The organism is Phocaeicola faecium (genome assembly GCF_014837055.1).
GTDB lineage: Bacteria > Bacteroidota > Bacteroidia > Bacteroidales > Bacteroidaceae > Phocaeicola > Phocaeicola gallinarum.
Genome location: NZ_JACSPQ010000006.1, coordinates 115,343 through 230,685, shown reverse-complemented (window position 1 = coordinate 230,685; position 115,343 = coordinate 115,343). Strand labels below are relative to the sequence as shown.

Annotated in this window: 78 protein-coding genes, 1 tRNA gene and 2 pseudogenes (2 of these 81 running past the window's edge); 49 read left to right on the top strand and 32 right to left on the bottom strand. The window is 46.3% G+C overall.

Features of this window, described 5'->3' with window-relative positions; genetic code table 11:
* The 3 genes from H9626_RS08435 to H9626_RS08425 form a co-directional block, all read left to right on the top strand.
* On the top strand, nt 1–856 hold the final stretch of the coding sequence (locus H9626_RS08435; RefSeq protein ID WP_191710252.1) for a glycoside hydrolase domain-containing protein. The gene continues 1,112 nt to the left of window position 1, outside the view; the window shows 856 of its 1,968 coding nt (coding positions 1,113–1,968); its start codon lies off the left edge, out of view; it ends in the stop codon at nt 854–856.
* A gap of 31 nt (nt 857–887) precedes the next feature.
* Entirely contained in the window at nt 888–1,787 is a 900-nt protein-coding gene (locus tag H9626_RS08430) for an alkaline phosphatase family protein (RefSeq protein WP_178255944.1), read from the top strand.
* Nucleotides 1,788–2,039: 252 nt separating this feature from the next.
* Complete coding sequence (locus H9626_RS08425; RefSeq protein ID WP_191710197.1) at nt 2,040–2,795, top strand: endonuclease/exonuclease/phosphatase family protein; 756 nt, start codon at nt 2,040–2,042, stop codon at nt 2,793–2,795.
* 3 nt (nt 2,796–2,798) lie between these two features.
* Here H9626_RS08425 and H9626_RS08420 read toward each other — a convergent pair whose 3' ends face one another.
* The 8 genes from H9626_RS08420 to H9626_RS08385 form a co-directional block, all read right to left on the bottom strand.
* Nucleotides 2,799–4,034, bottom strand: coding sequence for a YdcF family protein (locus H9626_RS08420; protein ID WP_191710196.1), 1,236 nt, complete (start codon nt 4,032–4,034; stop codon nt 2,799–2,801).
* Complete coding sequence (locus H9626_RS08415; protein WP_191710195.1) at nt 4,031–4,924, bottom strand: glycerophosphodiester phosphodiesterase family protein; 894 nt, start codon at nt 4,922–4,924, stop codon at nt 4,031–4,033. Before H9626_RS08415 ends, H9626_RS08420 begins: the two co-directional genes overlap by 4 nt.
* 22 nt (nt 4,925–4,946) lie before the next feature.
* Nucleotides 4,947–6,515, bottom strand: a complete 1,569-nt coding sequence (locus tag H9626_RS08410) for a RagB/SusD family nutrient uptake outer membrane protein (RefSeq protein WP_191710194.1) — start codon at nt 6,513–6,515, stop codon at nt 4,947–4,949.
* 16 nt (nt 6,516–6,531) lie between these two features.
* Nucleotides 6,532–9,813, bottom strand: a complete 3,282-nt coding sequence (locus tag H9626_RS08405; protein WP_191710193.1) for a SusC/RagA family TonB-linked outer membrane protein — start codon at nt 9,811–9,813, stop codon at nt 6,532–6,534.
* A 217-nt stretch (nt 9,814–10,030) separates the two neighbouring features.
* Nucleotides 10,031–11,176, bottom strand: a complete 1,146-nt coding sequence (locus H9626_RS08400; RefSeq protein WP_191710192.1) for an OmpA family protein — start codon at nt 11,174–11,176, stop codon at nt 10,031–10,033.
* Nucleotides 11,177–11,684: 508 nt separating this feature from the next.
* Nucleotides 11,685–13,163, bottom strand: a complete 1,479-nt coding sequence (cysS, locus tag H9626_RS08395; RefSeq protein WP_178255937.1) for a cysteine--tRNA ligase — start codon at nt 13,161–13,163, stop codon at nt 11,685–11,687.
* A 188-nt stretch (nt 13,164–13,351) separates the two neighbouring features.
* Nucleotides 13,352–14,362 (bottom strand): 2-oxoacid:ferredoxin oxidoreductase subunit beta, encoded by a 1,011-nt coding sequence (locus H9626_RS08390; protein ID WP_178255936.1) that lies wholly within the window; start codon nt 14,360–14,362, stop codon nt 13,352–13,354.
* 5 nt (nt 14,363–14,367) lie between these two features.
* Entirely contained in the window at nt 14,368–16,221 is a 1,854-nt protein-coding gene (locus H9626_RS08385; RefSeq protein ID WP_178255935.1) for a 2-oxoacid:acceptor oxidoreductase subunit alpha, read from the bottom strand.
* Nucleotides 16,222–16,429: 208 nt separating this feature from the next.
* Here H9626_RS08385 and H9626_RS08380 point away from each other — a divergent pair.
* Nucleotides 16,430–16,501 (top strand) — tRNA-Arg (locus tag H9626_RS08380).
* Between the two features lie 274 nt (nt 16,502–16,775).
* On the opposite strand, the gene kbl is transcribed toward H9626_RS08380, so the two are convergent.
* Nucleotides 16,776–17,969, bottom strand: coding sequence for a glycine C-acetyltransferase (gene kbl, locus H9626_RS08375; RefSeq protein ID WP_178256494.1), 1,194 nt, complete (start codon nt 17,967–17,969; stop codon nt 16,776–16,778).
* A gap of 151 nt (nt 17,970–18,120) precedes the next feature.
* On the opposite strand from kbl, the gene H9626_RS08370 reads away from it, so the two are divergent.
* Nucleotides 18,121–19,071, top strand: coding sequence for an NAD-dependent epimerase/dehydratase family protein (locus tag H9626_RS08370; RefSeq protein ID WP_178256495.1), 951 nt, complete (start codon nt 18,121–18,123; stop codon nt 19,069–19,071).
* A 105-nt stretch (nt 19,072–19,176) separates the two neighbouring features.
* On the opposite strand, the pseudogene H9626_RS08365 reads toward H9626_RS08370, so the two are convergent.
* The 9 genes and pseudogenes from H9626_RS08365 to dapB form a co-directional block, all read right to left on the bottom strand.
* Nucleotides 19,177–22,082 (bottom strand): annotated as a pseudogene (locus H9626_RS08365) (glycosyl hydrolase 115 family protein).
* Nucleotides 22,083–22,328: 246 nt separating this feature from the next.
* Nucleotides 22,329–25,316, bottom strand: a complete 2,988-nt coding sequence (gene secDF / locus H9626_RS08360) for a protein translocase subunit SecDF (protein WP_178256497.1) — start codon at nt 25,314–25,316, stop codon at nt 22,329–22,331.
* A 373-nt stretch (nt 25,317–25,689) separates the two neighbouring features.
* A complete protein-coding gene (locus H9626_RS08355) occupies nt 25,690–26,760 on the bottom strand; it encodes an endonuclease/exonuclease/phosphatase family protein (RefSeq protein WP_191710191.1) in 1,071 nt (356 codons plus the stop codon).
* 3 nt (nt 26,761–26,763) lie between these two features.
* Complete coding sequence (locus H9626_RS08350; RefSeq protein WP_178256523.1) at nt 26,764–27,654, bottom strand: rhomboid family intramembrane serine protease; 891 nt, start codon at nt 27,652–27,654, stop codon at nt 26,764–26,766.
* Nucleotides 27,635–28,309, bottom strand: coding sequence for a rhomboid family intramembrane serine protease (locus H9626_RS08345; RefSeq protein ID WP_178256499.1), 675 nt, complete (start codon nt 28,307–28,309; stop codon nt 27,635–27,637). Before H9626_RS08345 ends, H9626_RS08350 begins: the two co-directional genes overlap by 20 nt.
* A gap of 72 nt (nt 28,310–28,381) precedes the next feature.
* Entirely contained in the window at nt 28,382–29,023 is a 642-nt protein-coding gene (locus H9626_RS08340; protein ID WP_178256500.1) for a WbqC family protein, read from the bottom strand.
* 13 nt (nt 29,024–29,036) lie between these two features.
* Nucleotides 29,037–29,951 (bottom strand): signal peptidase I, encoded by a 915-nt coding sequence (gene lepB, locus H9626_RS08335; RefSeq protein ID WP_346341912.1) that lies wholly within the window; start codon nt 29,949–29,951, stop codon nt 29,037–29,039.
* A 13-nt stretch (nt 29,952–29,964) separates the two neighbouring features.
* Complete coding sequence (gene lepB / locus H9626_RS08330; RefSeq protein WP_191710190.1) at nt 29,965–31,494, bottom strand: signal peptidase I; 1,530 nt, start codon at nt 31,492–31,494, stop codon at nt 29,965–29,967.
* A gap of 3 nt (nt 31,495–31,497) precedes the next feature.
* Complete coding sequence (dapB, locus tag H9626_RS08325; protein ID WP_178256502.1) at nt 31,498–32,253, bottom strand: 4-hydroxy-tetrahydrodipicolinate reductase; 756 nt, start codon at nt 32,251–32,253, stop codon at nt 31,498–31,500.
* A gap of 84 nt (nt 32,254–32,337) precedes the next feature.
* Here dapB and H9626_RS08320 point away from each other — a divergent pair, with 84 nt between their 5' ends.
* Together H9626_RS08320 and H9626_RS08315 are read left to right on the top strand one after the other, a co-directional pair.
* Nucleotides 32,338–33,618, top strand: coding sequence for a DUF2851 family protein (locus H9626_RS08320; protein ID WP_191710189.1), 1,281 nt, complete (start codon nt 32,338–32,340; stop codon nt 33,616–33,618).
* Nucleotides 33,619–33,678: 60 nt separating this feature from the next.
* Nucleotides 33,679–34,941: a peptidase U32 family protein gene (locus H9626_RS08315; RefSeq protein WP_178256504.1), complete on the top strand. Its 1,263-nt coding sequence runs from the start codon at nt 33,679–33,681 to the stop codon at nt 34,939–34,941.
* A 284-nt stretch (nt 34,942–35,225) separates the two neighbouring features.
* Here H9626_RS08315 and bioD read toward each other — a convergent pair whose 3' ends face one another.
* The 10 genes from bioD to H9626_RS08265 form a co-directional block, all read right to left on the bottom strand.
* Nucleotides 35,226–35,867: a dethiobiotin synthase gene (gene bioD, locus H9626_RS08310; protein WP_191710188.1), complete on the bottom strand. Its 642-nt coding sequence runs from the start codon at nt 35,865–35,867 to the stop codon at nt 35,226–35,228.
* A complete protein-coding gene (gene bioC / locus H9626_RS08305; RefSeq protein ID WP_178256506.1) occupies nt 35,864–36,622 on the bottom strand; it encodes a malonyl-ACP O-methyltransferase BioC in 759 nt (252 codons plus the stop codon). The genes bioD and bioC overlap by 4 nt, the downstream gene beginning before the upstream one ends.
* Nucleotides 36,607–37,278: a DUF452 family protein gene (locus tag H9626_RS08300; RefSeq protein WP_191710187.1), complete on the bottom strand. Its 672-nt coding sequence runs from the start codon at nt 37,276–37,278 to the stop codon at nt 36,607–36,609. The genes bioC and H9626_RS08300 overlap by 16 nt, the downstream gene beginning before the upstream one ends.
* Nucleotides 37,279–37,283: 5 nt before the next feature.
* A complete protein-coding gene (locus H9626_RS08295) occupies nt 37,284–38,432 on the bottom strand; it encodes an 8-amino-7-oxononanoate synthase (RefSeq protein WP_191710186.1) in 1,149 nt (382 codons plus the stop codon).
* Nucleotides 38,429–39,733: an adenosylmethionine--8-amino-7-oxononanoate transaminase gene (gene bioA, locus H9626_RS08290; RefSeq protein ID WP_191710185.1), complete on the bottom strand. Its 1,305-nt coding sequence runs from the start codon at nt 39,731–39,733 to the stop codon at nt 38,429–38,431. The genes H9626_RS08295 and bioA overlap by 4 nt, the downstream gene beginning before the upstream one ends.
* Nucleotides 39,723–40,688 carry a biotin synthase BioB gene (bioB, locus tag H9626_RS08285; protein WP_191710184.1) on the bottom strand — a complete coding sequence of 322 codons (966 nt, stop codon included), beginning with the start codon at nt 40,686–40,688 and terminating at the stop codon, nt 39,723–39,725. Before bioB ends, bioA begins: the two co-directional genes overlap by 11 nt.
* A gap of 11 nt (nt 40,689–40,699) precedes the next feature.
* The gene (locus H9626_RS08280) at nt 40,700–41,152 is read right to left on the bottom strand and encodes a hypothetical protein (protein ID WP_178256511.1); all 453 of its coding nucleotides are present in this window, start codon (nt 41,150–41,152) and stop codon (nt 40,700–40,702) included.
* Between the two features lie 77 nt (nt 41,153–41,229).
* Nucleotides 41,230–42,279: a tRNA 2-thiouridine(34) synthase MnmA gene (mnmA, locus tag H9626_RS08275; protein WP_178256512.1), complete on the bottom strand. Its 1,050-nt coding sequence runs from the start codon at nt 42,277–42,279 to the stop codon at nt 41,230–41,232.
* Between the two features lie 275 nt (nt 42,280–42,554).
* On the bottom strand, nt 42,555–44,327 hold the full coding sequence (locus tag H9626_RS08270) for a RagB/SusD family nutrient uptake outer membrane protein (protein WP_191710183.1): 1,773 nt from the start codon (nt 44,325–44,327) through the stop codon (nt 42,555–42,557).
* Between the two features lie 11 nt (nt 44,328–44,338).
* A complete protein-coding gene (locus tag H9626_RS08265; RefSeq protein WP_191710182.1) occupies nt 44,339–47,383 on the bottom strand; it encodes a SusC/RagA family TonB-linked outer membrane protein in 3,045 nt (1,014 codons plus the stop codon).
* Nucleotides 47,384–47,885: 502 nt separating this feature from the next.
* On the opposite strand from H9626_RS08265, the gene H9626_RS08260 reads away from it, so the two are divergent.
* The 23 genes and pseudogenes from H9626_RS08260 to H9626_RS08150 all read left to right on the top strand — a co-directional run bounded on the left by H9626_RS08260 (nt 47,886) and on the right by H9626_RS08150 (nt 87,105).
* Entirely contained in the window at nt 47,886–49,307 is a 1,422-nt protein-coding gene (locus H9626_RS08260; protein ID WP_191710181.1) for a THUMP domain-containing class I SAM-dependent RNA methyltransferase, read from the top strand.
* An 81-nt stretch (nt 49,308–49,388) separates the two neighbouring features.
* Nucleotides 49,389–51,605, top strand: coding sequence for a S9 family peptidase (locus H9626_RS08255; protein ID WP_191710180.1), 2,217 nt, complete (start codon nt 49,389–49,391; stop codon nt 51,603–51,605).
* A gap of 34 nt (nt 51,606–51,639) precedes the next feature.
* A complete protein-coding gene (gene purD / locus H9626_RS08250; protein ID WP_191710179.1) occupies nt 51,640–52,914 on the top strand; it encodes a phosphoribosylamine--glycine ligase in 1,275 nt (424 codons plus the stop codon).
* 12 nt (nt 52,915–52,926) lie between these two features.
* Nucleotides 52,927–53,865 carry a hypothetical protein gene (locus tag H9626_RS08245; protein ID WP_178256517.1) on the top strand — a complete coding sequence of 313 codons (939 nt, stop codon included), beginning with the start codon at nt 52,927–52,929 and terminating at the stop codon, nt 53,863–53,865.
* Nucleotides 53,841–54,302: a YqaA family protein gene (locus H9626_RS08240; protein WP_178256518.1), complete on the top strand. Its 462-nt coding sequence runs from the start codon at nt 53,841–53,843 to the stop codon at nt 54,300–54,302. The genes H9626_RS08245 and H9626_RS08240 overlap by 25 nt, the downstream gene beginning before the upstream one ends.
* A gap of 7 nt (nt 54,303–54,309) precedes the next feature.
* Entirely contained in the window at nt 54,310–54,966 is a 657-nt protein-coding gene (gene mnmC2, locus H9626_RS08235; RefSeq protein WP_191710251.1) for a tRNA (5-methylaminomethyl-2-thiouridine)(34)-methyltransferase MnmC2, read from the top strand.
* 344 nt (nt 54,967–55,310) lie between these two features.
* Nucleotides 55,311–58,487, top strand: coding sequence for a SusC/RagA family TonB-linked outer membrane protein (locus H9626_RS08230; protein WP_191710250.1), 3,177 nt, complete (start codon nt 55,311–55,313; stop codon nt 58,485–58,487).
* 17 nt (nt 58,488–58,504) lie between these two features.
* Nucleotides 58,505–60,250, top strand: a complete 1,746-nt coding sequence (locus tag H9626_RS08225; RefSeq protein ID WP_191710178.1) for a RagB/SusD family nutrient uptake outer membrane protein — start codon at nt 58,505–58,507, stop codon at nt 60,248–60,250.
* Nucleotides 60,251–60,269: 19 nt separating this feature from the next.
* Complete coding sequence (locus H9626_RS08220) at nt 60,270–61,673, top strand: DUF6055 domain-containing protein (RefSeq protein WP_191710177.1); 1,404 nt, start codon at nt 60,270–60,272, stop codon at nt 61,671–61,673.
* A gap of 144 nt (nt 61,674–61,817) precedes the next feature.
* On the top strand, nt 61,818–63,047 hold the full coding sequence (locus H9626_RS08215) for a glycoside hydrolase family 27 protein (RefSeq protein ID WP_178256521.1): 1,230 nt from the start codon (nt 61,818–61,820) through the stop codon (nt 63,045–63,047).
* A 281-nt stretch (nt 63,048–63,328) separates the two neighbouring features.
* Nucleotides 63,329–64,177, top strand: coding sequence for a metal ABC transporter solute-binding protein, Zn/Mn family (locus tag H9626_RS08210; RefSeq protein WP_191710176.1), 849 nt, complete (start codon nt 63,329–63,331; stop codon nt 64,175–64,177).
* Between the two features lie 7 nt (nt 64,178–64,184).
* Entirely contained in the window at nt 64,185–64,973 is a 789-nt protein-coding gene (locus H9626_RS08205) for a metal ABC transporter ATP-binding protein (RefSeq protein ID WP_191710175.1), read from the top strand.
* The gene (locus H9626_RS08200; RefSeq protein ID WP_191710174.1) at nt 64,970–67,390 is read left to right on the top strand and encodes a glycoside hydrolase family 2 TIM barrel-domain containing protein; all 2,421 of its coding nucleotides are present in this window, start codon (nt 64,970–64,972) and stop codon (nt 67,388–67,390) included. The genes H9626_RS08205 and H9626_RS08200 overlap by 4 nt, the downstream gene beginning before the upstream one ends.
* Before the next feature lie 133 nt (nt 67,391–67,523).
* Nucleotides 67,524–71,357 (top strand): hybrid sensor histidine kinase/response regulator transcription factor, encoded by a 3,834-nt coding sequence (locus H9626_RS08195; protein WP_225230929.1) that lies wholly within the window; start codon nt 67,524–67,526, stop codon nt 71,355–71,357.
* 114 nt (nt 71,358–71,471) lie between these two features.
* Entirely contained in the window at nt 71,472–74,444 is a 2,973-nt protein-coding gene (locus tag H9626_RS08190; RefSeq protein ID WP_191710172.1) for a SusC/RagA family TonB-linked outer membrane protein, read from the top strand.
* A gap of 19 nt (nt 74,445–74,463) precedes the next feature.
* Nucleotides 74,464–76,035: a RagB/SusD family nutrient uptake outer membrane protein gene (locus H9626_RS08185; RefSeq protein ID WP_178257297.1), complete on the top strand. Its 1,572-nt coding sequence runs from the start codon at nt 74,464–74,466 to the stop codon at nt 76,033–76,035.
* Between the two features lie 18 nt (nt 76,036–76,053).
* Nucleotides 76,054–77,502, top strand: a complete 1,449-nt coding sequence (locus H9626_RS08180) for a DUF5114 domain-containing protein (RefSeq protein ID WP_191710171.1) — start codon at nt 76,054–76,056, stop codon at nt 77,500–77,502.
* Between the two features lie 14 nt (nt 77,503–77,516).
* A complete protein-coding gene (locus tag H9626_RS08175) occupies nt 77,517–78,614 on the top strand; it encodes a glycoside hydrolase family 53 protein (RefSeq protein WP_191710170.1) in 1,098 nt (365 codons plus the stop codon).
* Nucleotides 78,615–78,843: 229 nt separating this feature from the next.
* Nucleotides 78,844–81,309 carry a glycoside hydrolase family 2 TIM barrel-domain containing protein gene (locus H9626_RS08170; protein ID WP_191710169.1) on the top strand — a complete coding sequence of 822 codons (2,466 nt, stop codon included), beginning with the start codon at nt 78,844–78,846 and terminating at the stop codon, nt 81,307–81,309.
* The gene (locus tag H9626_RS08165; RefSeq protein ID WP_191710168.1) at nt 81,306–82,319 is read left to right on the top strand and encodes a glycoside hydrolase family 53 protein; all 1,014 of its coding nucleotides are present in this window, start codon (nt 81,306–81,308) and stop codon (nt 82,317–82,319) included. Before H9626_RS08170 ends, H9626_RS08165 begins: the two co-directional genes overlap by 4 nt.
* Nucleotides 82,320–82,542: 223 nt before the next feature.
* Nucleotides 82,543–83,178, top strand: a pseudogene (locus H9626_RS08160) (MFS transporter); the annotation flags it as partial.
* A gap of 43 nt (nt 83,179–83,221) precedes the next feature.
* Nucleotides 83,222–84,103: a carbohydrate kinase family protein gene (locus H9626_RS08155; RefSeq protein WP_191710167.1), complete on the top strand. Its 882-nt coding sequence runs from the start codon at nt 83,222–83,224 to the stop codon at nt 84,101–84,103.
* 257 nt (nt 84,104–84,360) lie between these two features.
* Nucleotides 84,361–87,105 carry a hybrid sensor histidine kinase/response regulator transcription factor gene (locus H9626_RS08150; RefSeq protein ID WP_191710166.1) on the top strand — a complete coding sequence of 915 codons (2,745 nt, stop codon included), beginning with the start codon at nt 84,361–84,363 and terminating at the stop codon, nt 87,103–87,105.
* Between the two features lie 105 nt (nt 87,106–87,210).
* Here H9626_RS08150 and H9626_RS08145 read toward each other — a convergent pair whose 3' ends face one another.
* The gene (locus H9626_RS08145; RefSeq protein WP_178257290.1) at nt 87,211–87,393 is read right to left on the bottom strand and encodes a hypothetical protein; all 183 of its coding nucleotides are present in this window, start codon (nt 87,391–87,393) and stop codon (nt 87,211–87,213) included.
* A 405-nt stretch (nt 87,394–87,798) separates the two neighbouring features.
* Between H9626_RS08145 and mnmG the strand changes: the two genes are divergently transcribed.
* The 6 genes from mnmG (at nt 87,799) to deoC (ending at nt 93,967) form a co-directional block, all read left to right on the top strand.
* Entirely contained in the window at nt 87,799–89,670 is a 1,872-nt protein-coding gene (mnmG, locus tag H9626_RS08140) for a tRNA uridine-5-carboxymethylaminomethyl(34) synthesis enzyme MnmG (protein WP_178257289.1), read from the top strand.
* A 56-nt stretch (nt 89,671–89,726) separates the two neighbouring features.
* Nucleotides 89,727–90,251: an adenine phosphoribosyltransferase gene (locus H9626_RS08135; RefSeq protein WP_178257288.1), complete on the top strand. Its 525-nt coding sequence runs from the start codon at nt 89,727–89,729 to the stop codon at nt 90,249–90,251.
* Nucleotides 90,252–90,336: 85 nt separating this feature from the next.
* On the top strand, nt 90,337–92,166 hold the full coding sequence (uvrC, locus tag H9626_RS08130; RefSeq protein WP_178257287.1) for an excinuclease ABC subunit UvrC: 1,830 nt from the start codon (nt 90,337–90,339) through the stop codon (nt 92,164–92,166).
* Nucleotides 92,167–92,264: 98 nt separating this feature from the next.
* Complete coding sequence (gene dtd, locus H9626_RS08125; RefSeq protein ID WP_191710165.1) at nt 92,265–92,717, top strand: D-aminoacyl-tRNA deacylase; 453 nt, start codon at nt 92,265–92,267, stop codon at nt 92,715–92,717.
* A gap of 2 nt (nt 92,718–92,719) precedes the next feature.
* Nucleotides 92,720–93,043 (top strand): nucleotide pyrophosphohydrolase, encoded by a 324-nt coding sequence (locus tag H9626_RS08120; protein WP_191710164.1) that lies wholly within the window; start codon nt 92,720–92,722, stop codon nt 93,041–93,043.
* 3 nt (nt 93,044–93,046) lie between these two features.
* The gene (deoC, locus tag H9626_RS08115) at nt 93,047–93,967 is read left to right on the top strand and encodes a deoxyribose-phosphate aldolase (protein ID WP_191710163.1); all 921 of its coding nucleotides are present in this window, start codon (nt 93,047–93,049) and stop codon (nt 93,965–93,967) included.
* Between the two features lie 180 nt (nt 93,968–94,147).
* Here deoC and H9626_RS08110 read toward each other — a convergent pair whose 3' ends face one another.
* Nucleotides 94,148–95,122 carry a polyprenyl synthetase family protein gene (locus tag H9626_RS08110; protein ID WP_191710162.1) on the bottom strand — a complete coding sequence of 325 codons (975 nt, stop codon included), beginning with the start codon at nt 95,120–95,122 and terminating at the stop codon, nt 94,148–94,150.
* Nucleotides 95,123–95,219: 97 nt separating this feature from the next.
* Between H9626_RS08110 and polA the strand changes: the two genes are divergently transcribed.
* The 7 genes from polA to H9626_RS08075 all read left to right on the top strand — a co-directional run bounded on the left by polA (nt 95,220) and on the right by H9626_RS08075 (nt 107,506).
* Entirely contained in the window at nt 95,220–97,991 is a 2,772-nt protein-coding gene (polA, locus tag H9626_RS08105) for a DNA polymerase I (protein WP_191710161.1), read from the top strand.
* Between the two features lie 153 nt (nt 97,992–98,144).
* The gene (locus H9626_RS08100) at nt 98,145–98,531 is read left to right on the top strand and encodes a DUF3836 domain-containing protein (RefSeq protein WP_178257281.1); all 387 of its coding nucleotides are present in this window, start codon (nt 98,145–98,147) and stop codon (nt 98,529–98,531) included.
* A 724-nt stretch (nt 98,532–99,255) separates the two neighbouring features.
* Nucleotides 99,256–99,813 carry a hypothetical protein gene (locus tag H9626_RS08095; RefSeq protein ID WP_191710160.1) on the top strand — a complete coding sequence of 186 codons (558 nt, stop codon included), beginning with the start codon at nt 99,256–99,258 and terminating at the stop codon, nt 99,811–99,813.
* Nucleotides 99,810–102,167 (top strand): TonB-dependent receptor plug domain-containing protein, encoded by a 2,358-nt coding sequence (locus H9626_RS08090; RefSeq protein WP_191710159.1) that lies wholly within the window; start codon nt 99,810–99,812, stop codon nt 102,165–102,167. The genes H9626_RS08095 and H9626_RS08090 overlap by 4 nt, the downstream gene beginning before the upstream one ends.
* A gap of 127 nt (nt 102,168–102,294) precedes the next feature.
* On the top strand, nt 102,295–102,828 hold the full coding sequence (locus tag H9626_RS08085) for an NUDIX domain-containing protein (protein WP_178257278.1): 534 nt from the start codon (nt 102,295–102,297) through the stop codon (nt 102,826–102,828).
* Nucleotides 102,825–105,836 carry a tetratricopeptide repeat protein gene (locus tag H9626_RS08080; protein ID WP_191710158.1) on the top strand — a complete coding sequence of 1,004 codons (3,012 nt, stop codon included), beginning with the start codon at nt 102,825–102,827 and terminating at the stop codon, nt 105,834–105,836. The genes H9626_RS08085 and H9626_RS08080 overlap by 4 nt, the downstream gene beginning before the upstream one ends.
* Nucleotides 105,833–107,506, top strand: coding sequence for a TonB-dependent receptor (locus H9626_RS08075; RefSeq protein WP_191710157.1), 1,674 nt, complete (start codon nt 105,833–105,835; stop codon nt 107,504–107,506). The genes H9626_RS08080 and H9626_RS08075 overlap by 4 nt, the downstream gene beginning before the upstream one ends.
* On the opposite strand, the gene H9626_RS08070 is transcribed toward H9626_RS08075, so the two are convergent.
* A complete protein-coding gene (locus H9626_RS08070) occupies nt 107,503–109,119 on the bottom strand; it encodes a tetratricopeptide repeat protein (protein ID WP_191710156.1) in 1,617 nt (538 codons plus the stop codon). The two genes, H9626_RS08075 and H9626_RS08070, sit on opposite strands and share 4 nt — an antisense overlap.
* Nucleotides 109,120–109,190: 71 nt before the next feature.
* Here H9626_RS08070 and H9626_RS08065 point away from each other — a divergent pair, with 71 nt between their 5' ends.
* The 6 genes from H9626_RS08065 (at nt 109,191) to trxA (ending at nt 113,218) form a co-directional block, all read left to right on the top strand.
* The gene (locus H9626_RS08065) at nt 109,191–110,165 is read left to right on the top strand and encodes an acyltransferase family protein (protein WP_191710155.1); all 975 of its coding nucleotides are present in this window, start codon (nt 109,191–109,193) and stop codon (nt 110,163–110,165) included.
* A gap of 82 nt (nt 110,166–110,247) precedes the next feature.
* Nucleotides 110,248–110,733 carry a ferritin gene (locus tag H9626_RS08060; RefSeq protein ID WP_178257273.1) on the top strand — a complete coding sequence of 162 codons (486 nt, stop codon included), beginning with the start codon at nt 110,248–110,250 and terminating at the stop codon, nt 110,731–110,733.
* Between the two features lie 255 nt (nt 110,734–110,988).
* Nucleotides 110,989–111,669: an O-methyltransferase gene (locus H9626_RS08055; protein ID WP_178257272.1), complete on the top strand. Its 681-nt coding sequence runs from the start codon at nt 110,989–110,991 to the stop codon at nt 111,667–111,669.
* An 11-nt stretch (nt 111,670–111,680) separates the two neighbouring features.
* Nucleotides 111,681–112,253: a cob(I)yrinic acid a,c-diamide adenosyltransferase gene (locus H9626_RS08050; RefSeq protein WP_178257271.1), complete on the top strand. Its 573-nt coding sequence runs from the start codon at nt 111,681–111,683 to the stop codon at nt 112,251–112,253.
* A gap of 67 nt (nt 112,254–112,320) precedes the next feature.
* On the top strand, nt 112,321–112,542 hold the full coding sequence (locus tag H9626_RS08045; RefSeq protein ID WP_002558131.1) for a DUF2795 domain-containing protein: 222 nt from the start codon (nt 112,321–112,323) through the stop codon (nt 112,540–112,542).
* 193 nt (nt 112,543–112,735) lie between these two features.
* Complete coding sequence (gene trxA, locus H9626_RS08040) at nt 112,736–113,218, top strand: thioredoxin (RefSeq protein WP_191710154.1); 483 nt, start codon at nt 112,736–112,738, stop codon at nt 113,216–113,218.
* Between the two features lie 108 nt (nt 113,219–113,326).
* Here trxA and H9626_RS08035 read toward each other — a convergent pair whose 3' ends face one another.
* Nucleotides 113,327–115,343 carry the 3' portion of a YfhO family protein gene (locus tag H9626_RS08035; RefSeq protein WP_191710153.1) on the bottom strand. 491 nt of this gene lie beyond the right edge of the window, so 2,017 of the gene's 2,508 nt are visible here — the last part of the coding sequence; its start codon lies off the right edge, out of view; it ends in the stop codon at nt 113,327–113,329.

Sequence of the window (115,343 nt, the reverse complement as noted above, 5' to 3'; positions counted from 1 at the left end):
GAATCTGGCGGAAGCATACGCAGGCATGAAACATGAAGTGGCAAACCTGCCGCTAAAGTCGCCCGACCAATGTATGGAGGCAAGTACGGATTTATGGGCATTGTCTCGCGTGGCAGACCTATTAGACAAGCCTGCCGACGCTGCTCTTTACCGCCGGAAAGGAGACAGTTTGTTTTGCACTGTGTGGGACAGGGAGTTCCGTTACGTGGACAGTACGTACACGCGCATGAGGCAGAACGGGCTGTATCAGGGTACACGCTGGCAATACCGTTGGGCAGCTCCACAGTTTCTCCCTCAAATGATTGAAAGAGTGGGGAAAGACTCGCTGGAAGCTCAGCTCACAACTTTCTTTGCACAAAACTTATATAATCAGGGGAACGAGCCAGACATTCACGTACCCTACCTGTTCAATCGGTTGGGCAGTCCGGGAAAAACACAGCAAACCATCTTCCAGCTTCTAACCCAACCGATGACACACATCTACGGAGGAAATGCCGAGTATGCTTCGCCCTATATCGGAAAAGCCTTTAAAAATGCACCGGAGGCTTACTGTCCGGAAATGGACGAAGACGATGGGGCTATGAGTGCATGGTATGTATTTAGCGCAATGGGGCTTTATCCGCTCATCGTGGGAGAACCTTCTTATGAGGTGGTTTCACCGCTGTTTGACGAAACCGTGCTTCATCTTCCCGCCGGAAAGCGTTTTGTCATACGCACCGTGGGACGGGAAACAAAGGAACAGCCCGTACTTGAAATCCGTTTGAACAATCGGAAATTATCCGATTATCGCATCTCGCACCATGACATCGCAAAAGGTGGAGTGCTGGAATTTATTTACTGCGGCGAAAATGAATAACCTGCAAAACAAAACATTAATTCAATAAAGTATGAAAAAGATTATTTTACTTCTGATGGCGTTAGGCTGCTTCTTTACCACGGCAAACGCTTCAAAATGGAAAGCCGAACATGTAGTAATGATTGGCATCGACGGATGGGGAGCGTACAGTGTTCCTAAAGCGGATATTCCTACAATCAAGCAGTTGATGGACAGCGGCTGTTATACGCTGAAAAAACGTTCGGTATTACCGTCCGAATCTGCTATCAACTGGGCATCGATGTTCAACGGGGCGGGTACTGAAATGCACGGGTACACCACGTGGGGGTCTCGCACACCCGAAATACCGTCGATGGTGGTAAACGAACGCGGAATATTCCCTACGATTTATTCACTCATGTACGAACAGTGTCCGCAGGCAGAAACCGGATGTATGTTCGAATGGGAAGGTATCAAATATCTGGTAGATACGCTGGCTATCTCGCATGTGGCACAGGCGATGGGGTATAACGAACAGCCCGACCAACTCTGTTGCATGGCGGAAACGTATATCAAGGAAAAGAAGCCGAATTTCGTGGCGGTTTGTTTCGACCAACTGGACCATGTGGGACACGTCGATGGGCACGATACGCCGGCTTACTACCGGATGTTGAACACGCTGGACGGTTATGTGGCACGCATCATCGCCGCACTGAAAGATGCGGGTATCTATGATGATACGATTATTATCCTGACCTCCGACCATGGGGGCATCAACAAAGGTCACGGGGGAATAACACTTGCCGAAATGGAAATTCCTTTCATCATTGCCGGAAAAAACGTAAAACAGGGCGGAGCATTCCAAGAAACCATGATGCAGTTTGATACGGCTTCTACCATTGCCTGCATCTTCGGGCTGAAACAGCCGCAAGCATGGATAGGCAGACCCATGACACAGGTATTCAGCAAATAAAAAGCGGAAATCACTCATTACCATCCTGTTCAAGTTACTTTACATGACAATTTGGACAGGCTTTTTTACACTCCGAAACACATGCGGTAGTTTTCACCATCGCTTCCCAATGAACTACTAATTTCTATTCGGAAGACTTCATCTTTCTATTCGAACCACTCTACCGCCTCAAACGGGCAGCTATTTTGCGAAAAATTATCTACCTTTACGGGATATAAAAACGAATCTCATTTATCATAAAATAAGAAGAACATGAAAAACAAACTATGGATGGGTATGGCGGCAGTTGCCTGCTTGGGTTTATCAGCCTGCCAGCCGGAAGCAAAAGAGGCACGCTTTATGAGTTACAATGTGAAAAACGGATACGGGCTTGATGACTCTACCAATTATGTCCGCACGGCGGAAGTGATTCGGAAAGAAGCTCCCGATGTGGTAGCCATACAGGAACTCGACAGCGTGACAGGACGCAGCCACGGAACGTATGTGCTGGGAGAATTGGGCAAACATACCGAAATGTATGCCACGTATGCACCTGCCATTGATTTCGATGGAGGAAAATACGGCATCGGTATCTTGTCGAAAGAAAAGCCGCTGAACGTATACCGCAGGGCATTGCCGGGAAGAGAAGAAGCACGCACGATGCTCATCACGGAATTCAGCGACTATGTTTATATCTGCACCCACCTGTCGCTGACGGAAGAAGACCGCATGGCTTCTCTGCCCATCATCAAAGAAGAAATAACCCGATTTAAGAAACCTGTACTCATTGCCGGCGACTGGAATGCTACTCCGGAATCGGATTTCCTGAAAGCGATGCAAAACGATTTCACGATTCTTACCGACATGAGCCAGCCTACTTTCCCTGCCGATACCCCCGACAGTACCATTGACTACATTGCCGTAAGCAAGTCAACCGCTTCGAAAATAAAGCCTCAGCGGGCATATACGGTAAATGCTCCGGTACAGTCTGACCACCGACCGGTAGTGGTGGTGGCAGACTTATTTTAAGCATTACGGGTCGATAGGTTCTTTCGGATTAATAATCAGCGATTCTGCCAACGGCATAAACTCAACCACACGCTGAGCGAGCCGCTTCCCTGCCCGATAAGGGACGTATCCCAATTCTCTCTGACACCTGCGGGGGAGCGAACTGTCTGTTGCCACATCGTCGATGTGCGACGCCGAAGAAGTAGCTATCGCATACCGATTCATCGGGAATCCTGCGCGAAACATGATGCGGGCGGCATTACGGAAGTTTGTCGTCGTATGGCGCGCGTGGGGTTCCATGATTAAAGCACTCTCCGGTATCTGCCATACCTCCATCAGGTATTTCTTCATCTCATACGCCTCGTTATAAGGGGTGTGGTACGGATGCACGCGCCCGCCCGACAGTATAATGAAAGGAGCTTCATGCTGACGGTAGAGCATTGCCGCATACGCCGCACGCAGTTTTCCTTCGGGACTGATACGCTCGCGCGGGTCTTCCGGCCCTGCGCCAAGAACAAGGATTGCCGTATAAGGGTATGCCTCCCAGTCGGTTTGCCCTATTTGCCTGTAAGCCTCCGCATTTTCCGTTTCACCCAGTGGCTCATAGTCGAGCGACTGACGGCGGTCGTTCACATCTAACAACATACAAACCGACTTCAACGGAATGGAATAGAAAGCGGGGGACTTCTGATTCCAAAGCGCTACGTTTTCTTGGCAAGCCGGCAGGATTTCTTCAGTAAACCGACGGCTGTTCACATCGAACCCGATAGAGTCGATAGCCGGATAGTTAGGCTTACGTCCTGCGGCATATACCTCAACGGCATAGTTCATTCCTTCGGCATCCTGTGTCCATATTTTCCGGATAAGTTCGGCTCCGGTTTCTTTATATTGGCGGTAACAGCCGGACGGCAAAACATGAAAAGTAAGCAATTCATCCAACGGGTTTCCCTTTTCATACAATCGCGCCAACTCTTCTCCTATCTGCTTTATCTCTTCAGACGAAAACTTCATAGCAGCAATACGCTCTGCCGTAGTCTTTGCATCAAGCAGGCGTTGCTGTTTTGCCTGCGAAATTTCGACTAACAACGAAGAGGCATGAAGTAACGAGTCTGCCTTTTCGGAATGGCTTAATAAAGAAGTAAAGTAATAGTTCTTGCTCTCAACCGTATGCGGAGCCACTAAACGATAATCCCTCCTCACCTGTCCTTGTACAGCCAAAGCACACAGGCAAGCTAAACAAAAAGCATAAAACAGTTTCATCGTCTTCCTTCCGCTCCCAAATAATTCAACAATGCAGCCGGCCTGTCGGTTTGTATCAGCGAAGCTCCCTGTTCGAGCAGCCATCCCCAACTTTCATCTGCCTCATCCAACTCTACCGCCCGGTCATCATCATGGCCGGCATTCAGCGAAGGCCATAAAGAATTCAGCCAGATTTTAGAACCGTTCTCTTTTACCTTCTTCAGCAGGCGGATGACATCGGGAGTCACTTCGCTGAAACAACACTCTACGGCTACCGGCTTCAAAGCAGCATATCCATCGATAAGGCTTTCTGCTTCAGGCGTATCTAAATTGACAATAGGCATATAAATCACCTTATCAAGCACCTCCCCGTTTTCGGCTTTCACCTTTTCATACGAATAGCCCGACTTAATAACCACCTGACTCACCGTTCCGGTTTTAACCAACAGTGCATATACGTCTTTAAAGTAATCATACCCTTTGTCAATATTGATAAGAATCTTTCCTTTCCCCAAAGTCAACACTTCCTCTAACGTAGGTATCGTATGAAAAGTAGGACGCCCCAAACCATTTTTCAGATGGAACTTCCGGATTTCTTCCAACGTATAGTCAGAAGGTTTCCCTTTTCCGTCTGTAGTACGGTCAATGGTCCCGTCGTGCATAATAATGAGTTGGTTATCCTTCGTCTTCTTCAAGTCGATTTCAATCATATCCACCCCCATCTCAATGCAATTCTTAAACGCCTGCAAAGAGTTTTCGGGCGCATTTCTCCAATCACCTCTGTGGGCAACCACCAAAACTTTCTCCGATTTCATGTCTTTCAACTCATGAACAAGAGTCTTTACGCCCTCTTGGGCAGAGAGCATAAAGACTGAAGTGAGAAAGCACATCACACAAATTACTTTCTTCATAATATAAAGATTAGCTGTATACTTAATATCCTTCGTTCTGATACATTCCTTCCGGATTCAATAACCATTCATCATAAGGAATGGGGTAATAAATATCCGTTTCGGTAAAGTTCTGTAAGTTTGATTCGTTATAATCCGCCTGACTCTTGCTGTGCATATAGGTAACTAACTCTGACGGGGTGAAGAAGCGCAGCAAGTCGTACCAACGCTGATTTTCGAACGCTAACTCAATACGGCGTTCGTGCAAAATCGCCAATTTCAGCGTAGGGAATTTAGCACGGTAAGCAGCATCGTTTTGTGCAACACTGTATTCCGGAATTCCGGCACGCTCACGCACCTCATTCAAGTAACTGATTGCCGTATTTTCATCGTCCAACGCTTCGTTTACTTCTGCCAACATCAAGATAACATCGGCATAGCGAAGGATAATCCAGTCGTTGCCGCCATAACCCAATGTTCCGGCAGCTTCGCTTCTATCGCGGAACTTGGTCACATAATAACAGTTCTGTGTTTCTGAATGTCCTACCGACCAGTTCTGGCGCGGGTCAGTCCATCCGAAACCATTCTCTACCGTTTCGTATTCTTTTACCAAATCGGGTGTAACTTTCAGCATCGGTACGCCGCGCGAAGCATAAAGCGAGTTTGTTGTTTCGCCTCCCGGCTGTGTATCGGCAGCGATAGAAGAATGGTAATCCCTGTCGCCCTGACGATACACAATCTGGAACAGGATTTCAGGACAGGTAGATTTATTATTCACATTGAATACGCCGTTAGAATCTTCCGGGTCAAACGAAATTTCACTCAGCCTATCAAAGGTCTTCATGCCATAACACTGTTCCAGATAAGTTTTTGCATTCTCCAGATAGGTCGTACGATTACCGTCGTCAAGTACATGCGCCATTGTAAGATACACTTTACCCAATAATCCTGCCATAGCAGCTTTACTGGCATGTCCCTTTCCGCTTTCAGACTGGTGGTCAGGGAGTGTACTATTCTCTAAACCAAACTTCAAATCATCCACAATCAGATTATAAATATTCGCTTTATCCTCGCGATATGTATGGGCTTCGATTTCGGCAGGTGTTGAAAGATATTCCGTAACAAGCGGTGCATCTCCCCATTTGCGTACGATATCGAAATAAGCCAACGCACGTACAAACCTTGCCTCAGCTATATAGTTATTTCTGCTTGACTCATCATCGAATGTGATTTCTTCAGCTCCCTTGATCGCGAAATTAGAATTGTTTACTGTTTCGAACATTGCATTCCAATGGCTCTGCAAATAAGTATTACTTGCAAGCAATGAGAAATCGGTAAACTGAAACGGCTCACCTGCCGCCGACTGGTTATCCCAACGTCCGGCATTATCCGAACGTTCTTCGGTGTAAGCGGTACTACCCTCTCCCATGCAGCTGCCGGAACGGAGCGCCAAGTAAGCTCCGTTTACCGCACGTTCAACATCGTTTTCGGTTGAAAAGAAGTTTTCTGCAACAATATGGTTGGGGTCATTTTCGGTGAGGAAATCTTCACATGAAGTAAGTGACAAACCTCCGAACACCAACAGTGATGCTAAAAATATATTTGTTTTCATTTTCAATGCTGCTTTTTTAGAATGTTAATTGAATACCCATGTTATAAGCTCTCATCAAAGGATATTTACCATAATCTACTCCCGGAGTCAGATTAGAACCGTCGTTATAGTCCACTTCCGGATTATAACCTTTATATTTGGTAATTGTAAACAGGTTATCTGCCGCTACATACAAACGCAGATTACTGATTACTCCTTTCGACCACTGGCTGATTTTAGGAAGCGAATATCCGATGGTGATATTGGTACAGCGGAAGAACGAACCGTCTTGCAGATAGAAGGTAGACAGACGTGTACTGTTACTCTGAGTTCCGCCACGTGAAGCTTTGTAAACCCATCCGTTTCCGGGATTTTCAGGACTGCGATAACGCTCGTCAACCACGGCGTACTGGTTACCCGAACCTTCCATATTAAACAGATAATAATCCTGTCCGTCGAGAACCTCGTTTCCGTAAGAACCGTTGAATGAAGCGCTCAAGTCGAGGTCTTTGTAGTTTCCGCTCAGATTAAATCCGTAAGTAAATTTCGGATGAGGGTTTCCTATTACTGTTTTATCGTCATCGTCTACTACACCGTCTCCATTTACATCTTCGAAGTAAAGGTCGCCCGGCTGCAAAGGAACTGATTGAGATAACGAGCGGGGAGGCCCTTGCAATTCATATCCTTCGGGGAAGCTGTTTCCGTTGGCTGCATATACGGCATCATCGGCTGCCAAACCAGCCATATCAGCTTCGCTTACCATACCGGCTACCTTAAATCCGTAAAACATACCGATAGGTTGTCCTTCTTCAGTGATATGTGTCATATACGAACGTTCAGCACCATTGGTTATGATAGAGTTTCCACCTAAATTGAGTACCTTGTTCCGGTTGACTGAAATATTACCGCTAACATTAAGGTTATAGTCTCTACCTGTCAGAATGCGGGCATCTACCTGAAGGTCGAAACCTGTATTGCGGATTTTCGAATCAGGCAGGTTGGTCATCATTGAAGTAGCTCCCGAAATAGCCGAGATCGGTTGTTCGAACAGCAAATCCTGCGTATGGCTCAGATAGTAGTTTCCGGAAATAGAGAGTCGGTTACTGAACAATGACAAGTCGAAACCTACATTGTATTGCGAAGTCGATTCCCATCCGATGGCATTGTCTTTCACACCTCCGGGATACATTGCCGAGCCAATGGTTCCGGTACCGAATACCACACCGGTAGGCGAACTCATAAGCGCTGCATACTGGTAGTTACCGATATTATTATTCCCACTCATACCCCAACTTGCACGCAACTTCAGCGCCGAAGTTTCTCCTAAATTATCTTTCCAGAAATCTTCATTGGAAAGAGTCCATGCAGCAGAAACTGAAGGGAAGTATCCCCACCGGTTATCAGGACCGAACAGCGAAGAAGCATCGCCACGGAACGAAGCCGTAATATAGTATTTATTAGCAAAGTTATAATTTATACGGGCAAAATAAGAGAGCATCGTCCAATTGGATTTATACGTGTTGTTCAATTGGATATTGCTGGGGTCGGCACCATGTCCGGTTACTTCCGTAATGTGGTCGTCTTCATATCCGGTTGCTCTTACCCCCAATACATCCAACATATCTTTCTGAACAGAATACCCCACTACGCTGCTGAAGTTATGTACATCATTCCATGTTTTATTATAGTTTGCAGTAAACTCTGCCAGATAATCTGACTGCAACATGGTTCTTGCGATGGCATTGGCTGCTGCTTTTGCTTGGTCGGAATACGGCGGATTTGCACCATCCGACAAGCTCGTAGGACGATAGAACTCATACTTCTCGCTGTATGTATACATTCCTAAGTTCGCCTTCAAGAATAAATTTTCTATCGGTTCGTAAGAGGCAGTAAGATTATATGTATTTCTCACTCCGTTCCGGCGTATTTTGGTTTCGGTGGCAAGCGCTACGGGGTTTTCTATCTGCTGAAAACCATAATCACTCGAATAAGAAGTCATTTCTCCTTTCACCAACTCACCGTTTTCATCATAACAGCGGAAAATAGGAGCATAAATCAATGCACCAAGAATAGGTCCTTGATTGAAACGTCCTTCCTGTACCTCACGGTTCCAGTTTGACGTGCTTGAGAAATTACCTCCTACCTTAAACTTCGAGCTAATTTCCACATCAAGGTTGGCACGCAAATTCAATCTTTTTTGTCCGGTAGAAAGAATAATACCTTCCTGATTCTGGTACGCCGCACTCACTTCATAACGCACTTTGTCTGTACCTCCGTTAACAGAAACATGATGGCGCTGTGAAACCGCATTGCGGTAAAGCTCATCTTGCCAGTCGGTATCATACTGCGGAGTGATTACTTCTCCTTTCTCAAAATCGTAAAGAAACTCCGGAATCATAGCCGCGCTATTAGCCGATCCGATTCGCTGTGCACGTATGGCATTGGTATCGTGAATATACGAATCATCCCACGCATCGCCCAACAAATTACGATAAGCATTGTTACGTCCCTCTACCACAAGGTCGGCAAACTGAGCGGAATTGAGCAAATCGATTTTCTTGGCAAGCTGATTAACACTTACTTGAAAATTATAGTTTACCGTGGCTTTGCCTTCTTTTCCGCGTTTGGTTGTAATCAGCACGACACCGCCGGCTGCACGCGAACCATAAATGGCGGCAGAAGCAGCATCTTTCAAGACCTCAATTGATTCGATATCCTCAGGATTAAGCATAAGATCTTCGTTCGAAGGATATCCGTCGATAACATAAAGCGGGTCTGAGCTGGCATTAATAGAAGCAACCCCGCGCACACGTATTTTGGTATTCCCATAAGGCGCTCCGCTCACTTGCGAAATCTGAACACCCGATACTTTTCCTACCAAACTTTGTCCTACGGTAGGCGTTGTCACGTTCAGTTCGTTAGCCTTCACACTTGAGACAGCACCCACAAGGTCGGTCTTACGCATGGTCTGATAACCCACCACCACTACTTCATCAAGCGTCTCGCTATCTTCCTTTAATATGATATGCAATTCTTTCCCCCGCTCTGCTTTTATGCTTTGCGAGGCATAGCCGATATACGAAATCTCCAATGTATGACTATCGTCTTGGATTTTCAAACTAAATCTTCCGTCGATGTCGGTTATTGTTCCATTTTGCGTATCCTTCTCAAAAATACTGGCACCAATAATCGCCATTCCACTTTCGTCGGTCACAACTCCTTTTACCACATAATCAAAAGAGTCTGCTGCTTGCATCGGCACGTTGAATACCCATAACAAGCTCAATGTCAGAAGTAATAAATAAACTGTTTTTCTCATACCTTTGTTTCTATTAAACTGCGGCAAAGGTATAAGTGTCTATTTACATCGGAGTTGCAGGATATTTAAATATAAATTTCAATAAAATTACAAAAAGATTTCCTTACAAATCGCGTGAATCCCGTTCATCTCCCGTCTGTTACAGCCTGATGACAAAATAAAAAGGGCAGAACTTGACATACAAGTCCCACCCTTCAAGATTCAGGATAAAAAAGTATTATTCTACTTCTTTTTCGCTCAGCGTAGCGATGCTGACACGGTTCCAGTCAGGTTCAGAGAACATATTACCTACACCCTGTCCTTCAGCCGTAATGCGGTTGGCATTAATCTTATACTTATTTATCAGCATATTCTTTACCGCCTCAGCACGCTGTTTTGCAATGCGTTCGTTTACTTCTGCGCTACCTTCCGGAGATGCATACCCTTTGATGGAAACTTTACTTTCCGGATGGTTCTTCATGTAAGTAGCGATGCGTTCTACGTTCGGAATCTGGTCGGAAGCAATCGTTGTACGTCCCTGACGGAAAGTAACCACTGATTCGAGTGACATTGAGTTCAGGTTCTTCACAACTGTTTCAACTTGTTTCGGTGCGTTTTCACAATCAGCCAATGCTCTTTGTAATTGAGCTGCTTTGGCATTGCTTTCATCGAGGGCAGCGTTTTTGGCAGCCACCTCATCACGCAAAGCGTTTATCTTGCAGTTCAATGCACAAACTTCGTCTGCATCATACGGGCGCTGAATTGTCATATAATGCTTGCCGTTGCTTCCTGAGAAATGGTAAGTAACTCCCGCCAACAGTTCGAAACCGGCTTTGTTAACATTCAGCATGTGAGGTTTATTACCATCCATACGGTAAACCACAGCAGGCTTAACATTGATTGACCATGCTTTTTCCTCGCCCAAGTTAAAATTGAGGCTTGCCCCGAAGCGGCTCATCACGTAGCTATGGTCGTCACCGTAACCGGAATTTACGAAATCATGTCCCCAACCGATACCGGCGATTGCCTCTACTTCAAACAAACGCGGTTCGCCGTTATAACCGGCAAATAAGTTATTCAGATTGATTTTTCCATTTGCAGAAAGGCTTAAAGCGTCAAACGCAGTACGGCTCATTGAAGTATTGACAGCCGTCAGTCCTTGAAACGAAATACCCAATACCGGAGTTACCTGCTTGCCTAATTCCAAGCCTGCCACTCCACGCATGTTTTTCCAGAATGCAGCATGAGAAACCGGAGTAACACCTCCGCCATTCACACCTAAATACCAATTATCAAAGAAGGATGTACCTTCATACGCTTTCTGGGCGTTGCCAGAGATTGCTGCAACCAAAAGGATTGCACCTAAAAACATTTTCTTTACCATAATACAAAGTTTAGTTTAGTTAATACATCTATATACCATAAAAGTAAGCGATAAACGAATCCGCCTTTACCACAAAGCCGGACTTATTCATAGCTTTTTTCTTTAGTCTTTTTTAGTCTCGTTATAGTCCTTAGTTTGTTAAAGCCATCACAAAGATAACGTTTTTTAGTGAATATACAAAAATAATATTAAAAAACCATTCTAAAATAAGTGTTTTTATAACATTGCTTCTGCCAGTCAGTTAAAGCCACTAATGCTTGATATTAATAGTTGTTCCGACAAGCGTTACCCTCGCTAAATTCTTCCCATAGAAAACAAACTTTCTACCCGAACGGTTCGCTGTTTCTACCAATAAAAATGATAAAAACTACCGCATGAGAAAAACAGGATAAAAAAATACGGATTAAACGGTATCACAACAATCGATAACAGCCTAGTGTTCAGACCTATACCGAAAAAATAGTGTAAGATACCGTATAATCCGTGTCAGATAAGGGGTATTCGCTCCTTACTTATTCAAACGCCAAGTAAAACCGTCCTTCGTATCTTTTACTTCAAAGCCCAATGCCGCAAGGTTATCGCGAATCTTATCGCTCGTAGCCCAGTCTTTATTGGCTTTAGCTTGCATACGCTGCTCCAGCAACATGTCGACCACCTTGCTGTAAGCCTCTTCACGGGCTGCATTGTTTTCTGATTCGGCGCGCAAGCCGAGAATATCGAATGCAAACAGACGGAATACTTCTTTCAGTTCTTCCAAATCTTCGGCACTGATAGTGGCTTTCTTGTCGATAACCGTATTAATCATGCGCGTTGCCTCAAACAGATGAGAGATAACAATCGGCGTATTCAAGTCGTCGTTCATAGCTTCATAGCACTTTTCGCGCAGCCCTTTCGGGTTAATGCCTTCGGTAGCTCCGGCAGGCGTGATGCGCTCTAAGTTCTTGATGCCTTCCATCAGTCGTTCCAATCCCTTTTCGGCAGCCTGAAGCGCCTCGTTGCTAAAGTCTACCGTACTGCGGTAATGCGCCTGAAGGATGAAGAAACGAATGGTCATCGGCGAGTAAGGCTGGGTAAGCAGCTTGTTGGAGCCGGTGAAGAACTCTTCGAGCGTAATGAAGTTACCCAATGACTTACCCATTTTCTGTCCGTTGATGGTAATCATGTTATTATGCATCCAATAGTGTACCATGTCATGCCCCATCGCAGCAACGCTCTGAGCGATTTCGCATTCATGGTGCGGGAATATCAAGTCCATGCCTCCACCGTGGATATCGAAGTTCTCGCCCAGATACTTACGTCCCATAGCCGTACACTCACAGTGCCATCCGGGGAAACCGTTGCTCCACGGCGACGGCCAGCGCATGATGTGTTCAGGCTGCGCCGATTTCCACAGTGCGAAGTCGGCAGGATTGTGTTTCTCTTCCTGTCCGTCCAGCTCGCGAGTGGTGTTAAGCACGTCATCCAGATTACGTCCCGACAACTTTCCGTAATGGTGGTCTTTGTTATATTTCGCTACATCGAAATAAACCGAACCGTGGCTTTCATAAGCATATCCACTGTTCAAGATTTCTTTTACCAGCTGAATCTGTTCGATGATATGCCCCGAAGCATGGGGTTCGATGCTGGGCGGCAATACGTTCAACTCTTCCATTGCCTTGTGGTAACGAATCAAGTAATACTGTACCACCTCCATCGGTTCCAACTGTTCGAGGCGGGCTTTCTTGGCAATCTTGTCTTCACCATCATCGGCATCGTGTTCCAAGTGACCCACATCAGTAATGTTACGCACGTAACGCACCTTGTATCCCAAGTGGTTCAGGTAGCGGAAAAGAATATCAAACGTTATTGCAGGACGGGCATGTCCTAAATGAGCATCGCCGTACACCGTAGGTCCGCATACGTACATGCCTACATGGGGAGCATGAAGCGGAACAAACTCTTCCTTTTTACGGGTCAGCGTATTGTAAATAATCAGTTTATTCTCCATAAGTCAATGTATTATAATGGGCAAAGTTATAATTTTTTTCGCACGCAAAGCCAAAACATGCGGATGAAAACATTTTTTTTGCCGTAAAACTTCACCGGAGGCTATCGGTTTGGCAGAATAAAAAAACGGATATGTAACGACAGAAAACCGTCACATATCCGTTGTTCTATCCGCTTAGGGCAGACAAGCTATTTCACTTCCCACGTATCGTTCGTATCCAGCAGTTCGGCAAATGTATGGTATTTCTTTTTCGCCGAAACCTCTTCTATCTGTGCTTCGACGGCCTCATCGTAGGTAGGAGCTTCTACATCTCGAATCACGCCGAGCGCTATCGGGAAATCAGGACCTTCCATCAACGCCAGTTTCAACTGGAGCGTATGGTCTTCGCAGTGTGCATCGTGTACCAAGATGTCTTTCTCCGTCACGCCGTTTTCGCCCAGCTTCACCACTTTCAGTCCGAAGCCTTCCTGCATCAAACCAAATTCGCGATTCGGCCCGAACAGCATCGGTTTGCCATGCTCCAAATAGATGGCGTTCTTCTCACGGTCTTCTTTCTTAGCCACCGCGCTGTGGGTTCCATCGTTAAAAATCACACAATTCTGCAACACCTCGACTACCGAAGTTCCCTTATGATGTGCCGCAGCTTTCAAAACCTCCACCGAAGGACCTCCGTCTACCGCCGCACAACGGGCAAAGAAACGTCCGCGCGCACCGAAACAAAGTTCTGCCGGACGGAACGGGTCTTCTACCGTACCATAAGGCGATGATTTGCTTACGAAACCACGTGCCGACGTCGGCGAATACTGTCCTTTGGTCAGTCCGTAAATACGGTTGTTCAGCAACACGATATTAATATCTACGTTACGGCGAATGGCATGGATAAAATGGTTTCCGCCGATAGCCAGTCCGTCGCCATCACCCGAAATCTGCCAAATCGTAAGGTCGGGGTTCGCCACTTTTGCCCCGGTAGCAATGGCAGCCGCACGCCCATGAATGGTGTGCATTCCGTACGTATTCATGTAGTAAGGCAAACGCGACGAACAACCGATACCGGAGATAACCGCTATCTCATGAGGCGGCACGCCCAATTCTGCCAATGCCTTGTGAAAAGAATTCAAAAAAGCATGGTCGCCGCAGCCCGGACACCAGCGTGGCTGTCCGGCTTTATAATCAGCAGGGGTATATTTTGTTTCACTCATTTTACTTAGTCCTCCATGATTTTAGTAAAGGCTTCAACCAACTCTTGAACGACAAAAGGCTGACCTTTTACTTGGTTAAACTGATGTAAATGGATACCTTCTACCTTCATACGCAGATAGCCAGCAAGCTGTCCCATATTCTGTTCGGCAACCACTATCTTTTTATACTTCCGCAATACTTCTTCCGTGTTTTTAGGCAACGGATTGATAAAGCGGAAATGAGCCAACGCAGCTTTCTTTCCTTGTGCATTCAGCGTATCCATTGCCGAATGTAAATGTCCGTAAGTGCCTCCAAACCCTACAATCAGCAAGTCGGCATCCGGATTCCCTTCTACTTCCAACGGTGGAATTGAGTCGGCAATCTTCTCCACCTTCTCAGCACGCAAGCGCGTCATCAGGTTGTGATTTTCAGGTTCGGTAGAAATAGCGCCCGTCTCGTTACTCTTTTCCAAGCCACCGATGCGGTGCATGAATCCCTCCATTCCGGGTTTCGCCCAGTAGCGCACGCCGGTTTCCGGATTACGCAAGAAAGGCGTCCACGTATCTGCCATGTCGGGAGTAACGTAAGGCGGACGGATATCGGGATATTCACTCAAGTCGGGAAGCCGCCATGCTGCCGAGCCGTTTGCAATATAAGCATCGGTCAACAATACAACGGGAGTCATGTGTTCGAGAGCAATCTTACAAGCAGTATAGGCAGCATCGAAACAGTCGGTAGGAGAAGATGCCGCAATAACAGGCATCGGACTCTCTCCGTTACGTCCGTAAAGCACCTGCAACAAGTCGGTCTGCTCCGATTTCGTAGGCAAACCGGTAGAAGGTCCGCCACGCTGTACGTCTACAATCACTAACGGAAGTTCGGTAATGACCGCCAAGTTCATCGCCTCACTCTTCAAACAGATGCCCGGTCCGGAGGTAGTAGTTACCGCCAATGCTCCAGCAAAAGCCGCTCCGACAGCCGATGCACATCCGGCAATCTCGTCTTCACACTGTACGGTTTTCACGCCAAGCGATTTGTGTTTAGCCAGCTCATGCAGGATGTCCGTAGCCGGAGTAATGGGATATGAGCCCAAATACAGTTGCAGTCCGGCTTTTTCGGCAGCCGCCATCAATCCGTAAGCCGTAGCCTTATTTCCATTGATATCCATGTAACGTCCCGGAACCTTCTGTTCTTTGCTCGGAACCACATAACTCATCGAAACCGAAGCGTGAGTATTTTCTCCGAAGTGATAACCGTCGTACAACACCTTTACATTGGCTTCGGCTATTTCGGGCTTTTTGGCAAATTTCTCTCTCAAAAGTTTCTCGCCTACCGTAATATCTCGATGGAACAGCCAGCACACCAGTCCGAGCGCAAACATATTTTTAGTACGCATAATCGACTTGTTGTCCAGTCCGCTTTCCTTCAGGCTCTCTTTACACATGGTTGTAATTGCAGCCTCAACCACTTCGTTCTTTATGCCCAATTCCGAGAACGGATTTTCAAGAACAAACTGAGCCTTCTCCAGATCACGTTTGGTAAACGAGTCTGTATCTATAATAATAACAGATTGGGGTTTACAGAATTTATACTGTGTTTTTAGCGCAGCAGGATTCATAGCCACCAACACGTCGCACTTATCGCCCGGAGTATAAACCTTTCCCGAACCAATATGCACCTGAAATCCGGAAACTCCGGACAATGAACCTTGCGGTGCGCGGATATCTGCCGGATAATCAGGGAACGTACTGATATCGTTTCCTTCAGTTGCCGAAATATTCGAAAACATATTACCCGCCAACTGCATACCGTCGCCAGAGTCGCCAGAAAAGCGAACAACCACGTCGTCCAGCTCCTTGACAATCATTTCTTCTGCCATATAGAAATCTTTTTAGTTTAAAGTTCACAAAATCAATAGGCACAAAATTGGCGAAGTTCCTTCAAAAAACAAAATAAATCGGTAGTTATTTTATTGAATGACAAACAAAATGAATAAGTTATGAGTTTTTTCCGAATAATAATAGAAAAGTTTACGCAAAAAGCATTACTTTTGCATCTACATTCGATAATTCTCATAAAAACAAAGCGGCTCTGTAGTTCAACGGATAGAACAAGAATTTCCTAAATTTTAGATAGGGGTTCGATTCCCCTCGGAGCTACTTTCAAGTTGCGCTATACATAAAATGGTTTAGACTGATAGCGGGCTTGTTTTAATCCCTTTCCGACTTGGTCAGGAGCGTAAAAAACGCTTGCGGTAGAACCACTCAACGCTACGGGTAGAACCGGTAAACACTACCGCATAAGATGAGCAACACTAACGGTAGCGTTGAATGTATAAAATCAAAGGCTTGTTTTCGGGAACACATTTGTATATTCTCCGAAAACAAGCCTTTGATTTTCTTGTGTGTAACGCTGTGTAAGCCGTCGGGAAGGTTAACCTTTAATGACGCCCAACTCTTTGCCCACCTTGATGAAAGCGGCAATCGCTTTGTCGAGATGTTCGCGCTCGTGGCCGGCAGAAAGCTGTACACGGATGCGTGCCTGTCCTTTCGGTACTACCGGATAGTAGAAGCCTGTTACGTAAATGCCTTCTTCCTGCATACGGGCAGCAAAGTCCTGCGACAGTTTGGCATCGTAAAGCATCACGGCACAAATTGCGCTCTGTGTAGGCTTGATGTCGAAGCCGGCAGCTATCATCTTGTCGCGGAAATAAGCTACGTTTTCCATCAACTTGTCATGAAGCGCGTTGCTTTCTTTCAGCATACGGAACATTTCCAAGCTGGCTCCCACGATGGCAGGCGCTACGGAATTGGAGAACAGGTACGGACGTGAACGCTGGCGCAACATGTCGATAATTTCTTTGCGGCCGGTAGTAAAACCACCCATAGCGCCACCAAACGCTTTACCCAATGTTCCGGTAAAGATATCAACTCGCCCATAAACGCCGAATTGTTCTGCCACGCCATGTCCCGTAGGTCCTACAACTCCGGCTGAATGCGATTCGTCAACCATTACCAGTGCATCGTATTTCTCTGCCAACTCGCAAATCTTATCCATCGGAGCCACATTGCCATCCATCGAGAATACGCCGTCCGTAGCAATGATGCGGAAGCGCTGTGCCTGTGCTTCTTGCAAGCAACGTTCCAAATCGGCCATATCAGCGTTTGCGTAACGATAGCGTTTCGCCTTGCACAGACGTACGCCATCAATGATAGACGCATGGTTCAGCGCATCCGAAATAATGGCATCCTCGTCGGTAAGCAACGGTTCGAACAAACCGCCGTTTGCATCGAAACAAGCTGCATAAAGAATTGTATCTTCCGTATGGAAATAATCGGAAATAGCTGCCTCCAACTGTTTATGCAAATCTTGCGTACCACAAATGAAACGAACGGATGACATTCCGTAACCATGTGTATCCATCGCTGCTTTAGCAGCTTCAATCAACCGCTTATTGTCCGATAGCCCCAGATAGTTATTCGCACAGAAATTAAGGACGTCTTCGCCGGCATTAACCTTAATGTCTGCTTTTTGAGGAGTAGTTATCACACGTTCGTTCTTATACAACCCGGCTGCCTGAATATCGGCAAGCTCTTTGGTTAGAAATTCTTTAAATTTACCATACATAATAGTAGTGAATTAAGGTTCTTATTTCAAGTCAAAGATGGGATTTTTTTCTGAAAAAAGAAACAAAGCCAAAAGAAATAACACTTTTTCACGCTATACTTTACGCCAAATTGCTACATTTGCCGCATCTTAATTTAACCATAAACATAAAATGAAAAACATTTTGATAATAGGAGCTACCGGCCAGATAGGTTCGGAGCTTACCATGTTGCTCAGAAAACATTATCAGGGAAATGTAGTAGCCGGTTACATAACCGGTGCGGAACCAAAAGGAGAACTCAAAGATTCAGGTCCGTCAGCTTTGGTTGACATCACCAATCCGCAACAGATAGCAGATGCCGTAGACCAATTCAATATAGATACCATCTATAATTTGGCTGCCATTCTTTCTGCTGTGGCAGAAAAAAAGCCCCAATTAGCTTGGAAAATCGGTTTGGGCGGGTTATACAACACGCTGGAGGTAGCACGCGAAAAACATTGTGCGGTATTTACCCCCAGTTCCATCGGTTCGTTCGGCGGAGGAACTCCCAAAGATAAGACTCCGCAAGATACGATTCAACGCCCCAAAACCATGTATGGCGTGACCAAAGTAGCCGGCGAATTGCTGAGTGATTATTATTTCACTCGCTTCGGAGTAGATACCCGCTCGGTAAGATTTCCGGGATTGATTTCATACGTCACTCCTCCGGGCGGAGGAACAACCGACTACGCTGTGGATATTTATTACGCTGCCGCAAAAAAAGAAAAGTTTATCTGCCCGATAGCTCAGGGTACCTACATGGACATGATGTACATGCCCGATGCACTGCGTGCCGCCATCGAAATCATGGAAGCCAATCCGGATAAACTCATCCACCGTAATTCGTTCAACATTGCTTCGATGAGCTTTGAGCCTGACACGATCTACAAAAAGATTAAAGAATACCGTCCTGATTTTGAGATGGAGTATCAAGTAGACCCGTTGCGCCAAGCCATTGCCGAATCATGGCCGAATTCGCTGGACGATACCTGTGCACGAGAGGAATGGGGATGGTTGCCGAAATATGATCTTGATGCCATGACGCGCGACATGCTGGAGAAACTGGAAAAGCGGTTCGGATAACTTTTTCTAACCATATATATAATTTGCCGCATGGATTAATCAATTCCATGCGGCAAAATTATATCCTCAAAAGGATTGCAGACCGATTTGTAATACCCATCAATATTACTCTACCCGCGTTACGTTCGGCCCTAAATACGAACGCTTCATACCACCAAAATCAATTACTATCTTCTGAATTATCATGCCGGGGTCGGCGCACAGCAGTTTAAACGTATGCTTACCGAGACGGCCAATATTTACGGTCATCACACTTACAGCACTATTACGGAAAACATTCAGCCTCCACTGGCTTGAATATTCTTTTGCCGAGGTTGTCAACCATTGTACCATACCATCGTCTACCATAATTCCGAAACGTGTGTCGTGTTTCGAATCAATCGGGAATACGGGCAACGCATAGACATATACCGTAGCCCTGCCTCCGTTAAAAGTATAAAAATCGTATTCGGCTCTCGGAGTTCGGTCGGTAAACCACATTTCCTGTACTGCCTGTGTAGCTTCACCTAACTGTACGCAAGTATTTTCATATCCTAAGCCCTTTACGGTACGAATCTTGATTTCGTTAGGCTCTTTCTTCCGATGGAAGGCTCCGGCATTTATTGATATGCATCCGTTATCTTCCACATAAAGTCCTTTCAACTCTTCGCGTGTGGGAGACTGTGGATTAAAGACCGGCAAATAAACTTTCTCAATCTTATCTCCTGAGGTTATTTCAATTTCTCCGGTTATACGCTCTCCTTTCGGGACGTTCTGCCAATCGACAGACACACCGATACGCTCCTGCAAGGCTGTTTGTCCGGAATGTTTGTTCAACTTTATCCATGAGGCTTTCGGCGTTGCCTTCCATACAAAAGACTGGCTCCCCCTGTTATATAACTCGATAAACAAATCTTTGTTTATGTATGGGTTTACCGTGGGGAGTACATTGACACTCGATACTCCTACCGTACAGTCTTGTCCCGGAATGAATACTTGCATATCCGCATCTTGGGCAGCTGCACACGTATCTACGGGCGGCATTTTTTGATACTCTCCCATCCATCCGGGCGAAACTGCCATCATGTGATTCCATTTACCATCCAGCAAAGAGTTATACCGGTCAGTATAATACGTCAGGCTATCGTGATAGATTTTGGCTTGCTCGGCACACTCATTTGTAGCTGCACGCCGCTGCCGGGCGTACCAACGGCTTTTTTGTGCCGTAAGCATTTTCTTATTCATCAAATCGGCCCCTTTCACCGGATAATAAACCAGTTCATAAAAAGCAGCCTGATAAGCTTCGGGCAGTGCGTGTAACATCTTTTGAGCTTTGGCAGCAATCCGGTCATACTCTTTCATACGGCTCTCTGCCTCGTTGTAATTGACGAACGAAAAATCCGTATCAACCACTCGCTCTCGGTCGCGATAATTATTCCACACATATCCCCATCCCATTGCTTCGGGCTTATGCTGGAATCCCAATAAATAATAAGTGTCAATTATATCTTTTAAATCGTTCCGATATTGTTCGCCGAAGATAGAGGTCAGATAGTCTGTATTAAACTCATAAGCCGTATCCATATTAAACCGATTTACATCCCAAGCCATATCCATGAAGAACTTCATACCCAGTTCACCCGGTTTAATATCGCCCACATTCAACAACCAGTAACGCTTAGCTCCCGTATCATACGCTTTGCGCATTTCTTCATAAATCAAAGTAGGAGGCGTAGTGTTCAGCCACAAATAATCATGAGGTTCTCCACAATACGAAATATGATAATATACCCCTGCTTCTCCTTTACGCTTCTGCTCCTCTTTGTTGCTCAACCGCTTCATGTATCCCCAATTATCATCAGGCCAAACCAGTGTTACGTATTCAGGCACTTTCAACCCTCGTTCGTAGATATCCATCACTTCTTTATAAGGAACGAACAGTTGCGGAATCGAATCAATATTTTCGGGAATATGTTTCGACAATATCTCCCGCTGGTCTTTTATAACTTCTTCTACTACGCTGACTTCCTTATCTTTAGGAACTCCAACCAATCCGGCATCATGAATACCCCGCATCGCTAATGTATAGAAGTTCTCATACTTCCCGTTTTCAGCAATCCGCTTGTCAAGCTGTTTGTTGATTCCCGCTTTGTTTGTCATGTAATTCCATTCGCCCATTGTTTCCTTATGCCATTCTGAAACGTTATTAAAGAGCAAAGGCTCGCAATGGGAAGAGGTCATAACAATCGCGTAACTGTCTGCCACGATTTTATTTTCAGGATATTTGTTAAACGCTCCCGACCCCGGATGCATTGCCGGAGCCAGCATATTCGCCTTCATACGTAACAACAATTCGCAGATTTTGGCATACGTTTTAGGACCGATGTCTCCCAATTCCCGATCGAATGTTTTCGCAGCCCACGGGGTAATTCCCCAACCTTCATCGTTTATAAATATCCCCCTATATTTTACACTCGGTGCTTTCGACACATACCGTAAGGCTCGTACGTATAGAGCCTTTTGCTGCATTACCGGAACATCTGCCCACCAATATAAGGGAGACACTCCAATCGCCTCGGACAAGGCGAACGTCCCATAGGCTGTTCCGCGACGGTCGCACCCGGCAATCACTAAGGCACGAGACACATCTTTTGCCGGATTATCTACAGTCTGAATCAAGTATTGTTCCCAACCATTCCGAATCGTTGCGATGTCCAGCTTGCCCTGCTCCACCAATTCATCAATAAAACGATTATGCCCCAGCGTACCAATGACCATGACCGCTTTGCCTTCAGGAGTTCTTTTTGAGTCAACCCTATTCCGGTGTCCAGTCACTTGCTCCACATCTTCGGCAAAGAGCGAAGACACTTTTTTACGACTTCGAAATCGGACGAATCAATATAAATATCACACGCCTTTCCTCCCACACATAAAGGGAAATCGGACGAATCTTGTTCCCGGTCGTTCACTCGTATTTGAGCGCACACGGATATGCCACAGAGAAGGAACAATACAACAAACAGTTTTTTCATGATAATATAGAATTAAGTTACGTTTTTACTTATGCCTACATTACAAATGTACAAAACCCCATAAAGAAAAAAGATTCGAATATCTTCAGAAAACAGCACGATTGTTGCACACCCTCTATAAAAGCAACAGAAAGTAACCGATATCAAGTACAAAAAAGTCTCAAGGCAGGAAAGAAAGGTCCTCTCCTGCCTTGAGACAAATAATATATACAAACTTGGGGATTGATTAAAACAACCCCGCGTTTATCATGCTTTCTGAACTTCTGTTTCTTCGGAAGCAGCTTTCGGAAGTTTGTTTCCCAACATGAGGTAAGCTACCGGAGCAGCCACAAACAAAGAAGAGAACGTACCGATTACTACACCAAGAATCATCGCGAATGAGAAGCTGCGGATGCTGTCGCCACCCAATAGGATAATAATAAGCAATACGATCAACGTACTCTGACCTGTATTCAACGTACGAGCCAATGTGGTATTCAGTGCATCGTTAAACAGTTTCGTGTGTTCACGGGTAGGATACAGATGGTTAAACTCACGCACACGGTCGAAGATTACCACCTTATCGTTGATTGAGTAACCGATAATCGTCAATACGGCACCGATAAATGTCTGGTCTACATCCAAAGAGAATGGCATGATGCCATAGAACAGTGAATAAGCACCAATCACCAGCACTGCGTCGACCGCCAATGCCACCGTTGCACCGATACTGTAAGCGATGTTATTAAACCGGATCAGGATGTATAAGCCGATGGCAATCAATGCAAACACAACAGCCCAAACAGCAGATGCTTTCATATCATCGGCAACACTCGGACCTACTTTCTGTGAACTGATAATCGAACATCCGTTCTGGTTATCGCGGTCAATGAACTGCTCAAGCGTAATACCTTCAGGAACCAAATTGCCCTCTTTCAGTACGGAATAAAGCAACGCTTCGATTTCGGTATCTACCTTCGGGTCTTCTTCTTCGATACGGTAGTTAGTCATCACACGGATTCTCTTTCCGTCTGTACCCAAAGCAATAGCCTGCACGTTTGCATCACCTACCTTTGCATCAAGCAGGTCGCGAACGGTTTCGGGCTGAACTACCTTATCAAACTGTACCACGAAGTTACGTCCACCCGTAAAGTCAATACTTTGTGACAAGCCACGGGTAAAGAATGAAATCACACAAACCAGCAACAGAACACCCCAGATGGTAAACGAGCGTTTGATGGTTCCCATAAAGTTATAGTGTACATTCTGGAACAGGTTCTTAGAAACACTCGTAGAGAATGTAAGATGCTGCCATTTTTCTTTCTTCATGTAATGTTCATAAACCAAACGGGTCATGAATACAGCTGTAAAGAATGAGCAGAGGATACCGATAATCAAGGTCGTGGCGAAACCACGGATAGGACCGGTTCCGAAGTAAAACAGGATGACACCTGTGATAATAGAAGTCAAGTTAGAGTCGAAGATGGCAGAGAACGCACCCGAATAACCGGCGGCAATCGCCTCTTTCATATTCTTTCCGGATTTCAGTTCTTCTTTCGTACGCTCATAAATCAACACGTTCGCATCGACCGCCATAGCCAGAGAAAGCACCATACCGGCAATACCAGACAAAGTCAAAGCAGCTTGGAACGAGGTCAGGATTCCCAACGTAAAGAAGAAGTTGAAAATCAGCGCACCGTTGGCAACCATACCCGGAATGAAACCGTACATAACACAAAGGTAAGCCATCAATGCTATCAATGCTACGATAAACGAGATAAGACCCTGATTGATAGACTGCTGTCCCAGTGACGGACCGACGATGTCTTCTTGAACAATACGCGCAGGAGCCGGCATCTTACCTGAACGAAGCACATTCGCCAAGTCTTTGGTTTCTTCTACGGTAAAGTTTCCAGAGATTTCAGAGTTACCGCCCGTAATTTCAGAATTTACGTTCGGAGCCGTATAAATATAGCCATCCAATGCGATAGCAATCTGATGACCGATGTTGTTCTTCGTCAATGTAGCCCAGCGGCGAGCGCCTTCGGTGTTCATTTGCATGGTCACACAAGGCTTGTTGAACTGGTCGTACGAGCTTTGCGCATCGGTTACTACGTCGCCTTCCAGCGGAGCGCGTCCGTTGCGGGCAGTAGACTTAATGGCATACAGTTCGAACATGTGTCCTGTCTTGTCCAAGCTCGAAGCCTTAACGCCCCACATCAATTTCAAATCGCGCGGCAACATTTTCTTAACTTCGGGCATGGCAAGAATACGGTTTACGGCAGCCGTATCACGATAATCAGCATATCCTACCGTAGAACCCATACCGCTTTGGTTCAATGCAAAGATTGAAGTAAAAGGATAGTTTTTAGCGTCGCTTGCCGTATTTTGTCCGGCTTCGGCAGTTTCGCCTTTCAGGGCTGCGGTCAGACTGTCTTTCGCAGAAACAGCCGATGCTTCTGCCACTTCTTCTTTCACAGCCGTTGTATCAGCATCTGCCAGCAGCGTACGCACTTTCCCGTCGATTGACATCAATATCGGCAGAACGTCTTTAGCCTCGTATGTTTCCCAAAATTCCAAGTTTGCAGAACCTTGCAACAATTTTCTCACACGTTCAGGCTCTTTGATACCCGGCAATTCCACCATGATACGTCCCATGCTTCCTTCCAAAGTCTGGATATTGGGCTGTACCACACCGAAACGGTCGATACGTGTACGCAACACATTATAAGAATTGGCTACGGCAGCTTTAACTTCTTCACGCAATACTCTTTCCACTTCGGCATCGGTACTGCGCGTATTTACTTTGTCTTTCAACTGCTGAGTGGCAAAAAGTTCAGCCAATTTTCCATTCGGGACTAATTTCTTATACTCTCTTACGAAAAGAGTAATGAAATCTTCTTGACTTGTTACTTGCTGTTTTGCAGCTTCAGACACTGCTTTGTTAAACGCCTCATCCGGCTTGTTGTCTGCCAGCGCTTTCACTACATCAGGTACTGAAACTTCCAAGATGACATTCATACCACCCTTCAAGTCAAGTCCCAACCCAATTTCCATCTCACGACACTGCTTCAGCGAATATGCACCGAGCCATATTTTCTTGCCTTGTATCGAATCAAGATAATGCTCAACACCTTGCGGGTCTTTCTCCGCCTTACTCATGTGGTAGCGGGTAACGAAAGAAAACGAAAGGTAAAAAAGGCAAGCAACGGTCAGTAATAACGCAAAAAGCTTTACAAATCCTTTGTTTTGCATGTTACTTTAATTTATTATTTTTAATTTTCTGATTATATGCTTTTATTCAAGGTTGCAAATATAGTTTTTTTTTCATTCACAAAAGGAAAGGTTTCTGAATATTTAGACTTTAGAGGGCAAAAATCATGCTATCGGACCGATAAAATGGTCTATAATTATAAGAAACTGTTTAAATTTTGTAGCATAATAGCCGAAACGCGGAAGAAATACAACAACGATTTGTGGCGTAAAACGCTACCGTTAGCGTAAGGTATTTCATGCGGATGCGTCGACCCTTTCTACCCATAGCGTAAGGCAACGCTACGAATAGAATTTTTTCAGGCCCTGAAAGGAGGTACGGTGTTTCTAAGAATGGCTTATAACTGCAACATATTCAACGCTTTTCCAACATACACCATACGGGATAATGGTCGGACGCACGAATGGAGCGGTCTACCCTGCAATCTAACACCCGAAAAGCGTCGCTCGTCAAGATGTGGTCGATACGGAAATAAAAATAATTCCGGTTGTATGAGAAACCCGGACCGCAACCTGCTTCTACATAGGCATCTTTCAGTCCTTTGCTTATCACCCGATGGGCATAGGATATAGGAGAATCATTAAAATCACCGCAAACCACCATGTAATGGCTGCGGTTGTTTTTTATAACCTGAGCTACCGAATCGGCCTGCACCGCACGGACAGCTACGGCTTCGGCGTATTTTCGCAACAAATAACGCCCGCTGGTGGTTAATTGTTGCTCGCTCGGCGATTTCAGCAGTTCTTTGTACTTTTTCCTATCTTCCGACGACAATTTGTTCGATTCCAAATGATTGCACACCACGGCAAGCGTGTCGTCTTGCATCTTCAGCCTGAATAAAGCACTGCAATTATAAGCACTCGGGAAGCGAATCAACTCCGATTCAAGGATAGGATATTTAGACAGACATGCCACGCCTAATCCTTTCGCAATGGAATAAGACTTGATATACGGATATACCGAAACCAATTCTTTATGTATCTTTTTATCGTTTACAGGATATTCTTGAAGGCACACGATGTCGGCTCCACAGCCTTTCAGATAATTCAGTACGGGATTTGTTTTGCTCCCGTTTTCATCTGTTTCGGTTTTCATGCCCCATGTATTATAGGTGAGAAGTTTTATCGGAGTCTCCGTTTCGGGCTCACGGGCAATGTTTACAGGTATGTAGTTTCTGACGGCTCCCCAGCCTGCCACAAAAACAAGCAGCGGCAGCCATACGTAGTTACGCTTCCATAACAGCCAAACAAGGAAGAAAAGGAAATTCAAGGACAGGAAAACAGGAAACAATAACCCCGTACATGCCCACAGCGGATGCGATACGGGAGAAAGGTAAGGGCTGTAAGCGCATATCAGAAAACCTACTCCTACCCCCGCATTGACAAGAAACAATAAAAAACGTAACGTGCAGCCTATCACATTCATTGCCTACTGCTTTTTACTGGCATCGAAGAGTCGTTTTTTTTCTTCCTCGGTCAAACTTCCATATCCCGACTTACGCAGTTTATCCAAAATACGGTCGACTTCTTCTGCCCGCTCTTTTTTACGGGCATTAAAATCATAATCTTTTTGCTTGTCGCCATAATGTACTTTCATCTTGGGCTTGCGGGATGAGAATTTCACGTTGCCCGACAAGAAGTCCAACACCCGGTTTATCCATTTCGTTACATCATGTCCGCTTGACAGGCTTGCTGCAAACCACCATCCTGCCAATGCTCCCCCCAAATGAGCGATGTGTCCGCCTGCATTTCCGGAAGGCATGAACAGCAAATCGAGTACCACCATGAATAATGCCACATACTTCAGTTTTACCGTTCCTATAAACATAAATTGCACCGGATAGTTAGGCTCACGTACGGCAGTGGCAATCACTATCGCCAAGATAGAGGCGGAAGCTCCCACCAACATCGAACGCTCAACAAACGGGGCAAAGTAAGGGAACACATTATATGCCAGAATATAGAGCAAGCCGCCGCAAATTCCGCCCAGAACGTAAAGTCCGCGCAGGTGTTTTGCCGAAAAAAAGTTCAAGAACAAACGTCCGAACCAATACAGCCACAGCATATTGAAAAGAATATGCAGGATGCCGCCGTGCATGAACATGTAAGTGAAAAGCGACCACGGCTGGAGGATAAAACGTTCGGGCGAAGCCGTGAGTGCGAAATAGCTTTCCCACTCTCGCGCACCGGCATTAAAGAGAAGCAACCCTACATTGACGATTGCCATTACAAGAAAAACCGCCACATTGATATAAAGTAACTGGGTGACAATATCGCCCCGGCGGAAATTTTCTTTCAAATCAGTAATAAATCTGCCCACCGCCATTTTTCTTCCTCCAATATATAATGAATATCAGTCCGAACAACATGCCTCCCAAATGGGCGAAATGAGCTACGCCATCGCCTCCTGTGATACCCAGAACCAGCTCAAGCGCCGCGTAACCGATAACAAAGTATTTGGCTTTTATCGGGACGGGTATCGGGAAAACAAACATCTGACTATTGGGAAACAACATACCGAAAGCCAGCAGAATGCCATACACGGCTCCCGACGCACCGACGGTAGTCAGTTCGTTTAAGAATACACTCATCGGAATGATATCGAGACCGGTGTTTACGCTCTCATAATTCGACCATACCATCGTATATTCGATGAATTGCACCAGCTCTTGTATCACACCTGCTCCGATTCCGCAAACCAAGTAGTAAGTAAGAAAACGTTTCGGTCCCCATACCTGCTCCAGTACGCGCCCGAACATCCATACCGCAAACATATTAAAGAATATGTGCGAGAAGTTGGCGTGCATAAACATATAAGTGAAGAACTGCGCCAGATTAAAGTCGGATGCTAAAAAGAAGTGGAGTCCCAACATATTCTCCACATCTATCCCATATCGCCGTGCCACTATTGTGCCTAAAAAACACAACAGGTTAATAATAAGTAAGTTTTTGGTTACGGTTGGTAAATTATTCATATTTTCTATCGTTGATAATCAGTCGCAAAGGTACAATATTAAAATGAAGAACGCAGAACGAAGGAGAAAGAATTAACAATTATATGAAGAATGGAGTACGATAAGACTTTCCGGCCCCATATTGAACAGTAAATCAGCAATGCTCAAATTGGGGATAAAACCTTGTTTCTGGTCAAACACCTGATAATAAACCGCCGGAACAAAATCGGGATCTGTTTCGGCATACGGATGTTTGGGATGAATACGTTCTCTGAAATCGTCCATTCCCTCCGGAGCGGTCAGGTAATCGGAAGTTGGAACAAGACGGGGCTGCATGTCTATCTGTTCGCACACCCATTGACACAGTTCCATGTTGAAATCGAACAGAAACGTATATTTCCGTTCGAAGAATCCCCGAAACTCATCGGCATAATAATCGAAGAAAGGACTATGCTTATATCCTGCTACAAAAGCATTCCAATGTACATGCCGCCAATTCCCGTGGTCGGAAATCCGGATATCTTTCATCAAACACTTCCCTTCGTCGCTCTTTTCCGTAGGAATCGTCAATGCCAAAGCTCCACCTGCCGATGCTATGACACAACGGTTACGGAAGGTTTGTTTCATATAATGGTCGTAACGCTCAATATATGCCGTATCGTAAGCGAGCAGTTTTGTATAATATTCTATCGGAGCTAAATATGCAGAACTTAATATTACTTGTTTACCATTCATCTTTTACTTGTATTTATTGCACACGCCGAAAGAAGCGTCCTTTGCGTGAGGTCAGCCAAATGCGCCATGCCTTACCAATCACATGGTCTTCGGGCACGAAACCAAAAAGGCGTGAATCCTGTAAGTTCACCGGGTCGTTCGAAGCTACCCAATAATAATTTTTACTGAACGTATAAGCAGACACCGGCTTACCTTCTACCCAAAGTGTATCACGACGGACTTCTGCCTGCCGATGTTCGTGATTAATTATGATATTACAAAGCAGCGTTACATTCCACGGATAAACTTTTACCGGCACATTCTTACGAGGCACGATAAACGGGTGGACTTCCTGTTCGTTTTTCTCGTCCAGCCGGGCTATCTTCACCTTCCCTTCTAACTTCTGACGGATAAGGTAATATTCATAATGGCTGAAGCTGCGGATGTATTTCCCTTCGGGAGTATATCCGGCAAGTACATTTCCGGTTATCCCTAACGAATCAAGCACAGCCAATACCGTATCTTCTGCCGCTGAAGGATAAACATACAGCGCTTTACTATCCGGACTCAATACCTCGCTTTTCACGTCCATCAGTTCACGGTTCAGCATCAGTGTATCACCCGATACACCGATACATCGGCTTATAAACAGTTTTCTCTGCTCGATGCGTATCGTTTTATCTGTAGGATTGGGGTTATTGAACAGAATGATATCTCCCCGCTTTACCGGAGATTCCGCCAACCGATGGTATCCGAAAACAGACGGAAAAGGCATACGCAGACCGTAGCTCCATTTATTCACCAATACTCCTTCGCCTTCGTATAAGCTGTTTTCCATACCCGAAGAAGGAATTACGCAAGAAGTGATAAGGAACATTCTAACCAGCAATACCGCGACAATCGCCCCGCCTATTGCTTTCAGCCATACCGTCCAGCGTCTGTTTTCCACCGGTTAACAATCATTATTTTATCGAATCCACGAATCGGAACAAACGGTCCCAACGAATCTTGCCGTCCAACCATCCATGGTCTTGGTCGAGCGACAGCCAGATAAAGATGGGCTTACCTACAATATGGTCTTCGGGCACAAATCCCCAAAAACGAGAGTCGGCAGAGTTATGCCGATTGTCGCCCATCATCCAGTAATAGTCCATCTTAAAGGTGTATTTCGTTGTTTCTTTGCCGTTAATGTAAATCTTTCCGTCTTTTACAGCCAACGTATTTCCTTCATAATTACGGATAGGACGTTCATAAACAGGCAAGTTATCTAATGTCAAATCAATGGTCTCCCCTTTCTTGGGTATCCATACCGGGCCGTAATTATCTACCGTCCAACCGGTTAATTTATTCATAGGATACAATCCGCCCATATTATCACTCGGAACATCTGTGATAGAGACTACAATGTCTTTCCGCGCAAGTAGTGCTTGCTTGGCACCCTCGGTAAGAGGCATACGTATCACACCATCCTGCGAAGGTGTTCCCGACAAATCATCGGCACTGATGTTAAATTCATCAATGATTTCTTCAGGTATTCCAATATAAGCCGTAATATCGGCCATCGTACGTCCCGGCTGCAAAGTATATCCGCTGCCTACGCTATTAACGCAGAATAAAGAAGTCCACAACTCGGCACGACAATGTTTGAATTTCACATCGTATCGATACTGTACGTTATCAGGTTCTTTATTAGGCCGACCGTCTAAATAAACAATCTTATCTTTAATCTGAAGTGTTTGTCCGGGCAGTCCGACGCAGCGTTTTACGTAGTTTTCCCTTCTGTCTACCGGACGAGACAGGATTTCCCCGAAATCTTCCGGATGTTCTTTTATATATTGTATACCGGTATGATAATAGAAATCATACGCCTGAAGCTGTTGCTCCGGTGACAATTTCGAAAGGTCTACAGGCTGAGAAATACTCTGACCAATGGGATATGCCAGTTGGTATAATCCTTCTGCTTGTGCTTTAGCTGCCACACTGTCGCCTGCCGGGAAATTGAATACCACAATATCGTTCAGCTTTACTTCACCCAGTCCTTCCACACGCTTATAGTCCCAATGCGGATAATCGAGATACGATTTGCAATTTAGGATTGGCAATGTATGTTGTGTCAACGGCATGTGAAGCGGTGTTTGCGGAATACGTGCTCCATAACTCATCTTGCTGACAAACAAGTAATCGCCCACCAGCAATGATTTTTCGAGCGAAGAAGATGGAATCACATAGTTTTGAAAGAAGTAAAGGTTGACAAAATAAACAGCCACCAATGCGAACACAATGGCGTCAACCCATCCCATAACAGTGAGCACTGTTTTATTTTTCGATTTCTTCCACCACGTCCACGGAATTTTTTTCGTGATATAAGCATCGAAGATAAACGGAACAACAATCAGCCCCAACCAGCTTTTCAACCAAAGTAGGAATAACAGGTAAAGCACCATTACGATGCTTAACTTTATCCACTGTTTACGCGAAGCTTCTATCTTCATATCTTAAAAATGAAATAAGTCATTCATCCCTAAAAAACCTGTGTGCGTAGCGGTGTATTCTGCTGCCAACACAGCTCCCAACGCAAATCCTTTCCGGTTTTTCGCATCGTGAGTAATCACTATCGAATCGGCTTCCGATTCGTATTTTATAGTATGGATTCCGGGGACTTCTCCGCGACGGATAGCACTCACCGGCAATTCGTTGGGAGCACACTGGGTTGTACCGCTCACCGTACCGTCGGGGGCAGTCAGCGTACCCATCACCCATTTGTCTTTTCGGTCGATATTCTCCAGAATTCCCTCGGCAAGTGTGATAGCCGTGCCGCTGGGAGCATCCAGTTTATGTACGTGGTGAGTTTCTACCATCGACACCTCGTAGTTCGGGAAATCGTTCATAATCTTTGCCAGATACTTGTTTACGGCAGAGAAAATGGCAACACCCAAGCTGAAGTTAGATGCCCAAAACAGCGTTTTCCCTTCCGTCTCACACAAACGGCGCATTTCATCGCCATGCTCGCCCATCCATCCGGTGCTGCCCGAAACCACTTTCACGCCCTGACGGAAAGCTTCCATGCAGTTACCGTATGCCACAGAGGGAGCCGTAAACTCGATTGCCACGTCTGCCGAACGGAATGCATCTGAGTCGAAGTCCTGACGGTTATTTATGTCAATCACACAAACAATCTCATGCCCGCGGGAAAGCGCAATCTGTTCGATTTCCTTCCCCATTTTTCCATATCCAATCAATGCTATTTTCATAATCTGTCGCTAAATTTAATCGCAAAGATAACGTTTTTCGCTATTAATCATTACTTTTGACAAACATTTACATCTTCATTAACAATGGAACAGCTCTTACATTATGCGTGGAAACATAAAATGTTCCCGCTTAATCCTCTTTATACTACCGACGGGCAGTTGGTGGAAATTATCGACCCGGGGTTGCCGAATCCGAATTCGGGACCGGATTTTTTCAATGCAAAAATCAAGCTGAACGGCATTCTATGGGTGGGAAACATTGAAATTCACGAACGGGCTTCAGACTGGCAACGCCATAATCACCAAACTGACAAGGCTTACGATTCGGTGATTCTGCATGTGGTGTCCTGCACCGACTCTCCTACTTTCCGTACAGACGGCAAACCGATACCGCAACTGGAGTTTCATTACCCGCCTCAGTTATCGGACAATTATAATGAGTTGCTTCAAACCACTCATTATCCGGCGTGTTACCGTCTGATACCTCACCTTCCACCGCTCATGGTCCACAGTTTTCTATCCAGCCTGCAAACCGAACGCTTCGAACAGAAGACCGAACAGATTTACCAACGGTTAAACATCTGTAACCAGAATTGGGAAGATGCTTTTTTCGTCACACTTGCCCGAAATTTCGGCTTCGGCGTAAACAATGATGCTTTCGAACTTTGGGCAAAAACCATACCTTTGCAAGCCGTGGGGAAACATCGCGACAGTTTGTTTCAGATAGAGGCTTTCTTTTTCGGACAAGCCGGATTACTCGAAGACCCGCCGAGGGATGAATATACAGCGCAACTCATCAAAGAATATCAATTTTTGAGCCACAAATTTAACCTGCACCTCACCGAAAGCTGCCGCTGGAAACTGCTACGTATGCGTCCGGGAAATTTTCCGCACGTCCGCATCGCCCAATTAGCTTGCCTGTACCACCGCTCGCAAGGATTATTTTCCCGATTAATGGAGATGCAAACGCTGAAAGAATTGCGGGATATGCTGAAAGGGGGTACTTCGATTTACTGGTTAACTCATTATGTGTTTGGCGAAACTTCGCCTTCGCGCCCTAAGACACTCAGCCAGTCATCCGTCGATTTAATCATTATCAATACGGTGATTCCGTTTCTGTATGCTTACGGAAAATATAAAGGAGACGAACGCCTGTATAACCGGGCTTCGGCTTTGTTGGAAGAATTGAAACCCGAAAATAATTACATCATCCGGCTATGGAAAGAATGTGGCTTGGAGGCTGCCCATGCAGGAGACAGTCAAGCGCTCATCCAACTGAAAAAGAATTACTGCGACCCGAAGAAATGTCTTTATTGCCGCATCGGATACGAGTATTTTAAAAGCAAAGTCCCACAAAACGGCTGATGAACAGAGTTGTTCTCGATAAACTTCACTAACTTTGCATCCGAAATCAACTTACTAACAATGAACTATTCAATAAAAGACTTTGAAATCATGGCTCCGGTCGGTTCGCGCGAGTCGTTGGCTGCCGCCATCCATGCCGGAGCAGACTCTATCTATTTCGGCATCGAGAGCCTGAACATGCGTGCCCGCTCGGCAAGCACATTTACTATCGACGATTTAAAAGAAATAGCCCAAACATGCGCCGAAAACGACGTAAAAAGCTATCTCACCATCAATACGATTATCTACGATGAAGACATTGAGCTGATGCGCAAGATTGTAGACGCAGCCAAAGAAGCGAATATCAGCGCAGTAATTGCTGCCGACGTAGCTGTAATGGCTTACTGCAACCAAGTGGGTCAGGAAGTGCATCTGTCTACGCAGCTGAACATCAGCAATGCCGAAGCACTGAAATTTTACGCACGCTTTGCCGACGTGGTGGTACTGGCGCGTGAGCTGAACCTGAAACAGGTTCGTGCCATCTACGACACCATCCAGCGTGAACAAATCAAAGGTCCGATGGGCGAGCCGGTACGCATCGAAATGTTCTGCCACGGAGCGTTGTGCATGGCAGTATCCGGCAAATGCTACCTCAGCCTCAACGAGCTGAACGCCTCTGCCAACCGGGGTGCCTGTATGCAGGTGTGCCGCCGTTCATACATTGTAAAAGATAAAGAGAGCGACATCGAATTAGAAGTGGATAACAAATACATCATGTCGCCCAAAGACCTGAAAACCATCCGTTTCATGGACGAGATGATTGAAGCAGGCGTTCGGGTGTTCAAGATAGAAGGACGCGCACGCGGGCCTGAGTACGTAAAAACCGTGGTAGAATGTTACAAAGAAGCCATCCGGTCGTATCTCGACGGAACTTTCACCGAAGAAAAGAAAGACAACTGGGATACGCGCCTGAAAACGGTATTCAACCGCGGATTCTGGAACGGCTATTATTTGGGGCAACGCCTCGGCGAGTGGAGCAAGAACTACGGTTCGGAAGCCACGGAACGCAAGGTATATGCCGGACGGGGCATCAAATATTTCTCAAACATCGGCGTAGCAGAATTTCTAATCGAAGCCACCGAAATCAAAGTAGGCGACAAACTGTTGATAACAGGTCCTACTACGGGTGCCATGTATGTAACATTAGAAGAAGCACGGGTAAACCTGAAGCCCGTAGATGTGGTAAAGAAAGGAGTGCACGTTTCCTTCAAAGTACCATCGCGTATTCGTCCCAGCGACAAGCTGTATCGGGTAGTACCTGCCGAGGAACTGAAACACAAATAAACCCAGCTTTTCTCTTTTCTTTTCCAACCGAATCTGACAACCGCCGGATTTCTACCGCAAGAGTTACCTTACGCAAGCCGTAATCTTACCTAACTTATGAGGCTATTTCAACGTAAATTGAAATAGCCTCATAATCCATTGATAAACAAACAGATAGATATCCGAAATTATTTACCCAAACACTACCGCTTGCGTTCTTATGTCTATGCGGATAAGTGACTCAATTCTATTCGGAGCGTTGGTCAACGCTCCGAATAGAATTTTTCAGCCCTTCCGCAAGCCATTTACAGGCAAGGAACACGCTCGAATTTTGTGTCCGGAAAATTCTTCTTCAGATAGATACGAATATAGTTTTCCGTATCGGTTTGGATAACTTTGTCTTCTTCCTGCGGATACAGATTGTACATTACTGCATCAAGGCGGATTCCGCGACGCTGTATCGCCTCAAGGCTGAGCAATGTGTGGTTGATACTGCCCAACCTGCCTGAAGTGACCAGTATCAGCGGGTAGTTTTTCCGGGCAACGTAGTCGATGGTAAGCAAATCGCGCGTCAGCGGAACCATCAGTCCGCCTGCCCCCTCCAGCAATACGGCATCGTATTGTGTCAATAACTCTTCGGAAGCACGCTCTATCTTCGCAAAGTCGATAGCCCGACGGTCTATCTCGGCAGCCAGATGCGGCGAACAAGGATAGGTAAAGATTTCGGGCATGGTAAGGTGTTGATAATCTGCCTCCAACAGTCCGGTTCCCATAATCCTGCGGTGAAGTTCGATGTCTTCCGAGATTTCCACATTCCCGGTCTGGATAAATTTCTGAGTAATGGTACGGATGCCCTGCCGGTTCCATTCCCGTGCCAGATACCCCGTAGCATAACTTTTGCCGATATTGGTATCGATACCACTTACAAAATAAACGGTCTTTTTCATGATGCAATCTTTTTAGCAATGATATAAATAGGATGATAAGTAAGCCGGACGTTGCGGTCGGGCAGACGATAGGCAGCCGAATAACGGTCGCAAAAATCGGTCAACATTCCTTTGGTCCACCGCTGCGAACCTACTCCCGTTACGCCCGTAGCCTGCAAATGTTTCAAAACATCTAATGGCGACGGGAAGGAAAGATGAATCAGCTCTTCGCTGACGTGCAGCAATTCATAGTGCGGGCGGAGGGTATCTTTCAGTTCCTCTAACGAACGATACTCCAATGCGTTTCCCGTGATGGAAGCCACTTCGCAGAGATTCTGCTTGCCAAATGTGCTGAACGAAAAGTAACCGTTGTCCGTCAGTAAGTCGGAACACCGGCGGAAAAACCGTTCAGGCGAATCAAACCATTGGACAGCAGAACAAGAAGCTATCAGTCCCTGATTCCCGGGAAAATCCATCTGTTCCGCATCACCGGCACAAAAGCGAATCCGCTCATTCAATACGTCGGTCAGGCGGTTTTCCATCTCCGGACAAATGTCATTCAGCCACAGGCGGGAAGGATGCGTACGATGAAGCAACATCCGTGTAAAGACTCCCGTACCGCATCCCACTTCCAACACGTTGCGGTAAGCCGAACGGGGTACGTAGCGCACGATAAGCCGCGTCATCTGTTCGGCAATCCGGCGCTGGGCATCCGCCCGTTCCGAATAAGTGGAAGCCGCACGAGCGAAACGTCTGCGAATCAGTCCTTTGTCCATATCGCCTCCTTTCCACCGATGCAAGCGGCAAAGAAATCATCGTCATAATGCTCCATATCGCGCATCCTGACGGTTGCCTTTCCCAGCCAATAGCGTTGCTGATTGCCGGGCAGGAATATCTTATCGTTACTCCCTACCACAGCCTCATCCCAGCCAAACGCCGACTCCTGCGACTGTCTCACCATCGTTTGTAAAACGGATAACTCCTCGTGTAAACTTTCTACGCTCCGGTAAGGCTCGTGTGCCAAGAAGCGTTTTACCTCGGCTGCCGTTCCGCACATCCGCCTACGAAATCGCACCAACGTAGACTCCGAGAAGTTATTCAGCGTTCCTGCAAATACAGCTTCCGGGATGCCCAAGTTATCGTCTATCGGCAACGGCGTACCGTTTACCGCGATTCGCCGCTCCCACGGAAAGTTTTTCCCGCCAAATACTTGCGATGCAGCCCATACGCCCATTGACCATGCCAGCAGGCGAATGGAACGATAACCAGCCAGCAGTGTGTAATCGAACGTAAGTGACCGATAATCGAAACACAGCAGGTAGTCATATCCTTCGGCAACGGAAAGATTAAACAAGTGTTCGTCTGCTCCCCATCCGGCAAAAAACAACAAAAGGTGAGGATTATTTTCTTTCTTCAAAAATCGTTGTTCCATCGTTTTTAACGCAAACAGGTTATCAATTCATTCAATTCGCTTTCGTCTATGTCCGCCCGTAACGAGAAACGCAAGCGAGAAGTGCCTTCGGGGACTGTGGGCGGGCGGACGGGCAACACATAGAAGCCTTTCCGCCTCAACGCCTCCGCCTTCAGAATGGCATCCGCACTATCGCCTACAACAAGCGGCACGATATGACTGCCGGAAACACACGGAATACCTTGTTCCGCCAATGCGTTCCGCAAACGCTGCCCCATCCTTGCAAGGTGCATACGCCGTTCTTTCCACAACGGCAAGCGTTCGAACATAAAACAAGTCCAAGCTACATTGACAGGCGGAAGCGCAGTGGTAAAGATAAACGTACGCATCCGATTCACCAAAAACTCGCGCAACTCTTTCCTGCAAACCACATAAGCTCCTACCGAAGCCATTGCCTTGCCGAATGTTCCGCATAAGAAATCAATGTCCGACACACAGTTCTGTTCTTCTGCTACACCTAAGCCTTTGTCTCCACGCACCCCGACGGCATGGGCTTCGTCTACATAAAGCATCACGTTAGGGTATGTTTTCTTGACTGCTACCAATCGGCGGAGGTCGGTCACATCGCCATCCATGCTGAAAATACTCTCTGTCACGATGATGATGCGCTCGTAAGCAGCATGGTGCTTGCTTACCAATGCTTCCAACTGTCCGTAATCCTGATGCCGGTAGCGGATATACTCTGCCGAAGCCAAGCGGATGCCATCAATCAGACTGGCGTGTACCAGCTTGTCGGCAAGTATCAGCGTATGGTTATCGCTCACAGCAGGCAGAATACCGGTATTCAGGTGATAGCCACTGCTGAACGTCAACGCACTTTCCGTCTGAAACAAGCGTGCCAACAAACTTTCCAATCGTTCGCATACCGGATAATTCCCCGTCAGCAGGCGTGAGGAGGAGGAAGAGAATAAGAAATCCGCTTCATCCAACTGTTCCATGAACCGACGGCGCAAGTCTTTATCGGCAGCCAACCCCAAATAATCGTTGGAAGAAAGATTCAGTAACTTTTTGCCTCCGGCTATTATCCATTTGCCGGAATGTTCCACTTCGGGAAGCGTACGCAGATTGCCTTTAGCCTGCAAACGACTTAGCTCTTGTTCGTATCTGTTCATCATCCGATAGGTTTCTGTTCTTTTATTTCACGTATAATCTTCAACAGCGCAGAAGTCAGCTTGGTAAGCTGACTTTCGGAGATAATAAAAGGCGGCATGATGTAAACCAACCTGCCGAACGGACGTACCCATACGCCTTCTTCCACAAACCTGCGCTGCATCCATTCCATGTCCACCTCCTTGCGAGTTTCTATAACTCCGATAGCTCCCAATACACGTACGTCTGCCACTTGGGGAAGCTCCGCAGCCGGAGCCAGTTCGTTTTTCAGTTGCGTTTCTATCCGCTTTACATTCGCTTCCCACCCCGACGACAAAAGCAGTTCCACCGAAGCCCTTGCCACGGCACACGCCAGCGGATTCCCCATGAAGGTAGGCCCGTGCATAAAGGCATTCGGATAATTGTCTGAGATACGGCAAGCTACTTCATCGGTGGTCAGTACCGCCGAAAAGGTCATGTATCCGCCGGTCAATGCCTTACCGATACACATTATATCCGGCTCTACTCCCGCATGTTCCCATGCAAACAACTTACCGGTTCGTCCGAATCCGGTGGCTATTTCATCGAATATCAGCAGCAAACCGTGTTCCCGGCACAGGCGGGCGGCTTCGCGCAAGTATTGGGGATGGTAGAAACGCATCCCGCCGGCACCCTGCACGATGGGTTCAAGGATAAGTCCGGCAAGCTCGCCTTCGTAAGTCTCTATGGTTTCTTTCAGCGGAAGAACGTCTTGTTCGTTCCACTCTCCCCCGAAACGGCTCTGAGGCGAAGGCACGAAATGACGTACCGGCAAGGCTGTACCGAACAGACTGTGCATTCCGGTGACGGGGTCACATACCGACATGGCATTCCATGTATCGCCGTGATAACCCGAGCGGATGGTTACAAAATTAGTACGCTTGGGACATCCTTTGGCGTACTGATACTGAACAGCCATCTTCAGAGCCACTTCGACTGCCACCGAACCGCTGTCGGCATAGAAGATTTTCCGCATAGAGGGCGGAACAATCCGGAGCAACAGTTTGCCCAGTTCGATGGCAGGGGCATGGGTCAACCCGCCAAACATGACGTGAGACATGCTTTTCAGTTGTTCTTCTATCGCATGATTCAGCACGGGGTGATTATAACCGTGTACGGCACACCACCATGACGACATGCCTTCGATGAGTTCCGTACCGTCATCGAGCGTGATGACGCAACCCTCCGCACGGCGCACTTTGTATGCAGGCAGCGGATGAGTGGCAGAAGTATAGGGATGCCACAGGTGTTCCCTGTCGAATGAATCGGTCATCTGTTCAAAGTTCATAGCCAGCTTGTTTTATTCGTATCACATCTTCTTCCACATTCGAGCCGAGCGTAGTCAGCAAATCGCCCACAATGGCAGCGTTCACCCCTACCCGCAGTGCGAGCCGGAGGGTTTCTTCATCCATCTGTGAACGCCCGCCGGCAAAGCGAAGGTAGGCATCCGGATTCACAAAGCGGAACATTGCCACCGTGCGAACAATCTCTTCGGAAGTCAGTGCGGGGGTATGTTCCAGCGGTGTGCCTGCTATGGGTTGCAGCAGGTTTATGGGAATGGATTTCACTTCCAGCTCACGCAGCATGAAAGCAAACTCCACGCGCTGTACGGCAGTCTCACCCATCCCGATGATTCCGCCGCAGCAAATATCCATTCCCGCCTCGCGTGCAGCCTTCAGGGTGGCCACTTTTTCCTCCTGAGTATGGGTCGTACAGAGCGTAGGGAAGAATGAAGGAGCGGTTTCCAGATTGCAGTGATAGCGTTCCACGCCTGCCCGGTGAAGCCGTTCCAACTGTTCTTTATCCGCCAAGCCCAACGAAGCGCACAGGCTTATCCCGGAATGTTCGCGCAGATGAGCGAAATGCCGGCACAGTACGTCTATTTCTTTTGCCGTGGGACGCCTGCCACTTGTAACCAGCGAGAAGCGGCGCACTCCCTGTTGCTCGTTATAACGGGCGTGGCGCAAACATTCTTCTACGGGTACGATACCGTAAGTTTCTGCATTCGTCCGGTAATGTCTTGACTGGGCACACCATTTGCAGTTCTCCGAACAATGCCCCGACTTGGCGTTAATGATGGAACATAGGTCGAATGTCCGTGATGCACAGCGTTCGGTTACCTCGTGCGCCGCATCGCACAGTTCCGTGAAAGGTGCGTCTGCTATCAGCCAGCGTGCCTCGTCAAGCGATATGCTGCCGCCTGCACAAACTTTATCTTTCAGCTCTTTCAAACGATTCTCCATAACTTTTATTTTTAATGAATAAAAAAACGCAGGTTAACGCCTGCTTCACCAACCTTTTCCCGGTCAATAAAAGCCTGCATTAACCTGCGCTGAATCCCCGTAAACATGCCGTTATTACCGGCGTGCTTACGGATATGTTTTACCAATGAATACGCATATTCTTTCGCCGGACCGATTACCAACGTAACCTGCGGGCATAGTTCTCCCATCAACAGCCGGACATCCGTTTCCCCTGTATCGGGTTCTTCGCACCCCGTGTCGCTGCCAATGTACAACCCGCTTGCGCCCTGATTTTTTTCCGCATGGAACATGCCGCCCTTGTGCAGCGAAGCCTCGGCGATACTCTTCCCCACACAACCTATCGTGACATGCCGCTTCAAGCTGAGAAAAGCAGCATACGATTTGCGGCTCCATCGGCGGAACCGTATCGAACGGACGGTATAAAACGGCTGTTTCTTATACATGGTTACAAATTCGGTTGCGGCAAATGTATGAAAAATAATCCTATCGCCGGATATGGAAAGGGATTTATTTCATTTCATCAAACGATAATCCCCCCTCCCAACACGACATCGTTGCGGTAAAAGGCGGCTGCCTGACCGGAAGCGATAGAGGCAAGCGGTTCGTGAAGGAGGACGTGCAGTCTGCCGTCGTTAGTCTGAGTCACCGTACAGCGGTTGGCTTGCTTGCGGTAGCGTATTTTTACGATTACGTCGTCGCATCCCAACAGCGCGGCGGGATTAACAATGTTCCAGTCGGTGAGATACATTTCTGTTTTTTCGAGCGACTGCAAGCGGTCGCTGACGATAACCTTGTTTTCTTGGGGAAGAATCTCTTTCACAAACAGAGCTTTGTTCAGATAGATGCCCAGACCACGGCGTTGACCGATGGTGTAAAAAGGATAGCCTTCATGCTTGCCGAGGTAGTTCCCTTGCTCGTCGTAAAAACTGCCGGGAATGATTTCACTCGCCGGAACACGAGCCCTCAGAAACGTACGGTAATCCATCGGGCAAAAGCATACTCCCAAGCTGTCGCGCTTACGGGCTGCTTTCAAGAAGCCTCGTTCGGCAGCCAACTCACGCACTCGTGTTTTCGTCAGTTCGCCCATCGGCAGCAACATCCGGCTCAGGATGGACTGGGGAAGTCCCCATAAAAAGAACGACTGGTCTTTATCGGGGTCTGCCCCCGCAGTGATGTGCCAGTAACCGTCGATAAGCCGCCGCCTTACGTAATGTCCCGTGGCAAACCGGGCAATGCCCTCGCGATCGGCTATTTGAGACAGCAAAGGCCACTTCAGGTAATTGTTACACAATGTGCAAGGCACGGGGGTATGCCCTGCCATATACTCGCGAACGAAATAGCTGATGATGCGCTCGGCGAATACTTCGCGCACATCGTGTACCAGATGCCGAATCCCCAAACGGTTACAAAGGTCGCGCGCATCGTCGAGGTATTCCGTATCACCGTCTTTTTCATAAAACCGGAACGTAACGCCGGTCACCTCGTAGCCGGCATCCTGAAGCAGCAGAGCGGCAACCGAGCTGTCAGTTCCGCCACTCATGCCCAATAAAACTGTTTTGTTTTCTGTCATCACGCGGCAAAGATAGCACTTTTCGGGAAAGAAAACAGTTTCGCCGCCTATCGAATTTTATAACCCACCTTGCCGAGTCGTAAAACCCAGCATGGTGGGTTATATAACCCGGCACGGTGAGTTATACGACCCGCCATGCCGGGTTATAAAATGTGTCGGCAAGGGAAAATCAATCCCATGCCGATGGAAAGAAAATTTTCCGAGAGGAAAAGTTTTATATAAAAAAAGCTGCCCCACCCTGATGGATGAGGCAGCCCGTATAAAATGTTATCAGATTAATTAAGAATTACTCCGCTATCACTTGTCGGGTTCTGAGTCAATGTACTTCCGCTCGGATAAGAGTTGATAGCCGTCTGCGGGATATAATAAGTCACACGGTAATCGGTAGCAGGTACGTCATCAATAGGATGCGGACCGGGATAGCGTCTGGTCAGCGTGCCGCCGTTACGGAACACGTCATAGCTACGCTCTGCCTGATAAGCCATTTCCAACTGACGTTCCTTGTCCACCAAGTTAGCGGCATCAGCAGCAAAAGTGGCTTGGTCGTATCTGGCTTCTGCATTGATGGCACGCTCACGAATCATATTGACATCGGCTCTTGCTTCTTCAAGCAAGCCTTTCTTCACGTATGCCTCAGCGCGATTCAGGTACATTTCATCCAAACGGGAGATGATGGGTGAATGGAGTTGTGACTCCAATCCGTCTTCACGCGAACATTTGGTGATATAGAACATCGGATAACCGTTGTTCAAAGCAATCTGATAGTCGATTACACCGGTGTATGTTGCTCCGTTATAATTGATGGTGTAATACTCTTCTTCGGGAGCTCTTCCGTCTAAAAAAGGAGTGATAGTATAAGTTTCATTTCCCTCACTGCACTTCGTTCTGTCTGCATTGACCGGAAGCTGCACGTAAGTATATCCCGTACCGGTTGCATTGGGAGTGATGAAACGCAATACTTCGGTGTAATCTCCGTTATCGTCCGTAATATATTGCGGTTCGATAAATTTGGCACGTGCGTCTACGATTCCTTCGTCGCCTTTTCTCCAGTCGTTACGTTTGGTTTCGTCTAACAATTCAAGGTATTTGGCACTGGCGTACATTTCGCCCCATCCCATACCCCCGATGTTGGAGTACATACCTCCGATACCATAATAGTAGTCTGAGCCGGGGAAGTCGGCAGCCAGACGCTTGATGACAAAGATTGCTTCGGAATAGTTTTCAGGCATTGTCCGGGCAGACTTCATATAGTCTTCACGGGAAACAAGATGGAAATTGGGCGATTCAATCACACGGTCGGCGTAATAGATTGCCGAATCAGCATATTCCCTGTTCGGATTTTCATAAGTTCCGCTCATGTACAGATATACGCGCGACAGCATGGCTTGGGCTGCTTCCTTAGAGGCATAGTCGGGACTTGAAAACGAAGTGGTAATCAATTTTTCTGCCGTACGCAAGTCATTAATGGCTTGCTGGTAGGTTTCTTTCACAGTAGAACGGTCCGGCAAAGACAAGTTTCCGATTTCGTCTTCGCTGGGAGTTCCATTAACGATAGGTACTCCGAGATTCTTGTCGGGTGCTTGGTAATACGGGCGTCCGAAAGCACGGCAGAGATAGAAATACATCATACCGCGCACGTAGTAACATTCTCCCAACTTGCTGTTAAATTCTGCATCGTCGGTCTCTTTCGCCATATTGATGATGTTTGATGCCTGTGCAATCGCCTTGTATCCGTAGTCCCAGAAGTTCTGCAAACGGTAATTGTCCGGCGTACGCGAATAAGTGATAAATTCATAAAAAGCATCGGTAGAAGAACCGCGAATCATCATGTTATCGCCGGCATATTCACCCAGACGGTGCATCGGGTCTGACCATGTTTTCAACTGTGCGTACATGCCATTAAGCATATTGTCAAATAGTACCTCTTGGTTGTCTGACACTTGGTCTGATTCCATGTAACTGTTAGGGAATCGGTCTATGTCGCAAGAAGTAAGCGCTCCTCCTGTGATAGCGAGGGATAAAAGTATGGTTGAAGTTATCTTTTTCATAAAATTGCGAATTAGAAGGTTAGATTAATACCGAACATGAATTTGCGTGTAGACGGATAAAGGTCTGCTCCTGCAGTACCGATTGATTTGTATGTACCGGTTGTTGAATCATAGTAAGCAGGAACTTCGGGGTCAATACCGGAGAATCCCGTAATGGTAAACACATTCTCGGCTGTAAAGTAGATACGCATATTCTGAATGTAATACTTAGACAGGTCTAAGTTATAACCGATAGACAATGAGCGCAACTTCAGGTAATCTCCATCTTCCAGATAACGGGTAGATGCCTTGTTTGAATTGCTTCTGTTACCGTAAGACGCAACAGGGTGTGTGGCAATATCGCCTTCTTTTTCCCAGCGTGACCATCCGTCTATCAGTTTCATCTGGTTACGGTCTGTATACGCACCGTCTGAATCGTATTCCTGACGTGAATAGTTATAGATTTTGCCGCCAAGTGAAAATCCGAATGAAGCATTCAAATCTATGTTCTTCCAAACCAAAGAAGTATTGAATCCACCAAACAGCTTAGGCGATGTGGCATCTGTCATTACTTGTTTTGCTTCAGAGTAATTGCTGGTTGTTTCTCCACTGCCATCGTTCTTGTACCATAAAGGAGCTCCGTTTTTCGGGTCAACCCCTGCCCACTCACGCAAATAATATCTGTCGGTACTATAACCCACCTTCAATACCTTGTCGGCTGCTCCGGCTATTGTAGTATCATTTCCACCGCCGCCGATAATCATCATGTTCGGGTCATCGCCATACAGTTTTTCCAACTTGTTTTTGTTATAACCCATATTCAGGTCAAGGCTCCATAACCAGTCTTTGGTACGGATAATGTCACCTCCAATGGTTACTTCGATACCGGAGTTACGCATCTCTCCTACATTCTGCCAACGGCTGGTGATACCAGTCAGTCCGGAAACCGGGACTTGATATAAGATGTTAGAGGTGTATTTGTTGTAATAATCGAATACCAAGCGCAAACGGTTATCGAAGAAGTTGGCATCAATACCTACTCCGGTTGTATAAGTCTGCTCCCATGTCAAGTCTTTGTTACCTACTTGGCTGATGAGGATGGCAGGAATACCGTTATAATTAGAAGATACGGAATACAAACCATATTGCGGATATTTAGAATACGGCACATTACCTACCGAACCGTAAGAGGCACGCAGCTTCAATACATCTACCCAATCAGCCTTGAACCATTTCTCACGGTTGATGTTCCATCCGGCACTGATTGAGAAGAAATTACCATACTTCTTGTCGTCACCGAAGTTAGAAGCACCGTCACGACGGATAGATGCTTCGGCAAGATAACGGTTATCATAGTTGTAATTTACTTTGGCAAATACAGACTGTTTTGCCCATTCGGTAAGACTTCCTCCTACTGATTCGGGAGTGGCAGTGGCATCCAACACCTCAAATCCGGAAACGATACCGGTACCTTTGGCATTGATTACTTTGGATGAAGTATCCATAAACTCATAAGCCAACAATGCTTGTACGGAGTGTTTTCCAAACATCTTGTTGAAAGTCAGGTACTGGTTAGTGTAGCGCTGTATATAATTGGTTTGTTCTTCCTCTACACGTCCTTGCACTCCGGAAGCACTGTCTGTACGGGGGTCTGTATAGATAGACTGGAAATATCCCGTCCAACGATAGTTATTGACCGAAGTAAAAGTCAGCCAGTCGGTAAATCTGATATCAAAGTCGAAATTACCGGAAAATTCGTAGGTTTTCCGTGTAGTATGATTTCCGTAAGAAATGGAGTTCAGGTAATTCAAGTCAGAACTATCCACCCATCCACTGTATCGGTCGGGAACCAAATTACCCTCTTCATCATACGGACTATCCCACGGGAACATGGTATATTTGGCAGTATAGTCGTACTGAGAGTCATCTGTGTTTTTCATAGAGCCTGAGATGTTCGGCTTTATGGTCAACCAAGAAAATGGTTTATAGTTAGAGCGGTAACGGAAACTATACCGGTCGTACTTATATCCCTTTACAGTTCCTTCTTCGCTATAATATCCCAATGAGAAATAAGAACTCATTTTGTCACTTCCTCCTGATAAAGAGATGTTATAGTCTTGAGTAAATCCTGCTTGTGAAGCCAATTCCCCCCAGTCGAAGTTGGAATTTCTCAAATCAGGATTCCAACGTGAGAATTTGATATCTTCTTGATTGGGAAAAGATGCATAATAATCGTATAGTTCTGCTCCGTTCATTACTTCCATCTTTCCGTTGGTCATTGTACTCACACCCAACTTAACAGAAGCGTTTATCTTCATTTTTTCACTTTTTCCCATCTTGGTTGTCACAATAATGACACCATTGGCACCCTGTGAACCGTAGATAGCAGTAGAAGCAGCATCTTTTAATATAGTCATGCTTTCAATATCCGACGGATTTAACACACCGGGGTCTTCGCCAACAATCACGCCGTCAATAACCCACAGCGGAGAGGTGCTGCCGCTCAGAGTGGCACGTCCACGAATCTGCACAGCCCCGTTAGAACCCGGTTGTCCTGATCCCGGCGCTACATATACTCCGGAAACCTTGCCATTCAACATGTTTTCAACGGTCGGCGTAGTAATATCTTTCAGCCTGTTGTCTTTCAACGTAGACATGGCACCCGTCAAACTCTCCTTTTTCTGTACACCATAACCTACCACGATAACTTCGTCCAGTGTTTCTGCATCTTCATGCAGTTGGACGGTTTGTTCGGTGGCTGTAGCCTTTATCTCTACGGTCTTATAACCTATAAAAGAAATTTGGAGGATGGAACCAACGGGAGCACTTAACTCGTATTTTCCGTCAATGTCTGTAATCGTTCCGGTTGCAGTTCCTTTAACAAGTACATTTACTCCGATAACAGGATCGCCTGTTTTGGCATCAATGACTTGTCCTTTCAATTTCTGCTCTTGTTGTTGAATTGTCAAGTTTGCACCAGCTGAGGAAGAGGTTGCAAAAGCAGGCAAAGACGTGCAGAATAAAGCACTCGCCAATAAAATGCAACTACTCTCTGAGAAACATGTTTTTAAACTCATAGTAAATCAGTGTTGATAATGGTTAATATTTTAATCGTCGCAAATATAATGTTTTTTATAAAACCTAAAATTTTAAGAATAAAATTATTACAGAAACGCTTAAAATTTTCCTTTTTCAGAGCCTGTCGTACAAATTTTGCTCTGCCTCAGTTTGAGAATTGTTTCCGGTCTGTTTTTCTGGATAGCGGGCTATCTGACGAGTGAAAACGGGAAAAAAGACAGGTAACAAGCTAAAAAAGGGCGGATGAAATCACTTTATCGGAAAATTTAAAACAGGCTCTTGCAGCTCAACACAAGAGGAAAATGAGAAATCCGATCGGCGCATGAAAAATAGTCCGAATGGAAAGAACTTATCCGCATAAAATAAAGCACTAATGTCTGCACGCCCAAATAGCCGGCTAAATTTAAACCGCGTATTTAAAAACACTTTCAAACAGTTGATTAGCTGAGCGGAAATTTCTATTTTTGCATCGTCAAACAGAAATTACGTAATTTAATTGAAATGAATCAACAATCTGAGCTTATCGCCAAAACCTTTCAGGGACTGGAAGAGGTGTTGGCACAAGAACTCACTGAATTAGGAGCCGACAACATTGAAATCGGACGCCGCATGGTTTCTTTTACCGGAGATAAAGAAATGATGTATCGCGCAAATTTTTGCTTACGCACGGCAATCCGCATCTTAAAACCTATCAAACATTTTACAGCTCAAAACGCAGACGAAGTATACGACGCGGTAAAAAGTATCGAATGGACGGACTTTCTCAACAACACGGACAGCTTTGCAGTAGATGCCGTAGTGTTCTCAGAAACGTTCCGACACTCTAAATTCGTAGCGTACAAGGTGAAAGATGCCATCGTGGATTACTTCCGCGAACGTACGGGCAACCGTCCGTCGGTACGCATCAACAACCCGGATTTGGCGATTAACATACACATTGCTGAAAACCAGTGTACGCTTTCGCTGGACAGTTCGGGCGAATCGCTGCACCGGCGCGGATATCGCCAAGAGCAGGTAGAAGCTCCACTAAACGAGGTACTGGCGGCAGGAATGATTCTGATGACGGGATGGCGCGGCGAATGCGACCTGATTGACCCGATGTGCGGGTCGGGTACTATCCCCATTGAGGCTGCCTTAATAGCCCGAAACATTGCTCCGGGGGTTTTCCGCAAAGAATTTGGATTCGAGAAGTGGAAAGACTTCGACCAAGAACTTTTCGACAACATTTATAATGATGACTCGAAGGAACGCGAATTTACACACAAGATTTACGGATACGACAATAACCCGAAAGCGAACGAAATAGCCACGCATAACGTAAAGGCGGCGGGAGTGAGCAAAGACGTTGTATTGCGTATTCAGCCGTTCCAGCAGTTTGAACAGCCGACCGAAAAGAGTATCATCATCACGAATCCGCCTTACGGTGAACGCATCTCGGCAAACGACTTGTTGGGTTTGTATCAGATGATAGGCGAACGGTTGAAACATGCTTTCGTAGGCAACGATGCTTGGATTTTGAGTTATCGCGATGAGTGTTTCGACCAAATCGGGCTGAAACCATCGGTGAAAGTGCCTCTGTTTAACGGTGCATTGGAATGTCAGTTCCGTAAATATCAAATATTCGACGGCAAATACAAGGAATTCCGCACGGAACATGAGGGTGAAGAATTCAAGCCTAAGCGTGAAGAAGCATCGTTCCGTCCTCGCCGACGCGGTGAAAAGGTGGAATACGGCAAACGGGAACGCCGCGACGGATTCCGCAACGAACGCCGACGGGATGACTCACGCGGAGGACGCCGCAGAGATGATTCCCGTGAAGAACGCCGCAGGGATTTTCGTCCGTCATCGGAAGGACGCCGCCGCAAGCCCAATGTTCCGCAATACATACATCGGCGCAGACAGACGGATAAAAGCGATGAATAACAAACAACAATAAATCGGGTAAGGGCAGGCTCACGAGTCTGCCCGAATCTTCAAAAACATCAATCCAAACAACGAATCAAAATGAAACGTATATTCCAACTTTTCGTTTTATACTGTATGACTACATTTGCTTTATCTGCCCAAGAGAAAAGCCCGTACACGCTGGAAGACGTGATTCCGGGGGGAGCTAATTACTTTAATCTGACTCCGAAGAACATGCCGGGGCTGGACTGGTGGGGCGATGTATGTGTACGCGCCGACGTGGAAGACATAAAGACGGTAGACGTAAAGAGTGGCGAAGAAACCACGCTCGTTACGCTGGAAGAGGTGAATGATGCCTTGAAATCGAAAGGGCTAAAACCGCTTTACTCGCTGATGAGTGTATCTTTTCCGTGGGCGGAACAAAAAAAGATTTATTTCCGACACGACCGTTATTCTGTTATATATGACTTCGGAAGCAAGGACATCAGTCTGTGTACGCAGCTCGGCAAAGAAAAAGAACCGGCAAACCCTGACTTCTGCCCGGCAAATAGCCATACGGCTTACACCATAGGAAACAGCCTGTTTGTTGACGGTACGCAAATCAATCCGAACGAAACGGAAGAAGGCGTGGTTTACGGTCAGTCGGTTCACCGCAACGAATTCGGTATCATGAAAGGCACGTTCTGGAGTCCCAAAGGAACATATCTTGCTTTCTACCGCATGGACCAAAGCATGGTGACGGATTATCCGCAAGTAAATACCTCTACGCGCATCGCCACGCTTGAGCCGGACAAATATCCGATGGCAGGTATGACGAGTCATAAAGTAACCGTAGGTATATATAATGTAAAGACAGCGAAAACTGTTTATCTGAAAGCAGGCGACCCGACTGACCGCTATTTTACCAACATCAGTTGGTCGCCCGACGAACAGAGCGTCTATGTTATCGAACTGAACCGCGACCAAAACCACGCACAACTGGTTCGCTACAACGCGGCAAGCGGAGAGAAAGAAGGTGTGTTATACGAAGAAGAGCATCCCAAATACGTAGAGCCTCAACATCCCATCGTATTCTTACCGTGGGACGACACGAAATTTATCTACTGGAGCCAGCGCGACGGTTTCCATCATCTGTATCTGATGGATACGAAATCAAGCCTGTATCCTGAATGGCAAAAGGGAAAAGATAATGAAACAAGTTTTACTAAGTCTATAAAGACCACGCCGCTGACGCAAGGCGAATGGTTGGTGCAAGACATCGTTGGCTTCAATCCGGATAAGAAAGAAGTCATCATTGCAAGCACGGAGGTGTCTCCCCTACAAACCAATATCTTTGCCGTAAACGTGAAGACGGGAAAACGTACGCCGGTGGGAAGAACAGACGGCACACACCGTGCCAAATTATCGGCAAGCGGAAAATACTTGATAGATAATTTCACCTCGTTTGAAGTGGCACGCGAAATCAGCATCCTGCCTACCAACGGGAAGAAAGGCGTTACGCTGCTGACTGCCACCGACCCGATGCGCGAACAGTTCAACCTGCCCGAAATCAGTGTAGGAACCATCAAAGCGGCAGACGGGACTACGGATTTATATTACCGCCTCATCAAACCGGTGAATTTCGACCCGAACAAGAAATATCCGGCAATAATCTATGTATACGGTGGCCCTCATGCCCAACTCATTCACAATACCCGCTTCTACGATGCACGCGGATGGGACTTATACATGGCTCAGGAAGGTTATGTAATGCTGACCGTAGACAGCAGGGGAAGCGATAACCGAGGTCTGCAATTTGAAAACTGTACTTTCCGTCATTTGGGAGTAGAAGAAATGAAAGACCAAGTAAAAGGCGTGGAGTTTCTGAAATCCCTATCATACGTAGATGGCGAACGCATTGGCGTACACGGATGGAGCTTCGGAGGATTCATGACTACCAATCTGATGCTTACCTATCCCGACATTTTTAAGGTAGGTGTGGCAGGAGGTCCTGTTATCGACTGGAAATTCTACGAAGTAATGTACGGCGAACGTTACATGGACACTCCGCAAACCAATCCCGAAGGTTACAAAGGCTCTGATTTGAAGCAGAAGGCAGGCAATCTGAAAGGACGGCTGGAAATCATTATCGGAGGAACAGATCCTACCTGCGTTCCCCAACATAGCTATACGTTCCTCCGTGCATGTATCGACGCAGGAACCCATCCCGACTTCTTTGTTTATCCGGAAGACGGACATAACATGGTAGGAAGAGACCGCGTACATTTGCACGAACACATTACGCGCTACTTTGAAGACCACTTAAAAAAGAAATAACAACAAGAAACTTTACTTTTAAACCAACATACTTATGAAACTTTTACTCTTAGGCTCAGGCGGACGCGAACATGCATTGGCATGGAAAATCGCACAAAGTCCGAAAATCGAGAAACTATACATCGCTCCGGGAAACACCGGAACGCTTGAAGTGGGCGAAAATGTTGCTATCAAAGCCGATGACTTTGCCGCAATCAAACAGTTTGTTACGAGCAACGGCATCGACATGGTAGTGGTAGGACCGGAAGACCCGCTGGTAAAAGGTATCTACGATTATTTCAAAAACGATGAAGCGCTGAAGCATGTTCCCGTTATCGGTCCATCGAAAGCGGGCGCCGTACTGGAAGGAAGCAAAGAGTTTGCCAAAGGCTTCATGCAACGTCATAACATCCCCACAGCCGGATATAAAAGCGTAACGGCTGATAACTTGGAAGAAGGATTGGCATTTCTTGAAACTCTGGAAGCTCCTTACGTACTGAAAGCCGACGGGCTGTGCGCCGGAAAAGGTGTATTGATTCTGCCTACGCTTGAAGAAGCCAAGAAAGAACTGAAGGAAATGTTGGGCGGAATGTTCGGCAATGCCTCGGCAACCGTGGTTATTGAAGAGTTTTTAAGCGGTATAGAATGTTCTGTATTCGTATTGACCGACGGAAAAGACTACAAAATTCTTCCCGAAGCTAAGGATTACAAGCGCATTGGCGAGGGAGACAAAGGACTGAACACCGGCGGCATGGGTTCGGTTTCTCCGGTTCCGTTTGCCGATACCGAATGGATGAAAAAGGTAGAAGACCGCATCATCCGTCCCACAGTAGAAGGATTGGCTGCCGAGGGAATCGACTACAAAGGCTTTATCTTCTTCGGACTGATAAACGTGAAAGGCGAACCGATGGTCATCGAATATAATGTACGCATGGGAGACCCCGAAACAGAAAGCGTAATGCTCCGCATCAAGAGCGATTTGGTTGACCTTTTGGAAGGGGTTGCCGAAGGAAACCTTGCCGAAAAGACACTGGAAATCGACCCGCGCGCTGCTGTTTGCGTGATGTTGGTATCGGGCGGATACCCCGAAGCCTACGAAAAAGGATTCCCCATGACGGGCATTGAAGAGGCAAAAGCCGGAGGCAGCATCGTATTCCATGCCGGAACAGCCTTGAAAGACGGACAGGTAGTTACAGCCGGAGGACGTGTTATCGCCGTCAGCTCATACGGGTCGAACAAAGAAGAGGCATTGGCACAATCGTTTAACAACGCCGGAAAGATTCAGTTCGAAAAGAAATATTTCCGTTCAGACATCGGGTTCGACCTCTAACCCACTCTATTGATGATTGGAAGAAACAAATTTCAATACCGCATAGCAACGGGAAGAATCACGCTTCCCGCTGCTATCCTACTGGCTGTGATTGTCTGCCTGATAAATACCAAACAGCTGACAGACGGAATCACACTTGGCGTATGTGCGGTCATGGCGTATATGCTAATCGAAATGAATACGGCGTTTGCCCTGATACGTACACGTACCGCATTCCCTCCCGCCATGTTCATGCTTTTTTTCGCAGCCTGTCCTTTCCTTTATTCTTTCTCTACACAAACGTGGGTTCCCTTGCTCTTCTTGGCTGCGATATATAGCTTATTCCAAAGCTATGAATCGCGGTATGCCTCAACAACGATATTTCATGCTTTCCTTTGCATGAGCATCGGCAGCTTGTTTATGCCGCATATCATGTATTTCATCCCGCTATTCTACATCTTAATGGGCAGCCTGCGCTCGTTCAACTGGCGCACGTTTTTTGCCGGACTTATGGGGTTATGCGTGCCTTACCTCATGCTGCTTTGCTATCATCTTTACATTACACACACGCCAGAAGTTACCTACGCCCCCTTAGTGGAAGTGATACATTTCATGCCTGTCGATTATTCCGCACTCACACTATCACAAATCATCTCATGGGCAACAATCGCTGTAATAACCGCCGTAAGCAGTACCCAAAGTCTTACGCATACCTATCAGGATAAAGTACAAACCCGTATCCTGTTGCGCAGCCTGATTGCGATAGGCGGAGGCATCCTGCTGCTGACCGTTTTACAGCCTCAGCACCTGAATGCACTTCTTCCGATACTGCTCATTACGGGCAGCATCACCAGCGGACATTTGCTGGCACTTACATTTAACCGTTTCACCCGCATCTTCCTACCCGTAGTGCTCTCACTGTGGGGATTGCTTTTCTTATTCAACTTATGGACGCATTTATTCAATTCATGACCGACTGGGGCTACTGGGGAATGTTCATATCCGCTTTCTTGGCGGGAACAATTCTTCCTTTCAGTTCCGAAGCCGTATTATTGGCATGTATCGGATTCGGACTCGACCCGGTAGGTTCTACACTCGCTACTACGGCAGGAAATGTTTTGGGAGGCCTGACTTGCTACTGGATAGGTCACCTCGGGAAAATGGAATGGATAGAGAAATATTTCAAAGTAGACCAAAAGCAAATGGAGCGTGCCAAGCGATTTATCCACGGACGCGGTTCATGGATTGCTCTATTTTCTTTCCTTCCCGTTATCGGCGATGCCATCCTGATTGTTTTAGGTCTCATGCGAGCCAACGTCTGGATAGTAACCCTCTCGATGAGCATTGGCAAATTAGGACGTTACACCATCCTCGTGGCTACAGCTTTGGGCATTTATAAATTATTTTAGCCTCATGATACAAATCGAACAAACTGCCGACGGCAGCAATACGCTTTTCGTCCCCGAACTGAACGAACATTATCATTCCGTAAAAGGGGCACTCACCGAATCGGAACACATATTTATTAATATGGGGTTGAAACATTCCGCAGTTTCTGCCCCTCACGTACTCGAAATCGGATTCGGGACGGGACTAAACGCATTTCTCACACTGTTGGAAGCCGAACGAAGCAAACGCAGCATACGGTTTACAACCCTCGAACGCTATCCCCTTGCCGAAAGCGTCGTCCGCAGCCTGAACTATCCCGAACACATCGCGCCCGAACATGCCGCAAGTTATTATGCTCTCCACCAAGCCGAGTGGAACATCCCGGTTGCCATTTCTCCCCATTTCACACTTTGCAAAATAGAAACCGACTTCACGACTTATCATTTTGAAGACAATTACGATGTAATTTACTTCGACGCATTTGCTCCCGAAAAACAACCTGAAATGTGGAGTCAGACTCTGTTCGAAACTCTATTCCGCCAGACCAACCGCGGAGGAATCCTAACCACCTATTGCGCCAAAGGAGTCGTGCGCCGTATGCTGCAATCCGCCGGATTTACAGTAGAGCGCTTGCCCGGTCCTCCGGGAGGAAAGCGGGAAATATTGCGTGCCGTCAAAGCATGAGGCTACCGTTAGTGTCGGCCAACACATGCGGTAGAACTGTCCGATTCTACCCATAGAACTTACCTGTTCTATGGGTAGCGTTTTTTCATACTTCCCCCAAAACCGGATAAAGCTGAAAACAAGCTCATTACGAATAAAAGCTGCAATTATCCTCTCTATTTTTTACCGGGCATCAATACAAAGAAATAAAACGACCACAAAAGAGGAATATCTTCATCAAAATAGACGATTTTTCTATCAAAACGGACGATTTTGTCATAAAAAGCAACTGTATGAATTTAAATTTGCAAGTGCGTGAAAAACACATAATGCAAGTATAAATCACATTAAAAGCCTTACTTATGATGAAAACACAACTAAAACGAATGCTTTTCTGTCAAGCATTCATGAAAACCACTGCTTGCATCGTGCTTTCTGCCTGTACTCTCAGCGCAATGGCATATTCTGAAGAAAGCATGACTCAAGTCTCGGAAATTACTCAACAAAACAGAACAGTAAAAGGTAATGTAACAGACGCCAACGGTACACCGATTATCGGGGCAAACGTGATGGAAAAAGGTACTACAAACGGAACGATTACGGACATCGACGGAAATTTCAGCCTTAACGTATCGCCTAATGCCACACTGGTAATCAGCTATATCGGATATAAATCGCAGGAGGTATCGGCGGCAGAATTACAAGGTGGAAAACAAAAAATCACACTGAAAGAAGATTCAGAGATTATGGATGAAGTCATCGTGGTAGGATATGGTACGCAAAAGAAAGCCACGTTGACAGGTTCTGTATCACAAGTAGGAGGTGAGGATTTGAAAAAAGTTGCAGCGGCAAACCTGACCAATACACTTGCCGGAAAAACGGCCGGTATCATAGCCAATACCCGTTCGGGAGAACCGGGTGAAGACAATGCGGATATATTGATTCGCGGTAAAGGTACTTTGGGAAGCACTTCGCCGCTGATTGTGGTAGACGGTATTGCCGACCGCTCGTTCAGTCACCTGAATCCTGAAGACATTGAAAGCATTTCCGTACTGAAAGACGCATCGGCAGCCATTTACGGAGCGCGTGCGGCAAACGGTGTTATCTTGGTCACCACCAAACGCGGAAAGGAAGGGAAAATTTCGGTGAACTATAACGGAAGTTATTCAATCTCCCAGCCTACCAAAATCCCTGAAATGCTGAATGCATATCAATATGCTACGTATGTAAATGAGTATGATGCCGACCCGCGTCATGATCAGGCCGGTATTACATATTCCGATGAGGTGTTGCAACATTATCTGAACCATGATGACCCGATTAATTATCCGGATACAGACTGGTGGAACGAGGTTGCAAAAAACTGGGCGGGTAAAACGCAGCACAGCCTGTCTATCAGCGGAGGTACAGACAAAATTTCATTTTACACTTCCGCACAATATATGTGGCAGGACGCGATTTATAAGAACTCGGCACAAGATTACAAACAGTTCCAACTGATGTCTAATATCGATGCCCAAATAAACAAGTCGATACGTTTTAGTTTAGACATATTGGGCAGACAGGAACAGCGCCAACGCGGAATTTATACTACTCCGTATTTGTTTACTTACTTCTTAAGTACCTTCCCCGGAAGTGCGCCTTATTACCCGAACGGACTGCCGCGAGTAGGCTATGACGGAGTAACCCGTAATGCGGCAATCATGGTAACCGATCAGCCGGGGTCGAATAACTATACGACGAATGTCATCAACATCAAGCCTTTACTGCATGTCGACCTTGACTTTATCACGAAAGGACTGTATGCCGAAGGATATGCCGCCATCGACTATACGTTTAGCGATGGCAAACAAATCAATCAGCCATACGACCTTTATTATTATGACAACGCTACACAAGAGTATCAGAACAGGCGTTCTGACACGGGACAAATCAGCCTGAACGACTGGGCTACCCGTTATTCGACCATCACCCTGAATGCCCGTATCGGTTACGAACGTACTTTTAACGACAGTCATAAAGTAAATGCTTTTGTAGCTTACGAACAGAGCAAATATAACTACCACACGCTGTCAGGATATCGTACCAACTTCTTGTCGAACACGCTGATGGATTTATTTGCCGGAAGCGACGTACCGGCTGATAAGGACAACAACGGTTCTTCAGACAAAACTGCACGTGTAAACTTCTTCGGACGTGTAAACTATTCGTACATGGACAAATATCTGGCAGAAGTAACCATGCGATACGATGGGTCTATGAACTTTGCCAAAGGACACCGCTGGGGCTTGTTCCCGTCATTCTCTTTGGGGTGGGTTATCTCTGAAGAAAAGTTCTTCGAACCGGTGAAACCTTACATCGATTTCCTTAAGCTCAAGGCTTCATGGGGACAGATGGGTAACGACAACATCACTGCTTACCAATATCTTTCACAATATGCGTTTGCAGACAGTGGAGCTTACTTCGGTACGGGCGATGCCGCTGCGGTTAACAAAGGTTTTTATCTAACCCGTACGGCCAATCCGCTGGTTACATGGGAAACAGCAAACACTACCAACCTCGGATTCTCGGCTTCGTTCTTGAACGGTAAATTTACATTGGATTTCGACTGGTTCAAATCCAAGCGTAGCGATATATTAATTACCCGTAGCGCATCTATACCGGCGTATACAGGATTGGTGCTCCCTGCCGAAAACTTAGGTAAGGTAAATAATTCGGGAGTAGAAATCGTGGCTTCTTATCACGACCGCGCCGGCGACTTCGAATGGGGAATTACCGGAAACTTTACATACGCAGAAAACAAAGTAGTTTACATGGACGAAGCTATTTCTACCCCCGAATGGCAACGGACAACGGGAAATCCGATAGACGGACTGGTATTGTACAAAGCATTGGGTATCTATCAGAATCAGGCACAAGTAGACAACACGCCTCACATGGACAATGCCGCGCCCGGCGACTTGATTTATCAGGATACAAACGGCGACGGAACAATTACATGGGATGACGCTATCCGTATCAACGCATCTGCAACGCCGAAAATTATCTACGGTTTCACACTGAACGGTTCATGGAAAGGCATCGACCTGAACATCTTCTTTCAAGGACAGGCTAAAGCCGTACAGTTAGTACAACCCACCATGAATATGGTAACAGACTTTTACGAAGGACGTTGGCGCACAGAAAACACTGCCGAAGAAAATCTGAACGCCCGCTGGCCGAAAGCCTTCATCAAACAGACTTACGGTGATACATGGAATGGAAGTGCTTCTACATGGTGGCTCCGCAATGCCGCTTTCCTCCGTCTGAAATCAATGGAAATCGGTTATACCCTACCTCAGTCGCTCACCTCGAAAATCGGTATCCAAAAGTGGCGTTTTTACGTAAACGGAAACAACTTGTTTACATTTGATAAAATGAAAATATGTGACCCCGAAGTCGGCACATCCAAAGATGAAAACGGATACGCAATCAACTCAAACGGTATCTTGGCATACCCGTTACAGCGTATGATTACTTTCGGTACTAACATTACTTTCTAAAAAAAACATCGACAACCATGAAAACAAAACATTACTTATATACATTGGCTTTGGCTTGCATGAGTTTGGGAAGCACATCGTGTACAGATATATTAGATGTCGAACCTCTCAACTCTTTCTCTGATGAAGCAATCTGGAGCGACCTCGCTCTTTCTGAAACTTACCTGAACGCACAATACGTCAACCTATGGGCAGAAACCATGAAAGGGACTCGTTTCGCTCATTTTACAGACGAGGTTTATCAGAAACATACCTACGGCTCTGAAAATGTAACACAAGGCCTGCTAAACTGCGATACATATAGTATCGGCTGGGATGAGACCATGTGGGACCCATGGGGAACATATTACGGCTATATCAAAAGCATTAACCTGTTCTTGGAACGCATTGATGAAGTGCCGGGAGATGAAGAATGGAAAAACTGGCAAAAAGGACAGGCTTTATTCCTCAGAGCTTGGAATTACCACATGTTATACAGTCTGTACGGACGTGTTCCTCTCATCGACCATACATTCGGTTTGAACGATCAGTTTGAAGAATCACGTGCCGATATGGATGATGTGGCTGCTTTCATTGTAAAAGATTGCGATGATGCTGCTTCTCTTCTCCCCGATGTTTATCCCGACAACAGCGATTTCGGACGGGCGACCAAAGGGGCTGCATTGGCTTTGAAATCAAGAGTGCTGCTTTATCAGGCAAGTCCGTTATTCGGTACGCCGTCTCCTGAAAAATGGCAAGCTGCGGCCGACGCTGCCCATGCCGTATTCGATTTAAACATATATCACTTACAGGATATCAATACGAGCAACGTAGTTACCGACCCCAAAACCGTAAGCGATGAATACGGGGCTTTGTTCCTTGATCCTGAGAATCCGGAAGTCATCTTCGAAAAACTATACGACCCTCAATACGGAGCAGGCGAAAATATGTCTTATCTCTATCAGGCTCCTTGCGGTATCGGCAACGGATTTCAAGGATGGGGGAACTTTAACCCAACGCAAGAAATTGCCGATTTCTTCCAGAACTCCGACGGCAGCGATTTCGTTCCACAGGCAGAATATTGGGCAGCGGCAGGCGACATGCCCGATGCATGGAAAGGTCGTGAGCCTCGATTCTACGCTGCTTTCATCCTTGACGGAGATATGTGGGGGTACGGAGACGGCCGACGTGAAGTCGAAGTATTCCGTCCCGGCGAATCGGGTGTAACCGCCGGAAGAGACAGCGATCAGGGAGAATATTACTGGAATGCCAGCAATACGGGCTACTCTATGCGTAAATTCCTCGATCCGAACTATAACTCGGCAGGAACAACAATGCACACTACTCCGTGGTTCTTCATCCGCTTATCCGAAATCTATCTGAACTATGCCGAATGTCAAATCCAATTAGGTAATATAGAAGGAGCAGAAGGCGCACGAGAATACATCAACAAAGTACGTCGCCGCGTAGGTTTGCCTGAAATACAAGCAAGTGACGATATTTGGGACGCTTATTATTACGAACGCCAAGCCGAACTGGTATTCGAAGGACAACGATGGTTCGACCTTCGCCGTTGGGAACAAATGGAAGAATGTTATAGCCATCCTGTAACAGGTATCGTTATCTATAAATACGCCGATGGACACAAACAATATTATACAGGGAATACTGTTTCAACCCGTAACTTTGCAGGGGTAGCCGGAGCTGAAGCACATTACTGGCTTCCTGTTCCCCGCTACGAATTAAGACGCTCTCCGGCTATCGACGCTCAACCATACGAATAATTTAACCATACGAATTATTATGAAAACATTAATAAAATATATCAGCGCAATCATAGGAGGTACAGCGATACTCTCTTGTACGGATTATAGCGAACATGTTTCGTATAACGAACAGTATCCTTTGCCCGAGGGAAAAGAACTTTATCGTCCGTTAGAATATTCCGGTCAAGACTGGCGGGTAGATACGTTTGCCTACTGTTACAACCGAATGGCATGTACGGATAACTTGGCTATCTTTTGGGAAAAAGGATTCGGAGATGATTTGGCAAATCCGCCTCAATTAGAGGGAAACGACATGCACGTTGATTTAGAAAATCTCAAAAACAAACTCGAACAGTTTTATACTTTTTACAGAGATGACCTGAACTTTGTCAACGAAGGTTCTCTTAGCGAACGATACCGTATGATGGTGATGATTCAGTATTCACTCGAAGGTACGGCTTACGGCGGAACGTATGACAACACCATAGGGGCATTCTGGGCAGCTCCCAACCGCTTGCAGGACGAAAACCTGAACACGGTTGCCCATGAACTGGGACACAGTTTCCAGCTTCAGATGATTGCCGACGGAAGCTCATGCTGGGGTGACGGACAAGGAGCCGGATTCTATGAAATGACCTCGCAATGGATGCTATGGCAAGTTAATCCGAACTGGATAGCCGAAGAGCAATACCATTGGGAGGCCTTCAAACAGGCTACGCACAAGGCTTTCTTACACGAAGAAAACATCTACCGCTCACCATACGTATTGGAATATTGGAGCGAAAAGAACGGGCAAACATTCATAGCCGACATGTATCGGCAAAGTTTATCTTACGAAGACCCGGTACAAACGTACCAGCGCATGAAGGGATATCAGGCAGGCGAGAATTATAAATTTGTGGATGAGATGTTTGATTGTTATTGTCACTTGGTAAATTTAGACTTCGAACGGGTATATGATGAAACACGTGCCTTTGCCAATTCTTTCGAAAACTTCAGTCCGTACATGGATATTCAGGATGACGGTTATTACCAAGTAAAAGCCGAACGCTGTCCGGAGAACTATGGTTTCAACGTCATCAAACTCAGTGTACCCGAAGCGGGCACAACAGTTACAGCCGACTTCAAAGGCTTACAAGGCGAAGATGTTGCGCCTAACGGATGTCCGGGATATGATAATGCGTGGTACTATATACCGTATTACCGATATGGGTTCGTAGGAGTTACGGAAGACGGAGAAACGGTTTTAGGAACTTCGGGAAGTACTGATTATTACAATCAAACGAGTACTGCTTCATGGACTGTTCCCTCAGACCAGAAACTGGCCTACTTATGGCTTGTAGTCACAGCAGGGCCTTCTACCGACCATTGGACTCTGAGCGCACTCCCAATGGCACAATGGCCGTATAAAGTAAAACTGACTAATACATCCATTCAATAAATTCTGTATTTAAGGATTCGGGTATTAGTAAGTACCTTTTGGTAAAAACGAAGACTGTATCCGTCCAAGTAAAAGATAGTTTTATCTGAATTGGCGGATACAGTTGCTGTTTTAAAACCTCACACTAACTTCAAATCAATAAATATGAAACTAAAAACTTTTATCATAGGAATAGCTTTATTACTTGGATGCAATGTACACGCACAAATGTTCTTCGGAGAAGAAAAGGCAATCCCAGACTCCATTTTTAATTCGTTAGCTCAAACTCCTCCAATGGGATGGAACAGTTGGAATAAATTCGGTTGCAATGTCAGTGAAGATTTGATAAAAGAAATGGCCGATGCAATGGTTGAATCGGGCATGAAAGACGCGGGATATGAATACATCGTCATTGATGATTGCTGGCAGGTAGGACGTGACTCGACAGGCAACATCATCCCCGATCCGAAACATTTCCCTCACGGCATGAAAGCACTTGCAGATTACATTCATTCACGCGGACTTAAATTAGGAATATACTCCTGTGCCGGTTCTTACACTTGTCAAGGCCGCCCGGGAAGCCGAGGGTATCAATTCCAAGACGCACGCCAATATGCAGCATGGGGAATCGATTATTTAAAATATGACTGGTGCTCAAATGAAGGTCAAAACGCCCAAGCTGCTTATCAGACAATGAGCGATGCAATCAAACAAAGTGGTCGTCCTATCGTTTTCAGTATCTGCGAATGGGGAGAAAACCAACCGTGGAAATGGGGAAAAGGTATCGGACACATGTGGCGCGTTACTCCCGACATTCGCGATTGTTTCCAGTGCAAATTCGACTGGGGTGGTGTCGGTGTATTAGATATCATAGACATTATGGCAGACCTTTATCCATACGCCGGTCCCGGACATTGGAATGATGCTGAAATGTTAGAGATCGGAAACGGAGGTATGACAAAAGATGAATACATTACGCATTTTTCTATGTGGTGTATGTTAGCAACTCCTTTAATGGCAGGCAATGACTTACGGAAAATGGATGCTGAAACCAAAGAGATTCTAACCAACAAAGAAGTCATATCTGTCAACCAAGACAAATTGGGACAACAAGCACGCCGTTTTATGGACATGGGAGAAAAAGAAATTTGGGCGAAACCGCTTGCCAACGGTGAACTTGCTGTCTGCTTCTTGAATCGTACCGAAACCACATGGCATTTAAACTACGACTGGCACAAACAAACTATTTACTTTGCCGACCAAGTGAATATTCATAAGAAAGAATATACGATACGCGACCTTTGGAAACATCAAAACATCGGTACTACCCAAGCAAATACTGTATGCGATATTCCTCCCCACGGAGTGCTTATGGTACGATTATCCGAGAAATAAATACATTTATAGGAAAGTAACTACCATTGAACATTTATAGTGAAAACATCCGTATGCGTTAAGCAACGCATACGGATGTTTTAAGGAACTTATGGGCTTGCGTTTTGATGACTTTTACACAAAAGTGCAAAATGTTTATGATAAAATATAGTGACGTTATTTAATAATAGAACATGCGCACTTGCTATCTGGTCAAGAAGATTTCAATAAATGATATATAAAGAAAGCCGAAAGTTTTATGTATCTTTGCCCAAATACAAATTTTATATAATCATTAAAGCATGAGATACTTCTTACCTATAATAATACTCTGTCTGCTTTGTTTTACGGCATGTAACAGCAAACAGAAACAGGCTGACGAGAAACCGGTTCTGACGGTTACTATCGAGCCTCTGCGATTTTTTACACAAGCTATTGCTGGAGATAAATATAAGGTGGTAAGCATGGTGCCGGCGGGAAGTAATCCTGAAACGTATGACCCTACTCCTCAACAGTTGATTGCGCTCTCCCAAAGTGCAGCTTATTTGCGTATCGGGTATATCGGTTTCGAACAGGCATGGATGGAACGTATCAAAACAAATGTGCCTAATATGCTTGTTTTTGATGCTTCAAAGAATGTCGAACTGATGCAAGGACACTCGCACGACAGTAAAGTTGCCATAGAACCGCATATTTGGAATTCGACTCGCAATGCGCGGGTTATCGCCGGAAATATATGCCGGGCTTTATGCGAATTGGATACAGTACATACTTCTTACTATCAGGCGCGATTAGACAGTGTGATGCTTTGTATCGACCGCACTGACCAATCCATCAAGGCTTTGTTACCCCAAGCCGATAGTGCTTTTCTTATTTATCATCCGGCGTTGACCTATTTCGCCCGCGATTATGGACTGACGCAGATCTGCATAGAAGAAGAAGGGAAAGAGCCTTCTCCTGCCCAGTTGCAACAGCTTATCCGTAAGGCTCGAAATGCCGGCGTGCGGATTATTTTCGTCCAACAGGAGTTTGACACTCGGAATGCTCAGGTCATCGCTAAAGAATTAGGAGCGCAGACTGTATCTATCAATCCACTCAGTTACGAATGGGAAAAAGAAATGGTAGGAGTAGCTCAAGCATTAGTTAAATAATTCAATCATGAACCGACCTATTATCCAACTAACCGGAATCTCTGCTGCATACGACCGCAAAACGGTATTGGAGCAAATTGACTTGACTGTTTATGAGTATGACTTTTTAGGCGTAATCGGTCCGAACGGAGGCGGAAAAACTACGCTGATGAAAGTTATCCTCGGACTGCTCAAACCGTCTACCGGAGAGGTGTGTTTCTTTCAGGAGGGAAAGAAAGTCCCTGAAATCAGCATGGGATATCTGCCGCAATACAATTCCATTGACAAGAAATTTCCTATCTCTGTGTACGAGGTGGTGCTTTCCGGACTTAACAAGCAGAAATCGTTGTTCCGGCCGTTCACTAAAGAACAACATGAACAGGTCCGCCGGATTATCTCACGCATGGGGCTGGAAGGGCTGGAAGAACGTCCTATCGGGCAACTTAGCGGCGGACAGCTCCAGCGGGCTTTACTGGGGCGTGCATTGGTGTCCGACCCTCAAGTAATCATACTCGACGAACCTAACACGTATATCGACAAGCGTTTCGAGGCTAAACTGTATGCATTGTTAGAAGAAATCAACCGCGAGCGGGCAATTATCCTTGTCAGCCACGACATTGGTTCGGTACTTCAAAACGTAAAGTCTATCGCTTGTGTAAACGGTACGTTGGATTATCATCCCGACACGGAAATCCCTACCGAATGGATTGAAGAACATTTCGGTTGTCCCATTGATTTATTAGGACATGGCAACCTGCCCCACCGGGTATTGAAATGTCATAACCATACATCTAACCTTAAAAACACAGAAGCATGAAAAACAAACTCTTTGCATCGGCTTTGCTCATTATCGCAATGCTTTCTCTGATGCCGCTACGGGCGCAAGTTTCTTTTGGCGATGCCCGTAAGTTCAACGACGGATGGCTGTTCAGCCTTTCCGATGATTCACTCAGTCTGCGCAACGATTATGATGACGGGAAGTGGCGCCGGCTTGACCTGCCACACGACTGGTCTATCGAGGCACAGCTCTCACCTTCGCTGGCAAGCTGTACGGGGTATCTTCCGGGTGGCATCGGATGGTATCGTAAACATTTCACGGTGACAGACCGTGCGGCTCGTCACTATATCTACTTTGAAGGCGTTTATAACCGAAGCGAGGTTTACTTGAACGGACACCTGTTAGGGAAACGTCCGAATGGGTATATCTCTTTTCTATACGACCTTACCCCTTACTTGCAGGAAGGCGATAACGTAATAGCCGTGCGCGTAGACCACAGCCGGTATGCCGATTCGCGCTGGTACACGGGGTCGGGTATTTACCGCGATGTTTGGATGATTTCCGCTCCGCAAACCCATTTCGCACAGTGGGGAGTGGCTTGGCAAGCTGCTTCGATTACCGACCGGCGTGCCACCGTAACGGTAGACATGGAGGTAGAAAAGCATGAAACGGAAAAAGGAAGGCTGGAGGTATCGGCTACTTTATACGATGCAGAGGGGAAACAAGTTGCCCAACGCCGTTCACGCTTGTCGGACAATGCAAAAGGCATTACCAAACAGACTGTTTCGCTCAATGTGCCGAAACCACACCGCTGGAACTTAACCGACCCTTACCTTTATACATTGAAAACAGAAATCTACCGCAACGGTGAACGTATTGATGGCTGCGAGACAAATGTCGGACTGCGTACGCTTCAGTTTGATGCCAACAAGGGCTTTGCGCTGAACGGGCAGTGGATGAAGGTGAAAGGGGTTTGCCTGCATCACGATGCGGGAGTGTTGGGTGCGGTAGTTCCTCCGGAGGTATGGGAACGTCGCCTTACAAACCTGAAAGCAATCGGTGTCAATGCTATCCGTATGAGCCATAATCCGCAAGCTCCCGTACTCTACGATTTATGCGACCGTCTGGGATTTTTAGTGATGGACGAGGCGTCTGACGAATGGGAGTTCCCGAAACGGAAATGGGTAAAAGGATGGAACGTGGGCGAACCAAGTTACGATGGCTCTTTCGACTTTTTCGAAGAATGGATAGAGCGCGACGTGACTGACATGGTACGGCGTGACCGCAACCATCCGTGCGTTTTCTTATGGAGTATAGGCAATGAGGTGGATTACCCGAACGACCCGTATTCACATCCGGTGCTGGACGGAACCACCATTAATCAGCCCATGTTCGGCGGATACAAACCTGAAGCTCCCAGTGCAATGCGCATCGGTGTCATTGCCAAACGACTTGCCGCATGTGTACGTGCCGTCGATACCTCGCGTCCTGTTACCGGAGCTTTGGCAGGCGTGGTCATGTCGAACCAAACGGAATATCCGGAAGCTGTAGACGTAGTGGGGTATAACTATACCGAAAACCGATATGACATCGACCACGCCACCTACCCCGACCGCGTTATCTATGGAAGCGAAACAGGTGTGGGCATCGAGGCTTGGCACGCCGTTCGTGATAAGGATTTCATCTTCGGCCAATTTCTCTGGACGGGGACGGATTATTTGGGCGAAGCCGGACGCTGGCCTTCACGCGGGCTATATACCGGGCTGCTCGACTTCGGCAGTTTCCCGAAACCGCGTGGTTATTTCCGTGCCTCGCTGTGGAGCGAACAACCGATGGCGTATATTGGTACATACCCCATCCGTAAAGGAGAAAACTGGTTGTCGATGGACGCATGGGATACTTGGAATTATGAACCGGGCGAGTTGATTCGCGTAGTTTGCTATACCAATGCTCCACAAGCCCGCCTCTTGTTAGACGGCAAAGAAGTGGGCGAAATGAAGCCTTACGATGACAAGACAGGTATCATTTTTTGGGACATTCCATACCGCCCCGGAACGCTATGGGTAGAAGGGTGTAACGCTAACGGTAGTGTTGCCTCGTCCTACCGCATAAGTTCATCAACGCATCCGTATGCGTTACGGGCACGTGCAGACCGCAGTAATCTTTCGGCAAATAAAGCCACTGCACACATCACGGTAGAGGTAGTAGACAAAGAGGGTACGGTGGTGAAACTCAGCGACAACGACATCACCTGCCGCATCGAAGGTCCTGCCCGACTGCTGGGATTGGAAGGCTCGAATAACAGTGACATGAGCGACTATACCGACAATCACCACCGGGTTTTCCGCGGACGTTTGCTGGCGTATATCCAGACCACGGGCGAAAAAGGAACCATCCGTGTATCTTTCTCTTCGCCTCTGCTGAAAGGAACTGAGGTGGTGCTGACGGCAGAATAAGTGTTGTAAGATTCGGCAAGATTTCATATCTTTGTTCGTACCTTATTATCTCCGTTGCATGAAAAAGTACCTATTTTTTATCCTATACATCCTCTGGGTTACTGTATCGGGACGCGCTCAACAAATGTCATATATGCAATTAGACCGCCTCCCGATGCAAACCGATGCCTCGACCATCGGTTGCATCCTGCAAGACAAAAGCGGGCTCATCTGGATGGGGTCAAATGCGGGGCTGTTCAGTTACGACGGGTATAATTTACAGCCGCACTTTGAATATGGAAAGAGTAACAACGTACGGATTTATTGCGGCGTAACGGCGGGAGATTCCATCTTCCTCGGAACAGATAACGGCTTGTTGGTTTACAATTACCGCACCGACCGGTATCTTACTCCGGATGTCGATTTTCCGGGCGATGTGCGCAGCCTCGTTTTCCACGAAAACAACCTGTGGATAGGTACATTGAACGGACTTTACCGATACAATTCCGAAACCCGCGAACTAAAAGCATTTACTCCGCATAACAGTCAACTCCCTCACGCTGCGGTTTACTCGCTGCTACACACTTCGGAAGGTGAGCTATACATCGGGACTTACGACGGATTTTGCAGGCTGGATGAAACGGGAAACAATTTTTACCTTATCGGCATCCCTGCCGCCCGCCGAGAGAAAAATTTCTTCGCCAATACGATGCTGGAAGATAAAGAGCGCAAGTGTTTATGGATAGGAACCGAAGGCGAGTTAATCTGTTACAAGCTAAGATACGGACAGACGGAAAGCATTTCGCTGTTTCAAGATAATTCCGTTAAATCATTAGTATTTGATGCCGACAAGAATCTGTTGATAGGAACAGATAACGGGTTATATATCTATAATCCTGCCACTGGGCGGCATACCCATTTGTTTCATGACTCACGAAACAACCGCTCGCTGTCGAACAACATCGTGTGGAGTATTTTTTCTGACAGAGATTCCAACATTTGGTTAGGCACTGACAACGGGGTTTCGCTTGCCCGCAACACGCATCCTTACCTTTTTATCCCGATTTGGCAACTGACTAACAGCGGCGAGGGTAACTTGTTTTACTCGGTTTATCGTGACCGCAAAGGCAACCATTGGCTGGGTGGCACAGACGGACTGCTGTTTGTTGAGCAAGGCTCAATAGACCACAACCCGAAAACGCGCTGGTATAAGATGAGCAAAAAAGACTATCCGCTTTCGCATAACCGCATCCGCCACATCTACGAAGACCGCACAGGTTATCTGTGGATTGCAACGGACGGTGGCATAGAACGGTACGATGAAGCCTCGAAACAATTCATTCCTTATACGATAGTAGACCGCACCCGCTCTTACAATGCGAACTGGGCATACTATATGTTTGAAGACCATGACGGAAATATGTGGATAAGCACCTGCTTAGGCGGATTATTCGTTATCCGGAAAGACAAACTGTTACATTCTGCGTCGGGTTACTGCATTGCCGATAAGAACTATACAACTCAAGACGGATTGAAAAGCATGTTCATCAATCAGGTAGTGGCAGACCATAACGGCAATGTCTGGATAATGCTATATAATAACGGTATTCAGAAGCTGGACACGAAAACCGGAAAATTCACGACCTTCCGCCTCCCAAGAACCAACGAGGAGGTAAGTACCGACTTTCTGATGGACGATAGCGAAGGTTACCTCTGGGCAGGTTGTCACAATAAGGTGTTACGCATCGACCCCGCCACAGATACAGTTACAGAAATATACCTCAATCAGGAAAACTGCAACATTCTTTCCATGACCGAAGTAGAAGACAATATCTGGATTTCTACCACCAAAGGGTTATGGAGCATCGGGAAAAACAGTTTCAAGGTTTCCCGAATCCCCATCGGAGACCAAAGATTTACCTGCGTTTATTACGACCAGACCGACCGCCGCGTATTTTTGGGCGGTTACGATGGAATCGGGCTTTGTACGCCTGCTGTCATCAATGCCACAGAGAAGTTTCCTCCCATCCATCTCACGGCTCTATCTGCCAACAATCACAAAGTAAATACTGCGTTAAGCATCCGCTACGCCACATCTGTCGAGTTAAGCCACAATGAAAATAACTTGGCTTTTGAGTTCTCAGACTATTCGTATGCCAATATAAGGAAAAATACTTTCGTATATAAACTCGAAGGACTGGATAAGAATTGGCATCAGGTAGATGAGCGTTCGAACCGCATCCTTTATACCAACCTTCCTTACGGAACGTATAATCTGATGATACGCCACACCGAAGACACGGAAGAGGCAGCTTCCATGCTGTCGGTCACCATCCTTCCGCCGTGGTATCAAACCTTGTGGGCAAAAATCGCTTATTTTTTAATAGCCGGTGGGCTGGTAGGTTGGATTATCAATTTCTTCACCGTAAAAAACCGACTGAAACTGGAGCAATTAGAGAAACGTCAGATATTGGAACAGACGCAACAGAAACTGGACTTCCTGTCGAATATCTCGCATGACCTGAAAACTCCGGTCAGCATGATCGTTACTCCGATAAGCAAACTGTTGGTCGATGTAAAAGACCATCGGCAAAAATCTATGCTGGAGGTCGTTTACCGGAATGCAGTCAACTTAAACGATCTGATTCACAAGTTGCTTGAGTTTAACCGCATCAACCGGAAAGAAGATTCACTGCTCATCGTGTCGCGTATCGAACTGGTATCTTTCATCAAAAACATCTATACCACGTACAAAGAAGCAGATGTGGAAGAAAAATACCAATGGAACATTTCGTGTAACACCGACTCACTGTATATGGATATGGATGTAATCAAGCTGAAATCCATCTTGGGTAATCTCCTGTCGAATGCCACGAAATACACATCGCAAGGAGGAAGCATCGGCATAACCCTCGAATACGACAAGGATTTGCAAACAGTTGACATCCGGATTTCGGATACGGGAATAGGCATCACAGCAAACGAACTTCCTTATATTTTCCAACGTTTCTACCAGTCTCCACGTACCAAGAAGCAATACGAAGGAACCGGCATCGGACTTTATTTAGTAAAAACATACACAGAGCTACATCATGGCAAAATAAATGTAACGTCTGATGTTCATGCAGGGACGACTTTTACTCTGACGTTCCCCGTTGACAAGACCCTCAATCAACCAATCGCTGCAACCGAAGAATCAGACGCGCAACAGACAACAGACGACAACGCATCCAAACCGCTGGTACTGATTGTGGATGACAACCCGGAGATGCGTGACGTTATTCAAACCATCTTAGCAGACGGATATAGGTGTATCTTCGCTTCAAACGGAAAAGAAGGATTGGATGTAGTGGCACGCCAACAGCCCGATTTAATCATTTCAGACTTAATAATGCCCGTAATGGACGGTATTGAAATGAGCCGCATCTTAAAAAAGAACCTGACCACCGCCGTTATTCCCATCATCATGCTTACAGCAAAAGATGACAAGCAAACAGAACGGAAAAGTTTACAGTCGCAGATCGATGCTTTCATAAGCAAACCGTTCGATGCAGAGATTCTTTACTTCAAAGTTTCTCAATTACTGCATAACAAAGTAGCCTACGAAACAAAAGCGCGGATGGAAAACATCGCTGCTCCCAAACCTGTGGAAGAGGTAGCCTCGCAAGACGAAAAGTTTTTAATCACCATTACCCAACTGATAGAAGACCATATATCAGATTCCGACTTGAACGTAAATGCGCTTTGCAATCTTTCCGGCATAGGAAGCAAACAAATCTACCGAAAGGTGAAACAACTTACCGGCATGTCTCCGATAGAGTATATCAAATCTATCCGCATGAAAAAAGCAGCCATGCTGTTGCAACAAAAGAAATTTACCGTATCGGAGGTAATGTATATGGTGGGCTACTCCAATGCCTCTTACTTCTCCAAATGTTTTCAAGGCGTGTTTGGAAAGACTCCAAAACAATATGCATCTGAAGCATAAAAAGCTGTTTTACAACACTTGTCCAATTTCTTTTGTTATATGTCCGATATGTTTCTTTGAGGCTGCAAGGCATATTCTACCTTTGCCTGCGAACAAAAAAACATAATACGCAACATGAAAAACAACATTCTTACTCTGTTGAAGGTATTTTTCCTCACCCTGCTAATCATAGGAAGTGGAAATACATTCACGCTTTCCGCACAGCAAAGCGGAAACCGAATCATCACCGGACAAGTTATCGATGATGAGAATCAAGAACCTCTTATTGGAGTCAGTGTGCTGGTGGTAGGAACTACCATTGGTACAATCACCGATTTTGATGGGAACTATTCGGTAGAACTTCCCGCCGGAAGCAAACAACTTCAGTTTTCGTACATCGGGTATAAAACCCAAACGGTTGATGTATCTGATAAAGTATTAAACATCCGACTGGAATCAGACTCTGAAATGTTGAGCGACGTGGTGGTTATCGGTTACGGAACTCAACGCAAAAGTGATTTGACCGGTTCGGTTACCAACGTATCCAGCGAAGATTTCAACACCGGTCTTGTCAGCTCGCCGGAGCAACTCATCAACGGAAAAATCTCCGGTGTACAGATTATGTCGAACAGTGGTTCGCCCACGGCAGGAAGTACCATCCGTGTACGTGGCGGAGCTTCACTGAATGCCAGCAACGACCCGCTTATCGTGTTAGACGGTGTGCCTTTGGAACAAGGAGGTATCAGCGGAAACGATGGAAACTTCCTCAGTCTGATTAACCCGAACGACATTGAAAGCATGACCATCCTGAAGGATGCTTCCTCAACGGCTATCTATGGTTCGCGCGCTTCTAACGGTGTCATTATCATTACAACCAAAAAAGGGAACTCGGATAAGCTGAAAGTCACATTCAGCACCACCAATTCCATCCAGACTCGCACGAGAATGGCAGACATGCTGAGCTATGACCAGTTTGTCAACGTAGTAAACACGCAGGGAAGTGCAGCACAAAAAGCCCTGCTGGGTACGGCTCATACCGATTGGAATGACTATGTTTATCACAATGCGTTCGGTACGGATAACAACTTGAGTCTGGCAGGACGGATTGCCCCCAACTGGCCTGTCCGCGTATCTGTAGGTTATTACAACCAAGACGGTCTGCTTAAAACAGATAACGCAAACCGCTTTACGGGAAGTATTTCGCTTTCTCCTTCTTTCTTCGATGACCATCTGAAACTTACTCTGAATGCTAAAGGTTCACTCAACAAAAACCAGTTTGCCAATACCTCGGCTATTTGGGGAGCCTCAACCATGAATCCTACCATACCTGTCTATTCGGGGAACGATGAATTCGGAGGATTTACCGAAGCTATAACCGGCGATGGAAACCCTGTAACGGGTGGCGTGTTGAATCCGTTGGGATTATTGGAACAGCGGGACGCTCACAGTAAGGTAGTGCGCTTTATCGGTAATTTCGATGTAGATTATCGGGTACATTTTTTACCTGATTTAAAACTCCACGCTACATTGGGATATGATTATGCAGAAGGTAAGGGCTCGGAATATGTTGCTCCCGAAGCTGCTCAATATTACACAACAGGCGGTTATTACTATCCTTACGGACCGCAAAAGAATGAAAACAGACTGCTTACCTTATATGCCAACTATAACAAGATGGTGGATGCCATTAACAGCAGTTTCGATGCCACAGTCGGATACGATTACCAGTATTGGAAATCCACCACTCCGGCAACAGCGCAAATGAATGCAGCAGGAGATGTACAGACTCAATACCGCGCTTCCGACCAGCGTCATGTATTGCTTTCATACTACGGACGTTTGAACTATTCTTACGGTTCACGCTATATGCTGACTGCAACTGTACGACGGGATGCTACTTCTCGTTTTGCCAAGCCTCAGCGCTGGGGTACTTTCCCTTCCGTAGCGTTGGGATGGAGGGTTACCGAAGAGTCATTCATGAAAGACCAACAAGTATTGAGCACCTTGAAACTGCGCGCAAGCTACGGTGTCACCGGTCAGCAAGACGGTATCAGGAACTATAACTATTTGCCGATTTATACCATCAGCCAAGACGGGGCACAGGGTATTGTAGGAGGTACTCCCATTTACACATATCGTCCGGAGGCTTATGTATCCGACTTGAAATGGGAAACCACTACGTCGTGGAACTTTGGTTTTGATTTCGGATTCTTGGAAGACCGAATCACCGGTAGCTTCGATTATTATACACGTAAAACCAAAGACTTGATTGCCACTGTTCCTGCTGCTGCCGGTTCTACGTTCGACCGTAACATTACGACCAATGTGGGTAACGTAGACAGTCAGGGTATCGAACTGTCAGTAAATGCAACGCCTATTCAAACCAAAGACCTTACGTGGAATGTAAGTTTCAACATGACTTGGCAGCAAATGAAAGTCAAAAACCTGTCTATCGTAGAGGGTGGACAGGCCACCAATACGAGTGTAGGACCGACTGTAGACGGGCAGTATGTACAAACACTGTCGGAAGGATATGAACCGTATATGTTTTATGTGTACAAACAGCTATACGATGCAAATACCGGGAAACCCATTGAGGGAGCTTATGCCGATTTGAATAATGACGGTATGATTAACGAAGGTGATTTGTACCGCTACCACTCTCCTGCCCCCGATTTTATTATGGGATTAAGCACTTCATTACAATGGAAGAAATGGAATCTGGGGATGAGCTTCCGTGCCAATATAGGCAACTATGTTTACAATGGAATGGCAATGACTACCGGAGCTTTTGAAACGATGAGTTACAACGCTTACCAGTTGAACAATCTTTCAACCAGCTATCTGGAAACCGGATTCCAGACCCGCCAGCATCTGTCTGATTATTATGTTGAGAATGCATCGTTCCTGAAAATGGATAATCTGACATTGGGGTATAACTTCGGAGAAATCTTCAAAGGATGCAATCTCAACGTCAGTGCGATGGTTCAAAACGTATTCTGCATCACCAAGTACAGTGGCGTAGATCCGGAAGTACCGAATGGTGTAGACAATACGTTCTATCCGCGTCCGCGTACTTACTCTTTGAACATCGGACTTAATTTCTAACCCTCAATTCCATAAAACCATGAAACGAATATTATATACAGCATTGATTTGCTGCGGATGCCTCCTTACTCCTTCTTGTGTAGGAGATTTGGATCAGTTTCCACATACTGAAACTACTTCCGAAAACATTTATAACAGCGTAGACAGTTATTATCAGGTATTAGCTAAAATATATACGGCGATGGTCACTACCGGACAGGAGCAGAGCGGCAGTGAAGACCTTTCAAGCAACAAAGGGTTTGATTACATGCGTTGTTACTTTAACCTGCAGGAAGTAGGTACTGACGAGGTTGCCTACACATGGCTGTCGGGCGAAACACTGACCGACATCAGCAACCTTTCATGGGATGCCACCGATGTATGGGTATCCGATATGTATTACCGCATCTATTATAACATTGCGCTTTGCAATGAGTTTCTACGCCACGCTACGGATGATGCCATAGCTTCATTCAGCGGAGAAGAACAGGCTACGCTGCGCACTTACCGTGCCGAAGCGCGTTTCCTCCGTGCCTTGTTCTATTATCATGCGCTTGATTTCTTCCGTAACATTCCGTTTGTTTCTGAAAACGACCCTGTGGGCAGCTACATTCCTCCGCGTTATACAGCCCAACAAATATTCGAATTTATCGAATCGGAGTTAAATGACATTACCGGAGACGAAGGCGATTTGCTGAACCGCGACGAATGTCCTTACGGACGGGCTTCGCAAGGAGCGGCTTATACGCTGCTGGCAAGAATGTATCTGAACGCCGAAACTTATATCGGCGAGGCACGATATACCGAATGTATCACGGCTTGTAACCATGCCATCGAACAAGGTTATACGTTGGAGCAGGATTACAGTAAGCTGTTTAATGCCGATAACGACCAGCGTACGAACGAAATCATCTTTACGCTTCCCGTAGATGCTACTACCACTGTTTCATGGGGCGCTTCCACATACGTGGTATGCGGAGCCGTACCCACCAGCATGGCACAGAATTCGGTCGGAGTTGCCAGCGGTTGGGGTTCCATGCGAATGCGCGGTGCCGCTTCTGCCCAATTCAATAACGACAACAGGGGCATGTTTATTACCGACGGACAGACACAGGAGATTTCCGACATGACCAACGAGGGGGAAGGATGGGTAGTTACCAAATGGTCGAACGTTACCGACGCCGGAGAAACGGCATCCAATACGGCACAATCCGGTGTGAATACCGACTTCCCTTTATTCCGATTGGCTGATGTGTATCTGATGTATGCCGAGGCTACGGCACGCGGCGGACAAGGAGGCAGCATGGATCAGGCATACCGGTTTGTAAACGAACTGCGAGACCGTGTAGGTGCAGAACCTATCCCGAATTGGGCAGCCATGACCAACGACGGTTGCATCTTCTTCCTTGCCGAACGTTTGCGCGAGCTTTACTGGGAAGGTACGCGCCGTACGGACTTGATTCGCTTTAACCGCTTTACCACCAATACGTATGTATGGGAATGGAAAGGAGGAACGCAGGCTGGTACAGGCGTAGACGACCGCTATAACATCTACCCCATCCCGTCTACCGAACTCACAGCCAACCCGAACTTATATAATGAAAACTATTAACGCTTAAACTCTTTTGGTATGAAAACTATAAAAAGTCTGTTTGTCACGCTGCTTGCCTTGCTCTCCTTTTCGGCTTGCGAGAAAGACGGCGACAAAATATACTTGCAAAGTTTAGAAGGCAATGAGCTGATGGCTACTGCCGACAAGGTTGAACTGAATGCTGACTTGGCTCAAAATATCGTATTGTCGCTGGCTTGGACTGAACAAACCATCCAGCTAAGTGATTCGTCGGTAGGAACAACTACCACAGTTACCAATTACGTGGAAGCATCGCTGTCTGAAGATTTCACGGCTTCTGTTTACCAAACCGAAGCAACCGGACTTTCCATCGCTTTTACCGGACTTGAATTAAACTCACTGGCAAGCCAGATTGGAGCTACCAACGGACAGGCGAACACCATTTATTTCCGCTTGGCGGGAACTACCGGAATCAACATTCCTGCGGCATACAGCAACGTGGTAAGCGTCAGTGTTACGCCGTATGAGATGGATATGAATACGGGCATCGTTCTCTTGTCGAACGACCAGACCGAGAACTTGGGAGAAACCGGAGTTACCTTCCATTCTCCGGATGCCGACGGTATTTATCACGGGTTTATTGCCATCCCCACAGCGTGGTATCACATTCTGTTCAAGGAAGGCGACGGCTCGATATGGGGAACATCGGGAAGCGAAGGAGCGTTCCACCTTACCGACGATGCGAACAACTCGCTTCAGAATATGTGGTTCCCCGGAACGGCAGGATGTTACTACGTTATCATCGATACGCAGGCAGCGCAATGGAGTGCGCTTCATATCAGCTCGCTCTCTGTCAGCGGACTGACAAGCGAAAGCATCGACCTTACATTAGACCAAACCACAAACCAATGGGTTGCCACATTTACTGCCGACGCTGCCGGAAGCCGCACGATAACCATCAACGGGCAGGGAGAACAGTATAATGTGGAAACCGGAGACGGCTCGGGCACAGCCACCGGCATTGCGTTTGCCGCCGATGGAGAGCATGTCGCATTAGCCGAAACTGCCGGAAACATTACGGTTGATGTGCCGCAGGCAGGAGAATGTACCGTCCGACTGAATCTGTATGACCCGACAAACTGCACGGTCAGCGTAGAGGCAGGAGCAGCCGAACTGCCGGGCGGAGGAGACTCCGGTGAAGAGACTCCCATCACGCTTCCCGAATCGCTCGACGTGGTTTCTTATTCCACCGGTTCCGAAGTCATCCTGACTACACTCTATCCTACCGGCAGCGAAAGCGGTGTGTACACAGGCACTTATTCCGGAGAAGTAAGAGACCAAATCAACATCGTAGACCGGACGAACTCGGTATGGTATGGATGCGACCCGGATGAAAACTCGCAACTGTCTTCACAAGACGACAAATGGAATATATGGTTCGACGGAACCGGAGCGGTTACCCTTACCGTCGACCTTACTAACATGACTTGGAATTACACAGCAAACTAAAAAACGAAACAACCATGAAAAAGATAAAAAACTGGTGGATGGGCTTACTCCTTTTGGCGGGGGTTGCCATCACTTCCTGCAACGACGATGATAAACCGGTATTCCCGGAAGCTCCGGAAGAGACATACGATATGACGGGATTTGCCCGCGGTGCCGATGTAAGCTGGCTGACCGAAATGGAAGCCGAAGGACGCACATTTTACGATGCCGACGGAAAAGAGCGGGAATGTATGTCTCTGCTCCGCGAACTCGGCATGAACGCCATCCGCCTGCGCGTATGGGTGAACCCTGCCGACGGATGGTGTAATCAGAACGACGTAATAGCAAAAGCATGGCGGGCACACAATTTGGGATACCGGCTGATGATTGATTTCCATTACAGCGACACTTGGGCAGACCCCGGAAGTCAGACCAAGCCCGCCGCGTGGGAAAATTACACGTTCGATGAGCTGCGCCAAGCCGTAACCACACATACCACCGAAGTATTGACCGCACTCAAGAATCAGGGCATCGACGTTGAATGGGTGCAGGTAGGCAATGAAACCAGCAACGGCATGTTATGGGATGAAGGCATGGCAAGCACCAACATGGCAAATTTCGCCGCTTTGGTCAATGCGGGTTACGATGCAGCCAAAGCCGTTTATCCCGATGCGCAAGTCATCATTCACTTAGACCGAGGCAACGAGTTGACGCACTACACGTGGATATTCAACGGATTGCAGGAGAACGGAGCGAAATGGGACATCATCGGCATGTCGCTCTATCCGGGCGAAGACCCTGACGACAGCAACGGACTGACCGAATGGAATCCGGTGGATGAGAACGGACAGACATGGCAGGAGCAGAACGATGCCTGCATCGCAAACATGCAAAGCCTCATCGATACCTATCAGACTCAAGTCATGGTGTGCGAAATAGGTGTTCCGTGGAACTATGAGCAGGCAGAAGCCTTTTATACCGACTTCGTAACCAAAGCCAAACAAGTAGACGGATGTTTAGGAGTGTTTGCTTGGGAACCCGAATGTTACGGTGGATGGAACGGCTATCAGAAAGGGATGTTCGACGATACGGGAAAACCGACCGCTTCATTTAACGCATTTGCCCGTGATTGACTCAGTAAACGGGAAAGAGACACCGGTTCAGAGGTGGCAGAATCAGACGTTCGGACTCCACCGCCGGAGGGTGAAAAACGCTACCGTTAGCGTTACGCATCTCATGCGGTAGAATTGCCTTACGCTACCCATAGGATTCACCGGTTCTATGGGTAGAAATTCTCAAGCCTCAAAACGAGTGTTGGTCCGGAATCTCTTTCCCTTATTAACAGCTTAAAAATCAAACGATATGAGACTCCAGAATCTTTTTATATTCATCCTATTTTCAACGTTTGCCGCAACATCCCTCTCTACGCGAGCGCAACGCAACGAACAACTCTTAGAGGAAGGATGGCGGTTTACCAAAGGCGATGTGACAGATGCCGCAACTCCGGGATTCGACGACAGCCGATGGGAGTCGGTAACCGTTCCACACGATTGGGCAATCTACGGGCCGTTCAGCCGCGAAAACGACTTACAGAACGTGGCAGTCACACAAAATTTCGAAACGCAAGCATCCATCAAAACCGGACGCACCGGCGGACTGCCTTACGTAGGTGTGGGATGGTATCGTACCACGTTCGACACAAAGCCCGACCAAGAAGTGACACTGGTTTTCGATGGTGCCATGAGCGAAGCCCGCGTTTATGTGAACGGACAGGAGGCGTGTTTCTGGCCTTGCGGTTATAACTCATTCTACTGCAATGTAACCCGCCTCATCAATCCCGACGGACGCAACAATACGCTGGCTGTACGGCTGGAGAACCGTCCACAATCATCGCGCTGGTATCCGGGTGCCGGTCTGTACCGCAATGTACATGTCATCACTACCAATCGAATTCACATCCCCGTATGGGGCACGCAAATCACCACCCCCCACGTGGCGGATGATTATGCCTCTGTCTGCCTTCGCACATCCGTTGAAAATTCAGGACAAGAAGAGCTGACTTTGGTAACGGAAATCCTTTCTCCCGAAGGCAAAACCGTAGCAACGAAAGAAAACAAGGGATTCATAAACCACGGGCAACCGTTTACCCAGAACTTCGTAGTGGAACGCCCCGCACTTTGGTCGCCCGAATCGCCCTCGCTCTACCGTGCCGTCACTAAAGTATACGTGGAAGATAAGCTGACCGATACCTACACTACCCGTTTCGGCATCCGCTCCATCGAGTACGTGGCTGACAAAGGTTTTTACCTGAACGGGAAACTGCGCAAATTTCAAGGCGTATGCAATCATCACGACCTCGGGCCGTTAGGAGCTGCCATCAATGTCAAGGCTTTACGCCATCAGCTCACCCTGCTGAAAGACATGGGGTGCGATGCCATCCGCACGGCACATAACATGCCTGCGCCCGAACTGGTAGCACTTTGCGACGAAATGGGTTTCATGATGATGATAGAACCTTTCGACGAATGGGACATTGCCAAATGCGACAACGGTTATCACCGCTTTTTCAACGAATGGGCGGAACGCGACATGGTAAACATGCTCCGCCATTACCGGAATCATCCCTGCGTGGTGATGTGGAGCATCGGCAACGAAGTCCCCACCCAATGCAGCCCTGAAGGATATAAAGTAGCAAAATTTTTACAAGACATCTGCCATCGAGAAGACCCGACACGTCCCGTAACCTGCGGAATGGACCAAGTAGATTGCGTACTCGACAACGGGTTTGCGGCAATGCTCGACATTCCGGGATTCAACTATCGCGCCCACCGCTATACTGAAGCCTACGAACGCTTGCCGCAAAATCTGGTATTAGGTTCGGAAACCTCGTCGACGGTCAGTTCGCGCGGCGTGTACAAATTCCCGGCACAACGAAAAGCCGATGCCAAATACGACGATCACCAATCGTCTTCCTACGACTTGGAATACTGCTCGTGGTCGAACATCCCCGACATGGATTTCGCTCTTGCCGACGATTACAACTGGACGTTAGGGCAATTCGTATGGACAGGATTCGATTACTTGGGCGAACCCAGCCCTTACGATACGGACGCATGGCCTAACCACAGTTCGATGTTCGGCATCATCGACCTTGCTTCCATTCCTAAAGACCGGTACTATCTTTACCGCAGTCTGTGGAACCGGAATGAAGAAACACTCCACATTCTCCCCCATTGGAACTGGGAAGGACACGAAGGAGAAAAAGTACCTGTATTCGTTTACACCAACTATTCCTCTGCCGAGCTGTTTGTCAACGGCAAAAGCTATGGCAAACAGACCAAGAACAACCAGACGGTAGAGAACCGTTATCGCCTGATGTGGCACGATGTGGTTTACGAACCGGGCGAGGTAAAAGTCATAGCTTACGACCGCAATGGGAAAGCAATGGCGGAAAAAGTAATCCGTACCGCAGGAAAGCCTCACCACATCGAGCTTTCCACGCCTCACCATACGCTGAATGCCGACGGCAAAGACCTTGCTTATGTAACGCTTCGCATCGTAGACAAGGATGGTAATCTCTGTCCTACTGACGGGCGTTTGGTGAACTTCAACGTAAAAGGAGCGGGGCGCTATCGTGCTTCAGCCAACGGAGACCCTACTTGCCTCGATCTCTTCCACCTGCCGCGTATGCACGCCTTTAACGGAATGCTGACGGTTATTCTTCAAGCCTCCAAAGAGGCTGGTACGATGGAACTGAAAGCCTCGGCTAAAGGTCTGAAAAGCGGTAGCATACAAATTGATGTAAAATCCCTAAACCAACAACCATGAAGAAATTATTATCCATAGTGTGTGCCCTTTGGAGCTTTTTCTCCGCCTACGGACAAACCGATACGATTTTTTACAAAGGAGCCGATATCAGTTGGACGACCCAACTGGAAGCCGAAGGACACCGTTTCTACAACACACAGGGCGAAGAACGTGAATGTACGGCTCTGATGAAAGAATTAGGACTTAACGCCATCCGTCTGCGCGTATGGGTAAACCCGGAAGACAAATGGAGCAACAAAGAAGATATGCTCCGGATGGCAAAACGAGTCAAAGAAAACGGCATGGAGCTGATGGTAGACTTTCATTACAGTGATGTATGGGCCGACCCTGCCCACCAGACCATCCCCCGCGAGTGGCAGAATCTGTCTTTCGAGGATCTGAAGAAAGCTGTGGCAACGCACACACGCGATGTTCTGCTATTGCTTAAGAACAACAACATCGAGCCGCGTTGGGTACAGGTGGGCAATGAAACCAGCGACGGTTTCCTTTGGGAGGCAGGACGCGCAAGCACCAACATGTCCCAATATGCAGCACTGACCACAGCGGGATACGATGCCGTAAAAGACATCTTCCCGAACGCCACGGTCATCGTCCATCTTGATAACGGATTCAACAACGACCTTTACAACTATATCTTCGACGGACTGAAAGCCAACGGTGGCAAGTGGGATATGATAGGCATGTCGCTCTATCCCTACTGGTCAATCATGTACAAACATGTAAAGGATGCCGATGAAGCAATCACGCGCTGCATGGACAACATTCGCCGGGTAAGCAGAAAATACAACTGCCCCGTCATGATTGTTGAGACGGGAATGGAATCGGCAAAACCGGAAGAGGGAAAAGCATTGCTCGCCCGCATCATCCGCCAAGCCCGCACGGAAACCGAAGGCAAATGCCGAGGTGTGTTTTACTGGGAACCCGAATGTAAACCCACCCCATACGTGCTGGGGGCTTTCACTGCCGACGGATATCCTACGGCGATTATGGAAGCGTTTGGGGAGAATTGAGGAATTACACAGTTACCCCGCACCATCATTCTTCCTAAGTCAAATTTGACTTCATGTTTCATCCTCTTGCACAAATGTTGCATTGAAACATTTGTGCAAGAGGATGAAACATTATTACATAGTAATTCAAGATGTTAGCCATACATTTACAGCAAACAAAAAATTTATTTTCATGCAACAATATTAATGCTATGAGAACCAAAAAGAAATTTACTCAGCAAGGGTAATCGCTATCTTTGCGATACTGATGCTGTCTGCCACTCCCATCGAGGAAGAAGAGAGCGACCGTGCGTCGGGATTTGCCGATTGTTTCAGGCTGTTGGGCAAACCTTTCATCTTACTCTCGTTTCTCGGTATTATGTGTCATGTGGGCATTGATGTGGGAACAAACACCACTGCTCCTAAACTCTTGATGGAAAGGGTAGGCATGGACTTGACGGAAGCCGGGTTTGCTACCAGCCTTTACTTCATCTTCCGTACGTTAGGATGTTTTTCGGGAGCGTTTATCCTGCGGATATTGCGGGCTAAGGTGTTCTTCCTGATTAGTGTAATATGTATGTTGCTGGCTATGGCAGGACTGTTTACGTTTCATTCGCTGACTGCTATTTATATCTGCATCGCACTAATCGGATTTGGAAACTCAAACGTGTTTTCCATCGTATTCTCGCAGGCTTTGTTTGCTCAGCCCGACAAGAAGAACGAGGTTTCGGGACTGATGATTATGGGACTTTTCGGCGGAACGGTATTCCCGCTGCTGATGGGGTTTGCAAGCGACGCCATCGGACAAGACGGAGCAGTTGCCGTTATGACCATCGGAGTTATTTATTTGTTTTTTTATACCTTTAAAATCAAAAAGTAATCACAGCATATTATCAAACACATCATTTACAACAGGAGATATTATGAATCATATTGTAGTAGGCATGGGAGAAGCACTATGGGACGTGCTTCCCGAAGGTAAGAAAATAGGCGGAGCACCTGCTAATTTTGCGTATCATGTTTCACAGTTCGGATTAGAGAGCCGCGTGGTCAGCGCCGTAGGCGAAGACAAGTTAGGCATGGAAATCTTAGAGAATTTCCGTGAAAAAAAGCTGAATTGCATGATTGAGACAGTACCTTATCCCACAGGAACGGTACAGGTGGAGCTGGACGCTGAGGGAGTTCCTTGTTACGACATTAAAGAGGGAGTGGCATGGGACAATATTCCGTTTACTCCGGCACTGGAAGGGCTGGCCAAACAAACGCGGGCGGTATGTTTTGGCTCGTTGGCGCAACGCAGCGTGGTGTCGCGCGAAACAATCAACCGTTTCCTCGACACGATGCCCGAAGGCGAAGGACAGTACAAGATATTCGACATCAACCTGCGTCAGGGGTTTTACACAAAAGACATCCTCTGCAACTCAATGCAGAAGTGCAACATCTTAAAGATTAACGATGAAGAGTTAGTTACCGTAAGCCGCATGTTCGGTTATCCGGGCATCGACTTGCAAGACAAATGTTGGATTCTGATTGCTAAATATAACCTGAAGATGTTGATTCTTACCTGCGGAGTAAACGGAAGCTATGTGTTTACGCCGGGAAACATTTCATTCGTCGAGACGCCGAAAGTAGAAGTTGCCGACACTGTGGGTGCAGGCGACTCGTTTACCGCTGCTTTCGTTTCATCCATTCTGAAAGGGAAATCCGTAGACGAAGCACACCGGCTGGCGGTAGAAGTTTCGGCATTTGTTTGTACGCAGAATGGAGCAATGCCTCTCCTGCCCGACTACCTGACACAAAAATAAGCGTCAATAAAGTTATTTTCATCGGGTTGAGCCTTTCCGGACACATAAGGTTCAACCCGTTTTTTCTTTTTCCAACGCTCCCCGATGGAAGGTATCGCTTCAGCCCGTAAGCAGCTCATCGTATGGATAGAATCACCTAACCGTCTCCACAGAAAATGTTACCTACATTCCGGCATTTATTTGGGCAATTACATCCATTTTATATCTCTCATTCTGACAAATATTAATATATTTGTACCCTTACAAACCGAAATACCATGAAACAATTTTTCGCATTATGTTTTACTTTTCTCTTTCTGTGTTCTTCCTGCTCGCAGAAAGATGAACATTATTTAATCGGGGTGTCTCAATGCAGTGAAGACGAATGGCGCACACAGATGAATAAGGAAATTACCCGCGAAGCCTTATTTTATCCGCAAGCAGAGGTAAAAATCAAAACTGCAAAAGATGATAACCGGAAACAAATTGAAGATATTAAAGAGTTCATCCGTGAAGGTGTAGACTTGCTGGTGGTAGCTCCCAATGAAGCGGATGCCATTGCGCCGATAATCGAAGAGGTGTTTGATGCCGGTATCCCTGTCGTGCTGGTAGACCGGAAAATACATTCCGAAAAATATACCGCTTATGTTGGAGCTGATAATTATGAAATCGGCAAACGGGTAGGAACATACATTGCAAACCGACTAAGAGGGAAAGGGCAAATTGTAGAAATTACCGGACTAAAAGGTTCGACTCCTGCCGTAGAACGGCATCGCGGCATGATGGAATCGCTCGCCGAAACACCCGACATTAAGATTATAGCCACGGCAGATGCAAAATGGTTTCAGCAAGATGCCGAAAAAGCGGTTGACAGCATTCTTCCCCAACACAAGCAAATCGACTTGATATTTGCACAAAACGACCGTATGGCTATCGGGGCTTACCGGTCTGCTGCCCGTCAGGGAAAAACCAAAGACATTGCTTTCGTAGGTATTGATGCTGTGTGGAGCGAAGGTTACGGGGTAGACCGCGTGGCGGCAGGAGAACTGGATGCTACATTTATTTACCCCACGGGAGGCGACCGTGTAATACAGGTGGCAATGGCTATCTTGCAAGGAAAACCGTATGTGCGCGACACTAATTTATCCACGGCGCTGGTCAACCGTTCGAACGCACGCATCATGCAGATGCAAACCGAGCATATCCTCCAATTAGACCAAAAGATAGAAATATTAGACAACCAGTTGGATGCTTACTTCCTTCGATACTCTGCCCAACGGATGTTTCTTTATGCTTGCATTATTATTTTAGTATTGGTGGGTGCATTGCTGGTATTAATGACAAAGGCCTTTTGGACCAAGAACCGGATGAATGCAGAGCTGTCGAAACAGAAATCGCAATTAGAAGAACAGCGTGACCAGCTTATCAGTTTGTCTCACCAGTTAGAAGAAGCCACACATGCAAAATTGGCTTTTTTCACCAACGTGTCACACGATTTCCGTACGCCGCTCACATTGATAGCCGACCCTGTCAGTCAGCTGGAATCAAGCACGAACTTAAACGAGCATGAACGTGCTTTGTTAAACATCGTACGCAAAAACGTAACCGTGCTTCTCCGTTTAATAAACCAGATACTCGACTTCCGCAAGTTTGAAAACGGCAAATTAAGCCTCCATCTTTCTGAATTTAATATTGACAAAGAGATGAAAGAATGGACTGAGGCATTTCGCACTTTATCGTACCGCAAACATATACACTTCGAGGTAACGACCGATAACTCCCCAAAGGATTATCAAATGATAGCCGATGCGGAAAAGCTGGAACGCATTACGTACAACCTACTTTCTAACGCCTTTAAGTTTACACCCGAAAACGGACACATCAGTGTGGCCTTATCGCAGTTTTCCCATGAGGGGAACGACTGGCTTCGCCTGCAAGTTACCGATTCGGGCATAGGCATGTCGGCAGAGCATGTACAACACATCTTTGAGCGTTTTTATCAGATAGACGTTCATCATGCCGGCTCAGGAATCGGACTGGCATTGGTGAAAGCATTTGTAGAAATGCACCACGGACATATCCAAGTAGAAAGCGGCGAAAAAAAAGGTACGGCATTTACCATCGAAATTCCCATGAAGCAAGCCGGAACTCTCGCCGAAGGACTGGAAAGAAACGCCGTTTTAACCAACCTGAAAGAGGGTGCAGTATTGGATGCCGACCTTGAAACCATACGGAGAAATACCGAGACCGTAATGTCTGGAAACAAAGAGACTATATTGGTGATAGACGATAATCAAGACGTGCGTAATTACGTGAAGTTGCTGCTACAAACACAATATACGGTTATCGAAGCGGCAGACGGACAGGAGGGAATAAAACAGGCAATGAAGTACGTGCCCGATGCAATCATCTGCGATGTGATGATGCCCATCATGGACGGTATGGAATGTTGCCGGAGACTGAAAAGTGAGATTCAAACGTCGCATATCCCGATAATGATGCTGACCGCTTACGCAATGGACGAACAAAAGATACAAGGATACGAATGCGGGGCGGATTCGTATATCACCAAACCATTCAGCGCCCAAATGCTCAAAGTCAGGCTGCGCAACCTGATAGAGAACCGTCACCGCTTGCAAACCTTTTTCGGCGACCAAACCTCTCCTACCCAAAAAACGCCGCTCAACGAAACAGACAAAGGGTTTGTGGAAAAGCTGCGCCGGCTGATAGAAACCAACATGGCGAATGCCAGCGTAAGCGTGGAGGATTTGGGGGAACAAATCGGATTGAGCCGCACGCAACTTTATCGTAAAACCAAAGTGCTCACCGGATATTCGCCCAACGAACTGCTCCGCATTGCCCGCCTGAAAAAAGCGGCTGCACTGTTGGCTTCTACCGAAAAAACAATTTCCGAAATTACATACGAGGTGGGGTTCACCTCCCCTTCTTACTTTACCCGTTGCTATAAAGATTACTTCGGAGAAAGCCCGACCGATTTCCTGCGGCGGAAGAAAGGAGAATAACCGTTCTGACTCTTACCAAATCGCAGAGGCGGGACATTTATACACATCTGCTTGTGTAGAATGTCCCGCCTCTGTTTTATACTTTAATGTATAAGGAGTACACGGTTATTTCTTCCTTTTCAGGACAAATCCTACATATCCTCCTAAACATCCCGTAAGCAGTGTGGCGATAACAATAATCACCCCTTCGTGCACTCCGAGCCACCGCAAGAGCAAGGTAAGTCCGATATAGAAGAGTGTACACACTATCACATAAATTATCAACTTCAGTATTATCAAGCCATACATAAGCACATAAATTCTAAAAACCGATGCAAATTTAAAAATAAAATCCTTTCGCGAAAAAATGAAAACACCACTTTCTTCGGGCGGAGTTACCCGGACTTACAGTGAGCTTATTTTAAGCCTTTTATGGTTTGGCAAAAACCGTGAAAAACTCTATGGGAAGCGTTGCCCCGTCCTATGGGTAGAACCGGTCAACACTACCGCATGAGATGACTGACGCTTGCGGTAGCGTTTTCCGGGGCATAATGAAGGTGATTTCAAAACAATTCGAAGCCGGTGCTCAACAATTAGCAACCCAAAAACGTTCACAGATTCTCCGTATATAAAACAACAGCAATACTACCGGCCGCTTTCGAATACTCCCACTTTTTTTGTATTTTTGCAACCGGTATAAATTTAAATAAATCAATGGATTTTAAGTACGACGTAATAGTAATCGGTGCGGGACATGCGGGATGCGAAGCTGCGGCTGCGGCTGCCAATCTCGGCTCGAAAACGTGTCTCATCACGATGGATATGAATAAAATCGGGCAAATGAGCTGCAACCCGGCAGTAGGCGGTATCGCCAAAGGACAAATCGTTCGCGAAATAGATGCACTGGGCGGATACATGGGCTTGGTAACCGACCGCACTGCCATTCAGTTTCGGATGTTAAACCGCTCGAAAGGACCGGCTATGTGGAGTCCGCGCGCACAATGCGACCGGCAGAAGTTTATCTGGACGTGGCGCGAGATTCTTGAAAACATTCCCAACCTGCACATCTGGCAAGATACGGTGGAAGAACTTATCGTTGAAAACGGAGAAGTGACAGGACTGGTTACGTGTTGGGGAGTTACGTTTCGCGCCAAATGTATCATCCTTACGGTAGGAACTTTCCTCAACGGATTGATGCACATCGGACACAAGATGTTGGCGGGCGGACGTTGCGCCGAGCCGGCTTCTTATCATCTGACCGAATCCATCACGCGCCACGGCGTAACTGCCGGACGCATGAAAACCGGAACTCCCGTACGCATCGATGCACGAAGCGTCCGTTTCGACCTGATGGAAACTCAGGATGGAGAAAATGATTTCCACAGCTTTTCGTTTATCAGCGAGCCGCGCCGACTCAAGCAACTTCAGTGTTGGACGTGTTATACCAACGAAGAGGTACACGAAGTTCTGCGCAGCGGACTGGCGGATTCTCCCCTTTTCAACGGACAGATACAAAGCATCGGGCCTCGCTACTGTCCGAGTATTGAGACAAAAATCGTAACCTTCCCCGACAAGCCGCAACACCAACTGTTCCTTGAACCGGAAGGAGAAACGACCAACGAGCTTTACTTAAACGGATTTTCTTCATCGCTGCCGATGGATATCCAAATCGAAGCACTGAAACGAATCCCGTGTTTCAAAGATTTGGTTATCTACCGTCCCGGCTATGCCATCGAATACGACTACTTCGACCCTACCCAATTAAGACATACGTTGGAATCGAAGATAATCAAAAACCTGTTCTTTGCCGGACAAGTAAACGGCACAACCGGATACGAAGAAGCCGGGGGTCAGGGAATCATAGCCGGTATCAATGCACATCAGAACTGCCACGGCGGTGAGCCATTCGTATTAGGGCGAGACGAAGCATACATCGGTGTTCTTATCGATGACTTGGTAACAAAAGGTGTAGACGAGCCTTACCGTATGTTTACTTCACGCGCCGAGTATCGCATCCTGCTCCGCCAAGACGATGCCGACATGCGGCTGACCGAACGCGCTTATCGCCTCGGCTTGGCTAAACAAAGCCGTTACGACCTCCTCTGTAAAAAGCGTGCCGAAGTAGAGCGTATCGTAGAGTTCGCGAAAAATTACTCTATCAAGGCCGACCGCATCAACGACGCACTGGAAAGCATCGGCACGGCACGCCTTGCTCACGGCTGCAAACTCATCGACTTGCTCAGCCGTCCACAGGTAACCATTGAGAACATAGCCCCTCACGTTTCGGCATTCAAGGAAGAGCTTGACCGGATAACGGAGCGGAAAGATGAGGTTATCGAAGCAGCCGAAGTGCAGATAAAGTACAAAGGCTACATCGACCGCGAACGAATGATAGCCGACAAGATACATAGGCTGGAAGCCATCCGCATCCGGGGCAAGTTCGATTACGCCAACCTGCAATCCCTCTCCACCGAAGCACGACAGAAGTTGATTAAGATAGATCCTGAGACATTGGCACAAGCCAGCCGCATACCGGGCGTATCTCCCAGCGACATCAACGTGTTACTCGTCCTCCTCGGCAGATAAAGGTGCGTGTTTCACGTGAAACAATTTATTTAAAGATTACTTATAAACTATTGGATATGAACAAAGAAACATTAAAGAAAAACTTACGTGAGATACCGGATTTCCCCATACCGGGAATATTGTTCTACGACGTGACTACCCTCTTCAAGAATGCAGAGTGCTTACAGGGCATGATTGACGAACTATACGAAATGTATAAAGACAAAGGCATCACCAAAGTGGTAGGCATTGAGTCAAGAGGATTCATCTTGGGCGGCGCTTTGGCGGCACGCTTGGGAGCAGGATTTATTATGGCACGTAAGCCGGGCAAATTACCCGCAGAGGTTCTTGAAGAAACATACGCCAAAGAATACGGAACCGATACGATACAGATTCATAAAGATGCCATCAACGAAAACGACATCGTTTTGTTGCACGACGACCTGCTTGCCACGGGAGGAACGATGGCTGCCGCTTGCCGTTTGATGGGAAAATTCGGAGTGAAGAAGTCGTACGTCAACTTCGTGGTCGAGTTGAAGAACTTAAACGGACGACAAGCTTTCACCAGCGATGTAGACATCACTACCCTCTTACAACTATAAACCATTTCAAAGAAGCACAGATTCCATTGTTCCGGTAAGCCTGCTTTCCGATACGCCTGAGGAATCTGTGCTTCATATTCTGCACATGGAGAACAACGAAATACTCAGCCATAACGAATACTTGCGGGGCATCGTACTGAACCTTCCAGACAGTCCGGGCATCTATCAATACCTGAACGAAGAGGGGACGATTATTTATGTAGGAAAGGCAAAGAATCTGAAACGTCGTGTTTATTCGTATTTCTCAAGAGATCACCATTCCGCCAAAACACGTATACTGGTAAACAAGATTGCCGATATACGTTACATCGTAGTAAAGACAGAAGAAGACGCTCTGCTACTCGAAAACAATTTAATCAAGAAATACAAGCCGCGTTATAACGTTCTGCTGAAAGATGACAAGAGTTATCCATCGATTTGTGTTACCAACGAATACTTTCCCCGTATCTTCAGCACACGGCGCATCGTCCGAGACGGTTCTACATATTACGGGCCGTATAGCCATATCCCCTCCATGCAGGCAGTGCTGTTACTCATCAAGAAACTGTATCCGCTACGTACCTGTAAATTTGCACTTACTCCGGAAAACATTCGCGACGGCAAATTCAAAGTGTGTTTGGAGTATCATATCAAGAACTGCAAAGCTCCGTGTGTGGGACTGCAATCGCACGATGAATACATGCAAAATATCTCGGCTGCAAGAGAATTACTAAGGGGAAATACGCAAGCCATCAGCAACATCATGATGAAAGAGATGCAGCAACTGGCGGCGGAAATGAAGTTTGAGGAGGCTCAGAAAATCAAAGAGAAATACGAGCTGATAGAAAGCTACCGGGCAAAGAGCGAGGTAGTAAGCTCGTTCTTCCACAACATTGATGTATTTTCTATTGAAACCGACGAAGGAGCTGCTTATATCAATTACCTCCATATCACGAACGGATGCATCAATCAGGCCTTCACTTTCGAATACAAAGTGCGTATGAACGAAACGAAAGAGGAACTTCTGCAATTAGGCATCGTGGAGATGAGAGAACGTTACAAGAGTATGTCGAAAGAGATTATCGTTCCCTTTGAACTGGATATGGAAATGCAGGGCGTAACGTTTACCATTCCGCAACGCGGAGAGAAGAAACATTTGCTGGAGCTTTCGATTATGAACGTCAAACAGTATAAGGTAGACCGCCTGAAGCAAGCCGAGAAGTTGAATCCGGAACAGCGCAGCGTACGTCTGATGAAGGAAATCCAAGACCAGTTACATATAGATAAAATGCCCGTAAGAATCGAATGTTTCGATAATTCCAACATACAGGGTTCGGATGCCGTAGCCGCTTGTGTGGTATTCAAGAAAGCACAACCCAGCAAAAAAGATTACCGGAAATACATCATAAAAACGGTTGTAGGGCCGGACGATTACGCATCGATGCAGGAAGTGGTGCGCCGGCGTTACACACGTGTATTGCAGGAGCAGGGCGAACTGCCTGATTTAATCCTGACCGACGGTGGAAAGGGACAAATGGAGGTAGTACGTCAGGTTATCGAAGATGAGCTTCATTTGCAGATTCCAATAGCTGGACTTGCTAAAGACGGACGCCACCGCACTTCGGAGATTCTGTTTGGTTTTCCGCCCGTAAGCATCGGAATCAAGCAAGGCACTCCCCTTTTCCATCTGCTGGAAAGGATACAAGACGAAGTGCATCGGTTTGCCATCACGTTCCATCGCGACAAGCGGAGCAAAAGTCAGATTGCCTCGGCGCTGGATAACATCAAGGGTGTGGGCGAGAAACGGAAAACCGCACTGCTGAAAAGGTTCAAGAGCGTTGCCCGCATCAGAGAAGCAAGCCTTGAAGATATTGCCGAAACGGTGGGAATGGTGGCTGCCAGAAACATTAAAGAGAGCTTAAACGGCGAAAAGTAAACAGAAAGAACCGCTAAGCTCAGCACATCTAAAATTCAACACTTCGTTTCAGCAATCCCGATTAATTTCGTACATTTGTCAAAGTAAGATTTAAAACGATGAGAGTAGTAATCCAACGAGTAAGCCATGCTTCCGTCACCATCGGCGGAGTATGCAAATCAGCCATCCGAGAAGGGCTCATGATATTAGTAGGCATTGAAGAAGCAGACACACGCGAAGACGCCGACTGGCTCTGCAAGAAGGTGCTTAACCTGCGGATATTCGACGATGAAAACGGCGTAATGAATCGCTCCGTCACCGATGTAAACGGTGAAATTTTGGTGATCAGCCAGTTTACACTGATGGCGTCGACCAAGAAAGGAAATCGACCGTCGTATATCCGGGCTGCCGGACACCAAACGGCTGTTCCGCTCTACGAATATTTCTGCAACGAGCTTAGCATCGGACTGGGAAAAGAAGTAGGAACCGGAGAGTTTGGAGCCGATATGAAAGTAGAATTGTTGAATAACGGACCTGTAACCATCTGCATGGATACGAAAAACAAAGAATAATCATGACGTTAGAAGAAGCACAACGAAGCGTGGACGACTGGATAAAGACATACGGCGTACGGTATTTCAGCGAGCTGACCAACATGGCAGTCCTTACTGAAGAGGTAGGAGAACTGGCGCGGATTATGGCGCGCACCTATGGCGACCAGTCGTTTAAGGAGGGCGAGAAACACGACCTCGGCGATGAAATGGCGGATGTACTTTGGGTACTTCTGTGCTTGGCAAACCAGACGGGGGTCAACCTGACCGAAGCCTTCCGGAAAAATTTGGAAAAGAAAACCTCACGAGACAAGGAAAGACATAAAAACAACCCTAAACTGAAATAAGATATGGAATATTACGAAGAAGACCGCGAAAACCTCGGGCAAGCCAACAAGTATGAACTTGCGCTCAGCAAATACAATACGGCACTCCATGACGATGAAATCGCTGCGAAAACGGCGAATCTTCTCAACAAATACATGCAAGAAAACAATACGAAGGAGGTAAAGAAATTCCTTTTCAACTGCATTGATTTGACCACGCTGAAATGTACCGACAGCGAGGAAAGCGTGATGCGTTTCACCGAAAAGGTTAATGAATTTGTAGACAAATATCCCGACCTGAAAAACGTAGCTGCCATCTGCGTCTACCCCAACATGGCGGAAATCGTAAACAGCACGCTGGAGGCGGACGATGTAAAGATAGCCTGCGTTTCGGGTGGTTTCCCCTCGTCGCAAACCTTCACGGAAGTGAAAGTTGCCGAAACCGCAATGGCACTCCACGCCGGAGCCGATGAAATCGACATCGTTATCCCGGTAGGCAAATTCCTGAGCGGAGATTACGAAGGAATGTGCGATGAAATCGAGGAACTGAAAGACGTATGCGGCGACAAGCATCTGAAAGTAATCCTCGAAACAGGTGCATTGGGCAGTTCCGAAAACATCAAGAAAGCCTCTATCTTGGCGATGTATTCGGGGGCAGATTTCATCAAGACATCTACCGGCAAAGAGAAACCTGCCGCTACGCCCGAAGCTGCATACGTGATGTGTCAAGCCATCAAGGAATACTTCCTCGAAACCGGTCGGAAAGTAGGTTTTAAGCCCGCCGGAGGCATTAACACGGTAGAAGATGCCCTCGCCTATTACACCATCGTAAAAGAAGTATTAGGAAAGGAATGGCTGACCAACGAGTTTTTCCGTTTGGGAACAAGCCGGCTGGCTAATCTCTTGCTGTCGGACATCGTGGATGAAGAAACAAAGTTCTTCTGATTGTGAGATAAAACGCTACCCATAGAACACATCAACGCTTCGGGTAGAACAGAGTAACGCTACCGCATGGGATGAGTAACACTAACGGTAGCGTTTTCCGGCTCTATACGCATAAAAAAAAGCCCGATGAAATCAGGGGTTCATCGGGCCGTATAGTGAAGATAACGAATTTTATTCCGCTTATTTTTCACGCTCTATCACGTAGTCGATATACGCGGTAAGTGCTTCGCGAATGGAAGGCTCGGCAGATTCCGGGAGCAGGTCTAATGCCTTGTCGCGATACGAACGCATCACACTTTCGGCATAAGCGATACCTCCCTCCTGCTTTATCAGTTCAACAAACGAGGCGATTTCTTCCTTAGAGGCTTCCATCGAACGAATCCGGAGTGCCAATGCGCGGAGCGATTCATCGTTCGTCTTGTTCAACACATAAAGGGCAGGCAATGTCAGTTTGCCTTCCAGCATGTCATTGCCGGTAGGTTTGCCCAGTTCCGGGCAAGTATAATAATCGAAAATATCGTCTTTAATCTGAAACGCAATGCCTATCATCTCGCCAAATAATGCCGCATTCCGTTCTTCCGTCTTTCCCGCGTGTACCGAAACCGCACCGCTTTCGGCACTTGCCGTAAACAGAGCCGCTGTTTTTTTACGGATAACGTTGAAGTAAACTTCTTCCGAGAAATTCTGATTGGAGGTGTTTTCCAGCTGGATAATCTCCCCTTCCGAAAGGTCTTGTCCCAAACGTGCCACCAGTTCCACCAATTCCAAGATACCCGTATGCGCTGCATGTTTCAAGCTGGTGGCAAGCATGTAATCGCCTACCAGAACCGATATTTTGTTGTTATAAAGTGCGTTTACCGATGACTGTCCGCGCCGCTCGTCACTCTCATCCACCACATCGTCGTGAACTAAACTGGCTGTGTGAAGCAACTCCAACGATAGGGCAGCATGTAAAGTAGCATCCGCCACTTCACCAAAAAGCTTGGCCATCAGCAACACCAGAATGGGGCGCATCATCTTTCCGTTACGCTTCCTGATGTATCCCAATACTTCGCCCAACAGCGGATTGTCACTGCGCAGCGACATCTCAAAAAGCGTTTTAAATTCGCCCAGTTCTTTTTCTATCGGTAATTTAATTAGTTCCAGTTTATCCATGCAGCATTTAATTATCGCACAAAAGTAATAATAAAACAGCTAATAGCGTATTTTTTTGTACTTTTATGCCTTAAAAACCTAAGATTTTTATAACGAAATGGATAAACTATTTCTACTCGACGCTTACGCACTGATTTATCGTGCTTACTACGCCCTTATCAAAAACCCGCGCATTAACTCAAAGGGTTTCAATACTTCTGCCGTGCTTGGCTTTGTCAATACGCTGGAAGATGTGCTCAAAAAGGAGAACCCCACACACATCGGGATAGCCTTCGACCCTGCCGGACCGACCTTCCGCCATGAAGCCTTTGAGCAATACAAGGCTCAGCGGGAAGAAACTCCTGAAGTAATCCGGCTTTCGGTTCCGATTATAAAAGATATTATCCGCGCTTATAACATACCTATCTTAGAAGTACCGGGATATGAGGCAGACGATGTAATCGGTACGCTGGCTACCGAAGCGGGCAAGCGGGGCATCCGCACGTATATGATGACTCCCGACAAGGATTACGGACAGTTAGTGGGTGAATATGTATTTATGTATCGCCCGAAATACGGTGACAAAGAGTTCGACGTGATGGGGGTGGAGGAAGTAAAGGCGAAATTCAACATCCAGTCGCCTACCCAAGTCATCGACATGCTGGGACTGATGGGCGATGCTTCCGACAACATTCCGGGTTGTCCGGGCGTGGGCGAAAAGACAGCTCAGAAACTCATCGCCCAATTCGGCAGCATCGAAAACCTGCTTGCCAATACCGACCAACTGAAAGGCTCTATCAAAACAAAGGTTGAGACCAACCGCGAGCAAATCGAATTTTCGAAATTTCTTGCCACAATTAAAACCGATGTTCCCATTGCGCTCGATATGGATGCGCTGAAGCGCGAAACTCCGAACGAAGAAGCCTTGCGGAAAATTTTCGAGGAAATGGAGTTTCGCACGCTGATGGAGCGGGTATTTAAAAACGAGAAGAAAACCACCCCTACCCCTGCCGCTCCACAAGCCGATCTCTTTGGATTTTTTGCGGACGAGAATACAGATGAAATTAAAAATTCAAATCTCACGCGCTTAGAAGACCTGTCTTACGACTATCAACTAATTGATACAGAAGAAAAAAGACAAGAATTATTACAAAAGATACTTACAAAAGAAATTTTCAGTCTGGATACGGAGACTACGGGAACTGACCCGATTACCGCCGAACTCGTAGGAATGAGCTTCGCTTACGCCGAAAATCAGGCTTTTTACGTACCGGTGCCGGCTGAACGTGAGGAAGCGCAAAAAATTGTTAATCTTTTCAAGCCCGTGTTTGAGAACCCAAAAACTTTAAAGGTGGGACAAAACATCAAGTACGATATGCTTGTACTTTCCAACTACGGCGTAGAAATCGGAGGTCCGATGTTCGACACGATGATTGCCCACTACATTCTTCAACCTGAGCTTCGGCACGGAATGGATTACCTTGCCGAAATCTATCTGAAATATGAAACCATCAAGATAGAAGAACTGATAGGAGCCAAAGGAAAGAATCAGAAAAACATGCGCGACCTTCCGCCATCGGATGTATATAAGTATGCCTGCGAAGATGCTGACGTAACGCTGAAGCTGAAACACGTTTTGGAAAAGGAACTTGAAACAAGCAATGCCAAGCCGCTGTTTGAGGAGATAGAAATGCCGCTCGTCCCGGTACTTGCCTACATGGAACGAAACGGCGTGCGCATAGATACCGATGCCCTGAAAGAGACATCGAAACATTTCACGGCGCGCATGAACCAAATCGAAGCAGAGGTTCACCAACTGGCAGGAGTGGAATTCAATATCGCCTCACCCAAACAAGTCGGCGAAGTGCTGTTCGACCGCTTGAAAATAGTAGACAAGGCGAAGAAAACCAAAACCGGACAATATGTAACTTCGGAAGAAGTGTTGGAAAGTCTGCGGGGCAAACACGAGATAGTAGGAAAGATATTGGAACACCGCGGACTGAAAAAGCTGTTAGGTACGTACATCGACGCCCTGCCCCAACTGATAAATCCGCATACGGGGCGCATCCATACGTCGTTTAACCAAACCGTTACGGCTACCGGGCGTTTGAGCTCCAGCAACCCCAACCTGCAAAACATCCCCATCCGTAACGAAGACGGAAAAGAAATACGCAAAGCGTTCATACCCGACGACGGGTGTGAGTTCTTCTCTGCCGACTATTCACAAATCGAGTTGCGCATCATGGCTCACCTGAGCGGCGACCCCCACATGATAGAAGCCTTCCAAAAAGGGCAAGACATCCATGCTGCCACGGCTGCCAAAATCTATAAGATAGACCTGAGCCAAGTAACACGCGAGCAACGAAGCAAGGCGAAAACGGCTAATTTCGGTATCATTTACGGCATTTCGGTATTCGGACTGGCGGAACGCTTGAACGTCGACCGCAAAGAAGCGAAAGAACTAATCGACGGATATTTCCAGAATTACCCGCACGTAAAAGAATACATGGATGAAAGCATTCGCTCGGCACGCGAGAAAGGATACATCGAAACCATATTCAAGCGCAGACGCTACCTGCCCGATATCAACTCACACAATGCAGTGGTTCGCGGGTATGCCGAACGAAATGCCATCAACGCTCCGATACAGGGAAGCGCTGCCGACATCATCAAAGTAGCCATGATACGCATCTACCGCCGCTTCAAGGAAGAAGGTCTGCAATCGAAGATGATTCTTCAGGTACATGACGAATTAAACTTTAGCGTAGTGCCCTCAGAACGAGAGAAAGTAGAGCAAATCGTGATAAGCGAAATGGAAAGTGCTTACAAAATGAAAGCTCCCTTGCAAGCAGACTGCGGTTGGGGTAAAAATTGGTTGGAAGCACATTAAACGGTTCAAACTGTTAACATATCTTTAAATGGTAACACTTTGCTAATTTATTGCATTTTTTCAGGCAAAAATTAGGTGTATTATCAAGTATTTTACTACATTTGCAGCGTAAAGATAATCAAAAAGAAAGTAAAACCTTAAAGTTATAAAGATATGAAAGCTTTGAATTTAATTAAAATCACATTGGTTGCAGTAATTGCATTTGTTGCTAACGTTACAGTTTTTTCTGCCAATCCAGATAACAATTTAATCTATAACGCAGAAGAAGTCAACGGAGTGAAAGTTTCAGAAACCGTTTACAAGATGGACGGCAATATGCTGACAAACTATATGAAATATAATTATAAGTATGACGACAACCAAAGAATGACGGAAAACGTTTCTCAGAAATGGAACAGCATGAAGAACCGTTGGGAAAACGACCTCTGCATCCGTTATACTTATAGTAACAAGAGCATTACCACGGAATATTACAAATGGAATGCAAGAAAGAAAGATTTCATTTTGGTTCCCGAAATGACAATCACAATGGATAAGTAACATTAAACGAAACATTCATAAACTCTCTTATTCTATAAAGAGGCACTTCGTGAGAAGCGCCTCTTTTTTTATGCTCGCTATCCCTTCCTTCCCTTCTCCTTGCCGCCCGATTTTATCAACTTAGCGGCAATCTTCTAACAAATTATAACCTGCAAGCATCAAAGCAGAGTTTTCGACAACATTTTTCCAATATTCGGACAGGTCAAAACACTACGGCTTGCGTTGACCAACTTATGCGGATGAATTGGGGTAAACATGCGGATAAACACCCGCATCCATCCCAATGAATTTTATGCCGCAATTTACACGTATCCCTTAGAAACAATTTAACTTATACACCTAATCAGATAAGTTGATTAAGCGTATAAGATTTCTTGCTTATCTTCTTGATTTTTCTAAATATTTTTATTAAAATTGCCAAAAATCATTCAGGAAAACCTTTGTTCAATTACAAATCACAAGTCCAAGAAAAATCCTATAAAAATCTAACCTCTTAATCAATAATCACTATGCGAATCATTAACTTCAAATTTCTGAAGAAGAAAATCCATTTTCTTTTCAGAAGCCCGGCTATCGGATGGGTATGTTTATTATTCTGTTTGTTCAACTTCTCTTGTTCTTCGGACGATGATACCCCACCCGCCTCCTCATCTCCCCGTTTAAACGAATCAGATAGTTTGGCAATGGTCAACATCTACAAAGCTATCAACTAAATCTCTAAATTATGAAAACATTCAACAATACATCCACCGTACAACCATTATTTTTATTCTTTTTCATAATAACATTATTTTCTTGTAACAATAATGATTTCTATGAAATTAACAACAACAGAAAATCTTCTACGATTACAAGTCGTAGTATAAACACACAAATTGACACAACAATAAACAAATCACCGTTCAGTTACTATCCACCTTCCATTTCTTTAGAATTACTCTATAAATCTGGCAGTGGACTTATTTATTCCGTAGAGCCTCGCAATATAAGTACATCAGACGATGGAAAAGAACCTGCTTATTTCCGAATAAAATGCCACCAAGATATAAGTCACGTCAGGATTGACTGGATATATACGGGAACACCCTCAAACAGATATCCTAAAGAATATACACAAAAATCAACAGATGGATATTTTTATATCAAAGAATTAATTTACGAACAATTTGAAATAGGTGTTTACCTTGCAACAGTCGGCTATCCGGATCCATCACGCCCCGACTCGATTCCGCCTATCACATCAACTACTGAAATCAGAGGCTATAAAGCTAAAAAATTATGAAACGTTTCTTACCATTCACCTGCCTTTTTCTTCTGTTTTTTACGCAAATCGTCAACGCCCAACCCTCCAATGGCAATTTGCAACAAGCACTGTACGATTACACAGCACGGATGCCCATCGAAAAAGTGTACATACATCATGACCGAACGGATTATTACGCCGGAGAGACGGTTTGGATGAAAATTTACCAAACTTCTTCGGCAAATGCTTCCGCCGCCAGCCAAATTGTTTACGCAGACCTTATCGACCCGCAGCAAAACGCTGTATTACAGACTCGATGGAAGCTCAAGGACGGGCGGGCAGAGGCTTGCTTGGAACTTCCTGAAGATTTACCTGCCGGACATTACCAGTTACGTGCCTACACCCGATGGATGCAAAACTTCGCTCCTGAAGGGTTCTTTCACCAAGAGTTGACTGTGTACGGCCCTCAACCGACCGGCAAAGATGCAGACGAAAAGGAAGATGCAGCTATCCGGTTCTTTCCCGAAGGAGGCTGGATGATAGAGGGACTGACCAACCGGGTGGCTTTTGAAATCACAGGAAGATATGCCGAAGATATCAAAGAAATTTTCATTACAAACGAGAAGAAAGACACCGTAGCCATTGCTTCACCAAGCCTGCACGGGAAAGGGTTGTTCTCATTCCTGCCCCAACCCGGTATGCGCTACGAGGCTCATTTACCCAACATACGTCAGACCTATCCGCTTCCCCAATGCAAGGAACGGGGATTTGTTTTGTCAACAGAGCATCGGGACGGGAAATTCCGCATCAGAATGGCTCATAACCTGACAGAGAAAGAAGCATCAGCACATCAATGGTTTATCGTATTACACCGCGAGGGGGAGCTTATCGTAGAAGTGCCGATAGATACCCGCAATAAGATTGGTCTCATCAGTTTTCCAATCGACGAACTACCGGCGGGAACATTCACCGTTTCACTAATCGACGAATCTTATCAGGCATGGTGGGAAAGGCTTGCTTTTGTACGTTTTCCGGAACAATTAAATTTGTCGATTCGTACAAAGTATGAAAAGCAGAACGGACACAAATCCGTAAAATTAATATTACATTCTACAGACCGGAACGGGCATCCGCAGCCGGGAGCGTTCTCATTAGCAGCTGTCGATGCCACCTTAGAACAAACCAGCAAACGATCTAACCTCACCTCTTATTTGTTTTTAGGTAGCGAACTGCAAGGTAACCTCCGCTACCTGCCGGACTACTGGAATCCTGCCCGCCCCGATGCGATGGAGCGTATCAACCTGTTGCTCCTCACACAAGGATGGCGGCGGTATGAATTAGACCAGCTTACCGAAACACCCCAACCACCCTCGTTCCCTATGGAATTAGGACTATCGTTAAGCGGCAAGGTAGATGTACTTGGCAACAAAAAGCTAAAAGACATTACCATAGAAGCCATTTTGCGCCAAGATAGTTTGAGGGAATATGCCGAATTAAAGCCCGACGAAAAGAAACGTTTTGTTTTAGACGGCATTGAATTTACAGGTACTAAAGATGTCATTTTAACTGCACGCGACAAGAAAGAGAAAGCCTACCCCATTGTTCTTGACGTTCCCCACTCCTCTCCTGCCGGGCATTACCGGCCAACGCCGTTCGATGCCAAACAGTCATTCGCTACCGCATGGAAAGTCAACCGGTACATCGAACCCCGTATCGGTAAAACCCCGATTTTGTTAGGCGAAGTAGAAATTACGGCACGGAAACCAGACCCGATGGAAAAGCGGAGAACATACGGAGCAGGATTCGTGAAAAACGCAGTAAACATCGAAGCAAACACAGCCAGTGGTCGCGTAATCGACTACTTGCGACGTGTGCCGGGCATATCAATGATATATGGTGGAGACCCTGCCTACCCGATGATTCCGCACGTAAACGGAACTCCCGGAAAAACGCCGGCTTCCATCGTATTAGATGGCAGCCTGCAGCGGATGCCGGAATTTGTATTCGACATGGATATTTCACAAATAGAGCGCATCGAAGTGTTACAGCCAACCGCCACCATGTTTGGCGGATTCAATACCGGAGGTGTCATTTGTCTGTACAGACGCCCTGTCGGCGGAGAAAAAGAAACCACCCGGCAAGCCGTTTGCCAATGGATAGGATACAATCAGGCCAAAACGTTTTACCTTCCCGCAGCGACAGACAACGATTTTTTCAATCTCCCCCAAGCCCGCAATACGTACTATTGGAATCCAACGGTTACTACCGGCGCCGACGGACGGGCAGAAATATCATTCTTCCTCAACGAACGCGAGAACAAAGAAATTACTGTTCACTGTGAAGGCATATCCACCAACGGTATCACGGGAGTGTATTCGCAAACAATCCGCTGACAAACAACGCTGATACAGCTTATATGACAGGAGTAACCGCCTCTTTTTGGTTAAATATAAAAAATATAGCCATGCACTTGGGGTAAATCTGTATATTTGCGAAATTAACCTATTAAACGAAAAAGACATGCATCCGTTAGAACTGTTCAAATACTGTCCGAAGTGCGGTTCGCACCGCTTTGAAATCCATAACGAAAAATCAAAGAAATGTGCGGATTGCGGATTTACGTATTACTTCAACTCCAGTGCGGCAACCGTAGCTTTTATCCTGAACCATCGGAACGAACTGTTGGTTTGCAGACGCGGAAAAGAACCTGCAAAGGGAACCCTCGACTTATCGGGCGGATTCATCGACATGTATGAAACCGGAGAGGAAGGCGTTGCCCGCGAAGTGAAGGAAGAAACAGGACTAACCGTTACCGAAGCCAAATATTTGTTTTCGTTGCCCAATACATATTTATATTCAGGGTTCTTGGTACACACGCTTGACCAGTTTTTCTTATGCACGGTAGCAGACGACAGCCACCTGAAAGCGATGGATGACGTGGCAGACTCGTTCTGGATGCCACTCGACCGAATAAACCCTGACGAATTTGGATTAGACTCGGTACGTAAAGGCATTACCCTTTTCTTGGACTTATATAAACACCATAAGGCATGAAGAATAAAAAATATCTTTGGATAGCCGGATGGCTGTGTGCCCTCCCCCTATCGCTTCCGGCACAACAGACGGAACCGCTCACCGGAACGGAACGCTTGTTTGATGACGGAAAACAATTATTTCTACGCGAAGATTACGCTGCTGCGCGCCAAACCTTATCGCGCTACATGGAGCAGAAAGGCGAAGCAAGCCTGCGAGATGAAGCTGCATATATGTTGGCTTGTACCGCATACGAATTAAAAATGCCCGACTGTATCCATACGTTAGAAACATATTTGGAAGACTATCCCGAATCACGATACGCAAACCGCATTCAGTCGCTCATCGCTTCCGCCTATTTCTTTGAAGGCAAATATCCGGAGGCAATAGCCTATTTCAAAACATGCGACATCGAAATGCTTAGTCAGGAAGAACGGGATGCCTGTACGTTACGCATGGCTACAGCATACCTGAAGACCAATAACCTGAGCGAAGCAGCTTTTTGGTTTAATGTATTAAAAGAAGTAAGTTCTGCTTACCGAAACGATGCTGTTTATAACTTGGCTTACATCGATTACGTAGAACGCCGTTACGACAAGGCGTTGGAGGGATTCCGCGCCGTGGAAGAAGACCGCAAATACCGTACGCTTGCTCCTTACTATATAGCAGACATCTATCTGATAAAAGGCAATTACCCAACGGCACGCCGGATAGCGGAGGCTTACCTTGCTGCTTACCCGAACGAGGAACAAGTGACGGAAATGAAGCGTGTGGCAGGTGAAGCGGCTTACGGACAGAACGATTATGCTTCGGCTACCCGTCTGCTGTCTGCTTACCAGAATGAATCGGAGCATCCCGAACGGAATGCGCTCTATAAATTGGGAATGAGTTATTTCCACACACAGGTTTACTCGAAAGCTGCTGCCACACTGGGAAAAGCCGTGGGAGAAAAAGATGCACTTTCCCAGAATGCGTATCTCCATACAGGATTGGCTTACCTGCAACTGAAAGAACATACTCAGGCTCGCATGGCGTTCGAACAAGCCTCATCAAGCGACTTCGACCGCAGCATCAAGGAACAGGCGCTTTACAATTACGCGCTTTGTATCCATGAAACCTCCTACTCTCCTTTCGCCGAATCGGTAACGGTATTTGAACGTTTCTTGAATGAATTCCCCAACTCAGCTTATACGGATAAGGTTAACGATTACCTGATTGAAGTCTACATGAATACGCGCAGCTACATGGCGGCGTTACAGTCTATTGAAAAAATCAGTCATCCCGGCAAGCGTATCTTGGAAGCCAAGCAAAAACTGTTGTTCCGTCTCGGGACACAGGCTTTCGCGCAAGGAGCATTTGAGAACGCAACCGACTATTTCACCCGCTCTTTGCAGTTGGGACAATACAACCAACAAACCAAAGCTGATGCTTACTACTGGCGGGGCGAATCGAAATATCGCTTGGAGCAATACTCGCAAGCTGCCAACGATTATCGGCTTTACTTGGAATTTACCCCCGACAAAAGCAGCGACGAATACGGGCTTGCGCTTTATAATTTAGGTTATACGGCTTTCAAGCAAAAACAATATACCCGCGCCCTGACGTGGTTTGCACGCTGTGCATCATCGGGTACGGTAAAAGATGCGTCTGTAATTGCCGATACGCATAACCGCATGGGAGACTGTTACTTCTACGACCGTCGATTCGATGAAGCCCGTACTCACTATGCACAGGCTACTTCCGTCAATCCGGCATTGGGAGACTATTCACTCTTCCAAGAAGCATTCGTAAAAGGTTTGCAGCGCGATTACAATGGAAAGATACAAACCCTGAACCGGTTACTTTCTGAATATCCTTCGTCACAGTATATCGATGATGCCTTGTACGAACAAGGGCGTGCTTTCGTATTGCTGGAAGATAACAATAATGCCATTAACCGCTATACATTATTGGTACAGCGATATCCGGAAAGTGCCCTGTCTCGTAAGGCTGCCAATGAAATCGGTTTGCTGTATTATCAAAACGATCAATATAACCAAGCCATAGCTGCTTATAAAGAGGTTATCAATAAATATCCGGGAAGTGAAGAAGCGAGACTGGCACAACGCGATTTGAAATCGATTTATATCGATCTCAATAAAGTAGACGATTACATGGCTTTTGTTTCCTCGCTGCCCGGCGGGGCAAACTTCGATGTGAACGAGCGCGACTCGCTTACGTATGCAGCCGCCGAAAAAGTTTACATGCGTGGAAATATCGCCGAAGCCCAAACCAGCTTTACCCGCTATTTGCAGTCGTTCCCGCAGGGAGCTTTCAGCGTAAATGCTTCTTACTATCTGGGACTGATAGCATATAACCAGAAAGATTATGCCAAAGCCGTAGCATATTTAGACAAAGTAATTGAATATCCGGACAGCAAGTTCTCTTCTGAAGCTATGAAGATATGCGCAGACATGGCTTATAACGAAAAGAATTATGAAAGGGCATTAACGCTTTACAAGCGCATGGCAGACCGTACAAATACGCAAGAAGAACGCTTGGAGGCCGAAACCGGAGCTTTGCGCAGTGCTTACCTGCTTAAAAATGCAGAAGAAACGATTTCTACCGCTTCTGCTTTATTGGCACAATCCAAGCTGGCTCCCGAACTGGAAAACGAGGCTCGTTACTATCGCGCCAAAGCCTGTATGCAGATGGGAAAACAACAGGAAGCTCTGAACGATTTGACTGTACTGGCAAAAGATACGCGCAATGTTTACGGTGCAGAGGCAAAATACCTCGTTGCTCAAATCTATTTCAACAATAACGAAACAGCAAAAGCCGAAAAAGAGGTGTTGGAATACATCGAAGTCAGTACGCCTCATGCTTACTGGCTGGCACGCAGCTTTGTCTTGCTGTCTGACGTCTACATGAAGTTAGGGCGCAATCTTGACGCAAAACAATACTTATTGTCTTTGCAACAGAACTATCAGGCAAATGACGATATTGAACAAATGATTGAAAGCCGACTGAAAAAACTGGAAAAACAATGACAAGAAAGGTTATAATTATATGTGCTGGTATTTGTGCTGCTACTACGCTTGCAGCACAAGAACAAGCTAAAGACTCTACGCTTAATCGTACGGTAGTAGTAGAAAATCAATATAATCCGGAAGTGATGGATGCCTTTAAGGTGAACATTCTTCCGAAAGTGGAAGAACCGGCTGTAGCCAAACAGGAAATCAACTATGCTGCAGGGATTCACCCGTTTGCTGCATGGGAAGTAAATCCGATGAAGCCCTTTAACCCGGAGATGAGACAAGAGAACGCACACAGGGGATATGCACGCATTTCGTATGGGAATCGGAATAATACCGATGTAAAAGGCAGTTATCTTTGGGACATTACCAAGCGAGACCGTCTGGGCGTTATGGCATCACTCTACGGCATGTATGGTGACATCTCTAACCTGACCGGTACACAAGACTGGAAATCGCGCTTTTACCGCACAGATGCAGCGTTAGATTATACCCACGATTTCCGCAAGGTTTCACTGAAAATCGGTGGGGATTTTGCATCGCAGGTATTTAATTACATGCCTGCTTCCACTGATCTGAATCCGGATGCTCCGACCACGACAGGACGACAGCACTATACGTTGGGCGAAGGTTATGTCCGCGTTGCTTCACAGAAAGGGCAGTTGCCGGTAGAATTTGCGTTACAAAGCGGATTCCGCAGTTTTAACCGCAAGTATGATATTTATGGACTTGCTTCAGGGGCAGAGAAGATTATCCACACTTCAGGATTCATCGCCGGAAACATTAACGAAGAACAACAAGTGGGAGTCGGCTTGGTAATGGATAACCTGATGTATGACGCTGCGCTGAAGAACTATACATTGGTACAGCTAAATCCTTATTATACGATTAAGAATGATGATGTGAGCCTCCGTCTTGGAGCACACGTCGATGTACAGGCAGGGCATGACGGAGGAGTAAACTTTGCTCCCGATGTAAAACTGGCTTATACGTTTGCCGATTCTTACGTAATCTACGTACAGGCATTGGGAGGAAGTCGGCTGAACGATTTCCGTACGCTGAATGACATGTCGCCTTATTGGGCGCAACTGAGCCAGCTCCGCACTTCGTCTACGCCGCTGGATGCCGGCATCGGACTGAAAGCATCTCCCGTATCCGGATTGGGATTCCATTTATACGGTGGTTATCGCATCACTAAAAACGAATTGTTCTCACTCCCCGAAATTGAAAGTTTCGCGCTTGCCGACGCTACGCACTACACCTATAATTTCCTGTTACAAGACAAAGCCAAAGTGGGTTATGGGGGTGCATCCATCAGCTATGCTTACAAAGACTGGATTGACTTTACGCTGCAAGGAACTTATTACGGATGGAACACCAATAGCGACAACGAATTGCTGCTGGCTTTGAAGCCCGAATTCGCAGTAGGTTTCTATGCTCGGAGCCGGATAATGAAAGACTTACACATTGCGCTGGATTACCGTTACGAAGGGCGGAAAGACATTGCCGGACAAAGTATAACCGACCCCATAAACTCTTTAAGCGTAAGTGCAGAATATGAACTGCTGAACCGCATCACGGTCTTCGCCCGCCTTAACAACTTGCTGAACAAGAACTACATTACTGAAACCGGTTATCCGGTACAGGAATTCAACGTAATGGCAGGTATCAGTGTACGGTTCTAAATCGAGCGGATATAAGTCACCAAGTCATCTTCGGCAGAAAGCTCCAACGATTTCCGCAGACGATAACGATTCATGTTGATGGTTTTCGGAGTGGTTCCGGTCAGCATGGCAATCTCTTTGGTAGAAAGTTCCACGCGCAGCAGCGTGGCAAGATGTATCTCGCCCTGTGTCAGATTAGGATGACGCAGGGTGAGTCTTTTAATAAACTCCTGATTCTTTTCATCAATGTGTTGCAAGGTCATGTTATTGGTCTTTTCGCCATTCTGGTGCTGACTGATGAACGCATTGATTTTCTTCAGATGAGTAATCAGCTCCGTACCTTCCATTTTGTAGCTCTCTTTTATCAGGTCGCGGATTTTATCCAACACCTCGTTACGGCTTTGCAGAAACACGGCAAAGTCTGTTATCTCCTGCTTGTTGGTTTCCAGCTCCGCCTGCGTTTTGTCAAGCTCCATCTTCTGCTGTTGCACCTTCAGCTTCGCCACTTCATGCTCCGACTGTTCCAGCAAATACTGGGTATTAATCAGTTGAAGTTTCTTTTTACGTTTAAACCGCTGATGGAGCAACAGCCCGATAATAGCCAATGAAAAAGCAACGATCACAATGGTCAGGATATTTCTTCTCAACTGCGCTATTTTATACTCCTGCTCTTTACGCTCCGTTTCTTGCTGCTGGAACAAAAGGCGTTTTTCTGCCATATTTTGCTCCACCATACGTAACTTATTACTGCTCTGTATCTCTTTGCTAAGCGTATATAATGCCACCTGTTTTTCGTAAGCTTTCTTATAATTGCCTATGGCAGCATACACCATCGCAGAGTATTCATAATTATCACATATAATCCCTTTCGCTCCGACCTTTGAAGCCAGCTTAAAAGCCTTGTCTAAAACAACGATGGCTTGAGGATATTTTTTCTGATAATAATACAGCCGCCCCAAATTATTATAATTCTCACTCAACGAGCAAGTAGCGTTTAAATTGCGGTTAATCACAATGGCTTCGCTTATCCAACGGATTTGCATATCCAGCTTTCCGGGATACAGGCAAAGATTATTCAAGTTGGCGGCGATATTCTTTAAATCCTTGTTTCTCCGGTTTATCTCCAAAGCCAAGTTAAAGAAACGTTCTGCCTGCTGAAACTCATTGATGTATATATGGATTATGCCCCTGTTATTATACACCCGTGCCAGATTTACCGAATCGTTTTCAACCTTCGACCAAGCCATCGCTTCGTCATTCAATTCGATTGCCTTAGTATAATCTCCCAAGCTGCAATAGCTGATACTCATCTGATTATAGATTTTGCCTTTCCACGAATGATCGTCTTGGGGAATCATTTCCGCAGCTTCATAAAGAGCTTGAATACCTCCATCGTAATTCCCCAATAATCGCTCTGCCTGTGCATATAGCGAAAGCGAATGAATCTTCTGTGAAACATCGGACGTCTGTTTATAAGCCCGCTGTGCGAAAAAGGCAGACTGAACCGGATTGGAATACAAACTCTGTTCAGCCTTTTCCAGCAGACTCTTTATTTCATTCTCCGAAGAAGCGTGTCCCCAACATCCGAAGCAAACAAAAAGAAATGATAGCAATATAAAACAATATTTTCCCATGTGTTACAATTTGTTTTCAAAAATACAAATATTCTTCCTGATTTCATTATTTTTGCAATAAAAAGTCTCCAATGAAACAGCGCATAAAAGAAATTGATTACCTGAAGTGTACATTTATACTCCTGATGATTGTTTTCCATTTGGTCTACATCGGAGACAAATATCCGTATGCCAAGCAGCTGGTATATACCTTCCACATGCCTGCTTTCTTAATCATTTCAGGGTATTTGATGAACATCAACAAAAGCCTGCGCGCTTTCCTGCATACGATGGTATGGATATTCATCCCTTATGCAATCATGGAAAGCGGATACATCGTGATGTCTGCCATACTTCCGGTACGCGAACGGGTAGAAGAACTCAGCTTCGGCGTTTGGATAGAGAAGTTATTGCTTCATCCGTTAGGGCCGTACTGGTATCTGCATACACTGATGGTATGCGGCATCACTTATTTTGCCGTCGACCGCCTTACCCGGAAGTCGCGCGACCCGCTTGTTTTACCCATTATTTTGTCGTTAATTTATGCTGCCGAATCCATGCGGTTAGACATCGTATCGCTACCCAATGCGTTATACTTCGCTATGGGTTGCGTAATGCAACGCTACGGCTTGCGTTTTACGTCCTTTTTTCGCCCGTCTGTATGGTCGGTTATCCCCTTCACGATACTTGCCTGTTTCCCTGAAAATCTGAACAAATCGGTTCCCGGAGGCATAGCAATAACCTATTTGGCTGTTAGTTTGACACTGACATTATTTCGCTTCCTCCCTGCCCGAATGAAAACAATATGCGCATACATCGGTTCGCACACACTGGTCTTATTGATATTCTCTCCGGTTTTTACCATCACAGTAAAACCGCTGGCAGGCATGTTCGGTTTTGACCCTTCCGGAATGCTTTTCCTCTTTACAGCTTTGGCTATTACCGTTACAGGATGTTTCGCTCTGGCGTGGGTCATCGACCGCCTCCATCTTTCTCCCTTTTTCTGGGGAAAGCAAACAATGTTACAACCTTTTCCCGGGCGGAATGACAAGTTGACAGAGAAATAAAATTCATAGCCAAAATAGGAATAATGGCATTTCATTTGTTGATATAGAAGATAAAGAAAATATTCATTAAAAACATACGATTATGATCTCAGAAAAATTACAAAACGCAATCAACGAACAAATCACAGCAGAAATGTGGTCGTCTAACCTTTATCTTTCTATGTCTTTCTACTTGAAAAGTCAGGGTTTCGACGGATTCGCTCATTGGCTGAAATTACAGTCACAAGAAGAACTGCAACACGCTTACGACCTTGCAGATTACATTGCCAAACGTGGCGGAGTAGCCAAAGTTGACAAAGTTGATGTTGTTCCGCAAGGCTGGGGAAGCATCCTCGAAGTATTCGAACATGTTTACAACCACGAATGCCACGTATCTGAACTGATTGACAACTTGGTAAACGTAGCTTCGGAAGTAAAAGACAAGGCTTCGCAAGACTTCTTGTGGGGTTATGTACGCGAACAGGTGGAAGAAGAGGCTACGGCTCAAAGCATTGTTGACAAGTTGAAACATTGCACCGATCAAGCAAGCCTGTTGTACATGGACGACAAATTGGGTGCTCGCCAATAATTTTTCGCAATAAAACATTTATCCCCTAAGAGCTTGTTTAAATTTTGCCCTGCTCCAGTTTGAAAAAGGGAAGCTGATAAAAACAACTTATCGGAAAATTCAAACAGGCTCTAAGCGCGGATTGCGTAATTTAAAGGAATTTTTACGGATATTTCCTGAAAAATAAGCGTAATCCGCGCTTTCTTTTTATCTATCAATCTGCATTTTTATTATCTTTGCCGCCAAAATCACTCTACCTATAAACTCAATAGCAGCATGGAAGACATCCTCTTACGAAGTTTAAACTGGTGTAAACGCTTTCGTCATCGGAAAGGATATGGCATACATTCACCTTCCGACTTTTTTTTGACAACCTTTGTCATTTACGAACAAATGCCTTTTTACGCTTATGCCCCCTTACACCACCTGAGAAGAGTTGTCAACCACTTGCCTCACTATCGCGAGAAAGTGGATAAACTTCTATTCCGTCTTATCAACTACCTACAGCCTTCGCTACTTATCGAGGCTGAAACAGGCAGTGGAATCAGCACCCGATACATGGCAGAAGCCTGTACCAAGCTGCACATCCACTCATACGCAAGCGAACGACAAGACGCAGTAGAACGTATCTTATCTACCAAAGCTGCCATAGATTATCAATGGGGAGACATCATAAAAAAAATCCAAACTCTGATACAAGAAGGAAAGAAGCCCGATGTGGTACACATCGCTCATACTGCTTACTATCGGGAAATTTTTGAGCTGCTCCTTCCTCTTGCCGATGCAAAGACTTGTTTCATTATTGGAAAACCTTACGAAAATGAGGAGAAAAAACGCTGGTGGAAAGAAATAATAGCCGATAAACGAACCGGAGTTACTTTCGACTTATACGACATCGGATTGGTTTTTTTCAACAAAGAGCGTACGAAAGAACACCGCATTGTAAACTTCCTTTAATCAAACAGACCATGAAACTGGATAAAATTTATACCCGCACGGGAGACAAAGGCATGACTTCGCTGGTAGGAGGAGTACGTGTCCCGAAAACTCATGCACGCTTGGAAGCCTACGGAACCGTAGACGAACTGAATGCTTGCATCGGATGGCTGATAACCGTTACGGAAGATGAAAAAAGCAAACAATTTTTACAATACATACAACATAAGCTATTTTCCGTAGGCTCATACCTCGCCACCGACCCTGAGCGAACAGAAATTCGCATAGAAAGCCGTATATCAGAAGACAGTATAACGAAACTGGAGAAAGCCATTGATGAAATCAATTCATCGCTGCCGGCACTTTCGGGATTTATTTTACCCGGCGGCTCGCAAGCAGCTGCCGTTTGTCACGTATGCCGGACCGTATGCCGACGTTCGGAACGGCGGATTCTTGCATTAGAAACCGAAGAAAGAAGTGAAATCCTCGATGAAAAAGTCAAACGCTTCATGAACAGATTGTCAGATTATTTGTTTGTTTTATCAAGAAAACTAAACGATTTAACACATTGTGAGGAAATTTATTGGGATAAGAATTGCGAATGAAAGAATTTGTTATATTTTTGTGGCTCAATAATCAGAAACGTGTGAAACTTTTAAAAACTGATATACTATGTATTGGACATTAGAATTGGCCTCAAAATTGGAGGATGCTCCATGGCCGGCAACAAAGGACGAATTGATTGATTACGCAATGCGCTCAGGCGCTCCGTTGGAAGTAATTGAGAATTTGCAAGAGATGGAAGATGAAGGCGAAATATATGAAAGCATTGAAGATATTTGGCCCGATTACCCCAGCAAGGAAGATTTCTTTTTCAACGAGGAGGAATATTGATTAACTTCAGCACAACATCCTGCTGATGATGCAGTTTTCACCACAGGGGATACAGAGTCTCACATCGAATTTAATAGTTTGAAAAAGTGTGTGCCTCTTTGTATTCTTTGTGGTGATTTTTTTACAAACGGGTTATTCTGCAAAAAATCAGACAGGCTCTAAACCTTTTTACCCAACTAATTGTTTATATGATATGAAAAAGTTTATATTCTTCGCGCTTGCCATACTTGCCGTTAATACGGCATGTGGCAGCAGCACGAACCATAACGACAATACGAAAACTGAAAAGAATATGGAAACAACAGAAAATGGCAAGGTTATTCACCTAAATAAAGCAGACTTTCTGACGAAAGTTTATAACTATGAGAAAAATCCGAACGAATGGAAATACGAAGGGGACAAACCCGCTATCGTAGACTTTTACGCTACATGGTGTGGCCCGTGTAAAATGATTGCTCCGCTATTGGAAGAAATGGCTAAAGAGTACGATGGACAAATCGTAATTTATAAGGTAGATACGGACAAAGAACCGGAGCTGTCGGCTGCTTTTGGCATCCGAAGTATTCCTACCTTACTTTTCATCCCCGCGGAAGGAGAACCGCAGATAGGACAGGGGGCGATGCCTAAAGCTACGCTGAAAAAGGCTATCGACGAGTTCCTTTTGGGCAAGAAGTAAAAACGGAAATCTTACGGCTTCCATTCACAAAAAACAAACCCATACAATGGTGAACACACGCTGTTTCCTCCATTGCATGGGTTGTTTTTTAGGGTATTGCCCGACGGATTATTGCTTCACCTCTGCCCGACGTTTCTTGCATATCCGAAGTAAAACGGCTGCCAGAACGCCCAACGCCAAGAGCGCAAGCGCGGTAAACGCTACCGCTTCGGTTACATGAAGCGATTGGGGATCGAATTTAAATTCAATCGTATGCTTGCCCGACGGAACATTCATCGCACGCAAAATATAATCTGCACGCCCGTGTTCCACCTCTTGACCGTCGATGTACGAACGCCATCCCGGATAATAAATCTCGGCAAACACAACCGTTCCTCCTTGGGGCGAATCAACCTCATAGCGCAATGCGTTCGGCTGATAATCGGTCAACGTTATTACGCTCAGGCTGTCACGCTGCGCATCCGTCTGTTTCACTTGTGCGGCAAATTTCTTATCTACCACTGCAGTCAGAGCCGGATTATTGTGATGCAGCGCCTCTATCTCTTCATTGGCATTATCCACGTATTTAACTTCATCCACAAACCAAGCATTGCCTAAGGCATGAGGATTGAACAGCGGTACTGTATTGCCTCCCTGCAAGGGGAATATGATGTAGCGCGTATTCAGCATGTTCAAAACCGGAGTCAGCGTGGCATCCACTTGCTCCATGTCACCTCCCACTGTCGGCAATTTATCATAAAGCGAGGCTATTTCGCCCTGAATATGTTCTTCTATAATTTCTTGGTAACGGCGGAGTTTTGCCGCATGGTAACCGCCAATGCTTTTATGCCAATACGCCGTATTGTTCTCGTTAAAGGTATTGACCGACAAGTTCAGCACACGGTAATCCAGCGTTTGGTCTTTCAGAATCTCTTTATCGGTGGGCGAAGGCTGCATGAAGGGTTGCATTTCCGTACCTTTCGCCACGAACTGCTCATCATAAAGGTAACGCTTGTTCACATTCCACATATCCGCCAGACAGAGCAACGTGAGTGTGGCTATCAGAACGGAGGCTTTCATACGCTTCGTACAATAGATTATCACCAACACGAATCCTATCAGCACGATGAAGAAACTACGCCAAGCATCGGATGTGAAAATAGCCTGACGCATGTCTTCCAGATTTATCAGAATCGGTGCCAACTGGTCGGCAGGAATAGCTTGTTTCAATGCACTCATTTCTATTGTCGAGACGTACGACGGGAAAAAGAACGATGGAGCCAGTGCAAACAGCAGAGCGAGCCCTCCGGTCAACACGAAGCTGATATAGAACGCCCGTGAACGCTCGCGGAACAGGGCGGGACGCTCTACGACTTCTTTCAATGCCATGATTGCCAACAAAGGTATCGTAAATTCTGCGATGACAAGTATGGAAGAAACGGCACGGAACTTACTGTACATCGGGATGTAGTCGATAAAGAAATTGGTCAGTCCCATGAAATTATGTCCCCATGAAAGAAGTATGGAAAAGACAGTACCCGCTACCAATGCCCACTTCATCGGGCCTTTAACAAGGAACAGTCCCAGAATAAACAAAAACATAACAAAAGCTCCTACATAAACCGGTCCGGACGTTCCGGGCTGTTCACCCCAATACTGTCCTAACTGACTATATAAGCCCATGTAAGCAGGGTCGGCCTTTTCCATTGCTTTTTCGTTCTGCGCCAACGGAACGGAAGCTCCTCCTTTCACATTCGGCACAAGCAATGAGAAAGTTTCGCCTATTCCGTAACTCCATTGCGTAATATAGCTGCGCTCCAGCCCACTGTCGGTCTGGTCTGCTGTGTTTTCCTTTACCAGCTCGCTTTTGCCGCGCATGGTTTCTTTACTGTATTCATAGGTATGGTAAAGATTCGAAAGGTTAATGCAAACGCCTACTAATCCGGCTATCACCAACACTCCGCTGGCTTTCAGGAAACGCGGCATTTGTTTCTCCTTCCATGCCGAAACGCCGTAAGCTATCGCCATAAAAAGCATGACGAATAAGAAATAATAGCTCATCTGCGGATGGTTGGCCGTAATCTGAAGGGCTACGAACAGTGCCGTAACGATTCCTCCCCACAGGTATTTACCGCGATATGCCAGT

What these genes read in the sequence shown, in the direction of transcription:
- H9626_RS08355 (WP_191710191.1), bottom strand. Translation starts at nt 26,760, where the DNA reads ATGAATGTGATAGGCTGCACGTTACGTTTTTTATTGTTTCTTGTCAAT.
- H9626_RS08405 (WP_191710193.1), bottom strand. Translation starts at nt 9,813, where the DNA reads ATGAGAAAAACAGTTTATTTATTACTTCTGACATTGAGCTTGTTATGG.
- H9626_RS08255 (WP_191710180.1), top strand. Translation starts at nt 49,389, where the DNA reads ATGAAACGTATATTCCAACTTTTCGTTTTATACTGTATGACTACATTT.
- secDF (WP_178256497.1), bottom strand. Translation starts at nt 25,316, where the DNA reads ATGCAAAACAAAGGATTTGTAAAGCTTTTTGCGTTATTACTGACCGTT.
- uvrC (WP_178257287.1), top strand. Translation starts at nt 90,337, where the DNA reads ATGGAGAACAACGAAATACTCAGCCATAACGAATACTTGCGGGGCATC.
- H9626_RS08430 (WP_178255944.1), top strand. Translation starts at nt 888, where the DNA reads ATGAAAAAGATTATTTTACTTCTGATGGCGTTAGGCTGCTTCTTTACC.
- cysS (WP_178255937.1), bottom strand. Translation starts at nt 13,163, where the DNA reads ATGGAGAATAAACTGATTATTTACAATACGCTGACCCGTAAAAAGGAA.
- H9626_RS08280 (WP_178256511.1), bottom strand. Translation starts at nt 41,152, where the DNA reads ATGTATAAGAAACAGCCGTTTTATACCGTCCGTTCGATACGGTTCCGC.
- H9626_RS08315 (WP_178256504.1), top strand. Translation starts at nt 33,679, where the DNA reads ATGAACTATTCAATAAAAGACTTTGAAATCATGGCTCCGGTCGGTTCG.
- H9626_RS08415 (WP_191710195.1), bottom strand. Translation starts at nt 4,924, where the DNA reads ATGAAGAAAGTAATTTGTGTGATGTGCTTTCTCACTTCAGTCTTTATG.
- H9626_RS08135 (WP_178257288.1), top strand. Translation starts at nt 89,727, where the DNA reads ATGAACAAAGAAACATTAAAGAAAAACTTACGTGAGATACCGGATTTC.
- H9626_RS08420 (WP_191710196.1), bottom strand. Translation starts at nt 4,034, where the DNA reads ATGAAACTGTTTTATGCTTTTTGTTTAGCTTGCCTGTGTGCTTTGGCT.
- H9626_RS08340 (WP_178256500.1), bottom strand. Translation starts at nt 29,023, where the DNA reads ATGAATGGTAAACAAGTAATATTAAGTTCTGCATATTTAGCTCCGATA.
- H9626_RS08400 (WP_191710192.1), bottom strand. Translation starts at nt 11,176, where the DNA reads ATGGTAAAGAAAATGTTTTTAGGTGCAATCCTTTTGGTTGCAGCAATC.
- H9626_RS08175 (WP_191710170.1), top strand. Translation starts at nt 77,517, where the DNA reads ATGAAAAAGATAAAAAACTGGTGGATGGGCTTACTCCTTTTGGCGGGG.
- H9626_RS08120 (WP_191710164.1), top strand. Translation starts at nt 92,720, where the DNA reads ATGACGTTAGAAGAAGCACAACGAAGCGTGGACGACTGGATAAAGACA.
- H9626_RS08200 (WP_191710174.1), top strand. Translation starts at nt 64,970, where the DNA reads ATGAAAAACAAACTCTTTGCATCGGCTTTGCTCATTATCGCAATGCTT.
- H9626_RS08155 (WP_191710167.1), top strand. Translation starts at nt 83,222, where the DNA reads ATGAATCATATTGTAGTAGGCATGGGAGAAGCACTATGGGACGTGCTT.
- H9626_RS08390 (WP_178255936.1), bottom strand. Translation starts at nt 14,362, where the DNA reads ATGAGTGAAACAAAATATACCCCTGCTGATTATAAAGCCGGACAGCCA.
- dapB (WP_178256502.1), bottom strand. Translation starts at nt 32,253, where the DNA reads ATGAAAATAGCATTGATTGGATATGGAAAAATGGGGAAGGAAATCGAA.
- H9626_RS08190 (WP_191710172.1), top strand. Translation starts at nt 71,472, where the DNA reads ATGAAAAACAACATTCTTACTCTGTTGAAGGTATTTTTCCTCACCCTG.
- H9626_RS08075 (WP_191710157.1), top strand. Translation starts at nt 105,833, where the DNA reads ATGACAAGAAAGGTTATAATTATATGTGCTGGTATTTGTGCTGCTACT.
- H9626_RS08150 (WP_191710166.1), top strand. Translation starts at nt 84,361, where the DNA reads ATGAAACAATTTTTCGCATTATGTTTTACTTTTCTCTTTCTGTGTTCT.
- H9626_RS08185 (WP_178257297.1), top strand. Translation starts at nt 74,464, where the DNA reads ATGAAACGAATATTATATACAGCATTGATTTGCTGCGGATGCCTCCTT.
- H9626_RS08060 (WP_178257273.1), top strand. Translation starts at nt 110,248, where the DNA reads ATGATCTCAGAAAAATTACAAAACGCAATCAACGAACAAATCACAGCA.
- bioA (WP_191710185.1), bottom strand. Translation starts at nt 39,733, where the DNA reads ATGAACTTTGAACAGATGACCGATTCATTCGACAGGGAACACCTGTGG.
- kbl (WP_178256494.1), bottom strand. Translation starts at nt 17,969, where the DNA reads ATGTATGGTAAATTTAAAGAATTTCTAACCAAAGAGCTTGCCGATATT.
- trxA (WP_191710154.1), top strand. Translation starts at nt 112,736, where the DNA reads ATGAAAAAGTTTATATTCTTCGCGCTTGCCATACTTGCCGTTAATACG.
- H9626_RS08055 (WP_178257272.1), top strand. Translation starts at nt 110,989, where the DNA reads ATGGAAGACATCCTCTTACGAAGTTTAAACTGGTGTAAACGCTTTCGT.
- H9626_RS08195 (WP_225230929.1), top strand. Translation starts at nt 67,524, where the DNA reads ATGCAATTAGACCGCCTCCCGATGCAAACCGATGCCTCGACCATCGGT.
- H9626_RS08050 (WP_178257271.1), top strand. Translation starts at nt 111,681, where the DNA reads ATGAAACTGGATAAAATTTATACCCGCACGGGAGACAAAGGCATGACT.
- H9626_RS08070 (WP_191710156.1), bottom strand. Translation starts at nt 109,119, where the DNA reads ATGGGAAAATATTGTTTTATATTGCTATCATTTCTTTTTGTTTGCTTC.
- dtd (WP_191710165.1), top strand. Translation starts at nt 92,265, where the DNA reads ATGAGAGTAGTAATCCAACGAGTAAGCCATGCTTCCGTCACCATCGGC.
- bioD (WP_191710188.1), bottom strand. Translation starts at nt 35,867, where the DNA reads ATGAAAAAGACCGTTTATTTTGTAAGTGGTATCGATACCAATATCGGC.
- H9626_RS08370 (WP_178256495.1), top strand. Translation starts at nt 18,121, where the DNA reads ATGAAAAACATTTTGATAATAGGAGCTACCGGCCAGATAGGTTCGGAG.
- H9626_RS08110 (WP_191710162.1), bottom strand. Translation starts at nt 95,122, where the DNA reads ATGGATAAACTGGAACTAATTAAATTACCGATAGAAAAAGAACTGGGC.
- H9626_RS08295 (WP_191710186.1), bottom strand. Translation starts at nt 38,432, where the DNA reads ATGATGAACAGATACGAACAAGAGCTAAGTCGTTTGCAGGCTAAAGGC.
- H9626_RS08080 (WP_191710158.1), top strand. Translation starts at nt 102,825, where the DNA reads ATGAAGAATAAAAAATATCTTTGGATAGCCGGATGGCTGTGTGCCCTC.
- H9626_RS08095 (WP_191710160.1), top strand. Translation starts at nt 99,256, where the DNA reads ATGAAAACATTCAACAATACATCCACCGTACAACCATTATTTTTATTC.
- H9626_RS08045 (WP_002558131.1), top strand. Translation starts at nt 112,321, where the DNA reads ATGTATTGGACATTAGAATTGGCCTCAAAATTGGAGGATGCTCCATGG.
- H9626_RS08240 (WP_178256518.1), top strand. Translation starts at nt 53,841, where the DNA reads ATGGACGCATTTATTCAATTCATGACCGACTGGGGCTACTGGGGAATG.
- bioC (WP_178256506.1), bottom strand. Translation starts at nt 36,622, where the DNA reads ATGGACAAAGGACTGATTCGCAGACGTTTCGCTCGTGCGGCTTCCACT.
- H9626_RS08180 (WP_191710171.1), top strand. Translation starts at nt 76,054, where the DNA reads ATGAAAACTATAAAAAGTCTGTTTGTCACGCTGCTTGCCTTGCTCTCC.
- H9626_RS08085 (WP_178257278.1), top strand. Translation starts at nt 102,295, where the DNA reads ATGCATCCGTTAGAACTGTTCAAATACTGTCCGAAGTGCGGTTCGCAC.
- purD (WP_191710179.1), top strand. Translation starts at nt 51,640, where the DNA reads ATGAAACTTTTACTCTTAGGCTCAGGCGGACGCGAACATGCATTGGCA.
- H9626_RS08090 (WP_191710159.1), top strand. Translation starts at nt 99,810, where the DNA reads ATGAAACGTTTCTTACCATTCACCTGCCTTTTTCTTCTGTTTTTTACG.
- lepB (WP_191710190.1), bottom strand. Translation starts at nt 31,494, where the DNA reads ATGAAGATAGAAGCTTCGCGTAAACAGTGGATAAAGTTAAGCATCGTA.
- H9626_RS08100 (WP_178257281.1), top strand. Translation starts at nt 98,145, where the DNA reads ATGAAAGCTTTGAATTTAATTAAAATCACATTGGTTGCAGTAATTGCA.
- H9626_RS08260 (WP_191710181.1), top strand. Translation starts at nt 47,886, where the DNA reads ATGAATCAACAATCTGAGCTTATCGCCAAAACCTTTCAGGGACTGGAA.
- mnmG (WP_178257289.1), top strand. Translation starts at nt 87,799, where the DNA reads ATGGATTTTAAGTACGACGTAATAGTAATCGGTGCGGGACATGCGGGA.
- H9626_RS08230 (WP_191710250.1), top strand. Translation starts at nt 55,311, where the DNA reads ATGAAAACACAACTAAAACGAATGCTTTTCTGTCAAGCATTCATGAAA.
- H9626_RS08205 (WP_191710175.1), top strand. Translation starts at nt 64,185, where the DNA reads ATGAACCGACCTATTATCCAACTAACCGGAATCTCTGCTGCATACGAC.
- H9626_RS08225 (WP_191710178.1), top strand. Translation starts at nt 58,505, where the DNA reads ATGAAAACAAAACATTACTTATATACATTGGCTTTGGCTTGCATGAGT.
- H9626_RS08410 (WP_191710194.1), bottom strand. Translation starts at nt 6,515, where the DNA reads ATGAAAACAAATATATTTTTAGCATCACTGTTGGTGTTCGGAGGTTTG.
- H9626_RS08065 (WP_191710155.1), top strand. Translation starts at nt 109,191, where the DNA reads ATGAAACAGCGCATAAAAGAAATTGATTACCTGAAGTGTACATTTATA.
- H9626_RS08245 (WP_178256517.1), top strand. Translation starts at nt 52,927, where the DNA reads ATGATTGGAAGAAACAAATTTCAATACCGCATAGCAACGGGAAGAATC.
- bioB (WP_191710184.1), bottom strand. Translation starts at nt 40,688, where the DNA reads ATGGAGAATCGTTTGAAAGAGCTGAAAGATAAAGTTTGTGCAGGCGGC.
- H9626_RS08210 (WP_191710176.1), top strand. Translation starts at nt 63,329, where the DNA reads ATGAGATACTTCTTACCTATAATAATACTCTGTCTGCTTTGTTTTACG.
- deoC (WP_191710163.1), top strand. Translation starts at nt 93,047, where the DNA reads ATGGAATATTACGAAGAAGACCGCGAAAACCTCGGGCAAGCCAACAAG.
- H9626_RS08215 (WP_178256521.1), top strand. Translation starts at nt 61,818, where the DNA reads ATGAAACTAAAAACTTTTATCATAGGAATAGCTTTATTACTTGGATGC.
- H9626_RS08145 (WP_178257290.1), bottom strand. Translation starts at nt 87,393, where the DNA reads ATGTATGGCTTGATAATACTGAAGTTGATAATTTATGTGATAGTGTGT.
- polA (WP_191710161.1), top strand. Translation starts at nt 95,220, where the DNA reads ATGGATAAACTATTTCTACTCGACGCTTACGCACTGATTTATCGTGCT.
- H9626_RS08300 (WP_191710187.1), bottom strand. Translation starts at nt 37,278, where the DNA reads ATGGAACAACGATTTTTGAAGAAAGAAAATAATCCTCACCTTTTGTTG.
- H9626_RS08345 (WP_178256499.1), bottom strand. Translation starts at nt 28,309, where the DNA reads ATGAATAATTTACCAACCGTAACCAAAAACTTACTTATTATTAACCTG.
- H9626_RS08265 (WP_191710182.1), bottom strand. Translation starts at nt 47,383, where the DNA reads ATGAGTTTAAAAACATGTTTCTCAGAGAGTAGTTGCATTTTATTGGCG.
- H9626_RS08220 (WP_191710177.1), top strand. Translation starts at nt 60,270, where the DNA reads ATGAAAACATTAATAAAATATATCAGCGCAATCATAGGAGGTACAGCG.
- mnmA (WP_178256512.1), bottom strand. Translation starts at nt 42,279, where the DNA reads ATGACAGAAAACAAAACAGTTTTATTGGGCATGAGTGGCGGAACTGAC.
- H9626_RS08425 (WP_191710197.1), top strand. Translation starts at nt 2,040, where the DNA reads ATGAAAAACAAACTATGGATGGGTATGGCGGCAGTTGCCTGCTTGGGT.
- H9626_RS08320 (WP_191710189.1), top strand. Translation starts at nt 32,338, where the DNA reads ATGGAACAGCTCTTACATTATGCGTGGAAACATAAAATGTTCCCGCTT.
- H9626_RS08165 (WP_191710168.1), top strand. Translation starts at nt 81,306, where the DNA reads ATGAAGAAATTATTATCCATAGTGTGTGCCCTTTGGAGCTTTTTCTCC.
- H9626_RS08270 (WP_191710183.1), bottom strand. Translation starts at nt 44,327, where the DNA reads ATGAAAAAGATAACTTCAACCATACTTTTATCCCTCGCTATCACAGGA.
- H9626_RS08385 (WP_178255935.1), bottom strand. Translation starts at nt 16,221, where the DNA reads ATGGCAGAAGAAATGATTGTCAAGGAGCTGGACGACGTGGTTGTTCGC.
- H9626_RS08170 (WP_191710169.1), top strand. Translation starts at nt 78,844, where the DNA reads ATGAGACTCCAGAATCTTTTTATATTCATCCTATTTTCAACGTTTGCC.